The organism is Micromonospora sp. NPDC049204 (assembly GCF_040647935.1).
Taxonomy (GTDB): domain Bacteria; phylum Actinomycetota; class Actinomycetes; order Mycobacteriales; family Micromonosporaceae; genus Micromonospora.
The window spans coordinates 370,046-478,367 of sequence record NZ_JBEZDC010000004.1 but is presented as its reverse complement, the minus strand read 5'-3'; the positions used below and the strand labels follow the sequence as shown (position 1 = coordinate 478,367).

92 protein-coding genes (1 of these 92 only partly in view) are annotated in these 108,322 nt (G+C 72.8%); 52 read left to right on the top strand and 40 right to left on the bottom strand.

Features of this window, described 5'->3' with window-relative positions; genetic code table 11:
• Positions 1-174: 174 nt before the first annotated feature.
• Positions 175-678 (bottom strand): polyadenylate-specific 3'-exoribonuclease AS, encoded by a 504-nt coding sequence (locus AB0A90_RS11425; RefSeq protein ID WP_357245169.1) that lies wholly within the window; start codon positions 676-678, stop codon positions 175-177.
• A gap of 270 nt (positions 679-948) precedes the next feature.
• Between AB0A90_RS11425 and AB0A90_RS11420 the strand changes: the two genes are divergently transcribed.
• The gene (locus AB0A90_RS11420) at positions 949-1,641 is read left to right on the top strand and encodes a Crp/Fnr family transcriptional regulator (protein ID WP_007463121.1); all 693 of its coding nucleotides are present in this window, start codon (positions 949-951) and stop codon (positions 1,639-1,641) included.
• A 91-nt stretch (positions 1,642-1,732) separates the two neighbouring features.
• Here AB0A90_RS11420 and AB0A90_RS11415 read toward each other — a convergent pair whose 3' ends face one another.
• Positions 1,733-1,930 (bottom strand): hypothetical protein, encoded by a 198-nt coding sequence (locus AB0A90_RS11415; RefSeq protein WP_357245167.1) that lies wholly within the window; start codon positions 1,928-1,930, stop codon positions 1,733-1,735.
• A gap of 139 nt (positions 1,931-2,069) precedes the next feature.
• Here AB0A90_RS11415 and AB0A90_RS11410 point away from each other — a divergent pair, with 139 nt between their 5' ends.
• The 3 genes from AB0A90_RS11410 (at position 2,070) to AB0A90_RS11400 (ending at position 8,380) form a co-directional block, all read left to right on the top strand.
• A complete protein-coding gene (locus AB0A90_RS11410; RefSeq protein ID WP_357245216.1) occupies positions 2,070-5,618 on the top strand; it encodes an adenylate/guanylate cyclase domain-containing protein in 3,549 nt (1,182 codons plus the stop codon).
• A 225-nt stretch (positions 5,619-5,843) separates the two neighbouring features.
• Complete coding sequence (locus tag AB0A90_RS11405) at positions 5,844-6,695, top strand: DUF308 domain-containing protein (RefSeq protein WP_357245165.1); 852 nt, start codon at positions 5,844-5,846, stop codon at positions 6,693-6,695.
• A 158-nt stretch (positions 6,696-6,853) separates the two neighbouring features.
• A complete protein-coding gene (locus tag AB0A90_RS11400) occupies positions 6,854-8,380 on the top strand; it encodes a trehalose-6-phosphate synthase (RefSeq protein ID WP_357245163.1) in 1,527 nt (508 codons plus the stop codon).
• Positions 8,381-8,456: 76 nt separating this feature from the next.
• On the opposite strand, the gene AB0A90_RS11395 is transcribed toward AB0A90_RS11400, so the two are convergent.
• The 6 genes from AB0A90_RS11395 to AB0A90_RS11370 all read right to left on the bottom strand — a co-directional run bounded on the left by AB0A90_RS11395 (position 8,457) and on the right by AB0A90_RS11370 (position 13,739).
• On the bottom strand, positions 8,457-9,284 hold the full coding sequence (locus AB0A90_RS11395; protein ID WP_357245161.1) for an alpha/beta fold hydrolase: 828 nt from the start codon (positions 9,282-9,284) through the stop codon (positions 8,457-8,459).
• Positions 9,285-9,302: 18 nt separating this feature from the next.
• On the bottom strand, positions 9,303-10,709 hold the full coding sequence (locus AB0A90_RS11390; RefSeq protein ID WP_357245159.1) for an NAD(P)-binding domain-containing protein: 1,407 nt from the start codon (positions 10,707-10,709) through the stop codon (positions 9,303-9,305).
• A 116-nt stretch (positions 10,710-10,825) separates the two neighbouring features.
• Positions 10,826-11,533, bottom strand: coding sequence for an endonuclease/exonuclease/phosphatase family protein (locus AB0A90_RS11385; protein ID WP_357245215.1), 708 nt, complete (start codon positions 11,531-11,533; stop codon positions 10,826-10,828).
• On the bottom strand, positions 11,530-12,477 hold the full coding sequence (locus tag AB0A90_RS11380; RefSeq protein ID WP_357245157.1) for an ROK family glucokinase: 948 nt from the start codon (positions 12,475-12,477) through the stop codon (positions 11,530-11,532). Before AB0A90_RS11380 ends, AB0A90_RS11385 begins: the two co-directional genes overlap by 4 nt.
• Positions 12,478-12,547: 70 nt before the next feature.
• The gene (locus AB0A90_RS11375) at positions 12,548-13,252 is read right to left on the bottom strand and encodes a hypothetical protein (protein WP_357245155.1); all 705 of its coding nucleotides are present in this window, start codon (positions 13,250-13,252) and stop codon (positions 12,548-12,550) included.
• Positions 13,253-13,283: 31 nt separating this feature from the next.
• Positions 13,284-13,739 (bottom strand): SRPBCC family protein, encoded by a 456-nt coding sequence (locus AB0A90_RS11370; protein WP_357245153.1) that lies wholly within the window; start codon positions 13,737-13,739, stop codon positions 13,284-13,286.
• Positions 13,740-13,925: 186 nt separating this feature from the next.
• Between AB0A90_RS11370 and AB0A90_RS11365 the strand changes: the two genes are divergently transcribed.
• The 7 genes from AB0A90_RS11365 (at position 13,926) to AB0A90_RS11335 (ending at position 22,422) form a co-directional block, all read left to right on the top strand.
• Positions 13,926-15,740, top strand: coding sequence for a long-chain fatty acid--CoA ligase (locus AB0A90_RS11365; RefSeq protein WP_357245151.1), 1,815 nt, complete (start codon positions 13,926-13,928; stop codon positions 15,738-15,740).
• Positions 15,741-15,754: 14 nt separating this feature from the next.
• Positions 15,755-17,443, top strand: a complete 1,689-nt coding sequence (locus AB0A90_RS11360) for a GAF domain-containing sensor histidine kinase (protein ID WP_357245149.1) — start codon at positions 15,755-15,757, stop codon at positions 17,441-17,443.
• 7 nt (positions 17,444-17,450) lie between these two features.
• Positions 17,451-18,119, top strand: coding sequence for a response regulator transcription factor (locus tag AB0A90_RS11355; RefSeq protein WP_007072219.1), 669 nt, complete (start codon positions 17,451-17,453; stop codon positions 18,117-18,119).
• A gap of 188 nt (positions 18,120-18,307) precedes the next feature.
• Positions 18,308-19,117 (top strand): SAM-dependent methyltransferase, encoded by an 810-nt coding sequence (locus AB0A90_RS11350; protein WP_357245147.1) that lies wholly within the window; start codon positions 18,308-18,310, stop codon positions 19,115-19,117.
• A gap of 79 nt (positions 19,118-19,196) precedes the next feature.
• Positions 19,197-20,855, top strand: coding sequence for a bifunctional diguanylate cyclase/phosphodiesterase (locus AB0A90_RS11345; RefSeq protein ID WP_357245213.1), 1,659 nt, complete (start codon positions 19,197-19,199; stop codon positions 20,853-20,855).
• A gap of 299 nt (positions 20,856-21,154) precedes the next feature.
• A complete protein-coding gene (locus AB0A90_RS11340) occupies positions 21,155-21,739 on the top strand; it encodes a TetR/AcrR family transcriptional regulator (protein WP_357245145.1) in 585 nt (194 codons plus the stop codon).
• Positions 21,740-21,759: 20 nt separating this feature from the next.
• A complete protein-coding gene (locus AB0A90_RS11335; RefSeq protein ID WP_357245143.1) occupies positions 21,760-22,422 on the top strand; it encodes a lysophospholipid acyltransferase family protein in 663 nt (220 codons plus the stop codon).
• Between the two features lie 7 nt (positions 22,423-22,429).
• Here AB0A90_RS11335 and AB0A90_RS11330 read toward each other — a convergent pair whose 3' ends face one another.
• From AB0A90_RS11330 to AB0A90_RS11315, 4 genes are all read right to left on the bottom strand, one after another.
• Positions 22,430-23,554, bottom strand: a complete 1,125-nt coding sequence (locus tag AB0A90_RS11330) for a glycosyltransferase family 4 protein (protein WP_357245141.1) — start codon at positions 23,552-23,554, stop codon at positions 22,430-22,432.
• A complete protein-coding gene (locus tag AB0A90_RS11325) occupies positions 23,551-24,810 on the bottom strand; it encodes a M48 family metallopeptidase (RefSeq protein ID WP_357245139.1) in 1,260 nt (419 codons plus the stop codon). Before AB0A90_RS11325 ends, AB0A90_RS11330 begins: the two co-directional genes overlap by 4 nt.
• A gap of 102 nt (positions 24,811-24,912) precedes the next feature.
• Entirely contained in the window at positions 24,913-25,131 is a 219-nt protein-coding gene (locus AB0A90_RS11320) for a hypothetical protein (protein WP_357245137.1), read from the bottom strand.
• A 207-nt stretch (positions 25,132-25,338) separates the two neighbouring features.
• Positions 25,339-26,808: an NYN domain-containing protein gene (locus tag AB0A90_RS11315; protein WP_357245135.1), complete on the bottom strand. Its 1,470-nt coding sequence runs from the start codon at positions 26,806-26,808 to the stop codon at positions 25,339-25,341.
• A 127-nt stretch (positions 26,809-26,935) separates the two neighbouring features.
• Here AB0A90_RS11315 and AB0A90_RS11310 point away from each other — a divergent pair, with 127 nt between their 5' ends.
• From AB0A90_RS11310 to AB0A90_RS11290, 5 genes are all read left to right on the top strand, one after another.
• Positions 26,936-28,690, top strand: coding sequence for a DEDD exonuclease domain-containing protein (locus AB0A90_RS11310; RefSeq protein ID WP_357245133.1), 1,755 nt, complete (start codon positions 26,936-26,938; stop codon positions 28,688-28,690).
• Positions 28,691-28,817: 127 nt separating this feature from the next.
• Positions 28,818-30,611 carry an HD domain-containing protein gene (locus AB0A90_RS11305; RefSeq protein ID WP_357245210.1) on the top strand — a complete coding sequence of 598 codons (1,794 nt, stop codon included), beginning with the start codon at positions 28,818-28,820 and terminating at the stop codon, positions 30,609-30,611.
• 53 nt (positions 30,612-30,664) lie between these two features.
• The gene (locus tag AB0A90_RS11300) at positions 30,665-31,207 is read left to right on the top strand and encodes an NUDIX domain-containing protein (protein WP_357245131.1); all 543 of its coding nucleotides are present in this window, start codon (positions 30,665-30,667) and stop codon (positions 31,205-31,207) included.
• Positions 31,208-31,212: 5 nt separating this feature from the next.
• The gene (locus tag AB0A90_RS11295) at positions 31,213-32,073 is read left to right on the top strand and encodes a sugar phosphate nucleotidyltransferase (protein ID WP_357245129.1); all 861 of its coding nucleotides are present in this window, start codon (positions 31,213-31,215) and stop codon (positions 32,071-32,073) included.
• Positions 32,074-32,169: 96 nt separating this feature from the next.
• Entirely contained in the window at positions 32,170-32,457 is a 288-nt protein-coding gene (locus tag AB0A90_RS11290) for an Lrp/AsnC ligand binding domain-containing protein (RefSeq protein ID WP_355033408.1), read from the top strand.
• 62 nt (positions 32,458-32,519) lie between these two features.
• Here the strand turns inward: AB0A90_RS11290 and AB0A90_RS11285 are convergent, their stop codons facing one another.
• The 5 genes from AB0A90_RS11285 to AB0A90_RS11265 form a co-directional block, all read right to left on the bottom strand.
• Positions 32,520-33,206, bottom strand: a complete 687-nt coding sequence (locus AB0A90_RS11285) for a DUF4142 domain-containing protein (RefSeq protein ID WP_357245127.1) — start codon at positions 33,204-33,206, stop codon at positions 32,520-32,522.
• A gap of 194 nt (positions 33,207-33,400) precedes the next feature.
• Positions 33,401-35,032, bottom strand: coding sequence for a cytochrome b N-terminal domain-containing protein (locus AB0A90_RS11280; RefSeq protein ID WP_357245125.1), 1,632 nt, complete (start codon positions 35,030-35,032; stop codon positions 33,401-33,403).
• Complete coding sequence (locus tag AB0A90_RS11275; RefSeq protein ID WP_357245123.1) at positions 35,029-36,117, bottom strand: Rieske 2Fe-2S domain-containing protein; 1,089 nt, start codon at positions 36,115-36,117, stop codon at positions 35,029-35,031. Before AB0A90_RS11275 ends, AB0A90_RS11280 begins: the two co-directional genes overlap by 4 nt.
• 64 nt (positions 36,118-36,181) lie before the next feature.
• Positions 36,182-37,021 (bottom strand): cytochrome c, encoded by an 840-nt coding sequence (locus AB0A90_RS11270; RefSeq protein WP_357245121.1) that lies wholly within the window; start codon positions 37,019-37,021, stop codon positions 36,182-36,184.
• Between the two features lie 70 nt (positions 37,022-37,091).
• Positions 37,092-37,691 carry a heme-copper oxidase subunit III gene (locus tag AB0A90_RS11265; RefSeq protein WP_357245119.1) on the bottom strand — a complete coding sequence of 200 codons (600 nt, stop codon included), beginning with the start codon at positions 37,689-37,691 and terminating at the stop codon, positions 37,092-37,094.
• A gap of 99 nt (positions 37,692-37,790) precedes the next feature.
• Between AB0A90_RS11265 and AB0A90_RS11260 the strand changes: the two genes are divergently transcribed.
• The 4 genes from AB0A90_RS11260 (at position 37,791) to AB0A90_RS11245 (ending at position 40,793) form a co-directional block, all read left to right on the top strand.
• Positions 37,791-38,720: a cytochrome c oxidase assembly protein gene (locus AB0A90_RS11260; protein WP_357245208.1), complete on the top strand. Its 930-nt coding sequence runs from the start codon at positions 37,791-37,793 to the stop codon at positions 38,718-38,720.
• A gap of 108 nt (positions 38,721-38,828) precedes the next feature.
• Positions 38,829-39,224 carry a hypothetical protein gene (locus AB0A90_RS11255; protein WP_145779657.1) on the top strand — a complete coding sequence of 132 codons (396 nt, stop codon included), beginning with the start codon at positions 38,829-38,831 and terminating at the stop codon, positions 39,222-39,224.
• A 90-nt stretch (positions 39,225-39,314) separates the two neighbouring features.
• Positions 39,315-40,376 (top strand): anthranilate phosphoribosyltransferase, encoded by a 1,062-nt coding sequence (gene trpD, locus AB0A90_RS11250; RefSeq protein WP_357245117.1) that lies wholly within the window; start codon positions 39,315-39,317, stop codon positions 40,374-40,376.
• Positions 40,377-40,586: 210 nt separating this feature from the next.
• Complete coding sequence (locus tag AB0A90_RS11245) at positions 40,587-40,793, top strand: hypothetical protein (RefSeq protein ID WP_357245115.1); 207 nt, start codon at positions 40,587-40,589, stop codon at positions 40,791-40,793.
• A gap of 204 nt (positions 40,794-40,997) precedes the next feature.
• On the opposite strand, the gene AB0A90_RS11240 is transcribed toward AB0A90_RS11245, so the two are convergent.
• Together AB0A90_RS11240 and coxB are read right to left on the bottom strand one after the other, a co-directional pair.
• Positions 40,998-41,423, bottom strand: coding sequence for a cytochrome c oxidase subunit 4 (locus tag AB0A90_RS11240; protein WP_357245113.1), 426 nt, complete (start codon positions 41,421-41,423; stop codon positions 40,998-41,000).
• Positions 41,424-41,432: 9 nt separating this feature from the next.
• The gene (coxB, locus tag AB0A90_RS11235) at positions 41,433-42,404 is read right to left on the bottom strand and encodes a cytochrome c oxidase subunit II (RefSeq protein WP_357245111.1); all 972 of its coding nucleotides are present in this window, start codon (positions 42,402-42,404) and stop codon (positions 41,433-41,435) included.
• 291 nt (positions 42,405-42,695) lie between these two features.
• On the opposite strand from coxB, the gene AB0A90_RS11230 reads away from it, so the two are divergent.
• Together AB0A90_RS11230 and AB0A90_RS11225 are read left to right on the top strand one after the other, a co-directional pair.
• Entirely contained in the window at positions 42,696-43,847 is a 1,152-nt protein-coding gene (locus AB0A90_RS11230) for an aminotransferase class V-fold PLP-dependent enzyme (RefSeq protein ID WP_357245109.1), read from the top strand.
• Positions 43,844-44,077 carry a sulfurtransferase TusA family protein gene (locus AB0A90_RS11225; protein ID WP_357245108.1) on the top strand — a complete coding sequence of 78 codons (234 nt, stop codon included), beginning with the start codon at positions 43,844-43,846 and terminating at the stop codon, positions 44,075-44,077. Before AB0A90_RS11230 ends, AB0A90_RS11225 begins: the two co-directional genes overlap by 4 nt.
• Before the next feature lie 106 nt (positions 44,078-44,183).
• Here AB0A90_RS11225 and AB0A90_RS11220 read toward each other — a convergent pair whose 3' ends face one another.
• The 3 genes from AB0A90_RS11220 to AB0A90_RS11210 all read right to left on the bottom strand — a co-directional run bounded on the left by AB0A90_RS11220 (position 44,184) and on the right by AB0A90_RS11210 (position 47,024).
• Positions 44,184-45,164 (bottom strand): carbohydrate kinase family protein, encoded by a 981-nt coding sequence (locus AB0A90_RS11220; protein ID WP_357245106.1) that lies wholly within the window; start codon positions 45,162-45,164, stop codon positions 44,184-44,186.
• Positions 45,165-45,346: 182 nt separating this feature from the next.
• Complete coding sequence (gene erpA / locus AB0A90_RS11215; RefSeq protein ID WP_357245104.1) at positions 45,347-45,715, bottom strand: iron-sulfur cluster insertion protein ErpA; 369 nt, start codon at positions 45,713-45,715, stop codon at positions 45,347-45,349.
• Between the two features lie 169 nt (positions 45,716-45,884).
• The gene (locus AB0A90_RS11210; RefSeq protein WP_357245102.1) at positions 45,885-47,024 is read right to left on the bottom strand and encodes a glycerate kinase; all 1,140 of its coding nucleotides are present in this window, start codon (positions 47,022-47,024) and stop codon (positions 45,885-45,887) included.
• 68 nt (positions 47,025-47,092) lie between these two features.
• Between AB0A90_RS11210 and nadA the strand changes: the two genes are divergently transcribed.
• From nadA to AB0A90_RS11180, 6 genes are all read left to right on the top strand, one after another.
• Complete coding sequence (gene nadA / locus AB0A90_RS11205; RefSeq protein WP_357245100.1) at positions 47,093-48,292, top strand: quinolinate synthase NadA; 1,200 nt, start codon at positions 47,093-47,095, stop codon at positions 48,290-48,292.
• A 213-nt stretch (positions 48,293-48,505) separates the two neighbouring features.
• Positions 48,506-49,861, top strand: coding sequence for a UDP-N-acetylglucosamine 1-carboxyvinyltransferase (gene murA / locus AB0A90_RS11200; protein ID WP_357245098.1), 1,356 nt, complete (start codon positions 48,506-48,508; stop codon positions 49,859-49,861).
• Positions 49,862-49,974: 113 nt separating this feature from the next.
• On the top strand, positions 49,975-50,568 hold the full coding sequence (locus AB0A90_RS11195; protein WP_357245096.1) for a DUF3043 domain-containing protein: 594 nt from the start codon (positions 49,975-49,977) through the stop codon (positions 50,566-50,568).
• Between the two features lie 229 nt (positions 50,569-50,797).
• Positions 50,798-51,358, top strand: a complete 561-nt coding sequence (locus tag AB0A90_RS11190) for an XRE family transcriptional regulator (protein ID WP_357245094.1) — start codon at positions 50,798-50,800, stop codon at positions 51,356-51,358.
• 384 nt (positions 51,359-51,742) lie between these two features.
• The gene (locus AB0A90_RS11185) at positions 51,743-56,524 is read left to right on the top strand and encodes a WG repeat-containing protein (protein WP_357245092.1); all 4,782 of its coding nucleotides are present in this window, start codon (positions 51,743-51,745) and stop codon (positions 56,522-56,524) included.
• Between the two features lie 45 nt (positions 56,525-56,569).
• Positions 56,570-57,568: an aldo/keto reductase family protein gene (locus AB0A90_RS11180; protein ID WP_357245091.1), complete on the top strand. Its 999-nt coding sequence runs from the start codon at positions 56,570-56,572 to the stop codon at positions 57,566-57,568.
• A gap of 49 nt (positions 57,569-57,617) precedes the next feature.
• Here the strand turns inward: AB0A90_RS11180 and AB0A90_RS11175 are convergent, their stop codons facing one another.
• Positions 57,618-58,418 carry a site-2 protease family protein gene (locus tag AB0A90_RS11175; RefSeq protein ID WP_357245089.1) on the bottom strand — a complete coding sequence of 267 codons (801 nt, stop codon included), beginning with the start codon at positions 58,416-58,418 and terminating at the stop codon, positions 57,618-57,620.
• Positions 58,418-58,618 (bottom strand): hypothetical protein, encoded by a 201-nt coding sequence (locus AB0A90_RS11170; RefSeq protein ID WP_357245087.1) that lies wholly within the window; start codon positions 58,616-58,618, stop codon positions 58,418-58,420. The genes AB0A90_RS11175 and AB0A90_RS11170 overlap by 1 nt, the downstream gene beginning before the upstream one ends.
• A 304-nt stretch (positions 58,619-58,922) precedes the next feature.
• Here AB0A90_RS11170 and AB0A90_RS11165 point away from each other — a divergent pair, with 304 nt between their 5' ends.
• The 3 genes from AB0A90_RS11165 (at position 58,923) to AB0A90_RS11155 (ending at position 63,029) form a co-directional block, all read left to right on the top strand.
• Positions 58,923-60,905: a bifunctional adenosylcobinamide kinase/adenosylcobinamide-phosphate guanylyltransferase gene (locus AB0A90_RS11165; protein ID WP_357245085.1), complete on the top strand. Its 1,983-nt coding sequence runs from the start codon at positions 58,923-58,925 to the stop codon at positions 60,903-60,905.
• Positions 60,895-61,668 (top strand): adenosylcobinamide-GDP ribazoletransferase, encoded by a 774-nt coding sequence (locus AB0A90_RS11160; protein ID WP_357245083.1) that lies wholly within the window; start codon positions 60,895-60,897, stop codon positions 61,666-61,668. The genes AB0A90_RS11165 and AB0A90_RS11160 overlap by 11 nt, the downstream gene beginning before the upstream one ends.
• Before the next feature lie 65 nt (positions 61,669-61,733).
• Complete coding sequence (locus tag AB0A90_RS11155) at positions 61,734-63,029, top strand: DUF2314 domain-containing protein (RefSeq protein WP_357245081.1); 1,296 nt, start codon at positions 61,734-61,736, stop codon at positions 63,027-63,029.
• A 95-nt stretch (positions 63,030-63,124) separates the two neighbouring features.
• Here the strand turns inward: AB0A90_RS11155 and gcvT are convergent, their stop codons facing one another.
• Positions 63,125-64,255 (bottom strand): glycine cleavage system aminomethyltransferase GcvT, encoded by a 1,131-nt coding sequence (gene gcvT, locus AB0A90_RS11150; protein ID WP_357245079.1) that lies wholly within the window; start codon positions 64,253-64,255, stop codon positions 63,125-63,127.
• A 162-nt stretch (positions 64,256-64,417) separates the two neighbouring features.
• On the opposite strand from gcvT, the gene AB0A90_RS11145 reads away from it, so the two are divergent.
• Entirely contained in the window at positions 64,418-65,992 is a 1,575-nt protein-coding gene (locus AB0A90_RS11145; protein WP_357245077.1) for a leucyl aminopeptidase, read from the top strand.
• 84 nt (positions 65,993-66,076) lie between these two features.
• Here the strand turns inward: AB0A90_RS11145 and AB0A90_RS11140 are convergent, their stop codons facing one another.
• Positions 66,077-66,403 (bottom strand): hypothetical protein, encoded by a 327-nt coding sequence (locus tag AB0A90_RS11140; RefSeq protein ID WP_357245075.1) that lies wholly within the window; start codon positions 66,401-66,403, stop codon positions 66,077-66,079.
• Between the two features lie 178 nt (positions 66,404-66,581).
• Between AB0A90_RS11140 and lpdA the strand changes: the two genes are divergently transcribed.
• Together lpdA and sucB are read left to right on the top strand one after the other, a co-directional pair.
• Positions 66,582-67,973, top strand: a complete 1,392-nt coding sequence (gene lpdA, locus AB0A90_RS11135) for a dihydrolipoyl dehydrogenase (RefSeq protein WP_357245073.1) — start codon at positions 66,582-66,584, stop codon at positions 67,971-67,973.
• A gap of 68 nt (positions 67,974-68,041) precedes the next feature.
• Positions 68,042-69,871: a 2-oxoglutarate dehydrogenase, E2 component, dihydrolipoamide succinyltransferase gene (gene sucB, locus AB0A90_RS11130; RefSeq protein WP_357245071.1), complete on the top strand. Its 1,830-nt coding sequence runs from the start codon at positions 68,042-68,044 to the stop codon at positions 69,869-69,871.
• Between the two features lie 64 nt (positions 69,872-69,935).
• Here the strand turns inward: sucB and AB0A90_RS11125 are convergent, their stop codons facing one another.
• Positions 69,936-70,871, bottom strand: coding sequence for an SDR family NAD(P)-dependent oxidoreductase (locus tag AB0A90_RS11125; RefSeq protein ID WP_357245069.1), 936 nt, complete (start codon positions 70,869-70,871; stop codon positions 69,936-69,938).
• A gap of 213 nt (positions 70,872-71,084) precedes the next feature.
• On the opposite strand from AB0A90_RS11125, the gene AB0A90_RS11120 reads away from it, so the two are divergent.
• A complete protein-coding gene (locus AB0A90_RS11120; RefSeq protein WP_357245067.1) occupies positions 71,085-72,422 on the top strand; it encodes a low temperature requirement protein A in 1,338 nt (445 codons plus the stop codon).
• A 57-nt stretch (positions 72,423-72,479) separates the two neighbouring features.
• Positions 72,480-72,776 carry a hypothetical protein gene (locus AB0A90_RS11115; RefSeq protein ID WP_357245065.1) on the top strand — a complete coding sequence of 99 codons (297 nt, stop codon included), beginning with the start codon at positions 72,480-72,482 and terminating at the stop codon, positions 72,774-72,776.
• Here the strand turns inward: AB0A90_RS11115 and AB0A90_RS11110 are convergent.
• Positions 72,704-73,117 (bottom strand): MerR family transcriptional regulator, encoded by a 414-nt coding sequence (locus AB0A90_RS11110; protein ID WP_357245063.1) that lies wholly within the window; start codon positions 73,115-73,117, stop codon positions 72,704-72,706. The genes AB0A90_RS11115 and AB0A90_RS11110 overlap by 73 nt on opposite strands.
• Positions 73,118-73,173: 56 nt before the next feature.
• Between AB0A90_RS11110 and AB0A90_RS11105 the strand changes: the two genes are divergently transcribed.
• A complete protein-coding gene (locus AB0A90_RS11105; protein ID WP_357245061.1) occupies positions 73,174-74,172 on the top strand; it encodes an aldo/keto reductase in 999 nt (332 codons plus the stop codon).
• Positions 74,173-74,227: 55 nt separating this feature from the next.
• Here the strand turns inward: AB0A90_RS11105 and AB0A90_RS11100 are convergent, their stop codons facing one another.
• Positions 74,228-75,079: an NmrA family NAD(P)-binding protein gene (locus tag AB0A90_RS11100; RefSeq protein WP_357245059.1), complete on the bottom strand. Its 852-nt coding sequence runs from the start codon at positions 75,077-75,079 to the stop codon at positions 74,228-74,230.
• Between the two features lie 310 nt (positions 75,080-75,389).
• Here AB0A90_RS11100 and AB0A90_RS11095 point away from each other — a divergent pair, with 310 nt between their 5' ends.
• Both AB0A90_RS11095 and AB0A90_RS11090 read left to right on the top strand, forming a co-directional pair.
• Positions 75,390-76,289, top strand: coding sequence for a TIGR01777 family oxidoreductase (locus tag AB0A90_RS11095; protein WP_357245057.1), 900 nt, complete (start codon positions 75,390-75,392; stop codon positions 76,287-76,289).
• A 126-nt stretch (positions 76,290-76,415) separates the two neighbouring features.
• Positions 76,416-77,036: an LLM class flavin-dependent oxidoreductase gene (locus AB0A90_RS11090; protein WP_357245055.1), complete on the top strand. Its 621-nt coding sequence runs from the start codon at positions 76,416-76,418 to the stop codon at positions 77,034-77,036.
• 99 nt (positions 77,037-77,135) lie between these two features.
• Here the strand turns inward: AB0A90_RS11090 and AB0A90_RS11085 are convergent, their stop codons facing one another.
• A complete protein-coding gene (locus AB0A90_RS11085) occupies positions 77,136-78,371 on the bottom strand; it encodes a PHB depolymerase family esterase (RefSeq protein WP_357245206.1) in 1,236 nt (411 codons plus the stop codon).
• Positions 78,372-78,597: 226 nt separating this feature from the next.
• On the opposite strand from AB0A90_RS11085, the gene AB0A90_RS11080 reads away from it, so the two are divergent.
• Genes AB0A90_RS11080 through AB0A90_RS11065 form a run of 4 tightly spaced genes read left to right on the top strand, consistent with a single transcriptional unit; the run spans position 78,598 to position 83,572 of the window.
• Complete coding sequence (locus AB0A90_RS11080; protein WP_357245053.1) at positions 78,598-80,430, top strand: DUF2079 domain-containing protein; 1,833 nt, start codon at positions 78,598-78,600, stop codon at positions 80,428-80,430.
• A 57-nt stretch (positions 80,431-80,487) separates the two neighbouring features.
• A complete protein-coding gene (locus AB0A90_RS11075) occupies positions 80,488-81,780 on the top strand; it encodes a hypothetical protein (protein WP_357245051.1) in 1,293 nt (430 codons plus the stop codon).
• Positions 81,781-81,790: 10 nt separating this feature from the next.
• Positions 81,791-82,432, top strand: coding sequence for a lipoyl(octanoyl) transferase LipB (gene lipB, locus AB0A90_RS11070; protein WP_357245049.1), 642 nt, complete (start codon positions 81,791-81,793; stop codon positions 82,430-82,432).
• A 33-nt stretch (positions 82,433-82,465) separates the two neighbouring features.
• Complete coding sequence (locus tag AB0A90_RS11065) at positions 82,466-83,572, top strand: pyridoxal-phosphate dependent enzyme (protein ID WP_357245047.1); 1,107 nt, start codon at positions 82,466-82,468, stop codon at positions 83,570-83,572.
• Positions 83,573-83,712: 140 nt separating this feature from the next.
• Here AB0A90_RS11065 and aspS read toward each other — a convergent pair whose 3' ends face one another.
• Positions 83,713-84,999 (bottom strand): aspartate--tRNA(Asn) ligase, encoded by a 1,287-nt coding sequence (gene aspS / locus AB0A90_RS11060; protein ID WP_357245045.1) that lies wholly within the window; start codon positions 84,997-84,999, stop codon positions 83,713-83,715.
• Positions 85,000-85,452: 453 nt separating this feature from the next.
• Between aspS and lipA the strand changes: the two genes are divergently transcribed.
• A complete protein-coding gene (gene lipA / locus AB0A90_RS11055; RefSeq protein ID WP_357245043.1) occupies positions 85,453-86,451 on the top strand; it encodes a lipoyl synthase in 999 nt (332 codons plus the stop codon).
• Positions 86,452-86,504: 53 nt separating this feature from the next.
• Positions 86,505-88,184, top strand: coding sequence for a hypothetical protein (locus tag AB0A90_RS11050; protein WP_357245041.1), 1,680 nt, complete (start codon positions 86,505-86,507; stop codon positions 88,182-88,184).
• A gap of 58 nt (positions 88,185-88,242) precedes the next feature.
• On the opposite strand, the gene AB0A90_RS11045 is transcribed toward AB0A90_RS11050, so the two are convergent.
• Together AB0A90_RS11045 and AB0A90_RS11040 are read right to left on the bottom strand one after the other, a co-directional pair.
• Positions 88,243-91,317, bottom strand: a complete 3,075-nt coding sequence (locus AB0A90_RS11045) for an AAA family ATPase (RefSeq protein WP_357245039.1) — start codon at positions 91,315-91,317, stop codon at positions 88,243-88,245.
• Entirely contained in the window at positions 91,314-91,484 is a 171-nt protein-coding gene (locus AB0A90_RS11040; RefSeq protein WP_357245037.1) for a hypothetical protein, read from the bottom strand. Before AB0A90_RS11040 ends, AB0A90_RS11045 begins: the two co-directional genes overlap by 4 nt.
• A gap of 206 nt (positions 91,485-91,690) precedes the next feature.
• Here AB0A90_RS11040 and AB0A90_RS11035 point away from each other — a divergent pair, with 206 nt between their 5' ends.
• Positions 91,691-92,377: a DUF4191 domain-containing protein gene (locus tag AB0A90_RS11035; RefSeq protein ID WP_357245035.1), complete on the top strand. Its 687-nt coding sequence runs from the start codon at positions 91,691-91,693 to the stop codon at positions 92,375-92,377.
• Between the two features lie 579 nt (positions 92,378-92,956).
• Here AB0A90_RS11035 and AB0A90_RS11030 read toward each other — a convergent pair.
• Complete coding sequence (locus AB0A90_RS11030; protein ID WP_357245033.1) at positions 92,957-93,355, bottom strand: RDD family protein; 399 nt, start codon at positions 93,353-93,355, stop codon at positions 92,957-92,959.
• 262 nt (positions 93,356-93,617) lie between these two features.
• Between AB0A90_RS11030 and glnA the strand changes: the two genes are divergently transcribed.
• The 3 genes from glnA to AB0A90_RS11015 all read left to right on the top strand — a co-directional run bounded on the left by glnA (position 93,618) and on the right by AB0A90_RS11015 (position 96,500).
• Positions 93,618-95,042: a type I glutamate--ammonia ligase gene (gene glnA / locus AB0A90_RS11025; protein ID WP_357245031.1), complete on the top strand. Its 1,425-nt coding sequence runs from the start codon at positions 93,618-93,620 to the stop codon at positions 95,040-95,042.
• Between the two features lie 112 nt (positions 95,043-95,154).
• Complete coding sequence (locus tag AB0A90_RS11020) at positions 95,155-95,520, top strand: helix-turn-helix transcriptional regulator (RefSeq protein ID WP_357245029.1); 366 nt, start codon at positions 95,155-95,157, stop codon at positions 95,518-95,520.
• Positions 95,517-96,500 (top strand): hypothetical protein, encoded by a 984-nt coding sequence (locus AB0A90_RS11015; RefSeq protein ID WP_357245027.1) that lies wholly within the window; start codon positions 95,517-95,519, stop codon positions 96,498-96,500. Before AB0A90_RS11020 ends, AB0A90_RS11015 begins: the two co-directional genes overlap by 4 nt.
• Positions 96,501-96,569: 69 nt before the next feature.
• Here AB0A90_RS11015 and mptB (AB0A90_RS11010) read toward each other — a convergent pair whose 3' ends face one another.
• Both mptB (AB0A90_RS11010) and mptB (AB0A90_RS11005) read right to left on the bottom strand, forming a co-directional pair.
• Positions 96,570-98,012, bottom strand: coding sequence for a polyprenol phosphomannose-dependent alpha 1,6 mannosyltransferase MptB (gene mptB / locus AB0A90_RS11010; protein ID WP_357245204.1), 1,443 nt, complete (start codon positions 98,010-98,012; stop codon positions 96,570-96,572).
• A 119-nt stretch (positions 98,013-98,131) separates the two neighbouring features.
• Positions 98,132-99,532 carry a polyprenol phosphomannose-dependent alpha 1,6 mannosyltransferase MptB gene (gene mptB / locus AB0A90_RS11005; RefSeq protein ID WP_357245025.1) on the bottom strand — a complete coding sequence of 467 codons (1,401 nt, stop codon included), beginning with the start codon at positions 99,530-99,532 and terminating at the stop codon, positions 98,132-98,134.
• A gap of 44 nt (positions 99,533-99,576) precedes the next feature.
• Between mptB (AB0A90_RS11005) and AB0A90_RS11000 the strand changes: the two genes are divergently transcribed.
• On the top strand, positions 99,577-101,244 hold the full coding sequence (locus tag AB0A90_RS11000; RefSeq protein WP_357245023.1) for a hypothetical protein: 1,668 nt from the start codon (positions 99,577-99,579) through the stop codon (positions 101,242-101,244).
• 5 nt (positions 101,245-101,249) lie between these two features.
• Here the strand turns inward: AB0A90_RS11000 and AB0A90_RS10995 are convergent, their stop codons facing one another.
• Together AB0A90_RS10995 and AB0A90_RS10990 are read right to left on the bottom strand one after the other, a co-directional pair.
• Positions 101,250-104,270 carry a bifunctional [glutamine synthetase] adenylyltransferase/[glutamine synthetase]-adenylyl-L-tyrosine phosphorylase gene (locus AB0A90_RS10995; RefSeq protein ID WP_357245021.1) on the bottom strand — a complete coding sequence of 1,007 codons (3,021 nt, stop codon included), beginning with the start codon at positions 104,268-104,270 and terminating at the stop codon, positions 101,250-101,252.
• A complete protein-coding gene (locus AB0A90_RS10990; protein WP_357245019.1) occupies positions 104,270-105,037 on the bottom strand; it encodes a type 1 glutamine amidotransferase in 768 nt (255 codons plus the stop codon). The genes AB0A90_RS10995 and AB0A90_RS10990 overlap by 1 nt, the downstream gene beginning before the upstream one ends.
• Positions 105,038-105,135: 98 nt before the next feature.
• Between AB0A90_RS10990 and AB0A90_RS10985 the strand changes: the two genes are divergently transcribed.
• Entirely contained in the window at positions 105,136-106,071 is a 936-nt protein-coding gene (locus AB0A90_RS10985) for an LD-carboxypeptidase (protein ID WP_357245017.1), read from the top strand.
• 94 nt (positions 106,072-106,165) lie between these two features.
• On the opposite strand, the gene AB0A90_RS10980 is transcribed toward AB0A90_RS10985, so the two are convergent.
• On the bottom strand, positions 106,166-107,047 hold the full coding sequence (locus AB0A90_RS10980; RefSeq protein ID WP_357245015.1) for a virginiamycin B lyase: 882 nt from the start codon (positions 107,045-107,047) through the stop codon (positions 106,166-106,168).
• 184 nt (positions 107,048-107,231) lie between these two features.
• Between AB0A90_RS10980 and AB0A90_RS10975 the strand changes: the two genes are divergently transcribed.
• The gene (locus AB0A90_RS10975) at positions 107,232-107,750 is read left to right on the top strand and encodes a hypothetical protein (protein WP_357245013.1); all 519 of its coding nucleotides are present in this window, start codon (positions 107,232-107,234) and stop codon (positions 107,748-107,750) included.
• 210 nt (positions 107,751-107,960) lie between these two features.
• Here AB0A90_RS10975 and AB0A90_RS10970 read toward each other — a convergent pair whose 3' ends face one another.
• On the bottom strand, positions 107,961-108,322 hold the 3' portion of the coding sequence (locus AB0A90_RS10970; protein ID WP_357245011.1) for a VOC family protein. 10 nt of this gene lie beyond the right edge of the window; only the last 362 of its 372 coding nucleotides appear in the window; its start codon lies off the right edge, out of view; its stop codon occupies positions 107,961-107,963.

Below are 108,322 nucleotides of genomic sequence, written 5' to 3'. Positions count from 1 at the left end.
TCGACGTCGTCTGGGCACTGCTGCGCGACGGCCGCGAGTTCCAACCCACACCACCGCTGACCGCGTCTACGGCTTGACTTGGTCATTGAAACTCCCTCGGATCGGCTGGTCGAACCGATGCCCGGGACAGAACCGGTCAAACCTACGACGGTACGACCGCCGCTCGGCGGATCGTCATCGCCCGCCAGAGGTCATCGCCCGCCAGCGGGCCAGGTTGTGCCGAGCGTCGACCAGAGCGTCGTGCCGGGCCGCGTCCGCGTCCGGCAGCGTGGGCCGACCACGGTCGTCCCAGAGCTGCCGCAGCTCCTTGGTGTACCGGGGGATCTCCCGGGGCAGCGCCGGCATCGCACCCCAGAGCTGGGCGAGCACCACATGGTCGTACGCGGCGAACCAGGCCCACAGCTCCAACTGCTCCCCCGGCCGGTCCCGGATGGGCTCGACCAGGAAGTCGAACAGGTCGTCGCGGATGCGCTCGCGCGACCGCCAGGCCCGGTCCGCCGGGGACGGCAGTTTGTCCAGTACGTTGCGCCGGACCCAGGGCACGGCACGGGAGTCGTCGAACTCCGTGGAGACCGCGTAGAACTCGCGGCCGTACTCGTCGACGACACCGATCGAGACGAGGTCGACGGTGGTGCCGTCCTCGATGAACTCGCAGTCGTAGAAATAGCGGTAGACCATTCCGGCCATCCTCGCCCACGGCCGCCCGGCCCCGCCCGGCGGGGGCCGCCGCACTGCTGGTGACGGGCCTGAGCGGCACTTCCATGACGGTACGCCGCAGCTCGCGACGGTCACGGAAGTGCTTCGAGGGGTGTACAGCAAGCGACCGGACCGTCATGATCTGATGTGTACCGCTACCGGATGCCGAATCGGTGTCAGTTCACCTTGTCAGGGCCATCAGGTTCACCCGGTGAGCGAGTGTGTGGTCCATGACCGGGGAGGGGTTGGGCCGTGGAGATGCGCCTGCCGGAGCCGGGTGACGCGCTCACGGGTGTCGAGATGTTCGCTGGTCTGGAGCCCGAGGTGCGGCAGCGCGTCATCGCCGCCGCCGTTCCGCGTACCTACCGCAAGGGCCAGTTGCTCTTCGTGGAGAACGACCCGGGCGAGTCGCTCATCGTGTTGCGCCGCGGCGCGGTGGCCGTCTTCCGCACCGCACCCACGGGTGAGCGGGCCGTGCTGTCGGTGATCCGTCCACCGGACGTGCTCGGCGAGGTCTCCCTGCTCGACGCGTCCACCCGGTCCGCCTCGGCCGAGGCCATCGAAGACTGCGCGGCGCTCGCCCTCTCGCGGGGCGCGTTCATGGAGCTGGTGCACTCCAACCCGCGCATCCTGGACGCGGTGATGCGCTCGCTGGGCGGGCTGATCCGCCGGCTGACCGAGCAGAACGCCGACCACGTCTTCCTCGACCTGCCAGGTCGGGTCGCCAAGACGCTTGTGCGGCTGGCCGGCGAGAGCCAGGCACCGATGATCACGATCGAGCTCAACCAGAGTCAACTGGCCGAGATGGCAGGTGGCTCCCGGCAGAGCGTCAACCAGGCGATCGGTTCGTTCGCCAGCCGCGGCTGGCTGCGTACGGAGGGGCGTCGGATCGTGGTGACCGACGTGGCCGCGCTGCGCCGCCGCGCCGGCATGAACGACCGCTGACAGTGCACGACCAACTGACAGCGCACGGACAACACGAAACGGCCGGGTCGCCAGTGGGCGACCCGGCCGTTTCGGCGTCATCGGTGTGGGGTCACACCCCGGAGCTGCCCGGCCCGGCCCACTTGTCCGGGCCCTTGCCGTCGCCACCCGGGCCGTGCACCGGCTCGCTGACGATGCCCTCGGCCTGCAGCGTGGCGAGCGTGGCGGCGTCGACGTCCACCGAGTCGCCCGCGGAGTGGCTGACCCCGTTGCCGTCGGTCCAGTCGCTCTCCAACTTGACGTACACCATTGACCTGTCCCCCTTGGTCCCTGCTCGATATCTGGCCGCCTGAATCTAGTCGGTCGGCACCGTCGGTGACTGTCCACAAGCCAACAGGCCGGTACCTGACATCGGCCGCAGGGGGCGATAATTCCGGTCAGGGGACGCCATCGGCGTCGACCCGCTCGTCTCCTGGGGGGATGTCATCGCCGCGCAGTGTGGACGCTGTGGACGCACGGCCGCCGACGGGGACCGCTTCTGCGGTGGCTGCGGCGCCGAGTTGGGCGCCGTGTGTCCGCACTGCCTGCGCCCACTCGCCGCGGACGTCACCTTCTGCACGTCCTGCGGGTCGCCCCGACCGGGCGCGGACCGACCAGCCGCGGTCACCCCGCAGGAGGACCGCCGCCGGGTGAGCGTGCTCTTCGTGGACCTGATCGACTTCACGCCGTACGTCGAGCGCACCGACCCGGAACAGGTCCGTGGCATGCAGACCGGGTTCTTCTCCGCCGCCCGCCGCGTGGTCGGCCAGTACGGCGGGGTGGTGGAGAAATACATCGGGGACGCGGTGATGGCGCTCTTCGGTGCCCCGATCGCCACCGAGACCGACGCGCTGCGCTGCGTACGGGCCGGTCTGGAACTGCAACGGGTGCTCACCCGGTTCGCGCCGACCGGCAGTGCCGAGTTGCGGTTCCGGGTCGGGGTGGCCACCGGCGAGGCGCTCGTCGACGTGGCCGCCGCGCGCGACGGCGGACAGGCCATCGTGGCCGGCGACGTGGTGAACACGGCCTCCCGGATGCAGTCGGTCGCGCCACCCGGCGGGGTGCTGGTCTGCGGCAGCACCCACGCGCTCACCAAGGACGCGATCCGCTACGAGGAGCAGCCCCCGGTCACCCTGCGCGGCCGGTCGTCGCCGACCGAGGTGTGGCTCGCCCTGTCCCCGCTGCGTCGCCAACCCACCGACCGGGAGCCGGACACCACACCGCTGGTCGATCGGGAACACGAGCTGGGGATGCTCGTCAACGCCCTGCACCGGTCGCTGCGTGACCGGCGACCGCAGGTGGTCACCATCTTCGGCCGGGCCGGCATCGGCAAGAGCCGGCTGTTGCGGGAGCTCTACCGGCACACCGGCCGGCTGGTCGACGAGCCGCTGACCTGGCGTACCGGGCGCTGCCCGCCGTTCGGTGAGAACGTCACCTTCGCCGCGCTCGCCGACATCGTGAAGTCCGAGGCCGGCATCCTCGACACCGACCCGGCGACGAGCGCCGCACAACGGCTCGCCGCCGCCGTGGGCGAGTTGATCGGCCCGGGCGAACGGGACCGGGTGGTGGACGCGCTGCGCCCGCTGGTCGGTCTGCCCGGCACGCCGTTGCCGGCCGAGGAGGCGGAGTCGGCGTGGCGTCGCTTCCTGCTGGCGCTGGCCGCCCAGCGTCCCACCGTGCTGGTCTTCGAGGACCTGCACTGGGCCGACGACGCGATGCTGCGTTTCGTGGAGCTGCTCGGGGCGGCGGCCCGCGACGTGCCGCTGCTGCTGCTCTGCACCGCCCGCCCGGAGCTTGTCGATCGGGACCCGAGCTGGGCCGGGACGATCACCGGCTCGGTGACGATCACCCTGCCGCCACTGCGCGACACCGGCATCGCCGCCCTGTACGCGCACCTGTTCGGCCAGGCGGCGTTCTCCGCCGACATGCTGTCCCCGCTGATCGAGGTGGCCGGCGGCAACCCGCTCTACGCGCACGAGTACGTCCGGATGCTGATCGAGCAGGGGGCGCTGCGCCAGTCGGGGCGGGGGTGGTCGCTGGACAAGCAGCTTGAGCTGGCCATGCCGGAGAGCGTGCACGCGGTGATCGCCAACCGGGTCGACCTGCTGGACGCCAAGGACCGCGCGGTGCTGCTGGCCGCGTCGGTGGTCGGGGTGCAGTTCTGGCCCGGCGCGGTCGCCACCGCGCTCGGGCAACAGGTCGAGTCGGTCGAGCGGTCGCTGCGCCGACTCGAACAACGCGACTTCGTGCACGAGCAGGCCGCGTCGACGATGGCCGGGCAGGCGGAGTTCCGGTTCCGCCACGTGCTGGTCCGCGACGTCTGCTACCAGCGGTTGCCGCGCACCGAGCGGGTGGCCCGGCACGAGCGCGCCGCCGACTGGCTCGACGCGCTGTCGCACTCCCGCGACACCGACCTGGCCGAGGTGCTCGCCCACCACCGCTGGGCGGCGCACGAGATCGCCCGCTCGCTGGGCATGCAGGTGCGGCGCTACGCCGGGCCGGCGCGGCAGGCGCTGCACCGGGCCGCCCGGCGGGCGTACGCGCTGCACGGGTTGGACGCGGCGGCCAGCCACGCGGGCCGGGCACTCGGCCTGGCCGACGACAGCGACCCCGTGGGCCGGCTCCAGTTGGAGCTGCTGAGCACGGAGATCTCGTTCTACCGCGACGGCAACGCGTTCCTCTCCGGCGGCGGGCCCGAGCAGGTGCACACGCTCGCCGACCAACTGCTGTCGCACGGCGACAACGCCTGCGCCGCGCGGGCGTGGACGCTGCTCGGTCAGGCCGCCTGGCTGCGGGCCGACCGCGGCGACGCGTTGGCCTGCCTGGACCGCGCGGTGCAGCTGTTCGAGCCCCTACCGGACACCCCGCAGAAGGCGGACGCGTACGCCGAGATGGGCCGGCTGCACATGCTCAACTACGAGCGGGACCCGGCCGTGTCAGCGGCGGACACGGCGGCGGAGATCGCCGAGCAGTTGGGCCTGACCGAGACCCGCACCAACGCCCGGATCACCGCGGCCACCGCCCGTTACCAGTCCGGGGACCGGGTCGGCCTGGACGAGCTGCACGCGATCGTCGAGTTCGCCCGGGCCGGTCAACTGCTGGCGCTGCCCCGGGCCACCCAGAACCTCGCCTGGGCGATCCGGGAGGAGGGCGACTGGCTGCGGTCCAATGCCCTGCTCTCGGCCGCGCCGGCGCGGACCGCCAGCGGTCAGACCCTGACCACCAGTTACTCGGCGGAGGCGATGCGCGCCTGGTTCGACGGCGACTTCGGCCGGCTCCTGGCAGCGGCGGAGGCGTTCGTGGACACGCCCACCGGGAGCTGGGACATGCAGGTACGCGGGTTGCGCTGCTGTCTGCTGGTGCTGCGCGACGACGACGACCCGGCCGACCTGACCGACGCGTTGGACACCGCGCGGCGCAGCGGGTTCCACCGGCTGCTCTGGACGATGTTGAGCATGGCCGCGTTGTGCCGGGGATTGCAGGGGCGCGACGCCGAGGCGGCGGAGCTGATCGAGGAGCTGGACGCGAGCTGGTCGGCGGTGCCGGCGCTGGCCAGCGGGGAGTGGATCGCCGCAGCCGCGTACGCCGCCGCCCTGAGTGGTCGGAGCGCGGCGGTGCGGGTCCGCACGATGCTGGGCCGGGTCGGGCACCGCACGCCCTGGTCCGAGGCGGCGTTGCGGACCGTCACGGCGGCCCTGGCCGCCGCGGACGGCGACCACCGGCGCTCCGCCGAGCTGCACCTGGCCGCCGCCGAGACCTACGGGCGGATCCCGGACGTCAGCGACCAGGTGTTGGCGCTCGCGCTCGCGGCGGCGGAGCTGACCCGCGCCGGCGACCGGACCGGCGCGCGGGCGACCCGCGCGGAGGTACGCACCTTCGCGCTGCGCAACGACGCCCCCGGCCTACTGGCGCTCGCGGGCCGGCCGATCAGCCCGACCGGGCCCGCGGTGGCCTGCTGAGCGGGAGGCCCATCGGGTCCCCGAATGCCGACGATCACCGAGATGGCGCTGGTCGCGCAAGAACGGACATAGAACCCCGGTCGCGACCTGCGGCGGCAGTCGTGACTTTGGAAGACGCGACACAACGCACTCCCGGAACGGTGCCCGGACGTGTCACGATTCAGAGCACGGCGTGCGGACGGGCGTCGAGGGTCGCGCCGCGAGGCGCTTAAGGGGGATGTCCGGGTGTCAGCGGGTGGTGCCCGCCGGGGACGGCGGGACAACGGGCTCGACGCGAACGAGTACGCCGTCGTCGGCGACGTCGATCCGCGCGTCGGCGAGCACCTGCTCGACGTGCTGGCCGCTGGCGGGATCGCCGCCTACCTCCAGCCCTCGGCCGACCTCAACCCGGTCACCCGCACCACCACCGTCCCGGCCCGACCGGTCGACCGGCTCTACGTCGACCGCTCACACCTGACCACCGCCCGGGACTATCTGACCCAGCTCGCCGACGAGAGCAGCCCGGAGCAGCCGCCCGCACGCGACGAACCGGACATCGATGCCGAGTGGGCGCGGATCGTGGCCGGCTTCCACACCTCCTCCGCCGTCGGCGACCGCCCGTGGCCGGCCTCGGAGGACGTGGACGAGCGGGAGGCGCGCGACGAGCCGACCGCCGGCCCGCTGGCCCGCTCGGGGACCGACGAGCCCGGTCCGACCGCCACCGACACCCGTCGGCTTCCCTACGCCACCGACATCTCCGGGATCTCCGTGGGTCGCGGCACCCGGCCGGACGAGCCGTCGCTGCTGGACGGGCTGGACACCTTCGGGGCCGACCTGCCCGACGACGAGGACGACGAGGGTTACCACCCGCCCCCGCCGCCGCCGCTGCCCCGGGTCAGCAAGTACGCGGTGGTCGGTGTGCTCGGCGTGGTCGTCGGGTTCGTGCTCTTCCTCTTCCCGTCGCTGATTCCGGTGGACCGCTCGGCGGTCACCCTGTTCGGGTTCACCGGCATCCTTGCCGGTTTCGTCACGCTGATCTGGCGGCTGCGCCCCGGCGACGAGGACGACGACGACCCGGACAACGGCGCCGTCGTCTGATCCTGGCCCGCATCCCGGGACGGCGCCGACCCGCCGAGCGCGTAACAGTGGTGTAACTTACTGTCAGTAGGAATACCGCTGTACGTCACTTCCCCCGCTGACTGACCGGTTTTTCCTTGCTCGTGGCGGTCAGTCCTCTGCTGATCGGAATGCCCGAGATGCGACAGAGTTCTCTCGTGGTGGTGGCCAACCGCCTCCCCATCGACGACAGTCAGGCGCCCGACGGGGCCTGCGAGTGGCGGCGCAGCCCGGGTGGGCTGGTCAGCGCGCTGCACCCCCTGCTGCGACACACCCCGGCGACCTGGGTCGGTTGGGCCGGCGGCACCGGGCCTCCCCCCGCCCTACCGGACGTCGACGGCGTCCGGATGCACACCGTCGCGCTCAGCCCCGAAGACCTGCGCGACCACTACGAGGGGTTCGCCAACGCCACCCTCTGGCCGCTCTACCACGACGCCGTCGAGCAGCCGCAGCACCACCGACGGTGGTGGGAGGCGTACCAGCGGGTCAACAAACGCTTCGCCGAGGCGACCGCCGAGGTGACCGAGCAGGGCGGCGTGGTCTGGGTGCAGGACTACCACCTGCAACTGGTCCCCGGTCTGCTGCGCGCGCTCCGTCCGGACCTACGCATCGGCTTCTTCCTGCACGTGCCGTTCCCACCGCCGGAGCTTTTCATGCAGTTGCCGCGCCGGGCCGAGTTGCTGCGCGGGATGCTCGGCGCCGACCTGGTCGGCTTCCAGCGGGTGCAGGCGGCGCACAACTTCGCCCAACTGGTGACGAGGGTGCTGGACCTGCCGGCCACCGACCGGCGGATCGGCATCGACGACCGGGTCGTCCGCATCGGCGCGTTCCCGGTCTCCATCGACACCGCCGAGATGGGCGCGCTCGCCGCCCGCCCGGACGTGGCCGCCCGGGCCCGCCGCCTACGCCAGGACCTCGGCGACCCCCGGCAGGTCATCCTCAGCGTCGACCGGATGGACTACACCAAGGGCATCGAGCAGCGCCTCAAGGCGTACAGCGAACTGCTCGCCAGCGGCGACGTCAAGGTCCGCGACACGGTGTTGGTGCAGGTCGCGATGCCGAGCCGCGAGCGCGTCGGCCAGTACCAGATCCTGCGTGAGCGGATCGAGCGCGAGGTGGGCCGGATCAACGGCGAGTTCGGCCGGGTCGGCGAGCCGGCGATCCACTACCTCACCCAGCCCTTCGACCGGGCCGAGTTGGCCGCGCTCTACCGGGTCGCCGACGTGATGGCGGTGACCCCGCTGCGCGACGGGATGAACCTCGTCGCCAAGGAGTACGTGGCCGCCCGGGTGGACGACACGGGCGCCCTGCTGCTCAGCGAGTTCGCCGGCACCGCCGCCGAACTCTCCCAGGCGTACCTGGTCAACCCGCACGACCTGGAGGGGCTCAAGCAGGGCCTCTGTGCGGCGTTGCGGGCCGCACCGGCCGACACCACGCAACGGATGCGGGCCATGCGTGCGCACCTGGAGGAGCACGACATCCGGGCCTGGGCGCGCTCCTACCTGCACGCGCTGGACGAGCACGGTGCCCTGGTCAGTCGCCTGACCAGCAACGACACCTCTCCCAGCGACGCCAACCCGGACGCCGCCACCTCCACCGACGGTGCTCGGGTGCCACGACCCGCCACCCCCACCGCCGCCTCGACCACCCGACAGACCAGCGGCTGACCAGTCGGGGGCGTCGCCGAGCACGACCCACCCCGCCCGGACCGGCGACGCCCCAAGGCGGCGAGCGTCCGGGTGCTCAGCGCGCCGTGGGCTCCTTCTCCAGCCAGTCCAGGATCGCGTCGATCGGCTCCGCCCACCGCGCGTCCAGCATCAGGTCGTGGCCCATTCCGGGAAAGAGCAGCGGGGCCGAATCGTACCGACGGGCCACCCCGGTCAACGTCGACGCCGGCACCACCCGGTCATCCGGGCTGCCCAGCACCAGCACCGGCGGTGCGCCCACCGCCGGCTCGGCCTCCGGCTCGCCCAGCAGAGCCCACTGCGCCCGCCGGCCCGCCCGGCCGAGTCGCCCGACGTACCGCCGGGCCTCCTCGTCGGGCAACTCGCGGCTGAACAACTGCCCACGGTTGAGCCGCAACGGCCCACCGAACACCGCGGGCAACGTGCCCCCCGGGTTACGGCGCAGCGCCGCGCCCAGCACTCCCCAGCCGCCGAAGACCGGCGCCACCAGCACCGCGGCCCGCGCCGGATAGCGGGCCAACGCGTGCGCCACCACCAGGGCCCCGGCGCCGTGCCCCACCAGCACCGCCTGCCGCGGCAGGCTCGCGGCCACCTGGACCACGTCGTGCGCGTACGCGCGCAGTGTCGCCTCCGGCGCGGGCTCGCTGGCACCGTGCCCACGCAGGCTCACCGCGTACGCCGGGAAGCCCCGCGACGCCGCGTGACCCAGCCAGTGCTCGGCGAACGCCCACGCGCCGTGCCCGAACCCGGGGACGAAGAGCAGCGGGGGTCGCCCCTCCTCCGCTGCGGGGACGGCGCTGAGCACCTCCCGCCGGGCCGGTCGGACCGGACGCGACCACTCCCGACCCCGCATGATCCGCAGTTCAGTCACTGGTCTGCCTTCCATTCGCGGCTACCGGGCGGCTCACTTGCCCTCCAACTCGACCAGGGCGCGTTGGATGGCGCGCAGGTAGTCGGCGTGACCGACCTCGAACCAGTGCCGGCTGCTCTCCTTGACCGGCCCGGAGTACCGCTCCCCCGCCCGGTCCCGCACCCGCTGCGCGAACGCCGTGGCCCGTTCCGGCCGATCCCGGCGGGCCTGGAGCAGCCGGGCGAAGAGCACCGTCTGCCAGTGCGACAGGGTGAACAGTCCGGAGTCCGGCTGCACCAGGCCGGCGACCGCCAGCGTCGGGTGCCCCGGGGTGAACGCGTTGAGCCACAGCGTGGGTCGGCCCGCCCCGGCGCTGTCACCGAACACCGACGCGTCGAGGAACTCGAAGCGCGGCAGGTAACCGGTGGCGAAGACGACCACCTCGGGGTCGATCTCGCGGCCGTCGGACAGCTCCACGGCGTACGGGCGGAACCGGGCGACGTCCGGCACCGGGCCGATCCCGCCGTGGCCCACGTAGTAGACGAGCTGGCTGTTCGCGATCGGGTGCGTCTCGTACACCCGGTGGTCGGGCTTGGGCAGGCCGAAGCGGGTCAGGTCGCCGACGGTGAACCGCATCGTCCAGTGGTAGAGCCACTGCCGCACCCGCAGCGGCACGCGCAGCGCCAACAGGCTGTCGTTCACCTGGTCGGCGGGGCGGCCGAGCACGTACTTCGGGGCGTACCAGTAGCCGCGCCGGGTGGAGTGCCAGCACCGCGACGCCTGTTGGGCGGCCTCCACGGCGATGTCGCAGCCGGTGTTGCCGGCGCCGACCACCAGCACCCGCTTGCCGCGCAGCTGCGCCGGGTCCTTGTAGGACGAGGCGTGCATGATCTCGCCGCGGAACTCCTCCAGCCCTTCGTAGCGGGGCAGCTTCGGCGACCAGTTGTGGCCGTTGGCGATCACCACGGCGGCGTACCGGGAGGTGCGCTCCGGGCCGTACCCGCCGGTGGAGCGGGTGGTCACGTCCCACCGCTCACCCTCGGCGGGCTCGACCCGGACCACCTCGGTGCCGAACCAGATGTGCGAGCGCAGGTCGAAGTGGTCGGCGTAGCGCTCGAAGTACGACAGCAGCTGACTGTGGTGCGGGTAGTCCGGCCAGGAGTCCGGCATCGGGAAGTCCGGGAACTGGGTGAACGGCTTCGACGAGATCAGGTGGGTGCTGGCGTACACCGGGCTGCGGTCGTGCCGCCAGTTCCAGGCGCCGCCGACGCCCGTCTCCCGTTCGTAGCAGTCCACGCCGAACCCGTGCTCGCGCAGGTTCTTGATCGCCGTCAGGCCGCTGGCCCCGGCCCCGATGACGCAGACCGTGTCGCCCCGGTCGGAGACCGGGCGACCGTCGCCGCTGTGCGCGGACGAGGTCGCCTCCGGGTCGGGCCGGCCGTGGTCGGTGGAGGTGGACACCGGGACATCTCCTTTTGGTACGGCAGGCGTGCCGGTCGCCGCGAAATCCTCTCCACAACCGAGCCGGATGTCCAGTCCTGGAACGGACGCGTCGACGCTCGGACCGGGTCGGGCGGTCAGCCGGTGGTGGGCAGCAGCAGGTCGACCAGGACCGGGAAGTGGTCACTGGCCCGACGCGTCTGCGGGGTGTCCACCACGTCGTAGTCGACAACGGTGATCCGCGGGTCGACGAAGAGCGCGTCGATGCGGCGGCGCGGGTCGGCGCAGGAGTAGGTGAGCCGCTCGGCCCGGTCGGCTGCCACCGCGGCGTCGGTCAGCCCACGCGACACGGTGGCCCAGGCGGGTCCGTCCGGACCCTCGTTGAGGTCCGCCCCGGCCAGCACCGGGCTGGTCGCCGCGTCCAGGCCACGCTTGAACTCGGCGGCCTGGGAGGGCCGCTCGGCCGGGTCGGTGGACAGGTGCGAGCCGGCCAGGGTGAACTGGGCGTCGGCAACCCGGCAGTCGGCGTACGCGGCGCCGCGCAGGTGCCGACCGGGGGTGAGCGGGAAGCGTTGGCACCGGGTGCCCCGCACCTGTACCCGCAGGCTGGTCAGCAGCAGGTTGCCCAGCGCGGGCAGCCCACCGGCGACCACCACCAGGCCGAACGACTCGGCCAGCGTGGCGGACTTCTGCCGCCACCGGAACCGGCGCGGCCCCTCCTGCACGATCACCACGTCCGGGCGCGCCGCCCGGACGACCGCCGCCAGTGCGGCGGTGTCGTCGCGCTGGCTGTGGATGTTGTACGACACCACGCGCAGCGGCACACCCATCCCGGACCGCCTCAGATCCGGCGGGCCAGGTCGGCGGCGCCGATCACCCCGGCGCTGTTGCCCAGCTCCGCCGGGAGCACCTCGGCCACCGGCAGGCGACCGCGCTGGGCGAGCGCGTCGAGGTACGAGCGGCGGGTGGGGCCGAGCAGCAGGTCACCTGCGTCGATCACACCGCCGCCGACCACCAGGGTCTGCGGGTCGAGGATCTGCGCCATGTCGGCGAGGCTGGTGCCCAGCCATCGGCCGATCTGCGCGAACGCCTCGGCGGAGACGGGGTCACCGCCCTGCGCGGCGGCGGTCACCATCGGGCCGGTGATCGCCTCGACCTCACCGCCGGCCAGGTCGAGCAGCGCGGTGGCCCGGGTGGGCTCCTGCCGGGCGCCGGCCCGGGCGAATCGCACCAGGGCGCTGCCACTGGCGTACTGCTCGATGCAGCCGAGCCGGCCGCAGCCGCACTGGTGCCCGTCCGGCACGGCCAGCATGTGGCCCAGCTCCGCGGCGATGCCGTGCGCGCCGCGCATGAGGTCACCGCCGAGGACGATGCCGCCGCCCACACCGGTGCCGATGGTGAACATGATCATGGAATCGTCGGCGTCGCGGGCCGCGCCGTAGCGGAACTCGGCCCAGGCGGCGACGTTTCCGTCGTTCTCCACGATCACGGGTAGGCCGACGGCCTCGCTGACGTACTCCCGCAGCGGTTCGTCCCGCCAGGCCAGGTTCGGAGCGAAGAGCACAGTCGAGCGGCTGGCGTCGATCCAACCGGCCGCGCCGATACCGACGGCCTCGATCGTCCGCCCGGCCGCCAGCTCGCCGACCAGCTCGATGATGACGTCGCGGGTCTTGCCGACGTCATCGGCGGGGGTGTCCCGTCGGGTCTGCACGAGCACCGTGCCGGTGTCGTCCACGACACCGCCAGCCACCTTCGTGCCACCGACGTCGACTCCGATGGTCAGCGTCACCGCTGCCGCTCCCCTCTACTGTCCGGCCCGGTCCCGGCGGCATGCCGGTCCGGGTCGGGATGTCCCGCGCTCAGGCGCCGTCGCCCGGTGCCTGCGCACCGGTGTCGTCCGGCACCCGCGAAGCGGGCACCGCGGGATGAGTGGTCGGTGCCGGTACGGTCGCCGGCCCGGCGTCGTCGACGGGTGGTACGGCGGCCGGGGCGAGTGGGTCCGCCGTCCGGGTGGCGACCGACCAGACATCCCGCTCCGGCGCCGGCTGAGAATCATGCCCGCTGCGGGTGGCATCGCGCCACACGTGTTCGTCGCCGGTCGCGCGGGACGGGTCGCCGGGGGCTGGCTCGGGGAGCACATCGTCGGTGCTCGCGCCGGGTGCCGGTGGTGGCGCGAAGGAGGGTTCGGAGGTCCCACCGGAGGGGCTCGTCGGGGACGGCTGCGCCGGGGAGAACGCGCGGAGCAGGCTGGCGACGCCCGCTGCCAGGTCTCCGGCGCCGGTCGCGAGCCGTTCGGCGAATTCCGGACTCGGGTCTCGTAACGCGGCGATGCCCCGACAGACCGGGCAGACGCAGCATTCGGCCGATCCGGTGGCGAAAGCACCGCCGGTGCCGGGACGTCCTCCCGCGTCGTTACTGTGACCGAGGACACCGGACAGCATCCCGCCCAGCGAGCCGAACGCGCCGCCCGCCGAGCCGGCGGAGGCCAGTCGCGCCCCCGCGAGCAGGGTGGCTACCAACCGCTCCGCCTCTTCCCGGGCCGAACCCGGATCTGTTCCGCCCACCCTCGGCTCCTCCACCGTGCCACCGACCCCGTCAGTGCGCCGCACCGGGTGCTTCTACCCGGCGCTTGAGCTGCTTCAACGCGGTATCCATGATCACTTTTTCGGCCTTGCGCCGAAACATCCCGAGCATCCCCACCGACAGGTCGACCTCCAGGGTGTAGGTCACCGTCGTGCTGCCGTCCGGGTTACCCACCAGGTCGTACGAACCGCGCTGGGACTTCTGCATCTTCGAGGGAGCGACCAGGTGCCACTCGATCCGGGAGAGGTCCTCGGCGTACTCGTAGGCGAGCACGTACTCGTCGGCCATCACCCCGGCGTCGATGGTGAAGCGCACCTGGCTGGCGTAGCCGTCCTCGTACTCCTCGACGACCTCGGCGCGGCGGACCGCGTCGGTCCACTCCGGGTATGCCGCGAAGTCGCAGATGACCGCCGTCACCCGATCCGGTGCGGCGCCGATGATGATCGACTGGGTGGAGGAGTCCGCCATGGGGGGAGGCTACCCGGCGGGCCGCGGCCGCACGCCGCGCCGCCCCCGCCGCGCCGCCAGCGGCCCGCAGGGGGCCAGGACAGCGCCGGGCGTTAGCGGTGTGCCCGTGCTCACCGGGTAGGTTTCGACACAGCCACCGCCCGTCGGCGGTGCCGGCCCGGCCAGTGCGAGCACGAAGGAGTGCAGGTGCGCGAGTTCTCCGTCCCGCCGATCGTCACCGTTGGCGACGCGGCCAACCTCACCGATCCGGTCTGGGACAACGCCGAGGTCGCGCCCGACGCCGTCCAGTTCGCCCGCCCCACCCCCGGCGCCGAGGGCGCCGTCACCGTCTGGGCCGAGGTGACCTGCCGGCAGTTCCGCGACGAGGTGGCCGCGGTGGCCCGTGGCTTGATCGCCGCCGGCATCGAACCAGGCGTCCGCGTCGGGCTGATGAGCCGCACCCGGTACGAGTGGACGCTGCTGGACTACGCCATCTGGACCGTCGGAGCGGTCACCGTGCCGATCTACGAGACGTCCAGCGCCGAACAGGCCGCGTGGATCATCGAGGATTCCAACGCGGTCGCCGTCGTGGTGGAGACCGACGCGCACGCCGCCCTGATCGCCGGCGTCCGACACCGGCTGCCCGAGTTGGACCACGTCTGGCAGATCGACCTCGGCGGGGTCGACCAACTGGTCAGCACCGGCGCCACGGTCGAGCTGGCCGAGGTCGAACGGCGACGCAAGGCGGTCGGCGCCGACGACCTGGCCACGATCATCTACACCAGCGGCACCACCGGCCGCCCCAAGGGCTGCGTGCTCACCCACCGCAACATGTACGCCGACATCGCCAACGCCGTGCCGGTGCTGCCGAACCTGTTCCACGCCGGCGCGTCCACCCTGCTCTTCCTCCCGCTGGCGCACGCCTTCGCCCGGCTGATCCAGATCGGCGTCGTGCAGGCGCGGGCCACCATGGCCCACTGCGCCGACACCAAGAACCTGGTCGCCGAGTTGCAGGCGTTCCGGCCGACCTTCGTGCTCTCCGTACCCCGGGTGTTCGAGAAGGTCTACAACGCGGCCAAGCAGAAGGCCGAGGCCGACGGCAAGGGCGGCATCTTCGCCCGCGCCGAGCAGGTCGCCATCTCGTACAGCGAGGCGCTGGAGACCCCGGGCGGACCGGGTCTGGCGTTGCGCGCCCAGCACGTGGTCTTCGACCGGCTGGTCTACGGCAAGCTGCGCGCCGCGCTCGGTGGGCGCTGCCGCGACGCCATCTCCGGCGGCGCGCCGCTCGGCGCCCGGCTCGGTCACTTCTTCCGCGGCATCGGCGTGACGGTCCTGGAGGGCTACGGCCTGACCGAGACCTCGCCCGCCGCCGCGGCGAACCTGCCGACCGGCACCCGGATCGGCACCGTCGGCCGCCCACTGCCCGGCGTGACCGTACGGATCGAGGACGACGGCGAGATCCTGATCTCCGGTGCGCTGGTCTTCCAGGGTTACTGGCGCAACGAGACGGCGACCGCCGAGACGCTCAGCACCGACGGCTGGTTCCGCACCGGCGACCTGGGCCAGCTCGACGCCGACGGCTACCTGAGCATCACCGGGCGCAAGAAGGAGCTGATCGTCACCGCCAGCGGCAAGAACGTCGCCCCGGCGGTGCTGGAGGACCTGGTCCGGGCACACCCGTTGATCAGCCAGTGCGTCGTCGTCGGTGACCGCAAGCCGTTCATCGCGGCGCTTGTCACCGTCGACGAGGAGGCGCTCCCGGCCTGGCTGGAAGGCGTCGGGATGCCCGCCGACACCCCCGTCGAGCAGCTCCGCGAGCACGAGGCCCTGCTCCGGGAGATCCAGACCGCCATCGACACCGCCAACCAGGCCGTGTCCAAGGCCGAGGCGATCAAGATGTTCCGGGTCCTGCCCCGCGACTTCACCGAGGCGACCGGCGAGCTGACCCCGTCGCTCAAGGTCAAGCGCCAGGTCGTCCACACGACGTACGCGGCGGACATCGCCGAGATCTACCGAGGCTGACTACCATCCGTCACGTGCCCGCATCCACAGCCACCGCACCGCACCCGCATCCCCTCGCCGCGGCCGCCCGCCTGGTGATGCTGGCGCTGATCGCCGTCCTGACCATCTTCGCCACCCGCGACCTCAGCCAGCTGTGGTGGATCGCGCTCCTGGCGGTGGCCGGGCTCCCGTCCCTGCTGGCCCCGCAGCACCGGCTGATCGCGCCGCTGAGCCGGGTGGCCGAGGTGGTGGTGCTGGGCCTGGCCGCGAGCCAGGTGGCCGCGGTGGCGTCGATCGGCACGGTCGCCGGGCTCGGCGCCTCGGCGGTGCTGCCCTACCTGGCGGTCCCGGTGACCGTCACCGCGCTGCGCCGCCACTTCTCCGAGGGCACCGCCCTGCTCGCGGTCACCGCAGCCACCCTGCTGGTCAGCGGTGCGCTCACCACTGTCGGCGGAGAGCTCCAGCTCGGCCAGCCGGGCTACCTCGCGGTCTGCGCGCAGTGGCTCATCCTGGCGGCGCTGGGGCTCTACGCCGCCGGCACCCTGCACCGGGTGATGGCCGTCCGTAACGAGGGCAAACCCCAGCCGTACGCCGAGGCGACCAGGCTGCTGACCCAGCTGCGGACGGTGGCCCGGCAGTTGCCCGGCGCCACCCTGGACCCGGGCGGCATCTCCGAGCACCTGCTGGAGGAGTTGCGCACGGTGGCCCAGGCCGACCGGGGCGCGGTGCTCTCGGCCAGTGGCGGAGGCCGGCTCGTGGTGCTCGCCCAGGCCGGCGTCGACCGGGTGGACTGGGAGACGACGCTGGACGCCGACTCGGCCATCGCCGACGCCTGGGCCAGCCAGCAGGCCACGACGGCCGCGCGCTCGCAGTCCCGCTCACACCGTGGCGGCGACGTGTCCGCGCTGATCGTTCCGCTGGTCGCCGGGGTCCGCACGGTCGGGCTGGTGGTGCTGGAGGCGGACGCCGCGCACGCGTACCCACCTCCGGTGGTGTCCCGGGTGACCGCGCTGACCCGCCCGGCCGCGCTGCGGCTGGAGGCGGCGCTGCTCTTCGACGAGGTGCGCTCGCTGGCCACCAACGAGGAACGGCAGCGGCTGGCCCGGGAGATCCACGACGGGGTGGCGCAGGAGTTGGTGATGGTCGGCTACGGCATCGACAACGCCATGGCCACCGTCTTCGACGACGCCGACGAGACCGCCGAGGCCCTGCGTACGCTGCGCACCGAGGTGACCCGGGTGATCCAGGAGCTGCGGCTGAGCCTCTTCGAGCTGCGCAGTGAGGTGGACCGGCAGGGCGGGCTGGCCGCCGCCATCGCCGAGTACGCGCGCACCGTGGGCGCGTCCGGCGGACTGCGGGTGCACCTCTCGCTGGACGAGTCCACCGCCCGGCTGCCGGCCGCCACCGAGGCCGAGTTGCTGCGCATCGCCCAGGAGGCGGTGACCAACGCGCGCAAGCACGCCGGCGCCTCGAATTTGTGGGTCACGTGCGAGGTCGACCCCCCGTACGCCCAAATAGAAGTGTCGGATGACGGTCAGGGGATGGCTGACCAGCGCCCCGACGGACGGTACGGTCTTGCGATCATGGCCGAGAGGGCGGAACGTATCCGGGGCCGGTTGGAGATCAGGCCGCGGCAACCCAGCGGCACTACCGTGGCCGTGGTTGTTGGCACCTCGTCCCGCCGAGATAACGTGCGCGACAGCGCAGCACCAGAAGGGGAGTAACCCGAGGATGACCACAAGTCCGACACCGGCCACCCGCACCAAGGTCCTCCTTGTTGACGATCATGACCTGATTCGCAAGGGCCTGCGCCACGCCTTCGAGCGCGACCGGCAGTTCGAGGTCGTCGGTGAGGCCGCCACGGCGGCGGAGGGCGTACGCCAGGCCGGTGCCCTGCAGCCGGACGTGGTGATCATGGATCTGCGGCTGCCCGACGGCAGCGGCCTGGAGGCCACCCGCGCGCTGCGCAAGTCCAGCGCGTCGATGGGCATCGTGGTGCTGACCATGTACGCCGGCGACGACCAGCTCTTCGGTGCTCTGGAGGCCGGTGCGAGTGCCTTCGTGCCGAAGACCGCCCCGGCCGACGAGGTGGTGGCCGCCGCGCGGCACGCCGCCTCCTCCCCCAGCGCGTTCACCGCCGCCGACCTGGCCGAGGCGATGAAGCGCCGGCTCGCGCCGTCCGGCCCGCAGTTGTCTCCCCGGGAGGGGCAGGTGCTGCGGCTGCTCGCCGACGGGATGAGCGTGGCCGGCATCGCCAAGCAGCTGTTCGTCAGCGAGTCCACGGCCAAGACGCACATCTCGAAGCTCTACGAGAAGCTCGGCGCGGCCAACCGGGCCCAGGCGCTGATGACCGCGCTGCGGCTCGGCCTGCTCGAAGCACCGGACGCGCCGAAGTTCTGACCCGCCCCCGCTCCTTCAGCGGGACCGCACGACCGACGGTCCGCGCCGGCTTCGGCCAGCGCGGGCCGTCGCGTATCGACCGACGTCGGCGGGTAACCTCCCGCACGCTATGGTCTGGCGTGCGTGGCGGGTGCACAATACCCGCGCGGGCGACGACGCCCGCGTCGCGGACTCGAGGGGTGAATCGCATGCAGCGGCCGGACTGGGCACCCGACACCATCGACATCGAGCGCCCGAGTGTCGCGCGGATGTACGACTACTACCTCGGTGGCTCGCACAACTTCGCCGCGGACCGCGCCGCGGCGCAGGCGATGGTCGCGGCGGTGCCGGAGGCGCCGCTGATGGCCCAGGCCAACCGGGCGTTCCTGCGCCGGGCCGTGCACCATCTCGCCGAGGCCGGAATCCGGCAGTTCCTGGACATCGGCTCGGGCATCCCGACCGTCGGCAACGTGCACGAGATCGCCCAGCGGCTCGACCCGCGGTCCCGGGTGGTCTATGTGGACGTCGACCCGGTGGCGGTGGCGCACAGCCGCGAGATCCTCGCCGGCAACGACCGGACGGTGGTGGTGCAGGAGGACCTGCGGCACCCGGAGGCGATCCTGGCCCACCCGGAGGTCCGCAAGCTGCTCGACCTGAGCCAACCGGTGGCCGTGATGGTCGTGGCCGTCCTGCACTTCGTCTCCGACGACGACCGACCGGCGGAGCTGCTGCGGACGCTGCGTGACGCCTTGGCCCCCGGCAGCTATCTGGTGCTGTCGCAGGCCAGCGACGACGGTCGCAGCGACGACGAGCGCGCCGAGGCGGAACGGGTCTACCGACGCACCGACAATCCGCTGTGGATCCGTAATCGAGCTGAGCTGACCGCACTCTTCGACGGGTTCGAGCTGCTCGACCCCGGCGTGGTGTGGGTGCCCCAGTGGCGACCGGACACCCCGGAGAGCGCGGAGGACGCCGAGCGCGCGGTCTTCATGGGCGGCGTCGGGCGACTCGGTGACTGAGACGCCCGAGGCGGCCACCCGTCCGGGCACCTTCGCCCGCGCCTGGGCGAAGGCGGTCTCCGGCACCAGCTACCTGCCGATGACCCAGGCCCAGCTGGAAACCATGCTGGACCGGCTCACCGCACAACTGGCCGGCGCGTTGCTCACGGAGCCGTTCGACCTGCGCGCCGGGTACCGGGTCGGTGCCGAGTTGGTCGCCGCGCACATCGCCTCCGCGGAGGGGCTTGGTCGTACCGTCGAGGTCATCCAACTTCGGTTGGTGCGCGACCTGGGGTTGGTGGCCGAGGAGGTCGAGGACCGGATGGCCCGGCTGCTGGCGGCCGTGGCGACCGGTTACGCCCGCGCGCTGCGCGACCGCACTCTCGACGAGCAGGAGTCGATCCGCCGGGCCGCCATGCGGGCCCGGACGCAGGCCGAGCGGGCGCTGCGCGCCAGCGAGGCCCGGTTCCGGCATCAGGCCACCCACGACCCGCTCACCGGTCTGCCCAACCGGACGCTGTTCACCGAGCGGCTCACCGCGGCGCTCAACGAGCCCGGCCGGGGCGCGCAGCGGGTCGGGGTGTGCTTCCTGGACCTGGACCGCTTCAAGGTCGTCAACGACACCCTGGGGCACCAGGTCGGTGACCGGCTGCTGGTCACGGTGGCCGAACGGCTGTGTCGGGCCATGGGTGAGCATCTGGTGGCCCGGCTCGGCGGGGACGAGTTCGTCATCCTGGTGCAACACACCGGCGGCACCGACGACATGGTGGCGTTGGCCGAGAGCGCGCTGGCCGCGGTCCGGACACCGGCGCTCGTCGACGGGCACGAGCTGCAGATCTCGGCGAGCATCGGCATCGTCGAGCGTCAGGTGGCCGGGGCCAACCCCAGCGACCTGATGCGGGCCGCGGACAGCACCCTGCACTGGGCGAAGTCCGCCGGCGGGGCGCGCTGGGCGCTCTACGACGCCGAGCGCAACCAACGCGAACTGGCCCGGTACGCGCTTTCCGCGGCGATCCCCGCCGCGCTGGAGCGCGGCGAGTTCTACCTGGACTACCAGCCACTGACCTCACTGCGCGACGGCAGCCTGGTCGGCGTCGAGGCGCTGGTCCGCTGGCGTCACCCGGAGCTGGGGGTGCTGCGTCCGGACAGCTTCATCGGGTTGGCCGAGGAGACCGGCCTGATCATCCAGTTGGGCGGCTGGGTGCTGGCCGAGGCCTGCCGCGAGGCGGAGGCGTGGGCGGGCGGTACCGTCGCCGCACCCTTCATCAGCGTCAACCTGGCGGTACGGCAGGTACACCGGCCCGGGTTGGTGCAGGAGGTTCGCGCGCTCCTGCGGCAGACCGGCCTGCCGCCGGAGCGGCTCCAACTGGAGATCACCGAGAGCACGATGATGAGCACCGCCGAGGAGCCGGTCCGCGCCCTGCGGGTGCTGGCCGACCTCGGTGTACGGATCGCCATCGACGACTTCGGCACCGGCTACAGCAACCTGGCGTACCTCCGGGATCTGCCGGTGACCGAGTTGAAGGTCGCCGGGGAGTTCGTCGCCGGCCTGCGGTCGCCCTCGGTCGGCCGCACCGACGAGCGGATCCTCGCCTCGCTGGTCTCGCTCGCGCACGCGTTGGACCTGACGGTCACCGCCGAGGGTGTGGAGACCGCCGGGCAGGCCGAGCGGCTACGGGCGATCGGCTGCGACGCCGGCCAGGGCTGGCATTTCGGGCGTCCGGCCCCCGCCGACCGGATCCTGGCCCGCATCCGCTGAACCCCGGGCGCGGCCCAGCCCGGGCGCGAGCATGATCCACTCGTCTTTCATGAAGTCGGGGCATGCCTGGCACGGGCGGCGACTCTCGACGGCGCGAGGCTGAGCCCGTCCCGGTATCTCCATCGAGCGTGATGCCTGTGAGTCATCTTGATGACTCACAGGCATCACGTTGACCTGCGGCACTCGGCAGGTCATGACACGCCCGACGACAGTCCAACAGGCCCACCGACGAGGTGAACGAGCGCAGCACCACGCCGACCGAGATAGACAGCGTCTACCGCTACTGGTAGACAATGTCTATGGACGCGGACGAGGCAGGCCTGCGCGGTCGGCTGGTGGCCGCCGGGGTGGACCTGGTGCTGCACGAGGGTCAGGCGGCGGTGTCACTGCGGGAGATCGCGCGCCGTGCCGGCGTCTCGCACGGCGCGCCGCGCCGCTATTTCCCCACCCACGTCGACCTGCTCTCCGCCATCGCCCGGGAGGGCTTCGCCGACCTCACCGCCCGCGTCGAGCAGACGATGCGCGATGTCGACCCGGACCCGCGTACCCGACTGGCCGCGCTGGCCCGGACGTACCTGGACTTCGCGGCTGCCCACCGCGGCATGTTCGAGCTGATGTTCCGCCACGACCTGCTGGACAGCGGCCGGCTGCGGCTGCGCGAGACGAGCCTGCCGCTGTTCACCGCGCTGGCCGACCTGGTGGCGCAGGTGCGCCGGCCCACCGACGCCCCCGCGCCGGTGCTCGCCGGCGCGCTCTGGGCCAACCTGCACGGCATCGCCCAGCTCTGGGCCTGGGGCAGCCTGCCCCTGGCCACCGGCGTCACCGACGACGACACCCTGCTGCACGCCGCGCTGGAGGCCCACCTCGGCCCGGCGCGAGCCTGAAGCTCGACCCCGGAGGACACGTGCCCCTGCTGTACGACGTCGCCAAGCTGACCGTCGGCGCCGCGCTCCGGATGGGCTGGCGGCCCCACGTGGAGGGGCTTGAGCATCTGCCCCGACACGGCGGCGCCATCCTCGCCGGCAACCACCTGTCCGTCGCCGACGAGTGGTTCCTCGTCACCTCGACGCCCCGGCACGTCACCTTCTGGGCGAAGGTCGAGTACTTCAACGGCCGCGGTCCGGGCGGCTGGCTCAACCGGCGGATCGTCGCCGGGATGGGCGCCATCCCGGTCGAACGCGCCGGAGGCCGGGCCGCCCTGCGGGCTCTCGACGCCGCCGTACCGGTGCTGCGCGCCGGTGGCCTGGTCGCGATCTACCCGGAGGGCACCCGCTCCCCGGACGGACGGCTCTACCGGGGCCGCGTCGGGATGACCCGGCTGGCCCGCGACGCCGGAGTGCCGATCATTCCGGTCGGCGTGCTCGGCACCGCCGAGGTGCTGCCGGTCGACGCACGGCTGCCCCGTCGACATCCGGTCACCCTGCGGTTCGGCCCGCCGATCCCGGTCGTCGACCGGATCCACGCGCCGCGGGACGTCCGGACGGTCACCGACGAGGTGATGGCGGAGATCCAGAAACTCACCGGCCAGGAGTACGTGCCGCACTACGCGCCGGCCCGGGAGAGCTGAACGGCGATCAACCGGCGAGCAGCGCCGCCATCCGTTCCGCCTGTGCCTCCCAGCGCCACTCCCGCTCCACCCAGGCCCGGCCGGCAGCGCCCAGCTGGCGGGCCAGGTCCCGATCGGCGAGCAAACGGGCCACCCGGTCGGCGAGCTGGGCCACGTCGCGCCCGCGTACGACGTAACCGGTCTCCCCCTCACGGACCGCGTCCGGTGCGCCCCCGGAGTCACCAGCCACCACCGGCAGGCCGGTCGCGGACGCCTCCAGGTAGACGATGCCCAGCCCCTCCACGTCGAGGCCCCGGTTGCGGGTGCGACACGGCATCGCGTAGACGTCGCCGGCCGCGTAGTGCGCCGGCAACTCGGCCGACGGCACCGAGCCGGTGAACACCACGTCCCGCTCCACACCGGTCTGTCGGGCCAGCTTCTCCAGGGTCGCCCGGTACGGACCACCGCCGACGATCAGCAGAGCCGCTTCGGGCACCCGGCGGCGGATCTCCGGGAGCGCCCGGATCAGCATGTCCTGACCCTTGCGCGGCACCAGCCGGGACACACAGACCACCACCGGACGGTCGGTCAACCCGAGCCGGGCCCGGACCTGCTCGCCGTCCACGGTCGGGTGGTAGGTGTCCACGTCGACCCCCGGGGCGAGCCGGCGCAGCTCGGTCACCCCGTCCAGCACGCGGGCCAGCCGGCTGCGGGTGTACTCGCCGAGATAGGTGGTGACATCCACACCCCGACCGATGCGCCGCAGCGCCGGCCGGGCGGCCGGCAACGCCGCCCAACCAACCTCGTGGCCGTGGGTCTGCGCCACCACCCGGCGTACGCCGGCACGCCGACGCAGGCCGGCGGCGAGCAACCCCAAGGGGGCCGCCGCACCGAACCACACCGTGTCGCAGTCGTACGCGCGCGCCAACCGCGCCGCCCTGCGGGCGATCAACGGGGTGGGCAGCAGCACCCGGGTGCGTTCCCGGATCACCTCGAACGGCTGGTCGGCGTCGAACTTATCGGCCCCCCGCCAGCTCGACGCGTAGACGACCACCGAACCGGCCGGTTGCCGCACCGCGAGGTTGTGCACGAAGGACTGGATGCCGCCCGGACGGGGCGGGAAATCGTTGGTGATCAACAGTGTGCGGCTCATCGGCCGGCCTCCCGGGCGTACGCGCGCGCGGCGGCCATCCGCTCGACGGTGGACGGATGCGAGGCCGAGTAGAGGTATTCCCAGCGTGGCGGGTCGGGGTCGCCGAGGTTGACCGAGCCGAGCCGGCGCTGCATCGACTCGAACGCCTGCGGGTCACGGGTCAGCGCGAGCGCGTGCGCGTCGGCCCGCGCCTCCACCCGTCGCGACATCAGCGCCTGCACCGGCGCGGCGACCAGGCCGGCCACCGTGACGAGTGCCAGCAGTAACGGAAACGCGCGTGGCTGGGCGACCGAGTCGACGCCGGCCAGCCGCAACAGTGGCCCCCACGAGCCGAGCAGATAGAGCGCCACCACGGCCGCCGCGGCGCCCAGCGCCCCGGTCAGCGTGCCCACCGTCACGTCGGAGTCCTTCGCGTGCCCAAGCTCGTGCGCGACCACGGCGGTCACCTCGGCCGGGGTCGCCTCGCGCAGCAGCGTGTCGTAGACGACCACCCGACGGGTCGGCCCGAGACCGGAGACGTACGCGTTGACCGCCTTGGTGCGCCGGGACGCGTCGGCGACCAGCACGTCGCGCACCGGCACCCCGTCGCGGGCGGCCATGCTCATCAGCTCGGTACGCAGCGGACCCTGCTCCATCGGCGTGAACTTGTTGAACACCGGCTCCACCAGCACCGGCAGCACGAACGACAGCAGCACCACCAGCAGAGCCGCACCCGCCGCGCCGAACGCCCACCACCAGCGCGGCGCGAACCGGATCACCGCGTAGAAGCCGACGAGCGCCACCGCGCCGATCACCGCGCTGACCGCGTACGACTTCAGCAGGTCGACCGCCCAGCCACTCCAGCCGTTGGTGCTCAACCCGTAGCGGGTGAGTACGCTCTGGCGCCAGGCGGCGAACGGCAGCGTCACCAGGTCGGCGACGAGCATCACGGCCAGCCCACCGAGCACCGCCTGCGCGACCCAGTGCCCCCCGAACGGCCGGCCCACCAGCTCGACCAGGCGACTGCCCAGCGGGGTCAGCCCGAGCGCGAGAGCGACGAGCAGCCCCACGGCGAGCGCGGTGTAACCGCCCGGGCGCAGCGCGGCTCGGAACTCCCGCCCCTTGGCCACCTGCTCCGCCGGCAGGTCACGCAGCGCGGCGAGCTGGTCGGCCCGCGGGGCCGGCGGTCGGTGCCACGGGATGAGCAGCGCGGCGATCACGACAAGCGCGATGGTCAGGCCGGCCAGGGTCAGCAGCGCCCACCCGCGCGGAGTCACCGCGTCACCGCCCGTCGTACCCCGCTCATCGCGCCACTCCTCCCGCCGTGACCGCTCATCCTATGGTCCGCGAGAAGCCCGCTTCCGGGCACGGTGTCGCGCTCAGGCGATCCGGCGGACAGCACGGCGGCGAGCCGCCGCGGTACGCGTGGGCGCGGCCAACACCTCCACGTCGAAACCGGCGCGGGCGAGCACCTCGATCGCCTCCACCTCGGCGGCGACCAGCCCTGCGGCCGGGGACGTCTCGTCGAACAGGGCGGTGAGCGGGCAGCCGGAGCAGCCGGCGTCCCGCTTCGCGCACCCGTCGCAGTCGATGAGCATCACGCCTCCTGATCGCTCGCGACGCACGGTCGGCGCACCCTGCCGTCGCCGACCGAGCACCGTCGGTCACATCGACGCTAACCACCGGGTACGACAGAAACCGCGTCCGACCGTCCGTTTGGGGGCGAGATCCACTCCAGATCAACGAAAACGGGCCATCCCACGCGGTCGGACACCCCGACATCATGGAACTCGAGTCGACGGCGGTCAGGAGCGGGCGAGCCGCCGCAGCAGCGAGTCGGCACCCAGCGGGTAGGCGCCGTGCCGGCGTACCCCGTCGGCGACCTCACGGTCGGACGAGACCACCACCACCGGCCGCCCCGCCGGCTCGGCGCGGACCAGTCGCCGGATCAGCTCGTCGGCGGTCTCGCCCTTGCGGGAGAACAGCACCCGGACGCCGCGCGGCGCGGGCGGCAGCCCGTGCATCCGCTCGGCGCCGTCGAAGACCACGGTGACCTCGTCGCCGGTCTGCGCGGCGATCCCGCCCAGCCCGGTGATCAGGCGTTTGCGCTGCTGCTCCAGCGACATCTCGCCGAAGCCGCGCTTGGTGACGTTGTAGCCGTCCACCACGAGGTGTGCCCGGGGCAGAGCGAGCAGTTGGTCGAGCCGCGCCGGGTCGTCGGTGTCGCGGGCACGTGCGGCGGGGCTGGCCGGAGCGGTGCCCGGCTGCTCGGCGAACGCGTCGGCGACGAAGTCGGCGGGGAGTTTGTCGACCGGGTCGAGCGCCAGCTCGCGGCGCAGCCCGACGGCGGCCTGACCGATGGTCTCCAGCAGCAGCCAGAGCCGGGCGTCGTCGACCGACCGGGCTTCCTTGGCGCTGGCCCGGGCCACCCCGGCGGCGGCCTCCGCCTCCGCCAGTCGGGCGCGGGCGCGGCGCAGCTCGGCGTCGACGTCGGCGCTGGCGCGCGCGGCCCGGCCGCGCTCGGTGGCCAGCAGTTCGGTGGCCTTGCGTTCACGGGCCTGGGTCTCCCGGAGGGTGCGGGCGACCTGCCGGGACTCCTCACGGAGCTGACCCAGCTCCTCGCGGACGCGGGCCAGCTCGTCGCGCAGCTTCTCCGCCTCGACCCGGGCCACCGCCCGGTCGTGTTCGGCGCGGGTGGCCCGCTGCTCGGCCTCGCGGACCAGCTCGGCGACGACCGCGCTGTCCGCCTCGGCACGCACGGCGGCACCGCTGGCGTCGATCAGCTCCCGCCAGCCGCGCGGCCGGGCCAGGTAGGCCAGCGCGGCGACCTCGACCGGGTCGGCGGCGGCGGGCGCGGTGCCCTCGACGACGGCGGCCCCGAGGTCGCCGGCGTCGGCCAGGACCCGGGCGGTGACCCGCTGCCGGAACAGCGGGTCGGCGGTGAGCTGGGCGGCGATGGCCGGCGCGCCGAGCCGGGCACGCCGGTTCGGGGCGAACTTGGCCACCCGACGCAACGGCACCGGCACCTCGTCGGCGGGCAGGGTGGGCAGGACCGTGGCGGTCAGCGTCACGATCCGCTGCCGGACCGGCTCGGGCAGCGTCGGCTCGGGCAGCGTCGGCTCCGGCTCACCAGCCGCGCCGTCGCCCGCCGTGGTCGGGTCGGATGCGTCGGATGTCGCGCTGACTACGTTGTCGTCCGGGTTGCTGGCGGCCCCGTCGAGCGCGACCAGATCCTCCTGCGGGAGGTGGTCGTCGGACGGCTCGGTGAGGGGCATGTGGCAAGTCTCCCACCGCGGCCGGGCCCACCGCCCGGTGAGTGAGCCGATCTCTCATCCTAGCCCCATGGTGACTGGTGGGACGGCTGCGACGCGAGTGTCGGACCGACGCGCTAGCGTGCCGCCGATGGCACAGGCGGAGTACGTCCAGGAGTCACTGGCCGGTCTCGACCCGACGGTGGGCGGGGTGGACCCGGCGTTGCCGCTCTACGCGACCACCTTCGTGGTGGTCGACCTGGAGACCACCGGCGGCGCGCCGGACGGCGGCGGCATCACCGAGATCGGGGCGGTCCGGGTGCGCGGTGGCGAACAGTTGGGGGTGTTGGCCACCCTGGTCAACCCGGGGCAGCCGATCCCGCCGTTCATCACCGTGCTGACCGGCATCACCCAGGCGATGCTGGTGCCGGCGCCGCCGATCGAGCAGGTGCTGCCCAGCTTCCTGGAGTTCATCGCCGACGCGGTGCTGGTGGCCCACAACGCCCCCTACGACGTGGGCTTCCTCAAGGCGGCCTGCGCCAAGCACGGCTACCGCTGGCCCAACCCCCGGGTCCTGGACACGGCGGCGCTGGCCCGCCGGGTGCTGACCCGCGACGAGGTGCCCAACCGCAAGCTGGGCACCCTGGCCGCCTACTTCCGCACCGCCACCCAGCCCACCCACCGGGCCCTCGACGACGCGAAGGCGACGGTCGACGTGCTGCACGGGCTGATCGGTCGGCTCGGCGGGCACCGGGTGGACACGGTCGGCGACGCCATCGAGTTCGCCCGCGCGGTCACCCCGACCCAACGCCGCAAACGGCACCTGGCCGAGGGGCTGCCCAAGGTCCCGGGGGTCTACATCTTCCGGGCCGCCGACGACCGCCCGCTCTACGTGGGCACCTCCGTCGACATCGCCACCCGGGTGCGCAGCTACTTCACCGCCGGGGAGAAGCGCGCCCGGATCTCCGAGATGCTGGCGGCGGCCGAGCGGGTCGAGGCGGTGGAGTGCGCGCACTCGCTGGAGGCGGAGGTCCGCGAGCTGCGGTTGATCGCCGCGCACGCCCCGCCGTACAACCGACGGTCGAAATACCCGGAGCGGATGGTCTGGCTCAAGCTGACCGACGGTCCCTATCCCCGGCTCTCGATCGTCCGCGACCTCTCCCCCACCGACACCGCGTACCTCGGCCCGTTCACCTCCCGGCGGGCCGCGGAGCTGGCCGCCGCCGGTTTCCACGACGCCGTGCCGCTGCGCCAGTGCACGCACCGGCTCTCGCTGCGCACCGTCACGCCGGCCTGCGCGCTGGCCGAGCTGGGTCGCTGCCCGGCGCCCTGCGAGCACAAGATCACCCCCGAGGAGTACGACGACAGAGCGGCCCGGCCCTTCCGCACCGCCACGACAAGTGACCCGCAGCCGGTGGTGGACGCACTGCTCGCCCGGATCGACGTGCTCTCGGCCGACCAGCGTTACGAGGAGGCCGCGGTGGTGCGGTCCCGGCTGACGGCGGTGCTGCGGGCCACCGTGCGGATGCAGCGGCTGGCCGCGCTGACCGGGATCGTCGAGCTGGCCGCGGCCCGGCCGGCCGCCCGGGGCGGCTGGGAGTTGGCGCTGGTGCGGCACGGCCGGCTGGCCGGCGCGGGGGTGTCCCCGCCCGGCGCGCACCCGCGACCCACGCTGGCCACCATCCGGGCCACCGCCGAAACGGTGGCCGGCGGGCACGGCCCGGTGCCGGCGGCGACCGCCGAGGAGTCCGAGCGGATCCTGTCCTGGTTGGAACGACCGGAGACCCGACTGGTCGAGATGTCCTCCGGTTGGTCGTCCCCGGTGGGCGGCGCGGGGCGCTTCCGTGACCTGCTGGCGAAGGCCGAGAACGGCGCGTCTCACCAACTCTCGACCGAACGCTCATGACCAACTGACCGATCGGACTACGTCGACTCGCTTAGGCTGTTAGAGGAGTGCAGTCCTGCCCGATTCGTGGGCCTGCTCCCGCCGCCGGGTTCCGGCGTCGCGGAGCCGGGGTGAGGAGGTGTCCCTCGTGGACGTCGACGCCGGACACGGCGCCGCCCTGGGGGGCGCCCTGCCGACACAGCCGGGTGAGCTGCCGCTCGCCCGCCGGCTGCGGTCGTTGCTCAGCTGGCCGACCACCGACTCCGACCCGGTCACCCAACTGGTGCGCACCCACCGGGGCATCCACGCCGGCACCGATCCCGCGGTGCTGCGACGTGCGTACACGATCGCGGAAAACATGCACCGCGGGCAGTTCCGCAAGAGCGGTGAGCCGTACATCACCCATCCTCTCGCGGTGGCGCAGATCTGCGCGGAGCTGGGGATGGACACCACCACTCTGGTCGCGGCGCTGCTGCACGACACCGTGGAGGACACCCGCTACACCCTCCAGGCGCTCTCCGAGGACTTCGGCGGCGAGGTGGCCCACCTGGTCGACGGGGTGACCAAGTTCGACAAGGCGTTCTACGGCAAGGCCGCCGAGGCGGAGACGATCCGCAAGATGATCGTGGCGGCCGCCAAGGACGTCCGCGTGTTGATCATCAAGCTGGCGGACCGGCTGCACAACATGCGCACCCTCGGGGTGCGCTCGGCGTCGTCGCGGGAGCGCATCGCCCGCAAGACCCAGGAGGTGCTGGTCCCGCTCTGTGACCGGCTGGGCATCCAGACCCTCAAGCGCGAGCTGGACGACGTGGTGCTGCTGCACCTGGAGCCGGACGAGCACGCCCGGCTGGCCCGGCACGTGCACGACCGGCCGGGCTGGGACGCCTACCTCGACGCCGTGGTCACCCGGACCAAGGTGGCGCTGAAGCGCAGCCGGGTCGACGCCGAGGTGAGCCCGCGCCCCCGGCACCTCTACTCGATCTGGAAGGACACCATCGCCGGCGGCCACACCGCCCCGTTCGACCTGCCCCGCATCGTGGTGGTGGTCGACGGCCCGGCCACCGACTGCTACGCCGCGCTGGGCGCGATCCACGGCACCTGGCGACCCATCCCCGGGCGTTTCAAGGACTTCATCGCCTCGCCGAAGAACAACCTCTACCGTTCGCTGCACACCAGCGTCCGCGGCCCCCAGGACCGTACGGTGGAGGTGTTGATCCGCAACCAGGAGATGCACCGCTCCGCCGAGTACGGCATCGCCGCCGACTTCCGCTTCCCCCGCTCGGGGAGCAGCAGCGCCGCGGCCCGCGCCGAGCAGTTGGACTGGCTGCGCCGGGTGCTCGACTGGGAGCCGGACGCGGCCGACCCGGCGCAGTTCCTCGAGTCGTTGCGCTGCGACCTCGCCGAGGGCCAGATCCAGGTCTTCGCCGAGGGTCGGCAGGTCGTGCTGCCGGGCGGCGCCACCCCGGTCGACCTCGCGTACGAACTGGGCAACGAGCGGGGCGACCACTGTCTCGCGGCGCGGATCAACGGTCGGCTGGCCCCGCTGAGTTCGGAGCTGGACGAGGGCGACGTGGTGGAGATCTTCACCGAGAACGACGGCGACAACGGGTTCGAGGCCGGGGTCGCCTCGCGTGGCCCCCGGCGGGAGTGGTTGAGCTTCGTCAAGTCGCCACACGCCCAGATGCAGATCAACAGGTGGTTCGCCGAGCACACCGAGCCGGGCATCACGATCAGCGACAAGGTCCGTCTGGGTCGGGCGACCATCGGGCTCACCCTGCGTCAGCACAACCGGGGTCTCGCCAGCGACCTGCCGCTGTTGCGCCTCTCGGAGGAGTTGGGCTATCCCGACCTGGAGACCCTGCTGGTCGCGGTCTTCGACCGGGTGATCGAACCGGACACCGTGGTACGCCAGCTCATCGACCTGGTCGACCATCGACAGTGACCGGGACCGGCCCAGCGCGTCCGAGGAACATTCGTGACCACTAGCCTGGAGTCATGATCCCCCGTTCCCGCGCCACCGGTCGGGCCATCTTCTACCAGGCTTTCTACCGACTGCCGCTGCCGGTGCGCCGGCGCCTGGTCAAGCTGGCGATGCCGAAGTACATCGTCGGTGCGGTCACCCTGGTCCGCGATTCCGAGGCACCGGGCGCAGGACGGCTGCTCATGCTGCGCCAGCCGCCCGGCAAGGGCTGGTCACTGCCCGCCGGCCTTCTGGACCGCGGCGAGGCCCCGGTGGTGGGCGCGGCGCGCGAGCTGTTCGAGGAGTCCGGCGTCCGACTCCCCCCGTCCCGGCTCCGTCCGGCGGTGCCGAACGCGATCGTGCACGCCAAGGGTTGGGTGGACGTGGTCTTCGAGGCGGAGGTGCCGGCGTCCGGCACCGAGCTGGCGGTCGACGGCGCGGAGGTCTTCGAGGCCGCGTGGCACCCGCTGGACGACCTGCCCAAGCTGACCTGGCCGACGGCCCGGCTGCTCGCCTACTACGACATCGGGCCGCTGGCCGGGCAGTTCCCGCCCCCGATCCCCGACGACCTGCCGTGACCGGGATGGCGTCCGTGCCGGCGGAGCTGTGCGCGCTGGTGCTCGCCGCCGGTGCGGGCACCCGGTTGCGTCCGCTCACCGAACGGGTGCCCAAGGCGCTCTGCCCGGTGGGCAACGTCCCGCTGCTGGATCGGGCGTTGGCCCGGGTCGCGGGGCTCGGCCTGGTCGGCCCCGCCCGGGTCGCGGTGAACGCCTGCTATCTCGGTGACCAGGTGGTCGCGCACGTCGGCGACCGCGCCCACCTGTCCGTCGAGCCGGGCGAGCCACTGGGCACCGCGGGTGGCGTGGCCAACCTGCGGGACTGGATCGGCGGGCGGCCGGTGCTGGTCGGCAACGCCGACGCGTACCTCGCCGACCCGGCCGCCGCGCCGGGCCCGGACGTGGCCGCCCTGCTCGACGGGTGGGACGGGCACACCGTACGCCTGCTCGGTCAGCCCGCCGCGGACCCGGCGGCGCCGGGCACCTTCGCCGGGCACAACTTCACCGGCTTCTCGCTGCTGCCCTGGCGGCTCGTCCGCGATCTGCCTGTCGTCTTCTCCGACCTGGTCCGCGCCCTCTGGCGCCCGGCGGAGGCGGCGGGCGCGCTGGAGGTGGTGCCCTACCCGGGCACCTTCTACGACACGGGCACCCCCGCCGACTACCTGGCCGCCAACCTGCACGCCGCGAATGGCGGCACCCTCGTCGACAGGTCCGCCACGGTGACCGGTGGCTGCGTGGAGTCGGTGGTCGGCGCGGGCGCACGGGTGGACGGTGACGTGTTCCGCAGCGTGGTGTGGCCGGGCGCGACCGTGCGCGACGGCGAACGGCTTCAGGACGCGATCCGGGCCGGGAACGACCTGACCGTGGCCGCCACCGCTCACGCCTGAGCCGAGTCCGGCGCGGGCCGGCGGGCACACCCGGTCTCCGAGCCGCCGGGGAGCATCTAGCATGGGCGACGACGCCGACGAACGGAGAAATGTCCCGTGATCACCGCCATCGTGCTGATCGACTGTGCCACCGACGCGATCCCCGAGGTGGCGGAGACCCTGGCCAGCCTCTCCGGTGTCAGCGAGGTCTACTCGGTGGCCGGGCACGTCGACCTCATCGCCATCGTCCGGGTCCGCGAGTTCGACCAGATCGCCCAGGTCATCGCGGGCAGCATCTCCAAGGTGCCGGGCGTGCTCAACACCGAGTCGCACATCGCGTTCCGGGCGTACTCCCAGCACGACCTGGAGGAGGCGTTCGCGATCGGCCTCTCCAGCGCCGACTGACCACCGCACACACGGCGGCCGGTCCACCCGCAGGGGTGGACCGGCCGTCTGCTGTCGCTACGTCAGCTCACGCTGGGAGCCGGCGTTTCGGTGGTGCCCGGAGCCGGGGCCTCGGTGCTGCCGCCACCCGGAGCCGGGGACTCGGTGCCGGTGCCACCCGGAGCCGGGGACTCGGTGCCAGTGCCACCCGGGCTGGGTGTACCGCTGGCGCTGGTCTGCGGAACCGGGATGCCCAGCTTGTTGGCGAGCTGCACCAGCTCGTCATAGTGCGCCTGCAGCGTCGGCAGGGCCGTCTGGGCCAACTGGACCACCGACTGCTCGGAGCCCTGCGAGATCTCCGTCTGGGTGGCCTGGATGGCCTGGACGTGGCCGGCCAGCTCACTTGTCACCCAGAGCCGGTCGAACTCCGCCCCGCTGGCGTTGTTCAGCTTGTCGATGACCGCCTGCTGATCGGCACTGGGCTCGTTCGGCAGGTCCACCCCGAGCTGGGACGCGGTCTGCTGCACCGTCTGGTCCAGCTGGGTGTGGTCGGTCTTCAGCATCGCGCCCAGGTCCTTGACCCCCTGGTCCTGACCCTTCTGCTGGGCCAGGTCACCGGCGGTGATCTCGAACAGGTTGACCTGGTGTACCGCCTGCAGGTACTGGGTGTCCTGCGTCGACGGCTGTGCCGCGGCCTGCGCGGCCGCAGCCGGCGCGACACCGACAAGTACCAGCGCGGCCAACAGGCCGAGGCGTTTGATACCCAACATGCTTCCCCCCCTTGAGACGTTGGACCGCACGGATACCCGGCTCACCGGGGTTATTCCTGCGATCGCCCGTCGCGCGGGGTCGACCGGTCCGATCAGGGCCGTCCGACTCCTGGTCGGATGGGCGGGGGGGGTACGGATACGACGGGGCGCCCGCCGGAATCCGGCGGGCGCCCCGTGACGGTGCGTCTGGGCGGTCAGCGGCGGCTGTCGCCGCTGGCGATCTCCTCGCGTTCCGGTCGGGGCTCGACCGGCGGGTGCCCCGGCGAGACCGGCGCCTCGACCGGCTTCTCGATCGGGTAGAAGAAGCCCCGGATGGCCGGGCCGAGTGCCCCGAGCCGGTTCATCTTCTTCGGCACGACCCAGCCGACGTACTCCAGCTCGCCGTGGCCGTCCGCGTGCCCGTTCGACGCGCTGAGCGGCTGGTGCACCTCGACGAACCGACCGTCCGGCATGCGCCGGATGATGCCGGTCTCCACGCCGTGCGCCAGCACCTCCCGGTCGTGCTGCTGCAGGCCCAGGCAGAGCCGGTACGTCACGTAGTACGCCAGCGGCGGAACCACCAGCAGACCGATCCGGCCGGCCCAGGTCATCGCGTTCAAGCTGATCTGGAACTTGTCGGCGATCACGTCGTTGCCGCCGGAGAGCGTCAGCACGACGTAGAACGAGACGGCCATGGCGCCGACCGCGGTCCGCGCCGGAGCGTCCCGGGGACGCTGGAGCAGGTTGTGGTTCTTGCGGTCCTTGAGCTGTCGAGCTTCCAGGAACGGGTACATCGTCGACAGGCCCACCAGGATGCCGGGCAGCACGACAGTCGGCCAGAACAGCGGCGGAATCACGTACCCGTCGCCGAGCGGGATGTTGATCTCCCAGGCCGGCATGAGTCGGGTCGAGCCGTCGAGGAACATGACGTACCAGTCGGGCTGGCTGGCGGCGGAGACCACCCACGCCTCGTACGGGCCGAACAACCAGATCGGGTTGATCTGGAACAGACCGCCCATCAGCGCGATGACGCCGAAGACGACCATGAAGAAGCCGCCCTGCTTCAGCGCGTACCGCGGGAACATCCGCTCGCCGACCACGTTGTTGTTGGTCCGGCCGGGGCCGGGCCACTGGGTGTGCTTCTGCTTGAAGACCAGGCCAAGGTGGACGCTGATCAGCGCCAGCAGCAGACCCGGGATGAGCAGCACGTGGGCGATGAAGAACCGGCTGATGATGATCGTGCCCGGGAACTCGCCACCGAAGATCGACGAGGTGACCCAGGTGCCGATCACCGGGATGGACAGCATGATCGCCGAGGCGATCCGCAGACCGGTGCCGGACAGGCCGTCGTCCGGCAGCGAGTAGCCGGTGAAGCCGGCCAGGAAGCCGACCCAGAACAGCAGCGAACCGATGATCCAGTTGGTCTCGCGCGGCTTGCGGAAGGCGCCGGTGAAGAAGACCCGCAGCATGTGCACGACGATCGCGGCCATGAACAGCAGCGCCGCCCAGTGGTGCATCTGCCGCATCACCAGACCACCGCGGACGTCGAACGACAGGTCCAGGCTGGAGGCGTACGCGGCGGACATCGGCGTGCCCTGCAACGGCGCGTAGCTGCCGTTGTAGACCACCTCGGTCATCGCCGGCTCGTAGAAGAAGGTGAGGAACACACCGGTCAGCAGCAGCACGATGAACGAGAACAGCGCGATCTCGCCGAGCAGGAAGGACCAGTGGTCCGGGAAGACCTTGTTCAGCAGCTTGCGCAGCGGGGTGGCCACCTGGAAGCGGTCGTCCACTCCCACCGCAGCCTTGCCCGGCGTCGCCGCCAGGTCAAACTTTCGACGCTTCATGGCCGCTCCCAGAAATCAGGCCCGACGGTCTCAGTGTAGTCGGACTTCGCCACGAAGAAACCCTCGGAGTCCACCTCGATCGGCAGCTGCGGCAGCCGCCGGCTGGCAGGGCCGAAGACCGGCTTGGCGTTGTTGGTGATCAGGAACTGGGACTGGTGGCACGGGCAGAGCAGCCGGTTGGTCTGCTGCTCGTAGAGGCTGGCCGGGCAGCCGGCGTGCGTGCAGATCTTGGAGAAGGCCGCGTAGTTGCCCCACATGTAGTCGCCGTGGCCGATCCTCTCGTTGGCCTGACGCGACTCCTGCGCGTCGGAGTCCCGGAGGTGGATCAGCAGCGTCGGGGAGTCGGCGTGGGTGTTGCTCACCCCGTGCTCGATGCCGGGGAAGACCGTCACCTGGCCACCGACGCTGACGTCTGCCGGGCGCACCGGCCGGCCGTCCTCGCGCACCAGGCGGATCGGCTCGCCGCCGTCGGCCGAGGCGAACCCGGTGGTGAACATCTGGTTCTTCTTGTGTGGCTGGGAGATCAGTCCACCGACCAGCGGCGCCGCCGCGACCGCGGCGACCGGCGCGAGGCCGGCCAGCAACGAGATGCCGAGCAGTGGACGACGCTTCACACCCAACTCGTCGGCCATGTAGAGCATGGTCTGGCCGGTGATGGTGCGGCCTTCGGAGTCCACCTGCCCCTCGTGCCGGTCCTGGATCGAGACCTCCTTGGGCAGCAACTTCTTGCCCCAGGTCAGGATGCCGAAGCCGACGGCGAGCAGAGCGATGCCGAGGGTGGCGCCCAGCAGCGGCGTGTACCACTTGTCGCCGCCACGGCCCGCCTCGTACTGCCACGGCCACCAGATGTAGATGGCCAGGAACGCGGTCGCGGCCAGGCCGGTGATCAGGAAGAACCCGGCGACCACGCGGGTCAGCCGACGTTCCGCCTTGGTGCCCGGCAGCACCTGCGGCTCGTAGTGGACGATCTCGATGTCGTCCCGACGCGCGCCCTCGCGAACGACGTCGAAACGGGTCAGCTTGGGGTCGTTCACGTCGAGCGGCTCCTGGCCCTGCGGGGCCTGGTGCTCGGTGTGGGTGCTCATGCCGTCACCTCGCTACGGGTGGCGCCGAGCGGCGCCACAGCACTGAATCGGATGATCCGCTCGGTCACGACTTGCCCGCAATCCACAGGCTGGCGAAGACGAGCGCCACGATGCCGATCAGGAAGATCGCCAGACCCTCGGTGGAGGGGCCGTACCGCCCGAGGTTGAAACCGCCCGGGTCCTGGTCGTGCTTCAGCGTCTCCTGGATGTAGGCGATGATGTTCGCCTTCTGCTCCGGAGTGATCTGGTTGTCACCGAACACCGGCATGTTCTGCGGGCCGCTCAGCATCGCCGCGTAGATCTGCCGGTCGGTCGCCGGGTGCAGGCTCGGGGCGAACTTGCCCGAGGAGAGCGCACCGCCGCCGCCGCCGAAGGCGTGGCACTGGGAGCAGTTGATCCGGAACAGTTCGCCACCGGCGGCGACGTTGCCGTTCTCGTGGAGGTTCTCCTCGGTGCCCGGCACGACCGGACCGCCGCCGAGCTCCTGGATGTACTGGCCGAGCTGGGTGACCTGATCCGGGGTGAAGACCGGGGGCTTGCGGTGCGCCTGGGCCTCCTGGCGGGCCAGCGGCATCCGCCCGGAGCTGACCTGGAACTCGACCGAGGCCGCGCCGACGCCGATCAGGCTCGGACCGCGACCCTCCACGCCCTGGGCGTTACGGCCGTGGCAGGTCACACAGCTCACGTCGAACAGCGCCTTGCCCTCGGCGGCGGCGCCGGTCAGCTGCGGATTGTCCTGCGCCTGGGCACCGGGAGCGAAGACGGTGTAGGCGCCGCCGGCGAGCATCAGCGCGGCGATCAGCCGGACCGCGGCGCCCAGCCGGCGGCGGCCCCTGCTGCGCGCGGCGGGCCGCTCACGCAACCGCGCGAGCAGACCGCGTCGGCGGTCGTTGTCAGAAGTCATGAGCGGTGTCCTTAACCGGTTGGACCTGTCTCAGGGGACGGAGCAGCAGCACGGAACGTGACGCGCAAGATCACTGAAGCCAGTAGATCATGCCGTACAGGCCGATCCACACGACGTCGACGAAGTGCCAGTAGTACGACACGACGATCGCCGAGGTCGCCTGCGCCGGAGTGAACCGGCCCATGGTCGTACGGACCATGAAGATGATGAAGGCGATCAGACCGCCGGTCACGTGCAGGCCGTGGAAGCCGGTGGTCAGGTAGAACACCGACCCGTACCCGTCTCCGTTGATCTTGATGCCGTCCTCGACCAGGTGCCGGTACTCGTTCAGCTGGCCGAGCACGAAGATCAGGCCCATCACGAAGGTGACGGTGAACCAGCGCCGCAGCGCGTGCACGTCGCCCTTCTCCGCCGCGAAGACGCCGAGCTGGCAGGTCACGGAGGACAGCACCAGGATCACCGTGAAGGTGGTCGCGTACGGGATGTTCAGCGCCTCGGTGTGCTTCTCCCACTGCTCCGGCGCAGCTGCGCGGATCGAGAAGTACATCGCGAACAACGCCGCGAAGAACATGAGTTCACTGGAGAGCCACACGATCGTCCCGACGCTGACCATGTTCGGTCGGGTCAGAGAGTGGATCCGGCTCTTGTCAATGGCTGGGGCCGCAGTCACGCCGTCATTATTGCCCCTGACCGGGGCCGCCCATCAGCGGGGTGGCAAACCTGCGCCTTCCGTGGCCCGACCGACGGGGTCCGGTTCGCCTGGCCTAGCCTGAAAAGCGTGCTGCACGTCGATTCGATCTTAGCCGCCACCTCGGCCCCGCCGCCGTTCACCGTCGGCGCGGTGCTGACCGAGACCCGGCTGGACAGCTGGCTGGCCCTCGGCCTGGTGCTCGCCGCCGGCCTGTACCTCTACGGGGTGTACCGGCTGCGCCTGCGGGGCGACCGCTGGCCGGTCGCCCGTACCGTGTTCTTCCTCGGCCCCGGGCTGGGCGGCATCGCGCTGGTCACGGTCAGCGGGCTGCACGCCTACGACACCGCGCTGCTGTCCGTGCACATGATCCAGCACATGGTGCTGTCCATGGTGGCGCCGATCTTCCTGGCGCTGGGTGCGCCGATGACCCTGGCCCTGCGCACCCTGCCGGTCGGGCCGCGCAAGCGCCTGCTGGCGATCGTGCACAGCCGCGTCGCCCGGGTCTACAGCTTCCCGCTGGTGGCGTTCGCCATCTTCGTGGTCAACCCGTTCGTGTTGTACTTCAGTGATCTGTACCGCTTCACCCTCGAACACGCCTGGGCGCACGAGCTGGTGCACGCGCACTTCATCATGACCGGCTGCGTGTTCTTCTGGCCGCTGCTCGGCCTCGACCCGCTGCCCGGCCGCTGGCCGTACCCGGCGCGTGCGCTCCTGATGCTGCTGTCGGTGCCGTTCCACACGGTGCTCGGCCTCACCATCATGCAGAGCACCACGCTCTTCGGCGGCGACTGGTACCCGTCGCTCAACCTGAGCTGGTCCGACCCCAAGGCGGACCAGGTGGTCGCCGGCGGCATCCTCTGGGCCGGTGGTGAGTTCGTCAGTGTGACCATGCTCGCGGTGCTGGTGGTGCAGTGGGTCAAGCAGTCCGAACGGGAGGCCCGCCGGGTCGACCGCGAGCTGGACCGCCAGGAGGCCCGCGAGCGCGCCGCCGACGCCGCGCCCGCCTGAGCTGCCCGGACGGTACGCCCGACGGGTGCCGCCGGGCGGGATGTCGGCTACGTCACGTCGACCGGTACGATCGGCGGGCAGCTACGAGGTTGGAAGCGGAGTGCCGGCATGAGCGATCGTCTTTGCACCGTCCTGCTCTACAGCGACGACCCGCAGGTCCGTGATCGGATGCGGATGGCCGTCGGCACCCGGCCCGCGCCCGGTCTGCAGATCGAGTTCGTCGACGCGTCGACCTACGCCGAGACCATCCGGCTGGTCGACGACTACGAGATCGACCTGCTGCTGCTCGACGGTGAGGCGAGCCCGGGTGGCGGCATCGGCATCGCCCGCCAGATCAAGGACGACCGGGACGACGCTCCTCCGACCTGCCTGGTGATCGCCCGCGCCGCCGACCGATGGCTCGCCGCGTACGCCGAGGTCGACGCCACGCTCGTGCACCCGCTCGACCCGGTGACCACCGGCGGTACGGTGGCCGAGCTGCTGCGGACGCACGCACCCGCCTGACGTCTCCCAGCTGTCCGGCACCGTCGCGGCGCCGGATCCGCCGGCGCCCGTTCCAGCCCACCCGCACTTCGCACGCTCGGGAGGCCCGCCATGGGCGATCGGACCTGGCCGCACCTGCTCAGCTCGCTGCTGCACGGCGAGGAGCTGTCCACCGCCGACACCGCGTGGGCGATGGACGAGATCATGACCGGTTCGGCGAGCGCGGCGCGGATCGCGGGCTTCGCCATCGCGCTGCGGGCCAAGGGTGAGACCCCGGCTGAGCTGGCCGGTCTCGTCGAGGCGATGTTGGGTCGCGCCGTGCCGGTGGTGCTTCCTGAGGAGGTGCGCCGCACCGCGCTCGACGTCGTCGGCACCGGCGGTGACCTCGCCCACACGGTCAACATCTCCACGATGACCGCGCTCGTGGTCGCGGGCACGGGCGTACGCGTGGTGAAGCACGGCAACCGGGCCGCCTCCTCCCTCTGCGGCACGGCCGACCTGCTGGAGTTCCTCGGCATCCCGCTGGATCTCGGCCCCGAACAGGTGGCCCGCTGCGTCGAGGAGGCGGGCATCGGGTTCTGCTTCGCGGCCCGACACCACCCCGGCATGCGGCATGCCGGCCCGGTCCGCCGTGAGGTGGGAGTGCCCACCTTCTTCAACTTCCTCGGCCCGCTGACCAACCCGGCCCGCCCCCGTGCCGGCGCGGTCGGCTGCTTCGACGCCCGGATGGCCCCGGTGATGGCGAGTGTCTTCGCCGCCCGCGGCGACTCGGTGATCGTGATGCGCGGCGAGGACGGCCTGGACGAGTTCACGACGGCCGCACCGACCCGCGTCTGGGTGGCCCAGGACGGCGCCGTACGCGAGGCCGTGCTGGACGCGACGGACCTGGGGGTACCCCGGTCCACCCTGCAGGACCTGCGGGGCGGTGACGCCGCGTACAACGCCGGTGTGGCCCGTCGCCTGCTGGCCGGTGAGACGGGTCCGGTCCGGGACGCGGTGCTGGTCAACGCCGCCGCGGCGCTGGCCACCCAGGGTCCGCTCGACGGCGACCTGACCGAGGCGCTTCGAGCGGGCATGAGCCGCGCGGCCGAGTCGATCGACTCCGGCGCGGCCGCCGCGACCCTGGACCGCTGGATCAAGACCGCCGCCGCCCTCGGGCCGGCGCCCGTCTGACCGGTGCTGTCCGGCAGCCCTGGACACCCCGACCGCAATGATTTCGAGTTGATCATGCGGCAGCGGCGAGCCTGCGTTGGCCTCCCGGGCGGCACCCGGCGGAGATTTGTCGGACCCGGGTGGAAAACTACAGGCGAGTACTTCTCCGCTTCCGTTGTGCGTCGTTGTCGCATCCGGGGGTGGTTCACCTGGAGTGAGAAGGAGACACCCGTGTCGCACCGCGAGCTCTACTGCGATGTCTGCCAGGACGTGACGCCGTTCGAGATGCCGCCCTGCGTCGACGGCCACGACACCGACTGTCCCGAGCTGATCTGCACCGGCTGCGGCGTCGCCGTGGTGATCGCCACGTTCACCTTTCCGGTCACCCGGCTGGCTGAGCGCCGACGCCACCAGCCCACCCACCGCCACGCCGCCTGACACTCACCACCCAGCACCGGCACCACACCACCGGCACCGCCCCGCACCCGCGCCGCAGCACCCAGACCGCACGCACCTGGGCACCGCCCGGCGAACGCCACGACCAAGGCGCCACGACGAGCACCCCCACGACGAAGGCCCGCGCTCCCCGTGGGAGGCGGGCCTTCGTGGCGTACGGGTCGGTCGCGACGGCGACCGGGTGGATCAGTGCTCGGCGGTGCGCCGGGTGCCGCTGTAGTACTCGAACAGCAACCCGCAGGCGGAGAAGATGACCGCCAACAGACCGGCACCGATCAGCCAGAACTGCCAGAACACCATGCCGAGCGCGGCGATCGCGGCGGCCAGCGCCAGACCGAACGGCCAGTAGCTGCCCGGGCTGAAGAAGCCGACCTCACCGGCGCCGTCAGCGATCTCGGCGTCCGGTCGGTCCTCGGGCCGCAGGTCGATGCGGCGGGAGACGAACCAGAAGAAGCCGCCGCACATCGAGCAGAGCAGGAACGACAGCAGCAGGGCCACGGTGCCCACCCACTCGATGCCACCGGACGCACCGTTGGTCCAGGCGCCGTAGAGGATGGTGGCACCGAAGAGGAACCCGGCGATGATCAGGAAGATACGCCACTCGGTCTTCATGCGGCTGCCTCAGCTTCCCGTGCGGGCCGGAACTTTGTCCGGGTTGAAGTTGTCCTGCGTCCGCCGGGTGTCGAACGGCTGCGTGGTCTCCGCGTACGGCTGCTCACCGATCTGGGTCAGCGCGTCCTGGGTCGACTTGCCGCTCTGCTTGGCAGCCAGGAACTGGTCGTACTTCTCCGGCGAGACCACCCGCAGTTCGAAGTTCATGAACGCGTGGTAGCTGCCGCACAGTTCGGCGCAGCGTCCGACGTAGGCGCCCTCGGCGTCCAGGCTGGACACCTCGAACACGTTGCGGATCTTGCCCGGCATGACGTCCCGCTTGAACAGCAACTCCGGCACCCAGAACGAGTGGATGACGTCGCGGCTGGTCTCCTCGAAGCGGATGGACCGGCCGGTCGGGAGCACCAGCACCGGGATGACCTCGCTGGTGCCGAGCGTCGACGCGGTGGTGCGGGCTTCCGTGCCCTGGCCGTCGCGGTAGTTGAACTGCCAGTTCCACTTGAAGGCGACGACCTCGACCGTGACGTCCGGGTTCTTCGACAACTTGTCGACGTCGGTCTGCACGATCGCCGTGTAGTAGAAGAGCACGGAGACGATCAGGATCGGCGCGATGGTGTAGAGGAACTCCATCGGCAGGTTGTAGCGGGTCTGCACCGGCAGCGCGTTGCCACGCTTGCGGTAGCGCACGACGCACCAGAAGATCAGGCCCCACACGAAGACGCCGACCGCGAGCGCGGCGATGCAGGAGGCGATCCACAGGTCGTACATCCGCTTGGACTCCGGCGAGATGCCGCCCTGCGGCCAACCGAAGCCGTCAAACGCCTGGCCCACATCACAGCCCGTGAGCAGGATCAGCAGCGCCACGCCACTGAGACCGAGCCCGGCCAACCGACCAGCACCACGCCCCCGGCGTCCACCGACCCCTGGCGAAGCGCTGTGCCGTACGGCCGACGGCCGTACCTCCGAACTCCTTGCGACCACCTGGTCCTGCCTCCCTAGCGCGCCGCGGTGCGTCTTTCCTCAGCACCGGCGGCAAAGGCGTCACCGACGGTCGCAGATTACTCGACCATGACGGGCTCGGCCGTGGTGGGGTCACTGTCCACCCCCCATTGGGGGGATGATGGGCATACCGCCGCGATACCGTGTCGATCTGTGAGCGCGAGGAGTGAGCCGGGTTTGCGAGCCCCGCAGTCGCGAACAAACGGCGGATCTGTGAGCGCGAGGAGTGAGCCGGGGTTGCGAGCCCCGCAGTCGCGAACAAGAGGCGGATCTGTGAGCGCATCCCCGGTCTACCTGGACGCGGCGACCGCCGCGCCGATGCATCCGGTCGCGCGGCAGGCGCTGCTGGCGGCCTTCGACGACGGCTGGGCCGACCCGGGCAAGCTCTACGCCCAGGCCCGCCGGGCACGACAACTGCTCGACGCCGCCCGCGAGGCCACCGCGCTGACGCTCGGCGTCCGCCCGGACGAGGTGTCCTTCACCCCCAGCGGTACGACCGCGGCCCACGGCGCGGTGCTCGGCGGCCTGGCGGCCCGGCACCGGGTCGGGTCGACGCTCGTGCACTCCGCGATCGAGCATTCGGCGGTGTTGCACGCGGCGGAGCGACACGTGGCGGCGGGCGGGACCGCGACCGGCGTGCCGGTCGACCGGTTGGGCCGGTTGGACCTGGCAGCGTGGTCGACCGCCGTTCGCGCGCCCGGAGTCGCGCTGGCCGCGCTGATCACTGCCAGTCACGAGGTGGGGACCGTGCAACCGGTCACCGAGGCGGCTGCCGCCTGCGCCGAGGTGGGGGTGCCGCTCTACGTGGACGCCGCGCAGTCGGTCGGCCGGGTGCCCCTGCCGGCCGGCTGGTCGGTGCTCAGCGCGAGCGCCCACAAGTGGGGCGGCCCTCCCGGGGTGGGGCTGTTGGCGGTGCGCAAGGGCACCCGCTGGGAGTCACCCTGGCCGGCCGACGAGCGGGAGGGTGGTCGTACCCCCGGGGTGGTGAACCTGCCGGCGGTGGTGGCGGCGGCGGCGAGCCTGCGCGCGGCGGCGGCGGACGCGGCGACCGAGGCGACCCGGCTGGGCGCGCTCGTGGATCGGATCCGGGCGCGGGTGGCGGTGGAGGTGCCCGACGTGGAGGTGGTCGGCGACCCGGTGCTCCGGCTCCCCCACCTGGTCACCTTCTCGTGCCTCTACGTCGACGGTGAGGCGCTGCTGCACGCGCTGGACCGGCGGGGCTTCGCCGTGTCGTCCGGTTCGTCGTGCACGTCGTCCACGTTGCGGCCGTCGCACGTGCTGGAGGCGATGGGGGTGCTCTCGCACGGCAACGTGCGCGTCAGCCTGCATCGGGAGACGACCGACGCGGACGTCGAACGGTTCCTCGGCGAGTTGCCCGGGATCGTCGCCGAGTTGCGCGCCGAGGCGGGGGTGGTGGGGCTGTGACGATGCCGGACGAGGTGATCGACTGTCGGGGACAGCGGTGCCCGCTGCCCGTGATCGCGGCGGCCCGACGGTTGCCGCAGGTGCCGGTACGCACGGTGGTCCGGGTGCTCGCGGACGACCCGGCGGCGGCGGTCGACATTCCCGCCTGGTGCCGGATGCGCGGCCACGAGTATCTGGGAGCCGTCAACGGCCCCGAAGGCCCGGCCTACGACGTCCGCCGCCTCCACTGACGCACCCGTCCGCCCCCGCGATCTTGCACTTTCTGCCCCGACAAAGGGCGCAGAAGTCGCGATCCGGCGACACAAAGTGCAAGATCGGCGAGGGTGGGGGGTTGGGTCAGGCCGGGAGCAGGTGGGGGCGGACCTCTTCTGCTGCCTCGTCGCCGTAGGACTCGGCCAGGCGCTTGACGAACAGGTCGCGGCGGACGTCGTACTCCTGGGTCCCGACGGTCTCCAGGACGAGCGTGGCCAGCAGCGAGCCGACCTGGGCGGCCCGCTCCAGCCCGACCCCCCAGGACAGCGCGGTGAAGAACCCGGCCCGGAAGCCGTCGCCCACCCCGGTCGGGTCGACCGCCCGGATCTCCCGCGCGATCGGTACGTGGATCGGGTCGATGCCCCGCCCGGCGATCTCCACACCGTGCTTGCCCAGCGTGGTGACCCGGACCTTGACCAGGTCCAGCAGTTGGTCGTCGCTCAGCTTCGCCTTGCTCTGCAACAGCGACTTCTCGTAGTCGTTGGTCATCAGGTAGTCGGCGCCTTCGATGAGCGCCACGACGTCCTCGCCGGGCATCCGGGCGAGCTGCTGCGACGGGTCGGCGGCGAACGCGTACCCGCGGGTGCGGCACTCGGCCGAGTGCCGCAGCATCGCCTCGGGGTCGTTGGCACCGACCAGCACCAGGTCCAGTCCGCCGACCCGGTCGGCGACCGGAGCGAGCTCGATGTTGCGGGCCTCGCTCATCGCACCTGCGTAGAACGACGCGATCTGGCACATGTCGGTGTCGGTGGTGCAGACGAAGCGGGAGGTGTGCGCCACCTCGCTGACGTGCACGGAGTCGCAGTCGACGCCGTGGCGCTCCAGCCAGGAGCGGTAATCGGCGAAGTCCGCGCCCACCGCGCCGAGCAGCACCGGGCGCAGGCCCAGCTGGCCCATGCCGAAGGAGATGTTCGCGGCCACTCCGCCGCGACGGAGCACCAGATCGTCCACCAGGAAGGAGAGCGACACCTTGTGCAGCTGATCGGCGATCAGCTGGTCGGCGAAGCGACCGGGGAAGCTCATCAGGTGATCGGTGGCGATCGAGCCGGTCACGGCGATCTTCATGTCAACCCTCGGGGTCGGGAGCAGGGCGCGGTCAGCCTACCGGCCCGGCCATCCGGCGGCGTCCGCGTCCCGTCGGTCGGACATCGGTGACCGGCCGTCACCAGCTCCGGGACCGCTCCCGGCCAGCACGCGGCGGGGCCGCCCCGAAGGACGGCCCCGCCAGTGCTGCTGTGTGGTGTGACTCAGTTGAACGAGTCACCGCAGGCGCACGAGTTGCCCGCGTTGGGGTTGTCGATGGTGAAGCCCTGGGCGTCGATCCGGTCGGCGAAGTCGATCGTCGCGCCGGACAGGTACGGGGCGCTCATCCGGTCGACGACGACCCCGACACCGTCGAAGTCGGTGACGACATCACCGTCGAGCGAACGCTCGTCGAAGAAGAGCTGGTACCGCAGGCCGGAGCAGCCGCCCGGCTGCACGGCGACGCGGAGCCGCAGGTCGTCGCGGCCCTCCTGCTCGATCAGGGCCTTGACCTTCTGCGCTGCGACGTCGGTGAGGACGACGGAAGTAGGGGCCTTGGCCTCGGTCGACTCGGTCTGCGCTGGCGTGGTCACGTGGAAGTCTCCCTGCGCGGTGTGGGTCCGGACGCACTGGCCAACGCCGTGCGCCGTCCAGTCATTCCCGGTTGTGGTCCGCTTCCGATCCTACGCCGCCTCGGCCGGACCCACCCGCGTGGCGTGATCGCCGCCGCAGGTCGGCCCCGGTGGTGGGCGGTCGGCGGCCTCAGCGGCTCCACTGCCGGGCCAGCCGGGCGCCCAGCTCGTGCAGCCCCGCCGCGGGCCGGCTCAGGGCGGCGTCGAGCCCTCCGCGCTCCTCACCGCCGAACTGCTCGACCAGGCTGTACGCGTCGGTCACCCCGGCCGAGGCGGCCTCCCGCCGGCCGGTGCTCACCTGCCCGGCCACCACCACGCAGGGGACTCCCCGGTCGCGGGCGGCGCCGGCCACCCCGGCGACGACCTTGCCGCGCAGCGACTGGTGGTCGAACGACCCCTCACCGGTGATCACCAGGTCGACGCTGTCCAGCGCGGCGTCCAGTCGGGTGGCCTGGGTGACCACGCCGATTCCCGACTCGCAGCCGCCGCCGAGGGCGAGGATGGCGGCGCCGATGCCGCCGGCGGCCCCACCTCCGGGCACCGTGCCGAGCCCCGCCGGGCAGCCGGGCAGATCCCGCTCCAGCACCTCCGCGAAGCGCTCCAGCGCGGCGTCGAGCAGCAGCACGTCCGCGCGGTCGGCGCCCTTCTGCGGGCCGAACACGTTGCTCGCGCCGTGCAGGCCGAGCAGGGGGTTGTCCACGTCGGTGGCCGCGACCAGCCGAACGCCCCGCAGCCGGGGTACGCCGTCGAGGGCGTCGACCAGGGCCAACGCCGCCCCGCCGTACGGCAGCGCCGCGCCGCCCGGGTCCAGCGGGGTCAGGCCCAGCGCGGTGAGCATTCCGGCTCCCGCGTCGTTGGTGGCGGAGCCGCCCAGCCCGATCACCACGGTCCGCGCGCCGCTCTCCACCGCGGCGGCCACCAGCAGGCCCAGCCCGTACGAGGTGGTGGTCTTCGGGTCCCGTTCGGCGGCGCTGAGCAGGTGCAGCCCACACGCCTGCGCGCTCTCCAGATAGGCGGTCGCGCCGTCGGTGGTGAGGAGGATCTCACCGGCGGCCGGCCGGCCCAGCGGGTCGACGGTCGCCACCGGCACCCGCCGGCCACCGAGGGCTCCGGCGAGCACCTCCACGAAGCCGGGCCCACCGTCGGCGAGCGGCCGGATCAGCAGCTCGTCGCGGTCGGTGACGGTGCGCCAGCCGTCGGCCACCGCGGCGGCCACCTCCGGTGCGGACAGGGTGCCGGCGAACTTGTCCGGGCAGAGCAGCACGCGCATGCCGAGCAGTGTGGCAGCCCACACCGAGCGGAGCTGCGGCGCGCTCGTGCTGTGGGACCATGGGCTACGTGACTTCGACCTGGCTGGAACCCTCCAACACCGCGACGGCTCTGCTGCTGCTCGGCCGGGGCAGCGACCCCGACACCGAGCGCGGCGTCGAGTGTCCGGGCGACCTTCCGGCGCCCAGTGACCCGGATCTGGTGGCCCGCGCCACGGCCGCGAAGGCGAAGCTGGGCAGCAAGGTCTTCGTGCTGGGGCACCACTACCAGCGCGACGAGGTGATCCAGTTCGCCGACGTGACAGGCGACTCGTTCAAGCTGGCCCGGGAGGCCGCGGCCCGTCCGGACGCGGAGTACATCGTGTTCTGCGGCGTGCACTTCATGGCCGAGAGCGCCGACATCCTCACCACCGACGCCCAGCGGGTGATCCTGCCCGACCTCGCGGCCGGCTGCTCGATGGCGGACATGGCGGTGCTGAATCAGGTCGAGGCCGCCTGGGACACGCTCTCCGACCTGGGGATCGCCGGCGAGACCGTGCCGGTGACGTACATGAACTCGTCGGCCGACATCAAGGGCTTCGTCGGCCGCAACGGCGGCGTGGTCTGCACCTCGTCCAACGCCAAGCGCGCCCTGGACTGGGCGTTCGAGCAGGGGTCGAAGGTGCTCTTCCTGCCCGATCAGCACCTGGGCCGCAACACGGCGGTGCTGGAGATGGGCCTGTCGCTCGACGACTGTGTGCTCTACGACCCGCACAAGCCCGGTGGCGGGCTCACCCCGGAGCAGCTCCGCGACGCCAAGATGATCCTCTGGCGGGGGCACTGCTCGGTGCACGGCCGGTTCACCCTCGACAGCGTCAACGACGTCCGCGAGCGGGTGCCCGGGGTCAACGTCCTGGTCCACCCGGAGTGCCGGCACGAGGTGGTCACCGCCTCCGACTACGTGGGCTCGACCGAATACATCATCAAGACCATCGAGGCGGCTCCGGCCGGTTCGGCATGGGCGCTCGGCACCGAGCTGAACCTGGTCCGCCGGCTCGCGCTGGCGCACCCGGACAAGCAGATCATGTTCCTGGACAAGGCCGTCTGCTACTGCTCGACGATGAACCGGATCGATCTGCCGCACCTGGTCTGGGCCCTGGAGGAGCTGGTCGCGGGCCGGGTCGCCAACCAGATCACGGTGGACCCCGACACCGCGTACCACGCCCGGGTGGCACTGGACCAGATGCTCGCCCTGCCCGGCGCGGACACCCCGCCACCCACGGCGTCCTGATCACGGTCAGTAGCGTTCTTGGTACGCAAAAGTGCCGGATCACCGATTAATGCCACACACGCCGATGTGACCGAGTCCTTTTTCGTCACCGAGGGCTATGCTGCCCGGAGCGACGACACAAGCGGGCCGTTTCGACATGGCCGCATCCGGGGTAGCGAGAAAGCTCAGGCGCCCCACCAATAACACTGCAGCACCGACGCGCTGGAGGTTGCGTTGACCGACGACGTCCTGGTCGTTCACGGAGGCACTCCGCTCGAAGGGCGGATCCGCGTGCGCGGCGCGAAGAACCTGGTCTCGAAGGCGATGGTCGCCGCGCTACTCGGCGACACCCCGAGCCGGCTGTTCGACGTGCCGAAGATCCGCGACGTCGAGGTGGTCCGAGGTCTGCTCGGTCTGCACGGCGTCAAGGTCACCGACGGCACCGAGGACGGCGAGCTCGTCTTCGATCCGGCGAACGTGGAGAGCGCCAGCACCGACCAGATCAACGTGCACGCCGGTTCCAGCCGGATCCCGATCCTGTTCTGCGGCCCGCTGCTGCACCGGCTCGGGCACGCGTTCATCCCGGACCTGGGCGGCTGCCACATCGGCCCGCGCCCGATCGACTTCCACCTCCAGGCGCTGCGCGAGTTCGGTGCCACCGTCGAGAAGCGGCCGGAGGGTCTGCACCTGTCCGCACCGAACGGGCTGCACGGCACGAAGTTCGCCCTGCCGTACCCGAGCGTCGGCGCCACCGAGCAGGTGCTGCTGACCGCGGTCATGGCCGAGGGCGTCACCGAGCTGCGTAACGCCGCGGTGGAGCCGGAGATCATCGACCTGATCTGCATCCTGCAGAAGATGGGCGCGATCATCAAGGTCCACACCGACCGGGTGATCGAGATCCAGGGTGTGCCGAAGCTGCACGGTTACACCCACCGGCCGATCCCGGACCGGATCGAGGCGGCGAGCTGGGCGGCCGCCGCCCTGGCCACCCGTGGTCACGTCGAGGTGCTCGGCGCGCAGCAGGCCGACATGATGACCTTCCTGAACATCTTCCGCTCGGTCGGCGGCGAGTACGAGGTCACCGACGCCCGTGCGCCGAAGCTGGGCGACCCGGGCCAGGAGGGCGGCATCCGCTTCTGGCACCCCGGTGGCGAGCTGAACGCGGTGGCGCTGGAGACCGACGTGCACCCCGGCTTCATGACCGACTGGCAGCAGCCGCTGGTCGTGGCGCTGACCCAGGCCCGCGGGCTGTCGATCGTCCACGAGACGGTCTACGAGCAGCGGCTGGGCTACACCGAGGCACTGAACTCGATGGGCGCCAACATCCAGGTCTACCGGGACTGCCTCGGTGGCACCCCGTGCCGCTTCGGCCGGCGCAACTTCAAGCACTCCGCGGTGATCGCCGGGCCGAGCAAGCTGCACGCCGCCGACCTGGTCATCCCGGACCTGCGGGCCGGGTTCAGCCACCTGATCGCGGCACTCGCCGCCGAGGGCACCTCCCGGGTGTACGGCGTCGACCTGATCAACCGGGGCTACGAGGACTTCGAGGCGAAGCTCGCCGACCTGGGCGCGCACGCCGAGCGTCCGTAACCCGCTCACCCCGACGTTCGACCACGACGGCTCCAGGTCGCGCTGCGACCTGGAGCCGTCGGCCGTTGTACCGCGATGTGCACCGGGCGCGGACCGTTGGCTACCCTTGCCGCGTGCCGTCGCTCTTTCGCCGCAAGTCCACCGACCTCGTCGACGAGGCCGTCTCCTCGGTGACCCCCGAGGAGACCGCCGAGCGGTCCCGGGGTTACACCCCGGCCAAGGGTCGGGAGACGCCCAAGCGGCCGACCGTCGGTCGCCGCCCGGCCGGTCCCAGCCGCCCCCTCACCAAGGAGGAGGAGCGGGAACGTCGCCGCCAACTGCGCGCCGAGGCCGCGTCGGAGTTCCGCCGCGAGGGCGGTCCCCGCGACCGCGGCCCGGAGCGGCTGCTGGCCCGCAACGTGGTCGACTCGCGGCGTACCGTCGGCACCTGGTTCTTCGGCGGTGCGTTCATCGTGCTGATCGGATCGAACGGGCAGATGCCGGCGCTGGTCCGGTTGATCTCCAACGTGCTCTGGGGCGTGCTGGCCCTGGGATTGATCATCGACTCGGTGCTGATCTGCCGCAAGATCGGCAAGTTGGTCCGGGAGCGCTTCCCGAAGACCGGCCAGCGGATGGGCTCGCTCTACCTCTACGCGGTCATGCGGTCCATCACCTTCCGACGGATGCGCGCCCCGGCCCCGCAGGTGAAGCTCGGCGACAAGGTCTGAGCCCGACTTCCACCCCCGCCCCACCATCGGCGAAACCGCTGTCCCCGGCACCCCCGGCGGCAGCGGTTTCGCCGTAGCTGCGCTGGTCGACTGACGTTTGCGGGCGGGTCGGGGGCAAGCACGCCGTGCGGCATCCGAGCGGGCGCTGTTCGTTGTACCGTACGCAGGGTTCACCCTGCTGGACAGGCTGCTGTTCGCCGCAACGAACGCCGAACCGAGGAGCGGACACATGCCTCCGGAACCGGCCGCCCCGTTGGCCACCATCGCCGCCGCCCTGCGCCGGGAGCGGGAACGCGTGGGCATCTCGCTGACCGAGCTCGCCCGCCGGGCGGGAGTGGCCAAATCCACCCTCTCCCAGTTGGAGTCGGGCACTGGCAACCCGAGCGTGGAGACACTCTGGGCGCTGGGCGTGGCGCTCGGTGTGCCGTTCAGCCGACTGGTGGAACCCGCCGACGACGCCGTCCGGGTGATCCGGGCCGGGGACGGCCCCCGGGTCCGCTCCGAGCAGGCCGACTTCGCCGGCACGCTGCTCAGCGCCGGGGCGGCGCACCTGCGCCGGGACCTCTACCTGATCGAGTTGGAGCCGGGAGCGGCCCGAACCGCGGACGGACACACCCCGCGCAGCATCGAACACGTGGTGGTCGCCGCCGGCCGGTTGCGGGTCGGCCCCGAGACGACCCCGATCGAGCTCGGACCCGGTGACTACGCGGCGTTTCCCGGCGACGCCCCGCACCGTTACGAGGCGCTCGCCTCCGGCACGTTCGCTGTCCTCATCCTCGAACATCCCTGACCGAAGGACGACGATCAGCCCGAGCCCGGCGGCCGTCGAATGCGGTAGGGTCGGAGACCAGGTCCGGTTATGGGACTAAATGCCGGAAACAGTACGGATAACGTTTGCCCTGTTTGCGGCACCACAGTGGCGGTGAGCGAGCCCACGCCGTTACCCTCCATCCGCAGCCACGGCCTGCCGGCGCGGGCGACCTGACCGGCACGCGAGGCCCCAGCACGACAATTTGCAACGAGGTGACAACGCCGTGAGCGAGCGGACGCGAGCCGGCCACCGGGGCGTGGCAGGCGGCGACCGGACGCCCGGCGACCAGTCCGTGACGGCTGCGGACGGCTCACCTCCGGCGAGAATCGGCCGAGTGGCCGGGTGTGGCGACGGGCGCGGCCGATGAGCGGCCGCTACGCCGACCGGTGGTCCGACCCGAACGAGCCGGCCTGGGTGGTCGAACCGACCACCGAGTGGCACCCCCAGTACCCCGGCCAGCGCTATCCCGGCGACATCGGGGTGACCCACCAACCGCCACCGCGCGGCCGGGCGACGGTGACCGGCCGGGCCGAGGTGCCGCCGCTCGCACCCACCCGTCCGGACGGCACGTACCTCGGCCGATCCTGGGCCGACGAACCGCCGGAGGAGCCGGCGGTCCACGGCCGATCCTGGGCCGACGACGAGCCGGGCGAGACACCGAGCTACGGCCGAACCCGGGGCGACGCACGCTCGGTCGACGCGTCCAGCTACGGCCGGAACGACAGCGCCGACCCCCGCACCTACGACCATGAGCCGTACCGCCGGCCACTACCCGAACCGCCCCGACGCGACGATCGCCGCTCCGCCGAGTCGGACCGGCGTACCGCCTGGTCCGACCGCCGGCCCGGCGACGAGCGAGGTCCGGCGCGGGAGGCCGCCTGGCACCGGGACCAGCCCTCCCCCGACCGGTACGACGGGCGACGCCAGCGCCCGGAGCCCACCGAGCGGGACCGTGGCTACCCGGGCACGCCACCGGTCTCCCCCGCGCCCCGCTCCGATTCCGGTTGGATGCCGGAACCGGACGACGTGCCACGTCGACGCGGCACACACGAGCGACCGGCCGCCGGCTACGACCGCCACCCCGTCGACGGGTACGCCGGCCGCGCCACCCGGGACCACGACGGCCGCGCCACCCGGAACCACGACGGCCGGACGGAGGACAACCGGACCGCCGACGGAGCCGACCAGTGGGCACCCGTGGACGGCCACACGCGACACCGCGCCGACGGTTACCCGGACCGGACCGGCGACGACGGCCGCCGCCCGGAACGGCGCTACCGCGCGGACGAGGGAGCCGGCGCAGCGCCGTCGCCCAACGGAGGACGACGGCACCGGCCCGAGCCGGACCTGCCCGACCATCCCCGGCGCGACGACGATCGGCGTCGGCCCGACAGCGACCCGCGCCGTCCGCAGCCCCGCGAGACCGCGGCACGCGCCGAGGCGTACCCGGACCGGCGTCCCCGCGAGGAGGCCCGACCGGGCGCGTACCGCGAGGACGGACCTCGCGACCAGGCGTACCGCGAGGAGCGGCCGGACGGCAATGCGTACCGGGAGTCTCGTGCGCAGCCCGGCCCACGTCCGGACGGCAGCCTGCCCTGGCCGCCGCCGGGTCCCGTGCGCCCGGACCGCACGCGGGAGCCGGGCCAGCGCACCGACCCGCACCGCAGCGCGGACCCACACCGCGGCGCCGAGCCGGTCACCCCGTCGCGGCCGGACGCTCGGCCCGAGCGACAGGCAGTCACCCCGTCCCGCTACGACGAGCGACAGGCCCGCCCGGCCGCCACGGCCCCGTCGACGGCTCGCCGTGCCACTCCCGTCCCCCCGCCGCCGTCACCGGTCTCCCCCGCCGCGCCCAACCGGGACCGACAGGTCCCGGCCGCTCCGATCTCCCCCGCCCCCGACGTACCCGTCTCGGGTCCACCAGCCGCACGCCTTCGGCTGGAGTACCTGCCCGCGCCCGTGGACCCGCCCGCCCCCGACGAGCGTTCGGAGGTGCCACCTCCGCCGGAGCGCCGGACACCTGGCGAACCGGCACCGACTGTCGGGGCACACCCCACCGCGCCGCCGCGTTACCCCGGCCCGGACACCACCGCCCGCCCGACGGACCAGCGGCGAGCTGGCGAGCCCACCCCGGAGCGCCGCCAGTTCGGCGACCCGTCGGGCAGCACCACCCCGACCGACCGCCGCCCGACGCCACACTCTCCCGACCGACCGGCCTCGGGGCAGCGCCCAGACTCGGCGGATCGGCCGCACCCCACGGACCGGCCGCACCCCGCAGACCGGCCGCACCCCACGGACCGGCCCACCTCGGGGCAGCGCCCGGACTCGGCGGATCGGATGGCCCCTTCGGCGGACACACGCCCGCCGGTCGCGCCGCCGCCCACCTGGCAGGTCCCGCACCCGGCGGCGACCCCGCCCGCTCCGACGCCTGCCGCACCGGAGCCCCCGGTGTTGGACGCCGACGCGGCGGCACTCCCGCTCGCCCCTGGCACGCCACGCCGCTACGTACCGCCGCCACCCTCGGAAGGGCCGCTCGCCCCCGTTCGAGGCGCGGACGAGGTCGCGGGCGTTCGCGGGCCGGACGCGTGGTTCAGCCCCGCTCAGCCCGCCGACCCGGATCCGCGCGAGCCCGCGCCGGACCGGCAGTCGTCCGCGCCGGCCGACGACGACGAGTCGACGGTGAGCGAGCCCGACCTGTCCACGACACCGACCACGGTGGACCACGACCCGGTGAATCGGGACCCGCTGGACCACGACCCGTCGGCACCACCCACCGACGTCACCCACGAGCCGAGTGACGAGCACGGAGGCGGGTCGGCACCGGCTGACGCTCCCGAGCCCGTGTCCACGCCACCCGCACGCCCGACAGTCGACGCCCGGGCCGACGAGCCGCAGGACGATGCACAGACGGCTGGCGGACCCACCACGGCGCACGACGACCGACCCGTGTCCGGCGCACCTGCCACCGCGACGTCGCACCAGCAGGCAGAGGTCATCGCCGAGGTCGACCAGCCGATGGTCACCGCTCAACTGGTCGAGGGCACCGATCCCGTCGCGCACGACACCACTGTCGACGCCGAGGCGTACGTCTGGCCGTCCGAAGCCGAGGCCGATCCGCACGCCACCGCCTCGACGGACGGCTCGCGAACCCACGACCGGCCGGACGATTTGGCCCCACCGGCCCCGTCCGCGATGTCTGATGACAACGATGCACCGGTCTCGGGAGCACCGGTCTCGGCCGACCACACGCCGTCGACCCTGACGCCCGTCTCCGCACCCCCGGCACCTACGCCGCCCTTCGCCGCAGCACCGGTCTCCGCGCCACCAGTCTCCGCAGAACCGGTGTCCGCACCACCGGCGTCGGTGCCACCGCCCGTTTCCGCACCACCCGCCACCCCCGCGCCCGTGTCCGCACCGCCCGCCGTCCCCGCGCCCGTGTCCGCGCCGCCCGCGTCGACAGAGTCGGCCTACGCGTCACCCGTCTCCGCACCGCCCGCGCCGACACAGCCCTCCTACGCGCCAGCCGTCTCCGTACCGCCGACGACCCCGCCACCCACGTCGACAGCACCCACCCCCGCACCGCCCATCTCCGCACCGCCCGCGCCGACACCGCCGGCCCACGCGCCGCCCGCGCCCACCGGGCCGGCCTACGCCCCACCCGTCTCCTCGCCGCCCGCGCCCGCAGAGCCGACCTACGCGCCGCCCATCTCCGCACCGCCCGCGCCGACACCGCCGACTCACGCAGGACCCGCGGCCAGCGTTCCCGGCCCGAGGATCGGCCCGCGCGGGGAGGACGCGCCGGTCTCCGCACCACCCGACGACGCCGCACCGGCGACGAACCGCCCCTCGTTGGCCGACCCGGGTGATCCGGAGCAGGTCCTCGCGGCGTACCGCTGGCGGTTGGACCCGGTCACCCTGCGCGAGGAGCTGACCGAGCCGGACCACCTGCGGGCCATCCGGCGGCGGCTGACCGAGAAGCTGGGCTCGGCCATCGACAACCGCGCCCGCGCCCGGCTGCTCAGCCTGCGGGCGGTGGCCTCGCGGATCCTCGGCGACCTGGACGACGCGCTGGCCGACGGCCGGCTCGCCCTCACCTACGCCGAGGCGACCGGCGAGCTGCGCCGGACCTCGTTGGCCCAGGCCCGGCTGGCCCACGTCCTGCGCTGGCGGGGCAACTTCGCCGAGGCTGACCAACTCTTCGCCCAGGCCAACTCGGTCGAGCTACCCGACCGGTTGCGGGCCGCACTACACGAGCACTCCGGACGGTCGTGTTACGACCAGGGCCGGCTCATGGAGGCCTGCCAGCACTTCGAGCAGGCGCTCGACCTGCGTGGCGCCGGCGACGCCGAACTGCTGGACCGGGTCCGGGTGGCCCTCGACGCGGTGGCCGTCCGAGCCACGGCCGACGGCTTCGGGCCGTACCGCCGGGGTCGGGACGAGGTGCTCGACCGGGACCGACCCCCGGTGCCGGAGCGGGACGGGCCGCTGTGGGGTTACACCGGCCAGGACGGCGACCTGGTCATCCCCGCCCGCTACGCCGAGGCGCAGCCGTTCCACGACGGTCTGGCCTGGGTTCGTCGGCCGGACACCGACCGGTGGTCGTTGATCAACCTGCTCGGTACGACGGTGATCCCGCCGTCCTACCGGACGGCGCACCCCTTCAGCGACGGCCTGGCCTGGGTGGTCGGCGAGGGCGGTTGGACGGCCATCGACGCGACCGGCGCGGTGCAGGTCGCGCCCAACTTCGCCGAGGTACGGCAGTTCCGCCGCGGGTTGGCCGCGGTGCGGCGCGAGGGGTGGGGGGCGGTCGACCGGACCGGCCGGATCGTCGTGCCCACCCGCTACCACGGGTTCGTCACCGAGTTGGCCGACGGCCAGCGGGTCGACGGTTTCACCGACGAAGGCCTCGCCGTGGTGGACGTGGCGGGCCGGCGCGGGGTGGTGGATCGCACCGGCGCGGTGCTGGTCCCGCCGACGCACCCGATGCTGGTCATCCACCCGGTGGCGTTCCTGGTCGGCAGCGGCGGCCGGTGGGGTGCGCTGGACCGGCGCGGCGAGCCACTGATCGACCTGGTGCACCGCGATCGCGACGAGGTGTTGGCGGAGATCGATCGGTTGCTGACCGATGCCAACCCGGTGCTCTGAGCGGCCGTTCGACGATGGTGATCCACCGGGGCTAGGGTCGGGTACATGGAATTCCGACACCTGGGCCGTTCAGGCCTGCTGGTCAGTGAAATCTCGTACGGCAACTGGATCACCCACGGTTCACAGGTCGAGGAGGACGCGGCGAACGCCTGCGTCCGGGCCGCCCTCGACGCGGGGATCACCACCTTCGACACCGCCGACGTGTACGCCGGCACCCGGGCCGAGGACGTGCTCGGCCGGGCGTTGCAGAACGAGCGTCGCGAGGGCCTAGAGATCTTCACCAAGGTCTACTGGCCGACCGGGCCGGGCCGCAACGACCGGGGCCTGTCCCGCAAGCACATCATGGAGTCGATCAACGGCTCGCTGCGCCGGCTGCGCACCGACTACGTCGACCTCTACCAGGCCCACCGGTACGACTACAGCACCCCGCTGGAAGAGACGATGGAGGCGTTCGCCGACGTCGTGCACTCCGGCAAGGCGCACTACATCGGCGTCTCCGAGTGGACCGCCGAGCAGCTGCGCGCCGCCCACCCGCTCGCCCGTGAGCTGCACATCCCGCTGGTCTCCAACCAGCCTCAGTATTCGATGCTGTGGCGGGTCATCGAGACCGAGGTCGTGCCGGCCAGCGAGGAGCTGGGCATCGGCCAGATCGTCTGGTCGCCGATGGCCCAGGGCGTGCTCTCCGGCAAGTACCTGCCGGGGCAGCCGCCGCCGGCCGGTTCCCGGGCCACCGACGAGAAGTCGGGTGCGAACTTCATCTCCCGGTTCATGAACGACGACGTGCTCACCCGGGTCCAGCAGCTCAAGCCCCTCGCGGAGCAGGCCGGGCTCAGCATGGCCCAGCTCGCCGTGGCGTGGGTCCTGCAGAACCCGAACGTCTCGTCGGCGATCATCGGCGCGTCCCGCCCCGAGCAGGTGCACGACAACGTCAAGGCGGCCGGGGTGAAGCTCGACGCCGGGCTACTCAAGGCCATCGACGAGATCGTCGAGCCGGTCACCGAACGGGACCCGGCGAAGACCGAGTCCCCCGCACAGCGTCCCTGACGCCGCTGCGGTCCGGCCGGCGCGAGAGGTTCGCGCCGGCCGGACCGGGTCAGCCCTGCCAGAAGCGGATCAGGTCGAGGCCGGTGGCGTAGAGCCAGGACGGCAGGCCCAGGGCGTCGCCGATCGCGAAGACCGCGTCGAAGAACCAGCCGCCGATGCGCGGGTTCCACAGCAGCGCGAAGAGCAGCAGGAAACCGTACGGGGCGAACAGGTCGTACATCTTGCGCCACTGCGGGTTGAGCCACGGCTGGATCATGTTGCCGCCGTCCAGGCCCGGCACCGGCAGCAGGTTGAGCACGCTCGCGGTGAGTTGCAGGAAGGCGAGCAGGGCCACGCCGGCCCAGAACTCCACCGGGCCGCCCGCCGACTCGGTGCCGATCCGCAGCACCGCCACCAACACCAGCGCGAACACCACGTTTGTCGCCGGGCCGGCGAGGCTGACCAGGGTGTGCCGCAGTCGACCCGGGATGGAGTGCCGGTCCACCCAGACGGCGCCGCCGGGCAGACCGATGCCGCCGAGCAGCAGCACCACCACCGGCAGCACGATCGACAGCAGCGGGTGGGTGTACTTCAACGGGTTGAGCGTCAGGTAGCCCCGGTGGGCGATGTCCCGGTCGCCGGCCCGGTAGGCGACCACCGCGTGGGCGTACTCGTGCAGGCACAGCGAGACCAGCCAGCCGGACACCACGAACAGGAACACGTTGAATCGGGCGTTGCCGTACTCGTTCCAGGCCAGCACCCCGCTGACCGCGAAGAGGGCGACCAGGCCGAGGAAGACCGGGCTGGGCCGGAACGCCGCCTTGGGCACGCCGAGCACCAGCCCGTCGGCGCCCGGCCGGTCGTAGGCCATCACTCGGCCGTGGGCAGCAGGCTCATCCGGTAGTCCACCCGGTCGTCCTCCATGAGTGCGACCGAGGTGACGCCGGACGCCGCGAGCTCCCGCCAGGTCTGACCGATCCAGGATTCGGCGTCGGCCTGGCTGCTGAACGACTCCGCCGGTCCCTCGACCGTCTGGCCGTCCGTGCCCTCGTACCGCCAGCTCCACGCCATGCCGCGTCTCCCCTCGCCGCTGATGTCCCCGTGGGACGAACCCTCGCAAGCGTAGTCGGCCCAGCGCGTGACGGCCGCTCGCTCGCCCCGGGCCAGATCATCCCGGCAGCGACGACGAACCCCCGCGACCCTCCGCGATCTTGCGTTTTCTGCCGCGACATAGGAGGCATTCCACGCATCACGGCGACAGAAACTGCAAGATCGGCGCGGCTGGAGGCGGGACGGGAGTCGGGGCGGGTTTTCGATCTTCGCTAGGGCTGGGGCGACGTGCCCGGACTCGGACGAGGCGAACTAAGGTACGGGCATGTCCGTAGACGGGTGGAACACGGTCCTGGTGCTCGGCGGTATCCGGTCTGGCAAGTCCGAGTTCGCCGAGTCCCTGGTCACCGACGCGCCGGTGGTCCGTTACGTCGCCACCGCGCCCGAGGGCGACCCGGAGGACACCGAGTGGGCGACCCGGCTGGCGGCGCACCGCGCCCGACGGCCGGGCAGTTGGACCACCGAGGAGACCACCGAGGACCCGCGCCGGCTGGCTGACGTGCTCGCCTCCGCCGAGCCCAACGAGACGCTGCTCGTCGACGACCTGGGCGGCTGGGTGACGGTGCTGCTCGACCCGGATTACCAGCCTGCCGACGACGTGGCGACGATCGCCGAGCTGGCCGAGGCGATCCGCACCTGCTCGGCCCGGGTGGTGCTGGTGAGCCCGGAGGTCGGGCTGTCGCTGGTGCCGACCACCCCGCTGGGTCGGGCGTTCACCGACGCGTTGGGCGCGGCCAACCGCGCGGTCGCCGACGCCTGCGACGCGGTGGTGCTCGTGGTCGCCGGCCAGCCGGTCTGGCTGAAGCCGGCCGCCAGCGCGACGGCCCCCGCGGCCCCCGCCAGCGCGACGGCCCCCGCGGCCCCCGCCAGCGCGAGCGTCCCGGCCACCCTCGGGAGCACCGCCGTCCCGGTCACCACCGACAGCACCGCCGTCCCGGCCGCTGCGGACAGCGCGACCGCACCGGCCATCCCGGGCAGCCTGGCCGACGCCGAACCCACCCCCGAGGTGCAGCTACCCGACGTGCTGACGCACAAACCGCCGGTCGTGCCGAACCAGGAGCCCGGCAACCCCTGGGCGGCCCCGACCATGGCGCTGCCGATGGTGGCCACCGGGCTGGTCATCCAGCCGGGCATGGAGCTGCCGATGCCCGACGAGTACGCGGGCCCGCAGGCGGTGGACCGACTGGCCACGCTGGACGTACCGGGCGCCGGGCTGGGCGTGCTGGACCGGGTGGTCGGTTTCGCCGCCGCCACCCAGGGCACCGTCACCCCCCAGGCCTGGGGTTCGGTGCGGGTGTTGCTGCTGCACGGCGACCACGCCGGCGGGGCGTCGGCCGGCACCGTCGCCGGTGAGTCGGCGCGGCGGGCCGCGCAGGCTCGCGCCGGACGGGGCGCGTTGGCGCGACTCGCCGCCGAGAGTGGGGCCAGCCTTCAGGTGGTGGACACTCCCGCCGCCGCCCCGATGGAGGACCAGCCGGCGCTCTCGCTCGACCAGGTGGAATCCGCGCTGCGCTACGGCTGGCGGCTCGCCGAGCAGGCCGCCGACGCGGGCGTACAGCTGCTGGTGCTGGGGGCGTGCGGAGCCGGCACCGAGGCGGCGGCCGCGGCGGTGCTCGCGGCGACCGCGGGCGCGGAGCCGCCCGCCGTGCTGGGCCGGGTCATCACCGGCTCCGGCGAGATCGACGACGCGGCGTGGATGGTCCGCTGCGCGGCGGTCCGCGACGCGCTGCACCGCACCCGCCGCTCGTCGCGTGGGGCCAAGGACATCCTGGCCGAGCTGGGCGGCGGCGACGTGGCCGTGGCCAGCGGTGTGCTGCTCGGCGCCACCGCCCGCCGGGTCCCGGTGCTGCTCGACGGGCCGGTCGGGCTGGCCGCCGGCATGGTCAGCCGCGACCTGGCCGGACAGGCCCGGCACTGGTGCCTGCTCGCCGACCACGGCGGTCACCCGGCGGTGCGGCTCGCCGCCGACGTGCTCGGCCTCACTCCCCTGCTCGACCTGCGGATGGATCTCGGCGAGGGCGCGAACGCCCTTGTCGCGCTCCCGCTGCTGCGCTCGGTGCTCGCCCTGGCCGCCGCTCTGCCGGTCCACCCGTCGCTCGGCGGCGACGACGACCCGGACGCCGACGCGCCGGACCACCTCGACGAGACCCTCGACGAGTCCGACTTCGCCGAGCCGGAGCCGGCCGGTCCAGGCCCGGCAAGCACCGGGGCGGACGAGCAGCCGGCGTCGGGTTGGCGTGCCGGCTGAGTCGCGGCTCCTCGCGGGAACCCGGCTGGCGCTCACCACGTTCAGCACGCTGCCGGTGCGGGCCGGGCGGATCGACCGCCCGGTCGCCGGCACCGCGATGGCACTCGCCCCGGCGGTCGGCGCGCTGCTCGGCGCCCTGCTGGCGGGTGCGCTGCTGCTGACCGGCGCGTTCGCTCCGCCACTGGTGGCCGCGGGTGTGACGGTCGGCGTGGGCGCGTTGCTCACCCGCGGGCTGCACCTGGACGGGCTGGCCGACACCGTGGACGCGCTCGGCTCGTACCGGCGGGGGGCGGCCGCACTGGAGATCATGAAGAAGCCGGACGTCGGCCCGTTCGGAGTCGTCGCCCTGGTGGTCGTACTCCTGGTGCAGGCCGCCGTGCTGGCCGACCTGGTGGGACGGTCCGGGCCGGCGTGTCTCGCGGCCGTGGTCGCGGCGACCGCCGCCGGGCGGTTCGGCGTCACGCTGGCGTGCCGGCGGGGAGTGCCGGCGGCCCGACCGGACGGGCTCGGCGCGCTGGTGGCGGGCACGGTCGGCCCGGTGGCACTGGCGGTCGGCGCGGTCACCGTCGTGCTGCTGGCGGTGCCCGCGGTGCCGGGCCGCCCGTGGCAGGGGCCGCTGGCCGTCGCCGCCGCACTCGCCGTCGCGCTCACGCTGCTGACCCACGTGGTACGCCGGCTCGGCGGGATCACCGGCGACGTGCTCGGCGCGACCGTCGAGGTGGTCACCACGCTGGTCTACCTGGGTCTGGTGCTGTCCGCCTGAACCGGGCGCGGCGGGCCGGGTAGCGTTCGGCTCGACAGCACCGGCACGGCCACCGGGGGAACCCAATGCTCATCACGGACGACTTCCTGCCCGTACCGGTGCCGGAGTCGCTCAGCGCGACCTACCTGGTGCCGATGGCGGGGCTGCCGAAGGTCAGCGCGAAGACCGCGGTGGCGGCGCTGAGCGGCCGGCTGGCCGAGCCGGTGCACGGGCTGGCCCGGCAGATGCTGGACAGCCCGCTGATGAGCGTCGACACCCGGCCGATCGCCGACTTCCCCGAGCTGCCGCCGGATCTGCTCACCGCGTTCGGCGCCACCGAGGAGCAGTTGGCCCGGCTGGCCGCGGCGACCCACCTGGTGGTCGTGCAGGCCGAGTACCGGCCCGGTTGGCCGCCCGCGCACGAGTGGGCGGCCCGCGCGGTCGCGGCCGCGGTGGCGGAATCCGTCGACAGCGACGTGGTGGACGTCTTCGGTCTGCAGTTCCTCGACCCGGCGACCGCGCTGCGCTCCCTCCCCGACGAGCAGGGCCGCATCCGACTCGTCGACTGGGTGCTGGTGCCCTACTCCTCGGACAGCGAAGGGCTGTGGTTCACCACCAAGGGACTGCGCCGCTTCGGGCTGCTGGAGTTGCAGACCCAGGGGGTGCCCGACCACCTCACCCGCGCCTGGGGTGCGGTGATGACCGGGGCGGCCCGTCGGTTGCTGCGGGACTGGACCGACGGGCTCACCGGCGAGGAGGTCCCGGCGTTCGTGCAGCTGCCGGTGCTGGCCACCGTCACCGGGCACGACATCGCGGTGGCGTACGGCAATCCGGAGCAGCACGGCGCGACGGCCCCGGTGCTGCTGCGCCTGGAGCTGGACCCGGCGACCGACCCGGAGGCCGACTCGTTCCTGAGCCTGCGCCCGCCGGCCGGGCACCCGGGTCCGGACGGGCGCTACTTCGCCGCCGCCTGCGCCACCCTGTTCTCCGGGATCCAGCCGGACGTGCGCTACGCCCGCTCCGGTGACGCGATGAGCCGGGCGGTCGCCACCGCGCGGGCGGCGCTGGGCGAGGCGCGGGCCCGGTTCGTGGCCGGTCAGCTGCCCGCCGAGTCGCAGTTGGTGGTCAAGTACGGCCTGCCCGGCGACGACGGTCCGGAGTACGTCTGGGCGGGCGTGACCTCGTGGGAGACCCCGGAACGGATCGTCGGCGTCAGCGCCAGCGATGCCAGCACGGACCCCAGCGTGCGGATCGGCGCCCCGGTCGTGGTGGAGGCCACCGACGTTGTCGACTGGGCCATCCTGGATGCGACAGGCGTCATCGAGGGCGGCTGGACCCAGGCAGTCCTGGACTCCGGCGAACCCCCAACCCCCGCCCCCTAACCCCCCACCCTAGTTGATCAAGAGGTTTGCGTCAGAATCTCGTCCGAAGATGACGCAAACCTCTTGATCACCAAGGCAAGGCAAGGCAAGGCAGGTTACTTGACTGAGGGGGTTACGAAGGGGGGTTTTGTCAGCTTCAGGGGGGCTCGGCGACCTCGGATGTCGATCTCGACCTCGTCGCCTTCGGACAGGTTCGCGTCCGTGTCCAGCAGGGCCAGCGCGATGCCCTGCTTGCGGGTCGGCGAGAAGGTGCCGCTGGTCACCTCGCCCACCTGCTTGTCGCCCACGTGCAGGGTCATCCCCGGGCGCGGAATGGCCCGGTCGACGGCGACCAGGCCGCGCAGCGTACGCCGGGGGCCGGTGGCCTTCTCGGCGAGCAGCGCGTCGCGGCCCCAGAAGGCCGGCTTGTCCCAACCGACGGCCCAGCCCGAGCGGGCCTGCACCGGGGTGATGTCCAGCGAGAGGTCCTGCCCGTGCAGCGGGTACCCCATCTCGGTACGCAACGTGTCCCGGGCGGCCAGCCCGCAGGCCCGCAACTCGAACGCCTCGCCTGCGGCGAACAGCGCATCCCAGACGGTCACCGCGTGCTCCGCCGGCACCACCAGCTCGTACCCCAGCTCGCCGGTGTAGCCGGTGCGGCAGACGGTCAGCTCCACCCCGGCCAGGCTCGCCGCGGAGAAGCTCATGTAGCCGTGTTCGGTGGGCAGGTCGAGGGCGGCCAGCAGCTCGGCCGAGCGGGGACCCTGCACGGCCAGCACGGCGTACCCCTCGTGCTCGTCGGTGACGGTGACCTGCGCGGGCGCGGCGGCGCGCAACCGGCGCACCACCTCGGCGGTGTTCGCGGCGTTGGGGATGAGGAAGACGTGGTCGTCGGCGTACAGGTAGGCGATGATGTCGTCGACGACGCCGCCGGTGGCGTCGTCGCAGCAGAGCGTGTACTGCGCCCGGCCGGGACCGATCCGGCCCAGGTCGTTGCTGAGGCAGGAGTTGACGAAGTCGGCCGCGCCGGGGCCGCTCACCCGGGCCTTGCCGAGGTGCGACACGTCGAAGACCCCGACCCCGGTACGCACCGCGGTGTGCTCCTTGAGCACCCCGCCGCCGGCGTACTCCAGCGGCATCTCCCAGCCCCCGAAGGGGGCGAACTTGGCGCCGGCGGCGATGTGCCGCTCGTGCAGCGGGGAACGGCGCAGCCGGGTCGCGGCGGCGTCGAAGGTCACGTCGGTCATGGGTGGCAACTTACCGGGGGCAACGTCGCTGGTTAGCATCGGCGGGAGCCCGCTGGCGCTGTCGGCGGGACAGCCATGACGTTCGGCGGGTACGTTCCGCCGGAGACCTTCACCGCTGGTACGCGACGTCGCGACCGGCCCGGCCCGCCCGGAGTAGCTTCAGTGACATCACCCCGCACGACCAACCTGAGCCTGGTCGACACCGACCCGGCCGAGCTCGCCGTCGACGCGATCGTGATCGGCGTGCACAGCCAGACCGGAGAGCAGGGCGCCACCAGCGGCCTCGCCGGCACCCTGCTGCTCGCCAGCGGCGCGGAGAGCATCGCCGCCGCGTTCGACGGAAAGCTGACCGAGACGCTGGCGCTGCTCGGCGCGACCGGTGGGCCGGGTGAGGTCATCAAGCTGGCCACGCTGGGCACCGTGACCGCCCCACTGGTCGCCGCGGTGGGGCTCGGCCCGGAGCCGTCGGGTGCCGCCCCGGCCCCGGAGACGCTGCGCCGGGCCGCCGGTTCGGCGATCCGGGCCCTGGCGGGAGCGCCCAGGGTCGCGCTGGCGATGCCGCTGCCGGACGACACGGACGCGTCGGCTGAGCTGCGCGCGGTCGCCGAGGGCGCGCTGCTCGGTGGCTACCGGTTCGCCGGTTACAAGACCCGGCCGCAGCCGACCCGGCGCGAGCCGGTGACCGAGGTGCTCATCGCGGTGCCGGACGCGGGCGACGCGGGCGCGCAGGCAGAGGTCACCCGGGCACAGGTGGTGGCGGGTGCGGTCCGGCTCACCCGGGACTGGGTCAACACCGCCCCGAACGAGCTGCGTCCGCCGTCGTTCGCCGACGCGGTCGCCGACGCCGCCCGGGACGCGGGCCTCGGCGTCGAGGTGCTGGACGAGGCGGAGCTGGCGGCCGGCGGCTACGGCGGCATCGTCGCGGTCGGTCAGGGCTCGGAGGCCCCGCCGCGGCTGGTGAAGCTCACCTACACGCCGCAGGACGGCGGCAACGGCAAGCGGGTCGCCCTGGTCGGCAAGGGGATCACCTTCGACACCGGCGGCATCTCGATCAAGCCGGCGCAGGGCATGTGGGAGATGAAGTCCGACATGGGCGGCGCGGCCGCGGTGGGCGCGGCCATGCTGGCGATCGCCGCGCTGAAGCCGGCGGTGGCGGTCAGCGCCTACCTGCCGATGGCGGAGAACATGCCCTCGGGCACCAGTTACCGGCCGGGTGACGTGATCACCATGTTCAACGGCAAGCGGGTCGAGGTGCTCAACACCGACGCCGAGGGTCGGATGGTCCTGGGCGACGCCATGGCCCGCGCCTGCGCGGACGGCACCGACTACCTGTTCGAGACCTCCACCCTGACCGGCGGCCAGGTCGTCGCGCTGGGCAAGCGGGTGGCGGGCGTGATGGGCACTCCGGAGCTGTGCGAGCGGGTCCAGGTGGCCGGCGACGCGGTCGGCGAGCCGGCCTGGCCGATGCCGCTGCCCGACGACGTACGCAAGGGCATGGAGTCCGACGTGGCGGACATCTCGCAGGTCAACGCCGGGATGGACCGGGCCGGTCACATGTTGCAGGGCGGGGTGTTCCTGCGCGAGTTCGTGGCCGACGACGTGGCCTGGGCGCACATCGACATCGCCGGACCGAGCTACCACTCCGGTGAGGCGACCGGCTACTGGACCAAGGGCGGCACCGGCGTCCCGGTCCGCACGCTGGTGCAGCTCGTCGAGGACGTCGCCGCCAACGGCTGATGATCCGCCGACCCGGGGCGTCCTCCTCCCGGAGGGCGCCCCGGTCGCGTTCAGGACAACTCAGGGCGGCGGGTACGCCGCTCGTTACCGCTCGGGGCGGCGCTTACGCCGCTCGTTGAAGTCGCGCATCCGCTGCGGGTAGCCCATCAGCCGGACGTCGTACACCGGGATGCCCATCCGGTACGCGAAGCGCCGCGCGCCGTCCGGGCCGTCGATGCGGCGCCGGGTCCACTCCCCGTCGTCGGCGATCAGGATGACCGTGGTCTCGGTCACCGTCGTCCGCGGCTCGATGAACGCCTCGACGCCGCGCCGACTCCGGATGAAGTTCTCCAAATGGTCCAGGTCGCCGCGACTCGCCGCACGGTCATGGCTCGGCACAGCCGCCTTTTTGCGGCGCCGGAACAAGCCCAACGGATCTCTCCCCCACCGTGCGTCATCGACAACGGTGCCAAGGGTACGTGTCGATGACGTGTCGTTGGGCACCTCGGTACGCACCCTGTGCCCAGTGGTGACAAGATGACCGAGGTGGGGTGTGTCCCTGTTACACCTCTGTGACCCCCGATGCAGCGACGCGACCTGGGAGTTGGACGTGAGCGAGCCGAACGAAGCGACCTTCGACATTGTCATCCTCGGAGGTGGCAGCGGCGGCTACGCGGCGGCGCTGCGCGCCGCCCAACTGGACCTGAAGGTCGCACTGATCGAGAAGGGCAAGCTCGGCGGGACCTGCCTGCACAACGGCTGCATCCCGACCAAGGCCCTGCTGCACGCGGCGGAGATCGCCGACCAGGCCCGCGAGTCGGAGCAGTTCGGTGTGAAGGCCGAGCTGATCGGCATCGACATGGCCGGGGTCAACTCGTACAAGGACGGTGTCATCTCCCGCCTGTACAAGGGTCTGCAGGGCCTGCTGAAGGGCAACAAGGCGATCACCATCGTCGAGGGCCACGGCAAGCTGGTCGGCAAGAACGTCGTCGAGGTCGACGGCAAGCGTTACACCGGCCGCAACATCGTCCTGGCCTCCGGCTCGTACGCGAAGAGCCTGCCCGGCCTGGAGGTCGACGGCGAGCGGATCATCACCAGCGACCACGCCCTCATGATGGACCGGGTGCCGTCGTCGGTGATCGTGCTCGGTGGCGGCGTGATCGGCGTCGAGTTCGCCAGCGTGTGGAAGTCCTTCGGCGTGGACGTGACGATCGTCGAGGCGCTGCCCCGGCTGGTCGCCGCCGAGGACGAGGAGTCGTCCAAGGCGCTGGAGCGGGCCTTCCGCAAGCGGAAGATCAACTTCAAGGTCGGCAAGCCGTTCGAGAAGGTCGAGAAGACCGAGAACGGCGTCAAGCTGACCATCCAGGGCGGCGAGACCGTCGAGGCCGAGCTGCTGCTGGTCGCCGTCGGTCGCGGCCCGAACACCGCGAACCTCGGGTACGAGGAGCAGGGCGTCAAGATGGACCGCGGCTACGTGCTGACCGACGAGCGGCTGCGCACCAGCGTGCCGAACGTCTACGCCGTCGGCGACATCGTGCCCGGCCTCCAGCTCGCGCACCGCGGCTTCCAGCAGGGCATCTTCGTGGCCGAGGAGATCGCCGGGCAGACCCCCGCCGTGATCGACGAGGTCGGCATCCCGCGCGTCACCTACTGCGACCCGGAGCTGGCGTCGGTGGGCCTCACCGAGGCCAAGGCCAAGGAGCAGTACGGCGCCGACAAGGTCAAGAGCATCAACTTCAACCTGGGCGGCAACGGCAAGAGCCAGATCCTCAAGACCACCGGCTTCGTGAAGCTGGTGCGGGTCGAGGACGGCCCCGTGGTCGGCGTACACATGATCGGCGCCCGGGTGGGTGAGCTGATCGGTGAGGCGCAGCTCATCTACAACTGGGAGGCCTACCCGGCGGAGGTCGCCCAGCTCGTGCACGCCCACCCGACCCAGAACGAGGCCCTGGGCGAGGCGCACCTGGCCCTCGCCGGCAAGCCGCTGCACGCGCACGCCTGATCACCCACAACCGCGGCGTCCGGCGACGGGCGAAGATCCCCCCAGGGGAATGAAGGAGTCTGGAGAACATGCCGGTATCGGTCACCATGCCCCGGCTCGGCGAGAGCGTCACCGAGGGCACCGTCACGCGCTGGCTCAAGCAGGAGGGCGACACCGTCGAGGTCGACGAGCCCCTGCTCGAGGTCTCGACCGACAAGGTCGACACCGAGATCCCGTCGCCCGCTGCGGGCGTGCTGAGCCGGATCGTGGTCGGCGAGGACGAGACCGCCGAGGTCGGCAGCGAGCTGGCGGTCATCGCCGGTGAGGGCGAGTCGACCGGCGGTGGCGAGGCCGCCCCGCAGGAGCAGGCCCCGGCCGAGTCGGTCGAGCCGGTCACCGAGCCGACGGCCGCCGCCGAGGGCACCGCCGACGAGGTGGCCCAGGACGAGGCCCCGGCTCCGGCCGCCGCCTCGTCGGGCGAGGGCACCGCGGTGAAGATGCCGGCCCTGGGTGAGAGCGTCACCGAGGGTACGGTCACGCGCTGGCTCAAGCAGGTCGGCGAGACCATCGAGGTCGACGAGCCGCTGCTCGAGGTCTCCACCGACAAGGTGGACACCGAGATCCCGACGCCGGTCGCCGGCACCGTGCTGGAGATCAAGGTCGCCGAGGACGAGACCGCCGCGGTCGGCGCCGACCTGGCGATCATCGGCGTTTCCGGCGCCGCCCCCGCGCCGGCGAAGCCCGAGCCGAAGCCCGAGCCGAAGGCGGAGGTCGCGCCGGCGCCGAAGGCCGAGCCGAAGCCGGAGCCGAAGGTCGAGGAGCCGACGCCGGGCATGTCGTACAACGAGCCGGCGGCCGAGACCGAGAGCTCGGCACAGCCGGCGAAGACCGAGCAGGCTGCGCAGCCGGCCGCGCCGACCTCGACGCCGCCGCGCCCGTCCGCCCCCGCGCAGGGTGGTGGCGAAGAGGCAGCCGGCTACGTCACGCCGCTGGTGCGCAAACTCGCCAGCGAGCACGGTGTCGACCTGTCCTCGCTCAACGGCACCGGCGTGGGTGGCCGGATCCGCAAGCAGGACGTCCTCGAGGCGGCCGAGAAGGCGAAGGCCGCCAAGGCCGCTCCCGCCGCCGCGCAGCCGGCCGCCGCACCGTCGGCCGCCCCGGCCAAGCCGGCCGCGAAGCCGCAGCCGAGCGGCAAGCGGGGCAGCACCGAGAAGCTCCCCCGCATCCGTAAGGCCATCGCCAAGCGGATGCAGGAGTCGCTGCACGAGATGGCGCAGCTCACCACGGTGGTCGAGGTGGACGTCACCCGGGTCGCCAAGTTGCGGGCGCAGGCGAAGGACTCGTTCGTGCAGCGGCACGGCGTGAAGCTGTCCTTCCTGCCGTTCTTCGCCCTCGCCGCCGTCGAGGCGCTGCAGACGTACCCGATCGTCAACGCCCAGCTCGACCTGGACGGCGGCACGATCACCTACCCGGCCGCGGAGCACCTCGGCGTCGCGGTGGACACCGAGCGGGGCCTGGTGGTGCCGGTCATCCACAACGCCGGTGACCTCAACCTCGGTGGCATCGCCAAGCGGGTCGCGGATCTGGCCGAGCGGACCCGGACCAACAAGATCAGCCCGGACGAGATCGCCGGGGCGACCTTCACGCTTACCAACACGGGCAGCCGGGGCGCGCTCTTCGACACCCCGATCGTGCCGAAGCCGCAGTCGGCGATGCTCGGCACGGGTGCCGTGGTCAAGCGGCCGGTCGTGGTCAACGACCCGGATCTGGGCGAGGTCGTCGCGGTCCGGTCGATGGTCTACCTGGCCATGTCCTACGACCACCGGCTGATCGACGGCGCCGACGCGGCCCGCTTCCTGAGCGCGATCAAGGAGCGGCTGGAGGCCGGCAACTTCGAGGCGGAGCTGGGCCTGTCCTGATTTAGCGACAACGCCGAGAAGGGCGCCCCGGTCATCGACCGGGGCGCCCTTCCGTCTGCGGTCCTCAGCTCTTGAGCAGATCGGTCGAGACCTTCCAGAGCCGCTCGGCGGCCTCCGGATCCAACGCGTACTCCGCGACGCCCGTCCGACCGCCCGGCGTGGCCGGGGCGGCCTCCTGGCAGTCCTCGAAGTAGCGCCCACCCACACCGACGAGCAGCGGTGACGCGGCGACCAGCACCGAGGTGGCGGCACCCTGCTCGACGGTCTTCCAGGCCGCCGCGTTCCCGGCGCGCAGCCGGTTCAGCTCCTCCTCGCTCACGTAGCGCTGGAGGTTGGTCCGGATCGCGCCGGGCATCAGCGAGTTCGCCATGATGTCGTCGTCGCCCCAGCGGCGGCTCGCCTCCACGGCGAAGAGCACGTTTGCCGTCTTCGACTGCCCGTACGCCTGCCACGGCTCGTACTCCCGCCTGTCGTACTGGATGTCCTCGAAGACCACGGGTGAGCGCAGGTGGGCGGCGGAGCTGACCGAGACGATCCGGGCCCCGTCGGCGGCCGCGAGCGACGGGCGCAGCCCGGTGGCGAGCGCGAAGTGCCCGAGGTGGTTGGTGGCGAACTGCATCTCCCAGCCCTGCGGAGTCCGGCTCAGGGGCGCGGCCATGATGCCGGCGTTGTTGACCAGGATGTGCAGCGGTCCGTCCCAGTTGGCGACGAAGTCGGCGACGGACCCCTGGTCGGCGAGGTCGAGCGGCGCGACCATGACCCGGTCGTTGCCGGTGGTGCCGGTGATGTCGTCGGCGGCCTGCTGGCCGGCGTCGGGGTTGCGGACGGCCAGGGTGACCTCCGCGCCGGCGCTGGCCAGGGCACGGGCGGTCTCCACGCCGATGCCGGACGATCCGCCGGTGACGATGGCCCGCCGCCCGACGAGGTCCACGCCCCGGATCACGTCCATGGCCGTGGAGGTATGGGCGAATGACGTGGTGATCGGGTTATTCGTCGTCATGATCCATCCTTGTCCAGGGTGGGTCGGACCGGCCGGCCCGTCTGCCGGGGCCGCTGGCGGCCATGGATTCGGCCTCCGCGCCGAGCGACGGCGCTCCGGACCGAATGAAGGCCGGTCCAGGCGTTTTCCCGCCCCGGGCCGGAGGTAACGCTCGACCGCCCCGCCATTGCTGTTCGGGCCTTGGACCAGGCCGGACGCTGCCAGAGTGAGACCGTGGGCAGCTACCGGCGGGGTGGGCAACTGGGTCCTGCCGTCCCGATCGCCCCCGGTGCCCGGGTGGACAAGTTCGAGGTCTTCTTCGACCTGGTCTTCGTCTTCTCGTTCTTCATCATCACCCGGGCGACCGCCGCCAACATCTCCGGCCGACAGTTGCTGCACGCCGCTCTGGTGCTCGCCGTGCTCTGGTGGATCTGGGTGGTGCACAGCCTGGTCGCCACGCGAGTCCGGCTCGGCGAGGGCTACGTGCCGGTGCTCATGGTGATCGCGATGGTGGCCCTGTTCGCGTTCGCGCTGGCGCTGCCGCAGGCGTTCAGCGATCCGAAGGAGAGCGCGGGCGGCCCGATGCTGGTGGCCGTCAGCTACGTCGTGGTCCGGGCCGTCCACATGATCCTCTACCAGCACGTGGTGCGGGACAGCCCGCAGGAGCGGCGGCAACTGCGCCGCTTCGCCCCGGAGCTGGCGGTGAGCATCGTGCTGCTGCTGGCCGCCGCGTTGATCCCGCCGCGGATCACCGATCCGGACCAGGCCGCGCTGATCCGCGACGCGTTGTGGATCTCCGTGGTGGTGGTGCAGTACGCGACCGGCTTCATCGTCGGCACCTGGGGCTGGGGGGTGACGAGTGCCGAGCACTGGACGGAGCGCTACGACCTCATTCTGATCATCGCGCTGGGTGAGTCCATCATCTCCACCGGAGTGGGCGGCAACCTGCTCGGCAAGCCGGTGACCTGGCCGGCGGTGGCGGCCGCGGCACTGGGCATCGTGATCACGGCCGCTCTCTGGTGGGCGCACTTCGACTTCGTCGGGCCGGCCGCCCGGATCGCCCTGCACGCGGCGGAGGGCGCCCCCCGGGTGGCGATGGCCCGCGACGCGTACGCGTACCTCTACCTGCCGATGATCGCCGGGGTGATCCTGTTCTCGATCGGCAACGAGGAGGTCCTGCACAAGATCACCGACCCGGCCGGCGGGATCACCGAGCGGGTGGAGGGACCGGCCGTGCCGATGCTGTTCGGCGGGCTGGTCTGCTACTTCGCCGTCAACATGCTGTTCCAACTGCGGACGCTGCACACCGTCACCTGGACCCGGGTCGGCGTCATCGTGGTGCTGACGGCGGCCCTGCCGGTCGGGCAGCACCTGCCGGCGCTGGGGGCACTCACCCTCGCGACAGTGATCTGCGTGGCGCTGGTGGCTGTCGAGGTGATGGTGATGTCGGACTCCCGGCACGCGTTGCGGGCCGCCGTCTTCCAGGAGCGCACCACCCACGAGGCCCACGAGGCCGCCTGGCGTGCCCGGTGGCACGACGTTCGGGAGACCGACGAGCCCACCACGCCGTGACCGGTTCGCCGATAGACGCCGGCGCAGCGTCGCGGTGTACCCGGCACGAAGGCCGTCGTGGGCATGAAGGCGCGGGGACAGCATGGGACGAACGTGCACCCGACCGGTTCACCGGCCGACCGGCTCGCCGCCGTCGGCAATCAGATGATCGAGATCCCCGGCGAGGACGCGGGCGCGTTCCGGCTGCTGGCCGAGCAGGTGCCCGAACTGCGCCCGGTCATCGCGAACCTGAGCACCGATCACGAGGTGGTGGCGGGGATCCTGGAACGGGTCGAGGCGCGTCAGCGGCTGACGGCCGAGCCGATCGCGGCGGGGTGCTCGGCCTCCGGCGCCGGCTCGGGCAGCCGCTCGTAGAAGCGGATCTTCTCCCGGAGGTGGTCGTACTGGCGCTGGAGCAGGCGCATCTGCTCCTCCACCCGTACCGCGTGCTGTTCCAGCAGCTCGCGTCGCTCGGCGGCGGTGTGCTCGCCCTCGCGGGCCAGAGACGCGTAGCGGCACATCTGCGCGATCGGCATCCCGGTGTCGCGCAGGCAGCGGAACAGCACCAGCCAACCGAGGTCGTCATCGGTGAAGACCCGCTGCCCGCCCGCCGTCCGCTCCACGTCGGCGAGCAGGCCGATCTTCTCGTAGTACCGCAGGGTGTCCAGGCTGAAGCCGCTGCGGCGGGCGGCCTCCGAGGGCGCGTAACCGCTCATGTCGCCAGATCGTAGTGCTTGACCTGGAGTGCCCTCCAGGTTGGAGGCTGATCGCCATGACGACGACACGGACGCTGGGACGCAGCGGCATCGAGGTGAGCGCCATCGGCATGGGGTGTTGGGCGATCGGTGGACCGCTCTGGGGCGACGACCGACAGCCGTACGGCTGGGGTGAGGTGGACGACGACGAGTCGATCCGCACCATCCATCGGGCGCTCGATCTCGGCGTGACCCTGTTCGACACGGCCAGCAACTACGGTGCCGGGCACAGCGAGCGGATCCTCGGCCGGGCGCTGACCGGCCGGCGGGACAGCGCGGTGATCGCCACCAAGTTCGGCAACGTCAGCGAGGAGAGCACCCGGCGGGCGCTCGGTACCGACGCCAGCCCGGCGTTCGCGGTCCGCAGCCTGGAAGACTCGCTGCGCCGGCTCGGCACCGATCACGTCGACCTGTACCAACTGCACATCGCCGAACTGCCGGTGCCCGCCGCACTCGACCTGGTCGACACCCTGGAGGGCCTGGTCGACCAGGGCAAGATCCGGGCGTACGGCTGGAGCACCGACAACCCCGCCTCGGCGGAGGCGTTCGCCGCCGCCGGCCGGCACTGCGCCGCGATCCAGCACGACGAGTCGGTGTTGCGCGACAACGCGGCGGTGCTGGCGGTCTGCGACAGCCACGACCTGGCCAGCCTCAACCGTGGGCCGCTGGCGATGGGGCTGCTCACCGGGTCGACCCGGGCGGTCGGGGCGGACGACGTGCGCGGGCGCGCCCCGGAGTGGCTGGAGTGGTTCACCGACGGCCGGCCGGCGCCACGCTGGGCGGCCCGGGTGGACCAGGTTCGGGCGGCGCTCACGGCGGACGGGCGGACCCTCGCGCAGGGCGCGCTGGGCTGGCTGCTGGCGCGTAGCCCGCGTACCGTCCCGATCCCCGGCCTGCGCACCGTGGCCCAGGCCGAGGAGAACCTGACCACCCTGGCGCTCGGCCCGCTGAGCGCCGAGGCGTACGCCGAGGTGGAGCGACTGCTCGCCGACCTGCGACCGGCCCACGCCGCCTGACCCTCCGGCCGGTTCCGCGCAGCCTGACCGTCAACGGCCCTCGCCCCGGGCGTCGTCACCGGAAGTCGTCCGCGTGCTCGGCGGCCCACTGCCGGAACGTGCGCCCGGGGCGTCCGGTGACCTGCTCGACGTCCGGGGCGACCCAGCCGCTGTCCTCGGCATAGCTACCCATTTCCAGGAACCACTCGATCACCTCGGTCGGGTAAAGGTCCTTCCAGTGCTCGCGGGCCTGCTCCGGGGTCAGTTCGTCGAAGCGCACCGGGCGGCCGATCGCCTCGCCGATCATCCGGACCGCGTCCCGGCGGCGGACCGGTTCCGGCCCGGTCGGCTGGTACACCCGGCCGGCGTGGCCGTCCTCGGTCAGCGCGGCCACGATGACCGCGGCGATGTCCGCCTCGTGGACCAGCGCGCTGTTCCAGTCCCCGAACGGCGCCCGCACCACGCCCTCGGTGCGGATGTCGGCGGCCCAATCGCGGGTGTTCGCCATGAACTCGCCCGGGAAGACGTGCGTCCACTCCAGGCCCGAATTTTCGACGGCCCGGTGCAGCGGCCGGTGGGGTGCCTCGATCGGGTCGTCGTCCGCGCGGCTCGGATCGTTGTGGCCGAGGTGGGTGACCCGGCGGACGCCGGCCCGCCGGGCCAGCTCCAGGATCTCCGCACCGGTGCTCAGCGGCCCGTACCCGTCCATCGCCACCAGGTGCATCCGCGTCACGCCGCGCAGCGCCGCGACCAGGGTGTGGGGGCTGGCGAAGTCGCCCGCCACCACCTCCACCCCGCTGGGCAGCGCGGTGGCCGCCGGCGACGCGGGGTCGCGGGTCAGCGCGCGTACGTCGTGCCCGGCGCTGACCAGTTGCCGAACCAGGCTGCCGCCGACGGTCCCGGTCGCTCCGGTCACCAGGATCGGCATGGTTCCTCCTCAGTTTCGCCCGACGGCGGGCACGACGAGCCGACCCCGCCAATCGGGGGCGCTCTCGGATGACTCATGGTCAGCCAGATCGATTCCGGAAGCAATCGTGAACACCGCATTCACGTTCGCTCTGACCTGCGGAAACGGGGTGACCGTCGAATCTGCGTGGAAGCCTTTTTTCGGTGGCCGGGAGCCCGTTGACCTGCGTTTTCCAGGCGGCACGGCGTGGGGGCGCAGATTTCTTGCCGGAACACCCCACCGTCGCCGGCTCGACGCATCCGTCGGTGGCGTTCTGGACGAAGATGGGGGTATGCGCATCCTTCTGGCCGGCGCGTCCGGCTTCCTCGGCACCCGGCTGGCCGACCGGCTCACGGCGGACGGACACCAGATCACCCGGCTGGTCCGTCGGTCGCCGCGCGATCCGCAGGAACGGCGGTGGGACCCGGCCGCCGGGCAGCTCGACCCGGCCGTGGTCGCCGAGGCGGACGCGGTGGTCAACCTGGCGGGCGCGGGCGTCGGCGACAAGCGTTGGAACGACGACTACCGGCGGTTGATCCGGACCAGCCGGGTGGACAGCAGCACCATCCTGGCCGCCACCATCGCCGGGCTCCCCGCCGCCGACCGTCCCCGGGCGTTGCTGAACTCCTCGGCCGTGGGGTGGTACGGCAACACCGGCGACCGGGCCGTCGAGGAGGACGCGCCAGCCGGCGAGGGCTTCCTGGCCGACGTCTGCCGGGTGTGGGAGGCCGCGACCAGGCCGGCCGAGGACGCCGGGGTACGCGTCGTCCGGCTGCGCACCGGCCTGCCGCTGGACCGCGACGGCGGGTTGCTCAAGCCGCAGCTACTGCCGTTCAAGCTGGGCATCGCCGGCCGGCTGGGCAGTGGCCGGCAGTGGCTGCCGTGGATCTCGATGACCGACTGGCTGGACGCGACCCGCTTCCTCCTGGACCACGACGACATCGCCGGCCCGGTCAACGTGGTGGGACCCAACCCGGTCACCAACGCCGAGTTCACCCGAGAGCTGGCCCGACAACTGCACCGCCCGGCGATCGTCCCGATCCCCGCACTGGCGCTCAAGGTGGCGCTCGGCGGCTTCGCCCACGAGGCCCTCACCAGCGCCCGAGTCCTCCCCGGCGCCCTGGCCCGCGCGGCCTACCCGTACCAGCACCCCACCCTCCCCCAAGCCCTTGAAAAAGCCCTGACGCCCTGAGGGCGGTTCGGCCCTCGGCAGAATCGGCGGTCGGCGGGTCGCCCGTGGGCTGGCGTCGACCGATGCTGGACCAATGGCGACCTTCTCCCTCCATGCCACCCGACCGACGCGGCGAGCTGGGCCGCGTTGGCCCGCCGAGCCGAGACCGCCGGCTTCGACGCCCTGCTCGCCGCCGACCATCCCGGCGACGTGACGTCACCGTTCGTGGCGCTGGCGGCCGCCGCCCCGGTCACCTCGACGATCGGGCTCGGTTCGTACGTATCGAACCTCGGAGTACGGGAGCCGATGCTGCTCGCGGCCGACGTGGCCACCCTCGACCTGATCTCCGGCGGCCGGGCGCGGCTCGGTGTCGGTGCCGGTCACACCCCGGCGGAGTGGCGCGCGGTGGGCCGGGAACGCCCAGACGTGGCCGGCCGGGTCCGCCGTTGCGTGGCCGCCGCCGAGGCGGTCCGTGCCCTGCTCGACGGCGCCTCGGTCACCGTCGACTCGGTGGAGCTGACGATGCGCGAGGCGGTGTTGCGCGTACCCCGGCCGGTGCAGGACCGGATCCCACTGACGATGGGTACGGCGAACTCGACGCTGCTGCGCTGGGCAGGCGCACACGCCGACGTGGTCGGGCTGACCGGGTTCGGGCGTACCCTCGCCGACGGCCACCAGCACGAGGCGCGGTGGCGGGCCGACCAGATCGAGGCGCAGCTGGCCTGCGTGGCCGCCGGCGCGGCCGGCCGGGCCGCCCGCCTGCCCTGAGCCCGCACCCACCTTGTTGATCAAGAGGTTTGCGTCAGATCCCGGCTTCCGGATGACGCAAACCTCTTGATCAACAGGAGCAACAGTGCGGTGGGGGCGTTAGCAGCCGATTACCCAGTGGTTGGGGGCGGTCTGCTTGAGGATGCTGGTGTAGAAGGTGTTGTAGAGGCCCATGCGCTGGTTGGAGCCGTTCGCGTAGGCGTAGCCACCGGACTGGTACGCCCGACCGGCCGCCACGTGCGCGTAGTTGCTGGCCGTCACGCAGGTCGGGGGCGTCGTGGGCGTCGCCGTCGGCGTCGGGGTGGGGGTGGGGGTGGCCGTGGGCGTCGCCGTGGGAGTGGGGGTCGGGGTGGTGCCGCCGCCGTTCAGGCCGAAGAAGAGCGCGTCGCGGTACGTCGAGCAGATGGTGTCGAGCAAGTACGCCCCGGCGGTGCCGCACTGGTCCGCCCCGGAACCCGGGTCGACCGGAGTGCCGTGGCCCATGCCGGAGACCCGGTAGAGCCGTACCTCGTCGTTGCCGTACACCTCGAGGCTCGTGTTGGCGGGCAGCGACGAGGTGCTGGTCGGGGTCTGCGAGATGCCGCGCACGTTCGTCCACTGGTCGCGGGACTCGGTGCCGTTGAGCGGGGCGACCGTCGGGTCCGAGGTGCCGTGCCAGATGGCGACGCGGGGCCGCGGACCGGTGTAGCCGGAGTACGCCCCCCGCACCAGGTCGCCCCAGGCGGCCGGGGTCTTGTCCGCGCCCGGGTTCATGCAGCTGAAGGCGTTGACCATGCTGGTGGCGCAGCGGTACGGGATGCCGGCGATGATCGATCCGGCGGAGAAGACGTCCGGGTACGTGGCGAGCATGACCGCGCTCATCGCCCCGCCCGCGGACAGCCCGCTGACGAAGACCCGGGAGCCGTCCACCCCGAAGTTCGCCTTGGCGTGGTCGACCATCTGCTTGATGGACAGCGCCTCACCCTGGCCGCGCGCGGTGTCGCCGGCCTCGAAGAAGTTGAAGCAGGAGTTGGCGTTGTTGCCGGACGGCTGCTGGACGACGATCAGGGAGAATTTCCACTGGTCGGCGTACTTCTGCCAGCCGGAGCCGGAGAAGTAACCGGCGGCGGTCTGGGTGCAGCCGTGCAGCAGCACCACGGCCGGGGAGTTGGCCGGCAGGCTGTCCGGCCGGTAGGCGTACATGGCGAGGTTGCCCGGGTTGGAGCCGAACCCGGTGACCTGGGTGAGGGTCGCGGCCTGGGCGGGTGCGGCGATGGCGACCGCGCCGGCTGCGGCGAGGACGAGCCCGGCGCCCACGCCGATCAGGCGGGTGAGGATGGACGAGGAGCGGCGCACGGCGGCCTCCTGGAAGGGGCGGACTGTGAACTGGGTCACGGTCGAATTGCCGTGACGTTACGACGATGTGTCGCCGCCATGACATGGGGCGCGCTCACACATTCACGGCCGCCGAGGTGTACGCCGGACCGCCGACGCGAGTCCTCGCCAACCCCACGCGACAACAACGGTCCCCTCCTTGCAGGTCTGACCGGCCTGTCCAGGTCCGGTTGGTAACGTCCGCTGCGTGCCGTCCTCCCCGTCGCTGGCCACCGGGCCCGCACCCGCGTCACCGCCGCGCGTCGTCCGGGACCGCCGGGCCGACCTGATCGTCGTGCTGGTGGCGTTCGCGCTCGCCGTCTGGGTGACGAGTGGGCTGTGGCGGGACCCGAACGTCCGCACCATCACCGTCAACTCCAGTGACCAGGCGCTCTTCGAGTGGCTGCTGGCGTTCGGCGGGCACGCGGTCACCCACGGGGACAACCCGCTCTTCACGTATCTGATCAACGTCCCGGACGGCGTGAACCTCGCGGTGAACACCTCGATCACGGTGTACGCGGTGGTCTTCGCTCCGCTCACGTACCTGATCGGGCCGCCCGCCACGTTCCTGGTGATCCTCACCCTGAACCTGCTCGCCACCGCGCTGGCCTGGTACTGGCTGCTCTCCCGGCACCTGGTCCGCAGTCGGCTGGCCGCCGGGGTCGGCGGCCTGTTCATCGCCTACTCCCCCGGCATGGTCTCGCACGCCAACGCCCACCTGAACTGGACCGCCGGCTGGCTGGTGCCGTTGCTGATCTGGCGGCTGTTCGCGCTGCGCCGAGCGGGGCACTGGCTGCGCGACGGGGTGATCCTCGGCGTGCTGGTCGCGGTGGCGTTCTCGATCGCCGCCGAGGGGCTCTTCTTCACGGCGCTGGCGCTCGGGGTGTTCGTCGCCATCTGGGCGCTGCACCCGGCCAACCGGGCCGAGGCCCGCGCCGCGCTGCCCACCTTCCTGCGCGGACTCGGGGTGACCGCCGTGGTGGCCGGCGTACTGCTGTCCTACCCGCTGTGGCTGCACTTCGCCGGGCCGCAACGGTTCCACGGCACCGGCTTCGACCCGGTGATCCACTCCGAGGACATCGCCGCGTTCGCCGCCTTCCCGCGCCGCTCGCTCGCCGGCGAGGCGGGGCTGGGCACCTCGTTGGCACCGAACCCGACCGAGGAGAACTCGTTCTTCGGCATCCCGTTGCTGGTGCTCACCGTGGTCTGCTTCGTCGCGCTGTGGCGACGGGCCGACCCGAGCCGCCGGGCCACCCTCTGGGCGCTGGGTGTCGTCGCGCTGATCTTCACGGTGCTCTCCTTCGGGCCGGTCGCCAAGGTCGACGGACAGCGCACCGACCTGCCCATGCCGTTCGACCTGCTCGGGCAACTGCCGGTCGTGAACGCCGCGCTGCCGGCCCGGCTGGCGCTCGTGGTCGCACCGGTGATCGGCGTGCTGCTGGCGTACGCCGTCGACCAACTGCGCGCCGCGCCACCCCGGTACCGCCCCACCGAGCTGGCCTGGGTGCTCGGGTTCGCGGCGGCCCTGGTGCCGCTGCTGCCCACCCCGCTGCTGACCGACGAGCGGGAGCCCATCCCGGAGTTCATCACCTCCGGCACCTGGCGGGACTACGTCTCACCGGACGGCGTGCTCACCCCGGTGCCGTTGACCGTGGACATCTACCCGGACGGTCAGCGCTGGCAGGCGTACGCGTTGTCGCACCGGCAGGGCGAGTTCGAGATCCCCGGCGGCTTCTTCCTCGGCCCCGGCGGACCGGACGGGCGCGGCCGGATCGGCCCGGTGCCGCGCACCCTGAGCGCGTTGATGGACCAGGCCGGCCGCACCGGGTTGGTGCCGATCGTCACCGACGGGACGATCCGCGAGGTGCAGTCGGACCTGCGGCACTGGCGGATCGAGACGGTGGTGCTCGCCGACCAGGTGCACGGTGCGAAGTTCGAGGTCGACGAGGAGGCGCTGCTGCGTACCGGCACCGCCCTGTTCGGCGAGCCGCAGCGGGTCGACGACGTCTGGCTCTGGCGCATCCCACCGGCCGACCGGTAGCGCGCGGCACGACCGAGTGGGGCATCGTGTCCGGCCTGCGTCGCGTCTAATGGGCTGATGGGAGAGATCGGCAGGCGACTGCGGCGCGCCGCTGCGGCCGGGGTCGCGCTGGGGCTGGTGGCCATCAGCGCGCCGGCCGCCACGGCCGCGAACGGCACTGTCACCGGCCGCACCACGGCTTCCGGCAGCACGGCCGGCGTGGTGCCGACCCGGGTGCACGATCCGTGGCTGTGGCAGGCCACCGTGGGGCAACGCCCGGCCGGCCCGGCCGCGCTGGTGTTCTTCACCGACCGCACCCGCTACTTCGAGTCGACAGGGGTGCTCGTCGACCGGAACGGCGCGTACCGGCTGATCCCGATCCCCATCGGCGAGGGGCACGGGCTGCTCTCCCCGGATGGACGGCACTACCTGCGGCCGTACTCCGGCGAGCTGCTGGATCTCACCACCGGCCGGCAGCGCCGCACGAGGAGCACCGGCGTCTACCCGATGGCCTGGGCACCGGACGGGCAACACGTGCTGATCACCCGCAACAACGACGACGACGTGATCACCTACGGGCCGGACAATCAGCAGCTCAACGACCCGGAGAAGCCCGACGACCTGCTCGTCGTCGACCCGTTCCGGGACACCGAGCGGACGCTCGACGTCGGCACCTTCGCGTCGCACACCGCAGCGGCCTGGTCACCCGGGGGCGACCTGGTGGCGGTCACCGGCTGGCCGGACGTGCCGGCCCAACTCGCCGAACACGGGCGCCTGGTTGTCGTCGACCCGGCCGGTGGTGGCCCTCGTTGGCAGGTCGACCTGGGCGACCGGCGCAAACTCGCCGGCCCGGCCGCCTGGCATCCCGACGGTCGGCGGCTCGCGCTGCTCGCCTTCGACGGCTGCGCCGGGCCCCGGTGCACATCCGAGGAGGCGGCGGCGCGCACCTGGCGGATCGAGTTCCTGGACAGGGCCACCGGCCACGCCGTCGGCCGGGCCCTGCCGGCCGGCACCTCGGTCAGCGAGGTCATCGGCTGGCGCGGCGACGACCCCGTCCTGCGGTACGTCAGCGCAACGGAGCAGGACACCGACCGGCAGGCTGTTCTCGCCGCGCTGTCGCCCGACGGTGGTCGCGAGGTGCTGGTGACCACGCCGGTCGGCTCGACCGACCTGATGGTGCCGGGCGACCTGCTGACCCGGGCCGCGTTCGGTGGGCCGGAGCCCCGTCCGTCACCGTTCGCCGCCCCGCTCTGGGTCTACCTCACGCTGGCCGTGCCGCTGCTGCTCGCCACCGCCCTCGTCGTTCGTCGCCGCCGCGCCGCGTTCCTCGTGAGACGGCTCACCAGGGACGATCGCCGGGAGCGGGATTAGGCTGGACACCGTGACAACGACGATCTCCGGCCTCACCGCCGTCCGCGCCGGCCTGCTCGACTACCGGGCCGCCTGGGACGAGCAGCGACGCCTGCACGAGTCGGTGGTGGCTGGCGAGCGCGGCGACACCGTGCTGCTGCTGGAACACCCGAGCGTCTACACCGCGGGCAAGCGCACCGAGCCGTGGGACCGGCCGACGGACGGCACCCCGGTCGTCGACGTGGACCGCGGCGGCAAGATCACCTGGCATGGGCCGGGGCAGCTCGTCGGCTACCCGATCCTGCGGCTGCCCGACCCGGTGGACGTGATCGCCTACGTGCGCCGCACCGAAGAGCTGCTCATCGACGTGTGCGCCGAGTTCGGGCTGACCGCCGGCCGGGTCGAGGGGCGCAGCGGCGTCTGGGTGCCCGAGGACGACCGGGGGCCGGCCCGCAAGGTGGCCGCCATCGGCATCCGGGTCGCCCGGGGCGTCACCCTGCACGGCTTCTCGATCAACTGCGACTGCGACCTGACCTCCTTCGACCGGATCGTGCCGTGCGGCATCCGCGACGCAGGCGTCACCTCGCTCACCGCCGAACTGGGCCGCCCGATCACCGTCGCCGACGTGCTCCCGGTGGTCGAGCGCCGACTCGCCACCCTCGTCGCGGCCTGACCGACGAGCGCAGCCACGCTGCCGGGACGTGACATGACGGACGCGGTACGACCACCGGCCGGTACCGCGGTCACGTCCCTGGAGTGCGTTCGTTGCGGTGCCCACCATCCGGTCGGCGACTACCCGCTCGGGTGCCCCTCCTGCGCGGCCGCCGGCCACGGCTCGAACCTGTTCTGCCGTTACCCCGCCGAGGCGGTACGCCAGGACCAACTGGTGCCGTACCCCGTCGTTCCGGATCTGGGCCAGGGGCGCACACCGCTGTTCCCGCTGCCCTGGCTCGACGGGGTGCTCGTCAAGAACGAGGCGGCGAATCCGACCGGATCCCACAAGGACCGGTTCGCGGCGATGGCGGTGACCCACGCGAAGGCGTCGGGCTACGAGCGCGTCGTCGTCGGATCGTCAGGTAACGCCGGGCTGGCCACCGCCGCCTTCGCCGCCGCCGTCGGCCTCCGGGCCGTGGTGGCCGGCTTCACCTGGCTGCCCGAATCGCTCGCGGAGCCGCTGCGCAGGCTCGGAGCGGACCTGCGCACCTTCGACACCGACGAGGAACGCATCCGGTACGTCAAGGAGGCAGCCGACCGTCCCGACACGTTGGCCGTCTCCAACGTCGCCGACATCGTCATCGGCAGTAGCTGCTTCGGGATCGAGGGCTACAAGGCCATCGCCTGGGAGATGGCGGCCGCCGTACCCGCCGGGGTGGACCACGTCGTGATCCCGTCGAGCCGTGGCGATCTGGCCTGGGGCATCCACCTCGGGTTCGCCCAGTGGTCCGCCCTGACCGGCGGCCGCCTGCCACGCCTTCACCTGGTCGAACCCTTCCCCAGGTTGTCCGCCGTACTGGCCGGCCAGGACATCACCACGCGCTTCTCCGACAGCGCCGGAAGCCTCCACTCGATCGCCGGGGACAGCACGACCGTCCAGGCCCGGGCCGCGGTGACCCGGAGTGCGGGCAGCGTCGTGGTGGTGCGGGAGGACGTGGCAACCAGTTGGTACGAGCGGGCGAGCCGACACGGGCACACCTGGGAGATCAGCAGTTGCACCGTGTTGGCCGCCTACGACGTCCTCCGGCGACGCGACGTCATCCCGGCTGGCGATCGGACCGTCCTGATCACCACCTCCCACCTGTTCAAGGGGCTGTGACCGCCGAGGCACGCGCGCCAACGGCCCGCAGGCGGCCCGGCTGCGCGATCGACTCGCCGACTGTCGACAGGTGTCGGCTGTGATGCCGGTGAGTCATCAAGATGACTCACCGGCATCAGGCGCGCAGCCGGCACGGGGTCCTACGGGGTCAGCCGGTGCAGGTCGCGCGGGAACGCGGTGACCTCCCGGATGTTGGCCGCGCCGACCAGCCGGGCCACGAAACGCTCCAGGCCGATGGCGAAGCCACCGTGCGGCGGCATGCCGTGCCGGAACGCGTCCAGGTAACCGGCGTACGGCTCGACCGGCTCACCCCGGGCCGCCAACGCCGCCAGGTAGTCGGCGTGCCGGTGCAGCCGCTGCCCGCCGGTGACCAGCTCCAACCCACGAAAGAGCAGGTCGAAACCGTTCGAGTACGCCGGCCGCGCCGGGTCCGGGTGCGTGTAGAACGGTCGCTTCGCCATCGGGTAGCCGGTGACGAAGAGGAAGTCCGAGCCGTGTTCGCGGCGGGCCCACTCGCCCAGCGCCCGTTCGTGGGCGGGCGCGAGGTCCGGCTCGTCGGCGGGCGCGCCGGCGATCCTCAACGCCTCGGTGAAGTGCACCGCCGGGATCTCCGTGGGCACCTCCGGCGGTGTGACGCCCAGCGTCGCCAGGGCGGCGCCGGCCCGCTCGCCCACGGTGCCCAGCATCCCGGCCAGGGTGTCGCGCAGCACCCGCATCACGTCGCGGTGGTCGGTGACGAAGCCCAGCTCGGCGTCGAGCGACGTGTACTGCGCGAGGTGCCGGACGGTGTCGTGCGGCTCGGCCCGGAACACCGGCCCCACCTCGTAGACGCGTTCGAAGACGCCGACCATCAGTTGTTTGTAGAACTGCGGCGACTGGGCCAGGTACGCGGGACCGCCGAACCAGTCCAGCGCGAACACGTTCGCCCCGCTCTCGGTGGAGGAGCTGACCACCTTCGGAGTGTGGATCTCCACGAAGTCGTGGACGTCGAGTGCGGCCCGGAAGCCGGCCACCGCCGCCGCCGAGATCCGCAGCGCGGCCGACCGGGTGGGGTGGCGCAGCGCGGTCGGCGCGTTGTCGAGTTGGGTGGGCAGGCTCGCGGTGAGCGTCGGCCGGTACAGGTCGAACGGTGGCGGCACGGCGGGCGGCCCGAGCGGCCGTACCTCCGGGTCGGTCAGCTCGACCCCGGCGGGCGCCGTGTCGTTCGCGGTCACCGTCGCGGTGACCTCGACGACCGTCTCCTCGGGGAGTTTCTCCAGCTCGGCGCGGATGGCCGGGTCGGTGACGACCACCTGGGCCAGGCCGGTGGCGTCGCGCACGATCAGGAAGGCCACCGATTTCAACAGTCGGCGTCGGTGCACCCACCCGGCGATCCGCACGGTCGTGCCGATCCGGGTGGGCAGGTGGTGGGACAGGGTTCGTTGCATGGCGGGCTGCTCCTCGGTCGATCGCCACGCCGTCGCCGCCCTGCGGTGGCGACGCGTCGCATCAGCCCCAGGGAGGTGTGGGCGAGCGGGAACCTCGCGGTGCCACCACACCTTCACCCCCGCCGAAGCGGGGGCCTCGTTCGTCGCCTGATGACCGGGGCCAGCCGGGCGGGCTCTACTGGGCACGGGTGACCCGCAACCGTTCTTCCCGCAGCTCGGGAGGGTCTTCGCGCACCGGCGCCAGACCGCCTCTCAGCACCGGCGGCTCTCTGCACTGGCGGGTCGGCGCGCTACTCGGCTCCGTCGTCGCTGTTGGCGGAGACCGTAGCACCAGATCCCCACGTGTGTGACGCTCATTTTCGACTATCCGGTGTCCGGCGTCACAACGTTTGGAGCGTGACGCCGGTCGCCTGGCGTACATAGACACCTGCCGTCCAGCGTAGGCTCAATTTCGTGACGATCGAGCACTCCGCGCCGACGACCGGCCAGGCAGCGCGCACCGCAACGGCAGCCCCCGAGGGGCGGCGTCTGCTGCGCATCGAGGCGCGCAACGCCGAGACGCCGATCGAGCGCAAACCGCCGTGGATCAAGGTCAAGGCCAAGATGGGACCGGAGTACACCCAGCTGCGCGGGCTCGTCTCGCGCGAAGGGCTGCACACCGTCTGCCAGGAGGCCGGCTGCCCCAACATCTACGAGTGTTGGGAGGACCGGGAGGCCACCTTCCTCATCGGTGGCGACCAGTGCACCCGGCGCTGCGACTTCTGCCAGATCGACACCGGCAAGCCGGCCGAGTTCGACGCCGACGAGCCGCGTCGGGTGGCCGAGTCGGTGGTCGCGATGGGGCTGCGCTACGCCACCATCACCGGTGTCGCCCGTGACGACCTGCCCGACGGCGGCGCCTGGCTGTACGCCGAGACCGTCCGACAGATCCACCTCCTCCAGCCCGGCTGCGGCGTCGAGTTGCTGATCCCGGACTTCAACGCCGTGCCCGAGCAGCTCGCCGAGGTCTTCGGCTCCCGCCCGGAGGTGCTGGCCCACAATGTGGAGACCGTGCCGCGCATCTTCAAGCGCATCCGGCCGGCGTTCCGCTACGACCGTTCGCTGGACGTGATCCGCCAGGCCCGCGCCGACGGTCTGGTCACCAAGAGCAACCTCATCCTGGGCATGGGCGAGGAGCGCGCCGAGGTCACCCAGGCGCTCCGCGACCTGCACGACGCCGGTTGCGAGCTGATCACCATCACGCAGTACCTGCGGCCCACCCCCCGGCACCACCCGGTGACCCGCTGGGTCAAGCCGGAGGAGTTCGTGGAGCTGCGCGAGGAGGCCGAGGAGATCGGCTTCGCCGGGGTGATGAGCGGGCCGCTGGTGCGCTCGTCGTACCGGGCGGGCCGGCTCTACAAGCAGGCGCTCGACGCCCGCGCCGCCACCCCGGTCGCCACCACCGCGGGCTGACCCCGCCGGCAGCGCCGCGCGGCCGTTCGGCGTCCGGATGTCATGATCGTGCGATGACCCTCGGCGTACGCCAGCAGCCGCGTGGCGCGGGCTCCCCGCGCCCACGGCCGGGCTCGCGTCTCGGGTTGGTCGGCTGGCTGACCGGGTTGGTCGTACTCGTCGGGGTGGGTTACCGGCTCTGGCTGCTGGGTCACGCCGCGCCGCCCACCAACAGCGACGAGGCCGCCATGGGGTTGGCCGCGCTGCACATCGCCCGCGCTGAGGACTTCCCGGTCTGGTTCTACGGCCAGCAGTACATGGGCGCGCTGGAGGCGTACCTGGCCGCGCCGGTGTTCGCCGTGGCCGGTGGGCCGTCGCTGCTCGGTCTGCGGCTGCCCACGCTCGCGCTGTACGTGCTGTTCCTGCTGCTGGCCTGGCGGTTGACGCTGCGGCTGACCGGGGACCGGTGGTTCGGGCTGCTGGTGGTGGCGCTGCTGGCGCTGGGCTCCGACCGGGTGGTGAAGAACCAGCTGATCGCCGGCGGTGGCTATCCGGAGATGAACGCGGCCGGGATGGCGCTGGCCGTACTCGCGGTGGATCTGGCCACCGGGCGACCGGGGCGGCGGCTGACCCGCTGGGCGGTGTGGGGATTCCTGGCCGGCCTGATGGTCTGGGTCGACCCGCTGGTGCTGCCGTACGTCGTGGCGCTCGGCGCGGTGCTCGTCGGGTTCTGCGGTCGGGAGCTGCGGGGCGCGGCCGGGGCGCTGCTCGGGGCCGCGGCCGTGGTGGGCGCCGCACCGCTGCTGCTGGACAGCCTGCTGACCGGCCGGAACCCGCTGCACGCGGTGCTTGCCGCCAGCGGTGCGAACGCCAGCGCGGGATGGGCGGACCGCCTGCACGGCGGCCTGGTGCTCGGCCCTGCGCTGGGCATGGGGTTCTGCGGTCCCGGGCGGTGCGCCACCTGGCAACTGTGGTGGGCGCTCGCCCTGCCGCTGCTGCTGGCCCTCGCCGCCGCCACCGCCTGGCACACCCTGCGCCGCGCGTCCGCCATCCCGACCGACCCCGCGGTCCCGGCCGCGGGCGGCCCCGGGGGCGTCGCCGAGGTCCCGGCTCGGGTGGCGGCGGCCGTGTGGCTGGCGCTGGTGCTGGCCGCGGTCGGCACCCTCGGCGCGTACACCGTGAGCAGTTCCGCCGGGCTCACGCCGGTGGAGAGTTCCCGCTATCTGTCCTGCCTGCTCATCTCCCTGCCGGCACTGCTGTGGCCGGTCTGGGCGGCGGCCCGTGGCGGTCTCCGACGGTCCGCGGGCGACCGTCGCGGTGTCGGGTCGGCGCTGGCCCGCCCGGTCGCGCTGGCGTTGCTCGTGGCCACCCTGGGCACCGCCGGCCACGCCACCTGGCAGGCGGCGCGGACCGCGCCCGCGACCCGGACCGCCGAGGCCCGGCACACCGAGTTGGTGACCACCCTGCGTCAGCTCGGCGTACGACACGTCCGCGCCGGCTACTGGACCTGCAACCGGCTCACCTTCGCCACGGCGGAGCAGGTGGTCTGCGCGGTCGTCGACGACGCGCTGCGCCCCGGCTTCGACCGCTACCCCGCGTACCGGCGGGAGGTCGACGGAGCGGCGGCGCCCGCCTGGGTCGCACCGACCGGCTCGCCGTTGGCGCACACGCTCGACGAGCGGTTGCGCGCCGCCCCGGGCAGCCTGGGCCTGGTCACGATCGACGGCTGGCGGATCTACCTGCCGTCGGCCTGACCGCCGGATGCGGCCCGTCGGTGGTCATCCGGCCCGGCGGTGACCGCTGGCGCGCTCGTCAGCGGGGTGGCGCGGGCTCGGCGAGCAGGCCGAGGCGGTGGGCAAGCGCGGCGGCCTCCCCCCGGTTCGTCACGTCGAGTTTCGCGATGATCCGGGAGACGTGCACGCTTGCCGTCTTCGGGGAGATGAACAACTGCTCGGCGATCCGGCTGTTGCTGTGCCCCTCGGCGACCAGCCGCAGCACCTCCCGCTCCCGGGCGGTCAACAGATCGGCGCCGGCCCCACCCTGACCCGTCCCACGCAGGCCGACCCGCCGCGCCAGGGTCGCGGCCGCCTCGGCCAGCGGTGTCGCGCCCAACCGCCGGGCGATCTCCGTGGCCTCGGTGACCGCCGCCGACACCTCGTCCCGCTCGCCGCCGGCGGCGGCCGTCTCGGCCAGCGCCAACAACGCCCGACCGAGCGGGTACGGCTGCCCGTCGGCACGCCACGCGTCCACCGCCGCCCGCCAGGCCGGCAGCGCCTGGTCGCCGATCGCCAGCAGCGCGGTGACCTGGGCGGCGTGCGCCCGCGCCGCCGGGTGCCGGACCGGCAGGTCCGCGGCGAGCGCGCTGACGGCGGCAGCCAGGTCCCGATCACCAACCCGGGCGGCGGTACGGGCGACGGCGCTGAGCACCGGCCAGCCTTCCCGGGGCAGTTGCGGCAGATGCGCGTTGGCCACCGCGACGCGAGCGGCGCGTACCGCCTCGATCTTGTCGTCGGCGGCCAGCGCCGCCTCGATCGCCAGCTCGTGCAGGGGCAGCCGGTGGTTGGGCCACAGGTAGGGCCGGCCCAGGAAGGCCAACGCCCGGTCGACCAACTCCTCGGCCCCCGGATGGGCGCGGGCCAGCCGCAGCCCGGCGCCCACCTGGAGCCAGTGCAGCCCGGTGACGCCGGACAGGTCGATCCGGGCGGCCTCCGCGCACACCCCCTCGGCCTCGTCCCACCGACCCAGCGCGATCAGCGCCTCGGCCCGGTTCGACAGCAGGTACGCCCCGGTCGAGCGGCTGATCCCCACCCGCCGCGCCTCGGCCACACCGGCCTCCGCCGCCTGCGCGGACTCGGCGTAGCGGCCCAGTTCGCAGAGCATGTCCGACTGGAACACCTTGGCGAGCACGAGCGTCGGTGTGTCCCCGGCCGTACGCGCGGCGGCCTCGACCGTGGCCAGCCCGGCCAGCCCATCCTCCAGATCCCGTTCACCGTGGCAGAGCATGGCGATCCGCGTCGGCAGCAGGGCCAACTCCTCGCCGAGGGCCGCGGCGGCGGCACCCGCCTCGGCGGCCACCTGGGCGGCCCGCTGAGGAGCGATCTTGGCCAGGTGGGTGGCGATGTCGGCGAGCAGCCGGACCCGCTCCACGCCGATCGGGCCGCCGGCCGCCAGCCGGTACGCCTCGTCCAGCTCACGGCTGCCGTCGCTCTTGCCGAGCAGGGCCATCAGTCGACCCCGTTGGTCCAGCAGGCGGGCGGCACGCAGCGGCGCGGCGTCGGCGTCCACCTCGGCCAGCCCGGCCCGGGTCAGGGTGATGGCCCGGCTGAAGTCCCCGGCGGTGATCGCGGCGTCCAGGGTCTGCTCCAGCAGCCCCAGGTGGTCGATGCCGAGCAGGTCGGCGGCATCGGGCACCAGTTCCCACAGCTCCAGCGCCCGTTCCAACAGTCGACGCTGCTCGGCGTAGGCGTACCGGTCGGCGGCGTCGCGGGCCGCGGCGAGCGCGGCGACCAGGGCACGCGGGTGGTGGTGCGCGGCGTACCAGTGGTGGGCGATCTCCGCCGGTGCCCGGCCGACGGCGACCAGGTGCGGCTGCGCCTCGATCGCGGCGGCGAAGCGGGCGTGCAGCCGGGCGTGTTCGCCGGGCAGCAACTCGTCGTGCACGGCCTCGCGGACCAGCGCGTGCCGGAACTCGTAGTCGCCGTCCGGGTCGGCCACCACGAGTTGGGCGGCGACGGCGGCACGCAGCGCGTCCTCCAACTCGGTGTCCGGCAGGCCGGCGACCTCGGCGAGCAGGTCGTGGGCGAACCGGGTGCCGCCGGCCGCGGCGATCCGCAGCACCCGCTGGGACGGCTCGGGCAGCCGGTCCACCCGGGCCAACAGCAGGTCGCGCAGGGTCTCGGGAAGCGCCGCGCAGCCGAGCGGATCGCCGGCCACGGCCAACTCCTCGATGAAGAAGGGGTTGCCCTGGGTGCGCCCGTGGACGTCGTCGACGGCACGGGTGGACGGCTCGACACCGAGCAGATCCGCGAGGACCGCGCCGGTGCCGTCGCGGTCCAGCCGCCCCAGCTCGACCCGGTGTACGCCACGGACCCGGTCCAGCTCGGCCAGGAACGGGCGCAACGGGTGCCCGCGCTGCAACTCGTCGGTGCGGTAGGTGCAGACCAGCAGCAGCCGGCCCGGTCGGGCCGCCCGGACCAGGAAGCCGATCAGGTCGCGGGTGGAGCGGTCGGCCCAGTGCAGGTCCTCGATCATCAGCACCAGCGGCCGGACCTCGGCGAGCCGCTGGAACAGCTCGGCGACCAGGTCGAACAGGTAGCCGCGCGGGGCGTCGCCGACCGGGGCGGCGCTCGGCGCGGCCAGCGGCGCCCGGCCCAGCTCCGGCAGCAGCCGGGCGAATTCCGCCTCGTACCCGGCGAACACCTCGGGACCATCGACGCGCAGCACCGCGCGCAGGGCGGCGGCGAACGGGGCGAACGGCAGACCCGCCTCGCCCAGCTCCAGGCACTGGCCGACAAGCACCCGCGCCCCGCCGTCGGTGGTCCCGGCCGAGAACTCCTCCAACAGCCGGGTCTTACCCACCCCCGCCTCGCCACCCACCAACACGGTGGTCGGCTCCCCCGCCCCGGCGCGAGCCAGCGCCTCCCGCAACGTCGCCAGCTCACGCTGGCGGCCGACGATAACGGAGCTGGCGGCGCGTACGGTCACGGAAGCGAGCATGCCATGACGGCCGCCCGCGCCGGCCCCACCGATCGGCGGGACGGCCGGCGGTCGGCCGTCCCGCCGGTCGGGTGCCGTGGGCGTGGCCGCCGGGGCGGGCGCGGTCACCGGCGGTCGGCCGTCGCGCCGGTCGGGTGCCGTGGGCGTGGCCGCCGGGGCGGGCGCGCTCACCGGCGGTCGTCGCCGAGGCGGCGGGTCTGCTGACGGCGGCCCAGCCAGGTGCGGCCGGAACGTCGCGACACCGCGCGGGCGAGCCGGTCCGCGTCCACCTCGGCGCGCAGCTCGGCGGCGTGCGTACGGTGCAGGGAGAGCAGGAATTCCGCGTCGTTGCCGAACATGTCGGTCTCCTTCGTCGTGGCGTCGTCCTCTGCCGATGACTCTCCGCGCGAAGGCCCCACCCGGGCATGGGCACAGCGCCTGATCTTCACCGCCGGCACCCTCCTTACTCGGCCAGGCGGCGGCGGCGAGGCGACGTAAGGTACTCAGTCGGCCGGCACCCGGACGCGGATCAACGGGGCGGGCGGCGACCACTAGACTCTGCGACATGGCAAAGCCCCAGGAGAAGGTCTCGTTCGGCCAACGGCTGAAGCAGATCGGGATGGTGTTCCAGTTCACCGCCAAGCAGGACCGGTGGTTCGCGCCGTTGGTCGCCGCCGCGGTGCTCATCCCGCTCGCCCTCACCGTGGTCGCGGTCATCCTCTGGAGCTGGATCTGGCTGCCGATCGGCATCCTGTTCGTCCTGCTCGCGGTGCTGATCGTGCTCAACCTGCGGTCCAACAAGGCGATGATGAACGCCGCCGAGGGGCAGCCCGGCGCCGCGGCGCAGATCATGGAGAACATGCGCGGCGACTGGCGGGTGACCCCGGCGGTCAGCTCGACCACCCAGATGGACATGATCCACCTGGTGATCGGCCGGCCGGGCGTGATCCTGCTGGCCGAGGGCAACCCGCAGCGGGTGCGCGGCCTGCTCGGGCAGGAGAAGCGGCGGCTGTCGAAGGTGATCGGCTCCGCGCCCCTGCACGACTACGTGATCGGGCAGGAAGAGGGCGAACTGCCGATCCGCAAGCTCCGCACGACGCTGCTGCGTCTGCCCCGCGCGCTCTCCGGCAAGGACGTCAACTCGCTGGACAAGCGGCTCAAGGCCCTCACCGCCCGTCCGCAGATGCCCAAGGGCGCGATCCCGAAGAACATGCGGCCGCCGGGCGCCTCCCGCCAGTCGCGGGGCCGCTGACCCCCCAGGTGTACGCGTAAGAGCCGGACCCGAACGGGTCCGGCTCTTACCCGTCGGTGCCCCCGCACCCCGGCGCCCCGCACCTCCGCACCCCGGCGCCGCCTATCCCGGCGCCGTGCACCCCGGCGCCGCGCACCCCGGCGCCGCGCACCCCGGCGCCGCGCACCCCGGCGCCCCGCACCCGCACCCGCACCCGCACCCGCACCCGCACCCGCACCCGCACAACATCCCCGAAGTTGCTGCCTCAGACACGCCGCAGGCAGCAACTTCCCCGAAGTTGCTGCGATTTCGTTCAGATGCGGACGCCTGGGCCGCCGGAAGCGCGGCTTCAGACCACGTCGCCGGTCAAGATCGCGCTCGATCCAGGATGTAGTGGTGTCCCAGCGGTTCCAGGCCACTAAATCCGGGATCGAGCGCGATCTTGGGCGGGGCGAGGCCGGGGGCCGGAGGCCAGCAGCCGGGGGCGGGCGCTAGGCCAGCAGCCGGGCGCGAGCCCGGCTGCCGAGGGCCGAGGGCCGAGGGCGAGGGCCGAGGGCGAGGCCGCGGGGCCGCCGGCAGAGCGCGGCGGCGGGCTGGGGCTCAGCCTCGGGGTGCGTCGGCGATGACCGCGTTGGCGAATCTGTCGTGCAGGCCCCGACGGTGCTCGTCCATGATCAGTGCGGGGACGACGAGGGCCAGGAGCAGGCCGCGGATCAGTCCGCGGAGCACCCCGATCCGGCCACCGTCGTACCAGTTCACGCAGCGGATCTTCGTGATGTACATGCCCGGCGTCTGGGCGAACAGGCCGAGGAAGAAGCCGTACTCGAGCACCAGCACCAGCACCGGCGCCCAACTGTCGCGCAACGGATCGGCGAAGACGTTTGACACCAGCAGGCTGAGCACCCAGTCGATGACCAGCGCCCCGAAACGTTTGCCGAGGCTGGGTGGGGTGAAGCCGGGGTCGGTGGCCGGCGCGGCCGGGGCGTGCGGATTGGTCACAGCGGTCAAGGGTATCCGCGCGGGGATGGGGACTTGCCGGGTGTCGCCTGCACGGCGTGCTGATTCGGGCCAACGGCATCAAATGTCATTACACTGGCACAGTCGGACGGCGCTCGCGGCGGGCCGGGGGCGTGGACCGGAGCGCCACTGACGCTCTGCGCGGGACGTAACACGGCAGAAACAACGGAGACACGGCCGGGCAACCGCCTGGCCCTAGCGTCGCCAGAAGCCTAGCCACCCCGTGGACGTGCCAGGAGGATGTGTGTTCGCCAATCCCGAGGAACTGCTGCGATACCTCAAGAACGAGGACGTGAAGTTCGTCGACGTTCGTTTCTGTGACCTGCCCGGCGTGATGCAGCACTTCAACCTGCCGGTCGAGTCCGTCAACGACGATCTTTTCACCGACGGCCTCGCGTTCGACGGTTCGTCGATCCGCGGTTTCCAGGCGATCCACGAGTCGGACATGCTCCTGCTCCCGGACGTCGCCACCGCGTTCATCGACCCGTTCCGCGCGCAGAAGACGCTCGCGCTGAACTTCTTCATCCACGACCCGTTCACCCGCGAGGCCTACAGCCGCGACCCGCGCAACGTCGCGAAGAAGGCCGAGGCGTACCTGGCGGCGAGCGGCATCGCCGACACCGCCTACTTCGGCGCCGAGGCGGAGTTCTACATCTTCGACTCGATCCGCCACGAGACCTCGGCGCACCAGTCGTTCTACTACATCGACTCGATCGAGGGCGCCTGGAACACCGGCCGCGAAGAGCAGGGCGGCAACCTCGGTTACAAGACCGCGTACAAGGGCGGTTACTTCCCGGTGCCGCCGGTCGACCACTACGCCGACCTGCGTGACTCGATCGTGCGCCGGCTCGTCGACACCGGCTTCAACGTGGAGCGCTCGCACCACGAGGTGGGCACCGCCGGGCAGTCCGAGATCAACTACCGGTTCTCCACCCTGCTGCACGCAGGTGACCAGCTCCAGCTCTTCAAGTACATCGTGAAGAACGAGGCCTGGGCCAACGGCAAGACCGCGACCTTCATGCCCAAGCCGCTGTTCGGCGACAACGGTTCCGGCATGCACACCCACCAGAGCCTCTGGCTCAACGGTGAGCCGCTGTTCTACGACGAGACCGGCTACGCGGGTCTGTCCGACATGGCCCGCTGGTACATCGGCGGTCTGCTGCACCACGCACCGTCGCTGCTGGCCTTCACCAACCCGACGGTCAACTCGTACCGCCGCCTGGTGCCGGGCTACGAGGCGCCGGTCAACCTGGTCTACTCGCAGCGCAACCGTTCCGCCTGCACCCGCATCCCGGTGACCGGCAGCAACGCCAAGGCCAAGCGCGTCGAGTTCCGCGTGCCGGACCCGTCGGCCAACGTCTACCTGGCCTTCTCGGCCATGATGATGGCCGGCCTGGACGGCATCAAGAGCAAGATCGAGCCGCCGACGCCGATCGACAAGGACCTCTACGACCTCCCGCCGGAGGAGTGGGGCGACGTCAAGCAGGTGCCGGGCTCGCTGCCGGCCGTGCTCGACTCGCTGGAGGCCGACCACGACTACCTGCTCGACGGCGGCGTCTTCACCCCGGACCTGATCTCCACCTGGGTGGACTGGAAGCGCGCCAACGAGGTCGACCCGGTGCGCCTGCGCCCGACCCCGCACGAGTTCGCCATGTACTACGACTGCTGAGCAGTCACCGATCACCGGCCGGGCCGGCTCCGCCTACGCGGGGCCGGCCCGGCCGTTTTCGGTCCCGACACGCCGCCCCCCGCAATACCTTCGCGTCCGTTATATTACGGCCATGGACACACCCCTGCGGGAACCCACGTTCCTCATCCTCACCGCGCTCGCCGGCGAGCCGCTGCACGGCTATGGGCTGATCGGCGAGGTCAGCACCCTCTCCGACGGGCGGGTGACGCTTCGCCCGGGAACCCTCTACGGCGCGCTCGACCGGCTGGTCGACGCCGGCCTGGTCGAGGTCGACCGGGAGGAGGTGGTGGACAGCCGACTGCGCCGCTACTACCGGCTCTCCCCCGCCGGCACCAGCACCCTGACCGCCGAGACCGAGCGGCTACGGCGCAACGTCGAGGCCGCCACCGCCCGGCTGGCCCGACGCGCTCCGGCCACCCGGGCGACCACCCCCCGAGTGGCCGGAGGGCTGGCATGAGCGACCTGGAGCGCCGCTACCTGCGACTGCTGCGCGCGTACCCCGCCGACTACCGGCGTTCCCGCGGCGCCGAGATCGTCGGCACCTATCTGGACCTGGCCGCGCCGGGTCGCCGCTGGCCCTCGACGGCGGACGCCGCGGACCTGCTCCGCGGCGGGCTCCGTCAGCGGCTGCGGGCCGCAGGTGTCGCCAGCCTGACCCCCGGGGTACGCCTCGCGGCACTGCTGTCCATGGTCACCGCGAGCGTCCTCGCCGGTGTCTGGGGTACGACAGAGCTGCATCCGGCGAATATCGAATGGGGTGTACCCCACGTCGGCCCGTTTGTCTCGATCGGTGTCATCGCCTGGGCGGGCTGGCTGCTGGCCGCGATCGCCACCGCGGTCGCGTCGCGCCGGGTCGCCCGGCTGGCCATCGCCCTCGCCCTCCTGCTCACGGTGGCGCTGCCGCTGTTGGCCGCAGTGCTCGACGCATTCCGGCCGCCGCTGTTCGTGCTGCTGCCGCAGGTCATGCTCGGCCTGCTGGCGTTGGCCCTGCCCGACCGGCCCGCGACGGCGGTCCGCCTCGCGCCGCTGCTGTCCGCTGTGACGGCGGTAGCGGCGACGGAATACCTGGTGCGGCCGGGCGATGGTCTCACTTACTACGGCTTCACCGCGTTGAGCTTCCTGCCCGCCGTCGGCGGGTTACTGCTGGTCGTCGGGGCCGTGCTGGCCATGGCTCTGGCCATCGGCGGGGACACCCGCGGCGGCTGGGCGCTCGTCACACTGCTCACCCCCGCCGGCTTCCTGGCGGTGCCCGCCCTGGGCGATGCCATCGACCCGATACGCGGCGACGTCAGCTTCGCGGCGCTGGCCACGAGCACGATCGCCGTCGCGCTGGCCGGTCCCGCCGTGTTACTCCTGACCATCCTCGCCCGCGCCCGCCTGACCCTGACCATCAACCGCGCCGACCGCCACTACCCCACCTCCGGCGCGCAGTCCTGACGCACACTCGCGCGTTGATCATGAGGTTGGCGGGGCTTTCGGAGATCGACAGGACCGCTAACCTCATGATCAACGCGGTCGGGAGCGTCGGCGCAGCGTGCCGAGGAGGGCCAGGGACAGGAACAGGGCGGTCATCGCTACCGCTCCGGGGGCCTTGGTGAAGCGGGCCAGGTTGGTGCCGTCGGGCAGGGCGAGGAAGGCCGCCGCGGCGGCCGGCAGCAGGAACCACGTGGTCCGGGTGGCGGTGAGCGCGAGGAGCACCAGCGGCCAGGTCGCGTACCAGGGGTGGAAGACCGGGGACAGGACCACCGTGGCGACCAGGGCCAGGCCGGCGCCGTGCAGCGTGATCCGGGGGCGGGCTGCGCTACCTGGACCCGCCCCACAGCGGGCCATGGCCGGGTCAGCCGAGGCCCGCAGGTCCCGCCAGGCCCGCCACCACAGGAGCACCAGCACGACCGCGAGCAGCAGCAGTGCCACCGCCCGGACGACAGGCACTGCCTGCGGGTCTCGCCCGGCCAGCGCGCCGGCGTAGTCCACCACCAGGCCGACGGCGGTGGGCGGCGAGGTCCACTGCTCCGAGTCACCGCTGTGGGTCAACCCACCCACCCACCCGAACCCGAGCCCGGACACCGCGGAGCTGACCAGCAACGCGGCGAGCGACCCGCCGGCCAGCCAGCCACCGTCGCGCGCCAACGCCCGTACCGTGGGGCAGCCCCGCACCGCGGCCAGCGCGGCGAACGGCAGCACCACCGCGGCGCTGGCCTTCACCGTCACCGCCAACCCGAGCAGCACCCCGGCCACCAGCAACGACGACGGCCGACCCGGTCGGCGGACCGCGAGCAGAAGTCCGGACAGCAGCAGGCCCAGCATCACCGCGTCGTTGTGCGCCCCGGCCACCAGGTGCACCCCGACCAGCGGACCGGCCAGCGCCAGCCAGGCCGCCCGCCGGACCGGCACACCGGCCGCACGCGCCAGCCCCGGCAGGCAGAGCGCACCCAGCAGCAGCCCCGCCACGGCGATGACCCGCAGCGCCACGATCGTGCCGGTGAGCCCGCCGCCGAGGCCCACCGCGAGCGCCGCGAGCAGCACGAACACCGGCCCGTACGGTGCCGGGGTGTCCCGCCAGATCGGTGCCACCGCGTCCAGCCACGGGCAGCCCGCCGCCGCCACCGGAACCGCGTAGGGGTCGACGCCCTGTGTGTACGTCCAGCCCTGGCAGGCGTACGAGTAGACGTCGCGGCTGCCCAGCGGCGGTGCGACAAGCAGCGGCAGCGCCCACAGCCCGGCGGTGACGTACGCCCACCGGGTCGACGGCGCTCCCCGGCGCACCGACCACCACGCCCCGACCAGCAACACGGTGCCGGCCAGCCAGCAGGTGAGCGTCGCCGGGCCGTCCGGGGCTCGCCAGATCGACGCCGGTGTCGCGCCGAGCGGGGCGTTGGGCAGCGCCCCACCGAGGTACGCGGCAACGGCGAGCAGGACCGCGCCGACAAGCCCCACGTACCGGGCCAGACGAGCCGCCCGCGGACCGGAACGCGACGGACCAGAACGCGGCGGGCCAGAAGACGGCGGGCCGGAACGCGACGGGCCAGAACGCGGCGGGCCGGGAGCGGTCACCGGCGCACCTTCCCTCAGTCGGCGGCGACCGGCTGACGGGCCGCCCGAGCCGACCGTACCAACCAGACGACCAGGGCGATCACCAACAGCGTCATCAGCGGCGCCCCGACCGTCTTGGTGAACCGGGGCAGGCCGGTGCCGTCGGGCAGCACCAGGAACGACGCGACGAGCGCGACGACGGTGAACCATCCGGTCCGGCGGGCGGTGGCCGCGAGCACCGCGAGGGGCCAGACCCAGTACCAGGGGTGGAACAGCGGCGCGAGGGCCACAGTGGCGGCCAACGCCAGCGCGGCGTACCACAGCGGCTCCCGGGTGCGGGCCCGCCACCAGAGCCAGACCAGCAGCAGCGCCAGCACCCCCACCCCGATCCCCCGGGTGACCGGCAGCGCGTCGATGTGCCCGCCGAACGGCACCGCCAGGTAGCCGACGGTCTGGCCGATCGCGGTGGACGGCGACGTCCAGGCGATCACGTCACTGCCGCTGGCCAGCCCGGCGACCCAGCCGAAGTCCAGCCCCGACGCGAGGGTCACCCCGGCCACGACGGCGACCGCGCCGCCGACCACCCACCCGCCGTGCCGGAGCAGTGCCCGGATCGAGTACCCGCCGACGATCGCGGCCAGCGCCGCGAACGGCACCACGACCAGCGCGGTCACCTTGATCGCGGCGGCCAGGCCGAGCAGGGCGCCGCCGGCGAGCAGCGGGCCGGGACGGCCCGGCCGGGAGACGACCACTGCCAGCCCGGCGACCAGCAGGCCGACCATCAGGGCGTCGTTGTGCGCGCCGGCGACCAGGTGTACGGCGACCAGCGGGCAGCCCAGCGCCAGCCAGATCGCCCGGCTGGCGGGGACGCCGACGCGTCGCGCCAGCACCGGCAGGCTGACCGCGACCAACGCCACCCCGGCCACCGCGATCAGCCGGAACACCACGATCGCGCCGGTCAGCGAGCCGGTGGCCTTCACCACCGCGCCGGCGAGCACCACGAACAGCGGCCCGTACGGCGCGGGCGTGTCCCGCCAGATGTACGAGATGGTGTCCAGCCAGGGGCAGGGCAGCGCGGAGACGCCCTGCTCGTACGGGTTGATGCCCGCGGTGTAGCTGGCGCCCTGGCACGCGTACGCGTACACGTCGCGGCTGGCCAGCGGCGGTGCGATCAGCAGCGGCAGCAGCCAGAGCCCGACGGTGGTCAGCGCCCAGCGCGTCGACGGCACGGAGTCCCGCAGCGCCCACCAGGCGTAGGCGAGCAGCGAGGTGCCGACCAGCCAGGCGACGAGGACGAGCGGACCGTTCTCACCCTGCCAGATGCTGACCGGGGTGGTACGCAGGGGGGAGCCGGGCAGGGCGCCGCCGAGGAACGCGGCGACGGCCAGCAACGCCGATCCCGCCAGTCCGGTCCAACGCGCGAGGTGGTGAGGCACGCCGGACATGCTGCCAGTACGGTGGTCGCGGTACGGAGGTGGGCATGCGGCACAGTCGGGTGGTGGCGGTGGCCACCGGTTCCGCAGTCGTGCTCGCCGCGCTCTGGCTGGCCCTGCCGCTGATGGGGTCGGACCTCGCCGCGCAGGTGGCTCGCGCGGACTTCTTCGCGGCCCACGGCCCCACCCCGGTCGACCTGCGCTGGTACGCCGGGGTGCAGCAGTTCGGCTACAGCCTGCTCTCCCAGCCGGTGATGGCGCTGCTCGGCGTACGGGTGACCGGCGCGCTCGCGCTTGTGGCGTCGGCTGCCGCGCTGGCCGCGCTGCTGGTCCGCACCGAGGTGCCCCGACCGCTGCTGGGCAGCCTGGTCGGGGTGGTCACGCTGGCCGGCAACCTGGTCTCCGGTCGGGTCACGTACGCCCTGGGTGTGGCGTTCGGGCTGGCCGCGCTGCTCGCGCTCACTCGCCGAGCCGGACGAGGGCGGGTGCGGCTCGTGCTCGCGGCGGTCGCCGCACTGCTGGCCTCGGCGACCAGTCCGGTGGCCGGCCTGTTCGTCGGCCTGGCGGGCGTGGCGCTGCTGCTGACCCGCCGGTACGCCGACGGTCTGGCGCTCGGTGTCGCGGCGGCGGTGCCGCTGGCCGCGACGGCGGTGCTCTTCGGCGACGGCGGCTGGATGAACATCAGCCGCACCGACGCGGTGCGCGCGGTGGTGACCAGCCTGGCGGTGGCGGCGCTGGTGGCGTACCGGCCGGTGCGCTTCGGTGCGCTGCTCTCCGCCGCCGGGGTGCTCGCCGCCGCCCTCGTACACACGCCGGTGGGGTTGAACGCGACCCGACTGGTGACGATGTTCGCGCTGCCGGTGCTGGCCGCCGCCGCCCGCCCGCCGGCCTGGCTCCCCGACCGCCTGGCCCGCCCGACGGCCGCGCGCGCCACCCCGACCGGCGCCACCCCGACCAGCGCCACCCCGACCGGCGCCACCGCAGCGCGTGCCGCCACGGTGGGATGGTCGCGGTGGGCTCGGCTGCGCGGCGGTGTGGGCCGGACCGCGCTGCTGGTGGCGGTCTGCGTCTGGCAGCCGCCGGCGGTCCCCGCCGACCTACGTGGCATCGGCGACCCGACGAGCGCGCCGGGCTACCACGCGCCGCTGCGCGCGTTCCTGGCCGGGCAGCGGCTCACCGGCCGGGTCGAGGTGCCGCCGACCCGCAACTACTGGGAGGCGGCCCGCCTCGGTGAGGTGCCGCTGGCCCGGGGTTGGCTGCGGCAGGCCGACATCGACCGCAACCCGCTGTTCTTCACCACCGTGCCCGGCGCGGCCGGCACCGGCGTACCGCTGACCCCGAGCACCTACCGGGCCTGGCTGGCGGAGAACGCCGTGCAGTACGTGGCGCTGCCGGACGCCCCGCTGTCCTGGGTGGGGCGGGCCGAGGCGGAACTGGTCGAGGGCGGGTTGCCCTACCTGACGCCGGTCTGGTCCGGGCCGCACTGGCGGGTCTGGGCTGTGGCCGACCCGACGCCGCTGGTCGCCGCACCCGCCGAGCTGACCCGCGCCGACGGCGCCAGGGTGACCTTCCGGGCACCGACCGCCGGCCCGGTGGCCGTCCGGGTCCGGCACAGCCGGTGGCTTGTCGCGTCCGGCGACGCCACGGTCACCGCCGACGGCGACTGGACCACCGTCACCGTGCCCGGTCCCGGCGAGTACACCCTCGGCAGCTGACGCCGCTACGCCTCCAGCACCCGTTGCGCGGCGGCGCGGGAGCGGCGGCCGGTGCGCAGGTACTCGTCGAGGAACTCCCCCGGGTCGTCGCGCCCGAGCAGCCGGGCCACCCCGGCCAGCTCCACCCCGTGCCGGGGAAGCTGATCGCCGGCCCGACCCCGGACCAGCATCAACGCGTTGCGGACCTGCGCGGCCAGGGACCACCCGGCGGCCATCTCGGCGGCGTCCGCCGGGTCGATCAGGCCGGCCCGTTCGGCCGCCGCGAGGGCATCGAGGGTACGCGTGCCGCGCAGCGCCGGGATCCGGCCCGCGTGCCGGAGCTGGACGAGCTGCACCGCCCACTCCACGTCGGCGAGCCCGCCCCGACCCAGCTTGGTGTGGGTGGCCGGATCCGCGCCGCGCGGCAGCCGCTCGGTCTCCACCCGCGCCTTGATCCGGCGGATCTCGACGACCTGCTCCCGGGTCAGCCCGTCGGCCGGGTAGCGCACCGGGTCGATCATCGTCTCGAACTCGGCACCCAGGTCGGCGTCGCCGCAGACGAACCGGGCGCGCAGCAGCGCCTGCGCCTCCCACACCCGCGACCAGCGGGCGTAGTACGCCGCGTACGCGGCGAGACTGCGCACCAGCGGACCCTGCCGGCCCTCCGGGCGCAGGTCGGCGTCCACCCCGAGCGGCGGGTCGGGGGCGGGTACTCCGAGCAGCCGGCGCAGTTCCTCGGCTATCGCGTGCGCCGCGGCGCTGGCGTCGCTCTCGTTGGCCCCGGCGGGCGGGTCGTAGACGAACAGCACGTCGGCGTCGGAGAGGTAGTTCGACTCGTACCCGCCGAGCCGTCCCATCCCGATCACCGCGAACCGCAGCCCCGCCGCGGCCGGCTGGCTGGCCCGGGCGGCGCGCAGCGCGGCGGCCAACGTGGCATCGGTGACGTCGGCGAGCGCCGTGCCGACCTCGGTGATGTCGACGAGCCCGACGGCGGGCCGGTGCACGCCCTCCGGCCGGCTCGGGGTGGGCGCGAGCGCGCCGGCCCGGCAGAGCACGTCCGCGCAGGCCACCCGGACCAGTTCCCGACGTCGCAGCGCACGCACCGCACGGGTGGCCTCGACCGGGTCGGTGTGCCGGGCCGCCGCCGCGAGGAACCCCTCCCGGAGCACCTCGGGCGGGCGGGGCGCCAGCTCGTTCTCCTCGGCCAGCAGCCGCAGCGCCTCCGGGTCCCGGGCGAGCAGATCGGCGACGTACCGGGACAGGGCGAGGACCCGGGCCAGCCGTCGGGCCACCGGGCCGCCGTCGCGCAGCAGCCGCAGATACCAGGGGGTGCTGCCCAGCTTGTCGGAGACCTTGCGGTAGTTGAGCAGCCCCCGGTCCGGCTCCGGCGCGTCGGCGAACTCGCTGAGCAGCACCGGCAGCAGTGTCCGTTGGATGGCCGCCGTGCGACTCACCCCGCCGGTGAGCGCCTGCAGGTGACGCAGCGCCCCGGCCGGGTCGGCGAACCCGAGGATCTCCAGCCGGTGGCGGGCGGCCTCCGGGGTGAGTCGCAACCCGTCGGCCGGCACCCGGGCCACCGACTCCAGCAGGGGCCGGTAGAGCAGTTTGGCGTGCAGTCGGCGTACCTCGGTGGCGTGGGTGACCCACTCGGCCCGGAAGCTCTCCACGGCGCTGCGCCCCGTCGTGGCCGTGAAACCCAGGGCGGCGGCGAGCCACCGCAACGCGCCGGGCTCGCTCGGCACGGTGTGGGTACGCCGCAGGGCCTGGAGTTGCAGCCGGTGCTCGACGCTGCGCAGGAAGCGGTAGCCGCGCAGCAGCGCCTCGCCGTCGGCCCGGCCGACGTAGCCGCCGGCGACGAGCGCGCGCAACGCCGGGATGGTCCCGGGTTCGCGCAGCGTCTCGTCGACGCGGCCGTGCACGAGTTGCAGCAACTGGACGGCGAACTCGATGTCGCGCAGCCCGCCCGGACCACGCTTGATCTCGCGCTCCAGCTCCTTCGGCGGGATGTGGTCGATGATCCGGCGGCGCATGGCGCGGACGTCCTCGACCGCCTCGGGCCGTTCGGCCGCACGCCACACCAGCGGCGCGAGCTGGTCGATCCACTCCTGGGCCACCGGCACGTCACCGGCGGCCGGGCGGGCCTTGAGCAGCGCCTGGAACTCCCAGGTGCGCGCCCACCGGCGGTAGTAGGCCAGGTGGCTGGCCAGGGTCCGCACCAGCGGGCCCCGGTTGCCCTCCGGTCGCAGCGCGGCGTCCACCGGCCAGGCCACGAGCCCGCAGATGTGGATCAGCCGGGTCGCCACCAGGGTCGCCGCCGGCAGGTCGGCGTCCTCGGCCGCCACGAAGATGACGTCCACATCGGAGACGTAGTTCAGTTCGCCGCCGCCGCACTTGCCCATCGCCACGACCGCGAGCCGGGGCCGCTCGGTGCCCTCGGCCAACTCGGCGACGGCGATCTCGTACGCCGCGGCGAGCGTCGCGTCGGCCAGCGCCGACAGCGCGGCCATGGTCTGCTCCAGGCCACGCCCGGCGGTCAGGTCGGCCGCCGCGATCCGCAGCAGTGCCAACCGGTACGCGGTCCGCAACGCCGCCACCGCGTCGCCGCCGTCGGTCACCTCCAGCCGGCCCTCGGCGATCGGCGCGAGCCCGTCCGGGGCGGTCCGCAGCGCCAGGCAGTGTGCGGGGTTGGCCACCAGGTGATCGCCGAGCGCCGCCGACGCGCCGAGCACCGCGATCAGCCGCCGCCGTAGCCCCGGGTCGGTGTGCAGCTCCGCGAGCAGCGACGAATTGGCACTGCCGCCACTCGTGCGGCGTTCGGCCTCCACGATGCGGTGCAGCTGCCGCAGCGCCAGGTCCGGGTCGGCGGCCCGGGACAGCGCGGCGAGCAACTCCGCGGCCGACTCGTCCGCGGGCTCCTGCTCCGCCGGCCGCCACAGCCGCAGCCCGTCCGGGCCGAGCAGGTCCGCCGCGCGCGCGCCGCCGTCGCCGTCGGCGGTGCCGAAGCCGTACCGGGCGAGCCGGCCCGGTGCCCTGGTCGGCCGGCTCATCAGTGCCCGAGCAGCGGCAGGCCGCGCCGGATCGTGCTGTCGTCCAACTCGCCGAGGGCCAGCGCGGCGAACCGGGCGGCGAACGGCTGCCAGACCTCCTCGACGTCGGGCAGCACCGAGGCGCAGGCCGCGACCACCAGCTCCGGGTCGTAGCCCAGCTCGGCGAGCTGGGTCGAATCGGTGGCCCAGTCGGCGATCATCGCGGCGTCGCACTCGATGTGGAACTGCAACCCCCAGGCCCGGTCGCCGAGCCGGAACGCCTGGTACGGGTAGCGGGTGGACGCGGCCAGCAGGGTGGCGCCCCGGGGCAGCTCGGTGATCTCGTCGGCGTGCCACTGGAGCACGTCCGGGATCAACGGCACGTACCGGAACAACAGGTCGTTCTCGGCGGCGTCGCGCCGACCGACCACGCCGGGGCCGATCTCCGGCCCGGATGGGCTCCGCTCGACCAGCCCGGCGTGCGCGGTGGCGAGCAGCTGTGCGCCCAGGCAGACCGCCAGGGTGGGCACCCGGTAGCGGACCGCCTTGCGCAGCAGGCCCTCCACGGCGGGGAACCACGGTGCGCCGGGCGAGCCGTCCGGCAGCGGGTACGCCTGTTGGTCGCCGCCGAGCACCACAAGCGCCGCGTACCCCTCCAGGTCGGCGGGGAGTTCGTCGCCGGCGTGCGGGCGAACCACCCGCAGCTCCAGCCCAGCCTCGGTCAGCCACTCACCCAGCCGGCGCGCGTCGTCCGTCGGGTCGTTCTCGATCACCAGCGCGGTTGCCACCCGTCGAGGCTAGCCGGTGCACCGCGTGCCGCCACGCCCCGCCACCGGGATGTGCGCGCCGGGCGCCGGTCCCGGATCCGGCGTTAGGCTCTGCAATTGTGATCAACGAGGACACCGCCGCCGTCCGACCGCCCGTGCTGCGACCTGGTGACACGGTGCTGCTGGTGTCACCGTCCGGGCCGACCTCGCCGGAGCGGGTGGCCCGGGGGATGGAGCTCCTGATCAGCTGGGGGCTGCGGCCGGTGCCGGCACCGAACGCGTACGCCCGCCACGGCTACCTCGCCGGCACCGACGACCTGCGCACCGCCGACCTGAACGCGGCGTTCGCCGACCCGCAGGTGCGCGGGGTGATCTGCACCCGGGGCGGGTACGGCGCCCAGCGGATCGTGGACGCCATCGACATGGCCGCCGTGCGCCGCGACCCGAAGGTGGTGGCCGGGTTCTCGGACATCACCGCGTTGCAGTTCGCGCTGTGGCGAGGTGCCCGGCTGGCCGGGGTGCACGGCCCGGGGGCGGCCTGGCGGGACGAGCGGACCCCGCTGTCCTCCGCCGAATCCCTGCACGCGGCGCTGATGACGACCGAGCCGGTGTCGATCACCGCGCTGCCCACCGAGGAGACCTTCGACGTACGCGTCCCGGGTCACGCCACCGGCACCCTGCTCGGCGGCAACCTGTGCCTGATCGCCGCGTCGATCGGCACCCCGGACCTGCCCGACCTGACCGGCGCGGTGCTGTTGATCGAGGACGTACAGGAACCCCCGTACAAGGTCGACCGGATGCTCACCCAGCTGCGGCGGGCGGGCGCGCTGGACGGGTTGGCCGGCGTGGCGGTCGGGCAGTTCACCGACTGCGGCGACGGTTGGGACACCACGATCGTCGACGTCCTCAATGAACGCCTGGGCGACCTGGGCGTACCGGTGCTCGGCGGCCTACCGATCGGCCACGGCCCCAACCAACTGACAGTCCCGTTCGGCACCGAAGCAACCCTCGACGTCAACACCAACACCCTGACGGCAGCCCCCGCGGTCCAGTAACCCCGCCCCCACCCCACCCCACCCCACCCCACCCCGGTGATCAAGAGGTTTGCGTCAGTTCCGGGCGGAGTTCTGACGCAGAGCTCTTGATCAGCTAGGCGAGAGGCAGGTGGGCTAGCGCGCCGGTTTCCAGCGCTGCCCAGATGCCGTTGGGGGTGACTGTGATGCCGTGTGGTTCGGACCCGGGGGTGGGCAGTTCGTAGCCGTCGATTCGTCCGGTGGGATCTCGGTGACCGATCCGGTTGGCGCCCCACTCGGTGAACCAGACGCCGCCGGCCGGATCGGCCACGATCGCGTGCGGACGGGCTGCCCGGTCCGGCAGCGGCAATTCGCTGATCCGGCCGTCCGGGGTGATCCGGCCGAGCTGACCGGCGGCGATCTCCACGAACCAGATGGCACCGTCGCCACCGAGTGTGATGCCGACCGGGCCGGCGTCCGGGGTGGGCAACGGATGCAGTGTCACCCCGCCATCGAGGTCGATCCGGCCGATCGCGTTCGCCTGATGCAGAGTGAACCAGAGAGCGTCGTCCCCGCCGGCAGTGATCATCGAGGCGAACCCCCCGGTCACCGGCAGCGGGAACGTGGTGACCGCGCCATCGCTGTCCAGCCGGCCGATCGTGTCGGAGGTCATCCCGGTGTACCAGAGCGCGCCATCGGGGCCGGCGGCGATACCACCCGGCCCGGTGCCGGTCGGCAGGGCGATCGTGCGCTGCGCGCCGTCGAGGCTGATCCGACCGATCTTGTCGTCTCCCGAGCGGGTGAACCAGAGAGCGTCGTCCGGCCCGGCCGCGATGATCAACGGACGGCCGCCCGGCGGATCCAGCGGGTAGGTCCGTACCGCGCCGTCGGCCCCCAGGCGGGCGATCCCGCCGCCGTGGACCAGCGTCAGCCACAGCGCGCCGTCGGGGCCGGCCGTGATGCCGTACGGGCCGGCGCCCGGCTCGACGAGCGGTATCTCCCGAATTTCCACGCTCATCACCAGCTGCGTCCTTCCGTCGGTGAATCGCCAACCCTGACGGCTCCGCCGACGAGGACGCAACCGAATTGACCGCCCGCCCGCCCGATTGTCAGGTCGCTGACAGGTTCGCCACGGGTCGCGCCCAGGCTGGCTGGTCACTGTCGGTGCTGACACGAGCGTCACCGACCTCCTGGAGGACAGCATGTCCCGCACCATCCGTCGGCAGCATCTCCTGGCCGGCCTCGCCACCGCTGGCGTCCTCGGCGTGGGGATCGCGGCCCCGACCATCGCCTTCGCCGCGGACACCCCGACGCCGGCACCGAGCGCCAGCGCCGCCCCGGCTCCCGGAGCGAAGGTCGACGCCGCTCCCGGCGCGAAGGCCGACCGGCAGAACGAGTTCGCCGAGGCACTCGCGAAGGAGTTGGGCGTGCCCACCGACAAGGTGACCGCCGCGCTGGAGAAGGTCCGCGAGCAGCGCCGGCAGGCCGATCGGCCGCAGCGCCCGTCGGCCGAGGAGCGGCAGGCCGCGCTCAAGCAACGGCTGGACCAGGCGGTCAAGGACGGCAAGCTCACCCAGGAGCAGGCCGACGCCATCACCAAGGCCGTCGAGGCCGGCGTCTTCCCCGGCCCGGGTGGCCACGGCGGCCACGGCTGGCGCGGCGGCCCCGGCGGTCACGGCCCGGGCGGCCCCGGCGCCCCCGCCGCTACGCCCGGCGCGTAGCGCTTCGGGGCAGGCCCAGGCCACACCGGGCCTGCCCCAGGCCTGATCCCCTCGACGTCGTGATTTCGCGGTGTCCACGACAGCCCGACACCCCCGAATCACGAGAACCGAGTCGATCACCGGCCCCCGGGACGCCAGTGCGGCCCCCGCACGCGGCGTCAGGCCCGCACGCGGCATCAGGCCCGCGCGGTCGTCAGGCCCGCGCGGTCGTCAGGCCGGCGGGGGCGTGAACACTCCCAGGTGGTTGCCGGCCGGGTCGAGCAGGTGGGCCAACGTGAGCCCGCTCGGGGCCGTCCGCACCGGCACCAGCACCCGGCCGCCGGCCGCCTCGGCCCGTCGGCAGGTCTCCGCCACGTCGGCGACCTCGGCGTAGAACACCGCGTAGTTCGGCGACGTCCCGTCGGTCGCCCGGATGGCCCCGCCGATTCCGGTGTCCCCGCCGGCCCCGGTCACCCGGTAGGACCCGCCGTCGGTTGAGCCCTGCTCCTCGAAGGTCCAGCCGAACAGCTCTCCGTAGAAACGTTCCGCCTCCTCCGGCCGGTCGGTGCCGATCTCGAACCAGGTGATGGGCG

Bases quoted from the DNA above. Each gene is read 5' to 3' on its own strand.
- AB0A90_RS11110 (WP_357245063.1), bottom strand. From the start codon at position 73,117: ATGAGCGGTTACGCGCCCTCGGAGGCCGCCCGCCGCAGCGGCTTCAGC.
- AB0A90_RS10980 (WP_357245015.1), bottom strand. From the start codon at position 107,047: ATGAGCGTGGAAATTCGGGAGATACCGCTCGTCGAGCCGGGCGCCGGC.
- AB0A90_RS11095 (WP_357245057.1), top strand. From the start codon at position 75,390: ATGCGCATCCTTCTGGCCGGCGCGTCCGGCTTCCTCGGCACCCGGCTG.
- AB0A90_RS11275 (WP_357245123.1), bottom strand. From the start codon at position 36,117: ATGAGCACCCACACCGAGCACCAGGCCCCGCAGGGCCAGGAGCCGCTC.
- AB0A90_RS11190 (WP_357245094.1), top strand. From the start codon at position 50,798: ATGCCTCCGGAACCGGCCGCCCCGTTGGCCACCATCGCCGCCGCCCTG.
- gcvT (WP_357245079.1), bottom strand. From the start codon at position 64,255: ATGACCGACGTGACCTTCGACGCCGCCGCGACCCGGCTGCGCCGTTCC.
- AB0A90_RS11350 (WP_357245147.1), top strand. From the start codon at position 18,308: ATGCAGCGGCCGGACTGGGCACCCGACACCATCGACATCGAGCGCCCG.
- AB0A90_RS11400 (WP_357245163.1), top strand. From the start codon at position 6,854: ATGCGACAGAGTTCTCTCGTGGTGGTGGCCAACCGCCTCCCCATCGAC.
- AB0A90_RS11295 (WP_357245129.1), top strand. From the start codon at position 31,213: ATGGCGTCCGTGCCGGCGGAGCTGTGCGCGCTGGTGCTCGCCGCCGGT.
- AB0A90_RS11255 (WP_145779657.1), top strand. From the start codon at position 38,829: ATGAGCGATCGTCTTTGCACCGTCCTGCTCTACAGCGACGACCCGCAG.
- AB0A90_RS11125 (WP_357245069.1), bottom strand. From the start codon at position 70,871: ATGACGACGAATAACCCGATCACCACGTCATTCGCCCATACCTCCACG.
- AB0A90_RS11355 (WP_007072219.1), top strand. From the start codon at position 17,451: ATGACCACAAGTCCGACACCGGCCACCCGCACCAAGGTCCTCCTTGTT.
- AB0A90_RS11000 (WP_357245023.1), top strand. From the start codon at position 99,577: ATGCGGCACAGTCGGGTGGTGGCGGTGGCCACCGGTTCCGCAGTCGTG.
- AB0A90_RS11340 (WP_357245145.1), top strand. From the start codon at position 21,155: ATGGACGCGGACGAGGCAGGCCTGCGCGGTCGGCTGGTGGCCGCCGGG.
- AB0A90_RS11280 (WP_357245125.1), bottom strand. From the start codon at position 35,032: ATGAAGCGTCGAAAGTTTGACCTGGCGGCGACGCCGGGCAAGGCTGCG.
- AB0A90_RS11170 (WP_357245087.1), bottom strand. From the start codon at position 58,618: ATGGCGTGGAGCTGGCGGTACGAGGGCACGGACGGCCAGACGGTCGAG.
- aspS (WP_357245045.1), bottom strand. From the start codon at position 84,999: ATGCAACGAACCCTGTCCCACCACCTGCCCACCCGGATCGGCACGACC.
- AB0A90_RS11155 (WP_357245081.1), top strand. From the start codon at position 61,734: ATGCTCATCACGGACGACTTCCTGCCCGTACCGGTGCCGGAGTCGCTC.
- AB0A90_RS11015 (WP_357245027.1), top strand. From the start codon at position 95,517: ATGAGCGACCTGGAGCGCCGCTACCTGCGACTGCTGCGCGCGTACCCC.
- AB0A90_RS11020 (WP_357245029.1), top strand. From the start codon at position 95,155: ATGGACACACCCCTGCGGGAACCCACGTTCCTCATCCTCACCGCGCTC.
- AB0A90_RS11240 (WP_357245113.1), bottom strand. From the start codon at position 41,423: ATGAAGACCGAGTGGCGTATCTTCCTGATCATCGCCGGGTTCCTCTTC.
- AB0A90_RS11035 (WP_357245035.1), top strand. From the start codon at position 91,691: ATGGCAAAGCCCCAGGAGAAGGTCTCGTTCGGCCAACGGCTGAAGCAG.
- AB0A90_RS11165 (WP_357245085.1), top strand. From the start codon at position 58,923: ATGTCCGTAGACGGGTGGAACACGGTCCTGGTGCTCGGCGGTATCCGG.
- AB0A90_RS11395 (WP_357245161.1), bottom strand. From the start codon at position 9,284: ATGGAAGGCAGACCAGTGACTGAACTGCGGATCATGCGGGGTCGGGAG.
- AB0A90_RS11370 (WP_357245153.1), bottom strand. From the start codon at position 13,739: ATGGCGGACTCCTCCACCCAGTCGATCATCATCGGCGCCGCACCGGAT.
- AB0A90_RS11050 (WP_357245041.1), top strand. From the start codon at position 86,505: ATGACCCTCGGCGTACGCCAGCAGCCGCGTGGCGCGGGCTCCCCGCGC.
- AB0A90_RS11425 (WP_357245169.1), bottom strand. From the start codon at position 678: ATGGTCTACCGCTATTTCTACGACTGCGAGTTCATCGAGGACGGCACC.
- AB0A90_RS11285 (WP_357245127.1), bottom strand. From the start codon at position 33,206: ATGTTGGGTATCAAACGCCTCGGCCTGTTGGCCGCGCTGGTACTTGTC.
- AB0A90_RS11320 (WP_357245137.1), bottom strand. From the start codon at position 25,131: ATGCTCATCGACTGCGACGGGTGCGCGAAGCGGGACGCCGGCTGCTCC.
- AB0A90_RS11315 (WP_357245135.1), bottom strand. From the start codon at position 26,808: ATGCCCCTCACCGAGCCGTCCGACGACCACCTCCCGCAGGAGGATCTG.
- sucB (WP_357245071.1), top strand. From the start codon at position 68,042: ATGCCGGTATCGGTCACCATGCCCCGGCTCGGCGAGAGCGTCACCGAG.
- AB0A90_RS11310 (WP_357245133.1), top strand. From the start codon at position 26,936: ATGGCACAGGCGGAGTACGTCCAGGAGTCACTGGCCGGTCTCGACCCG.
- AB0A90_RS11065 (WP_357245047.1), top strand. From the start codon at position 82,466: ATGACGGACGCGGTACGACCACCGGCCGGTACCGCGGTCACGTCCCTG.
- AB0A90_RS11330 (WP_357245141.1), bottom strand. From the start codon at position 23,554: ATGAGCCGCACACTGTTGATCACCAACGATTTCCCGCCCCGTCCGGGC.
- AB0A90_RS11185 (WP_357245092.1), top strand. From the start codon at position 51,743: ATGAGCGGCCGCTACGCCGACCGGTGGTCCGACCCGAACGAGCCGGCC.
- AB0A90_RS11220 (WP_357245106.1), bottom strand. From the start codon at position 45,164: ATGAAGATCGCCGTGACCGGCTCGATCGCCACCGATCACCTGATGAGC.
- AB0A90_RS10995 (WP_357245021.1), bottom strand. From the start codon at position 104,270: ATGAGCCGGCCGACCAGGGCACCGGGCCGGCTCGCCCGGTACGGCTTC.
- AB0A90_RS11075 (WP_357245051.1), top strand. From the start codon at position 80,488: ATGGGAGAGATCGGCAGGCGACTGCGGCGCGCCGCTGCGGCCGGGGTC.
- AB0A90_RS11105 (WP_357245061.1), top strand. From the start codon at position 73,174: ATGACGACGACACGGACGCTGGGACGCAGCGGCATCGAGGTGAGCGCC.
- AB0A90_RS11415 (WP_357245167.1), bottom strand. From the start codon at position 1,930: ATGGTGTACGTCAAGTTGGAGAGCGACTGGACCGACGGCAACGGGGTC.
- AB0A90_RS11100 (WP_357245059.1), bottom strand. From the start codon at position 75,079: ATGCCGATCCTGGTGACCGGAGCGACCGGGACCGTCGGCGGCAGCCTG.
- AB0A90_RS11345 (WP_357245213.1), top strand. From the start codon at position 19,197: ATGACCCAGGCCCAGCTGGAAACCATGCTGGACCGGCTCACCGCACAA.
- AB0A90_RS10975 (WP_357245013.1), top strand. From the start codon at position 107,232: ATGTCCCGCACCATCCGTCGGCAGCATCTCCTGGCCGGCCTCGCCACC.
- AB0A90_RS11300 (WP_357245131.1), top strand. From the start codon at position 30,665: ATGATCCCCCGTTCCCGCGCCACCGGTCGGGCCATCTTCTACCAGGCT.
- trpD (WP_357245117.1), top strand. From the start codon at position 39,315: ATGGGCGATCGGACCTGGCCGCACCTGCTCAGCTCGCTGCTGCACGGC.
- AB0A90_RS11270 (WP_357245121.1), bottom strand. From the start codon at position 37,021: ATGACTTCTGACAACGACCGCCGACGCGGTCTGCTCGCGCGGTTGCGT.
- AB0A90_RS11180 (WP_357245091.1), top strand. From the start codon at position 56,570: ATGGAATTCCGACACCTGGGCCGTTCAGGCCTGCTGGTCAGTGAAATC.
- AB0A90_RS11040 (WP_357245037.1), bottom strand. From the start codon at position 91,484: ATGTTCGGCAACGACGCGGAATTCCTGCTCTCCCTGCACCGTACGCAC.
- AB0A90_RS11210 (WP_357245102.1), bottom strand. From the start codon at position 47,024: ATGCGCGTGCTGCTCTGCCCGGACAAGTTCGCCGGCACCCTGTCCGCA.
- AB0A90_RS11175 (WP_357245089.1), bottom strand. From the start codon at position 58,418: ATGGCCTACGACCGGCCGGGCGCCGACGGGCTGGTGCTCGGCGTGCCC.